At 58.1% G+C, this 112,871-nt stretch carries 105 protein-coding genes, 4 tRNA genes and 1 pseudogene; 35 read left to right on the top strand and 75 right to left on the bottom strand.

The annotated features are described in order from the left end of the window. Window positions 1-180 precede the first annotated feature (180 nt). From FJ145_11540 to FJ145_11515, 6 genes are all read left to right on the top strand, one after another. Window positions 181-256: transfer RNA gene (locus FJ145_11540), tRNA-Lys, on the top strand. A gap of 6 nt (window positions 257-262) precedes the next feature. Next, a tRNA-Glu gene (locus FJ145_11535) sits at window positions 263-340 on the top strand. Between the two features lie 169 nt (window positions 341-509). Further along, window positions 510-1,250 (top strand): hypothetical protein, encoded by a 741-nt coding sequence (locus FJ145_11530; protein ID MBM4262046.1) that lies wholly within the window; start codon window positions 510-512, stop codon window positions 1,248-1,250. 16 nt (window positions 1,251-1,266) lie between these two features. Next, a complete protein-coding gene (locus tag FJ145_11525) occupies window positions 1,267-1,923 on the top strand; it encodes a cyclase family protein (GenBank protein ID MBM4262045.1) in 657 nt (218 codons plus the stop codon). Window positions 1,924-1,931: 8 nt separating this feature from the next. Beyond that, complete coding sequence (locus FJ145_11520) at window positions 1,932-2,900, top strand: dihydrodipicolinate synthase family protein (protein MBM4262044.1); 969 nt, start codon at window positions 1,932-1,934, stop codon at window positions 2,898-2,900. A gap of 108 nt (window positions 2,901-3,008) precedes the next feature. Then, window positions 3,009-4,124, top strand: a complete 1,116-nt coding sequence (locus FJ145_11515) for an NAD(P)/FAD-dependent oxidoreductase (GenBank protein MBM4262043.1) — start codon at window positions 3,009-3,011, stop codon at window positions 4,122-4,124. Window positions 4,125-4,494: 370 nt separating this feature from the next. On the opposite strand, the gene FJ145_11510 is transcribed toward FJ145_11515, so the two are convergent. The 5 genes from FJ145_11510 to FJ145_11490 form a co-directional block, all read right to left on the bottom strand. Further along, window positions 4,495-5,184 (bottom strand): tetratricopeptide repeat protein, encoded by a 690-nt coding sequence (locus tag FJ145_11510; protein MBM4262042.1) that lies wholly within the window; start codon window positions 5,182-5,184, stop codon window positions 4,495-4,497. A gap of 7 nt (window positions 5,185-5,191) precedes the next feature. Further along, window positions 5,192-5,722, bottom strand: coding sequence for a bifunctional nuclease family protein (locus FJ145_11505; protein MBM4262041.1), 531 nt, complete (start codon window positions 5,720-5,722; stop codon window positions 5,192-5,194). After that, window positions 5,719-7,080, bottom strand: coding sequence for a tRNA (N6-isopentenyl adenosine(37)-C2)-methylthiotransferase MiaB (miaB, locus tag FJ145_11500; GenBank protein MBM4262040.1), 1,362 nt, complete (start codon window positions 7,078-7,080; stop codon window positions 5,719-5,721). The genes FJ145_11505 and miaB overlap by 4 nt, the downstream gene beginning before the upstream one ends. Then, entirely contained in the window at window positions 7,077-8,483 is a 1,407-nt protein-coding gene (locus FJ145_11495; protein ID MBM4262039.1) for a VWA domain-containing protein, read from the bottom strand. The genes miaB and FJ145_11495 overlap by 4 nt, the downstream gene beginning before the upstream one ends. Before the next feature lie 120 nt (window positions 8,484-8,603). Beyond that, entirely contained in the window at window positions 8,604-9,566 is a 963-nt protein-coding gene (locus tag FJ145_11490; protein ID MBM4262038.1) for a MoxR family ATPase, read from the bottom strand. A 114-nt stretch (window positions 9,567-9,680) separates the two neighbouring features. On the opposite strand from FJ145_11490, the gene FJ145_11485 reads away from it, so the two are divergent. The 3 genes from FJ145_11485 to FJ145_11475 are packed head-to-tail and all read left to right on the top strand — an operon-like array spanning window position 9,681 to window position 11,483. Beyond that, window positions 9,681-10,424, top strand: coding sequence for an NRDE family protein (locus FJ145_11485; GenBank protein ID MBM4262037.1), 744 nt, complete (start codon window positions 9,681-9,683; stop codon window positions 10,422-10,424). Then, window positions 10,421-11,125, top strand: a complete 705-nt coding sequence (locus FJ145_11480) for an NUDIX hydrolase (protein ID MBM4262036.1) — start codon at window positions 10,421-10,423, stop codon at window positions 11,123-11,125. Before FJ145_11485 ends, FJ145_11480 begins: the two co-directional genes overlap by 4 nt. A gap of 7 nt (window positions 11,126-11,132) precedes the next feature. Next, window positions 11,133-11,483 carry a hypothetical protein gene (locus tag FJ145_11475; protein MBM4262035.1) on the top strand — a complete coding sequence of 117 codons (351 nt, stop codon included), beginning with the start codon at window positions 11,133-11,135 and terminating at the stop codon, window positions 11,481-11,483. 133 nt (window positions 11,484-11,616) lie between these two features. Here FJ145_11475 and glpX read toward each other — a convergent pair whose 3' ends face one another. The 5 genes from glpX to FJ145_11450 form a co-directional block, all read right to left on the bottom strand. Beyond that, entirely contained in the window at window positions 11,617-12,567 is a 951-nt protein-coding gene (gene glpX / locus FJ145_11470) for a class II fructose-bisphosphatase (GenBank protein ID MBM4262034.1), read from the bottom strand. Continuing rightward, window positions 12,552-13,772, bottom strand: a complete 1,221-nt coding sequence (locus tag FJ145_11465) for a cofactor-independent phosphoglycerate mutase (GenBank protein MBM4262033.1) — start codon at window positions 13,770-13,772, stop codon at window positions 12,552-12,554. Before FJ145_11465 ends, glpX begins: the two co-directional genes overlap by 16 nt. Before the next feature lie 161 nt (window positions 13,773-13,933). After that, window positions 13,934-15,307, bottom strand: a complete 1,374-nt coding sequence (locus FJ145_11460; protein MBM4262032.1) for a homoserine dehydrogenase — start codon at window positions 15,305-15,307, stop codon at window positions 13,934-13,936. 17 nt (window positions 15,308-15,324) lie between these two features. Beyond that, a complete protein-coding gene (locus tag FJ145_11455) occupies window positions 15,325-16,503 on the bottom strand; it encodes an alanine transaminase (GenBank protein ID MBM4262031.1) in 1,179 nt (392 codons plus the stop codon). Window positions 16,504-16,609: 106 nt separating this feature from the next. Continuing rightward, window positions 16,610-17,707, bottom strand: coding sequence for an amidohydrolase (locus FJ145_11450; GenBank protein MBM4262030.1), 1,098 nt, complete (start codon window positions 17,705-17,707; stop codon window positions 16,610-16,612). A 100-nt stretch (window positions 17,708-17,807) separates the two neighbouring features. On the opposite strand from FJ145_11450, the gene FJ145_11445 reads away from it, so the two are divergent. Then, on the top strand, window positions 17,808-18,635 hold the full coding sequence (locus tag FJ145_11445; GenBank protein ID MBM4262029.1) for an SDR family oxidoreductase: 828 nt from the start codon (window positions 17,808-17,810) through the stop codon (window positions 18,633-18,635). A gap of 5 nt (window positions 18,636-18,640) precedes the next feature. Here the strand turns inward: FJ145_11445 and FJ145_11440 are convergent, their stop codons facing one another. From FJ145_11440 to FJ145_11390, 11 genes are all read right to left on the bottom strand, one after another. Then, complete coding sequence (locus FJ145_11440) at window positions 18,641-19,756, bottom strand: hypothetical protein (protein MBM4262028.1); 1,116 nt, start codon at window positions 19,754-19,756, stop codon at window positions 18,641-18,643. Window positions 19,757-20,108: 352 nt separating this feature from the next. Further along, window positions 20,109-20,945 carry a phosphonate ABC transporter, permease protein PhnE gene (gene phnE, locus FJ145_11435; GenBank protein MBM4262027.1) on the bottom strand — a complete coding sequence of 279 codons (837 nt, stop codon included), beginning with the start codon at window positions 20,943-20,945 and terminating at the stop codon, window positions 20,109-20,111. Then, window positions 20,942-21,778 carry an ABC transporter permease gene (locus tag FJ145_11430; protein ID MBM4262026.1) on the bottom strand — a complete coding sequence of 279 codons (837 nt, stop codon included), beginning with the start codon at window positions 21,776-21,778 and terminating at the stop codon, window positions 20,942-20,944. The genes phnE and FJ145_11430 overlap by 4 nt, the downstream gene beginning before the upstream one ends. 8 nt (window positions 21,779-21,786) lie before the next feature. Continuing rightward, a complete protein-coding gene (locus FJ145_11425; protein ID MBM4262025.1) occupies window positions 21,787-22,620 on the bottom strand; it encodes an ATP-binding cassette domain-containing protein in 834 nt (277 codons plus the stop codon). Window positions 22,621-22,627: 7 nt separating this feature from the next. Next, on the bottom strand, window positions 22,628-23,518 hold the full coding sequence (locus tag FJ145_11420) for a putative selenate ABC transporter substrate-binding protein (GenBank protein MBM4262024.1): 891 nt from the start codon (window positions 23,516-23,518) through the stop codon (window positions 22,628-22,630). A gap of 169 nt (window positions 23,519-23,687) precedes the next feature. Next, the gene (locus tag FJ145_11415) at window positions 23,688-24,155 is read right to left on the bottom strand and encodes a peroxiredoxin (GenBank protein MBM4262023.1); all 468 of its coding nucleotides are present in this window, start codon (window positions 24,153-24,155) and stop codon (window positions 23,688-23,690) included. Between the two features lie 85 nt (window positions 24,156-24,240). Continuing rightward, window positions 24,241-24,522 (bottom strand): DUF427 domain-containing protein, encoded by a 282-nt coding sequence (locus tag FJ145_11410; protein ID MBM4262022.1) that lies wholly within the window; start codon window positions 24,520-24,522, stop codon window positions 24,241-24,243. A 9-nt stretch (window positions 24,523-24,531) separates the two neighbouring features. Next, window positions 24,532-24,816 (bottom strand): hypothetical protein, encoded by a 285-nt coding sequence (locus FJ145_11405; GenBank protein MBM4262021.1) that lies wholly within the window; start codon window positions 24,814-24,816, stop codon window positions 24,532-24,534. Beyond that, window positions 24,741-25,892 (bottom strand): ergothioneine biosynthesis protein EgtB, encoded by a 1,152-nt coding sequence (locus tag FJ145_11400; GenBank protein MBM4262020.1) that lies wholly within the window; start codon window positions 25,890-25,892, stop codon window positions 24,741-24,743. The genes FJ145_11405 and FJ145_11400 overlap by 76 nt, the downstream gene beginning before the upstream one ends. Window positions 25,893-25,994: 102 nt before the next feature. Continuing rightward, a complete protein-coding gene (locus FJ145_11395) occupies window positions 25,995-26,903 on the bottom strand; it encodes a LysR family transcriptional regulator (GenBank protein ID MBM4262019.1) in 909 nt (302 codons plus the stop codon). Between the two features lie 111 nt (window positions 26,904-27,014). After that, window positions 27,015-27,479 (bottom strand): peroxiredoxin, encoded by a 465-nt coding sequence (locus FJ145_11390; protein ID MBM4262018.1) that lies wholly within the window; start codon window positions 27,477-27,479, stop codon window positions 27,015-27,017. Between the two features lie 124 nt (window positions 27,480-27,603). On the opposite strand from FJ145_11390, the gene FJ145_11385 reads away from it, so the two are divergent. Together FJ145_11385 and FJ145_11380 are read left to right on the top strand one after the other, a co-directional pair. Next, window positions 27,604-28,680: an aminomethyl transferase family protein gene (locus tag FJ145_11385; protein ID MBM4262017.1), complete on the top strand. Its 1,077-nt coding sequence runs from the start codon at window positions 27,604-27,606 to the stop codon at window positions 28,678-28,680. A gap of 74 nt (window positions 28,681-28,754) precedes the next feature. After that, the gene (locus FJ145_11380) at window positions 28,755-29,063 is read left to right on the top strand and encodes a Rieske 2Fe-2S domain-containing protein (GenBank protein ID MBM4262016.1); all 309 of its coding nucleotides are present in this window, start codon (window positions 28,755-28,757) and stop codon (window positions 29,061-29,063) included. Between the two features lie 64 nt (window positions 29,064-29,127). Here the strand turns inward: FJ145_11380 and FJ145_11375 are convergent, their stop codons facing one another. Then, a complete protein-coding gene (locus tag FJ145_11375; protein ID MBM4262015.1) occupies window positions 29,128-29,688 on the bottom strand; it encodes an NUDIX hydrolase in 561 nt (186 codons plus the stop codon). 59 nt (window positions 29,689-29,747) lie between these two features. Here FJ145_11375 and FJ145_11370 point away from each other — a divergent pair, with 59 nt between their 5' ends. Beyond that, on the top strand, window positions 29,748-30,431 hold the full coding sequence (locus tag FJ145_11370; GenBank protein ID MBM4262014.1) for an HAD family phosphatase: 684 nt from the start codon (window positions 29,748-29,750) through the stop codon (window positions 30,429-30,431). Window positions 30,432-30,532: 101 nt separating this feature from the next. Here FJ145_11370 and FJ145_11365 read toward each other — a convergent pair whose 3' ends face one another. From FJ145_11365 to FJ145_11355, 3 genes are all read right to left on the bottom strand, one after another. Then, window positions 30,533-31,249 carry an SDR family oxidoreductase gene (locus tag FJ145_11365; GenBank protein MBM4262013.1) on the bottom strand — a complete coding sequence of 239 codons (717 nt, stop codon included), beginning with the start codon at window positions 31,247-31,249 and terminating at the stop codon, window positions 30,533-30,535. A 135-nt stretch (window positions 31,250-31,384) separates the two neighbouring features. Beyond that, window positions 31,385-31,807, bottom strand: a complete 423-nt coding sequence (locus FJ145_11360; GenBank protein MBM4262012.1) for a nuclear transport factor 2 family protein — start codon at window positions 31,805-31,807, stop codon at window positions 31,385-31,387. A 65-nt stretch (window positions 31,808-31,872) separates the two neighbouring features. Beyond that, the gene (locus FJ145_11355) at window positions 31,873-32,199 is read right to left on the bottom strand and encodes a cupin domain-containing protein (protein ID MBM4262011.1); all 327 of its coding nucleotides are present in this window, start codon (window positions 32,197-32,199) and stop codon (window positions 31,873-31,875) included. An 84-nt stretch (window positions 32,200-32,283) separates the two neighbouring features. Between FJ145_11355 and thiI the strand changes: the two genes are divergently transcribed. Beyond that, complete coding sequence (gene thiI, locus FJ145_11350; GenBank protein ID MBM4262010.1) at window positions 32,284-33,447, top strand: tRNA 4-thiouridine(8) synthase ThiI; 1,164 nt, start codon at window positions 32,284-32,286, stop codon at window positions 33,445-33,447. 6 nt (window positions 33,448-33,453) lie between these two features. Here thiI and FJ145_11345 read toward each other — a convergent pair whose 3' ends face one another. From FJ145_11345 to FJ145_11330, 4 genes are all read right to left on the bottom strand, one after another. Continuing rightward, window positions 33,454-33,717 carry an exodeoxyribonuclease VII small subunit gene (locus FJ145_11345; GenBank protein MBM4262009.1) on the bottom strand — a complete coding sequence of 88 codons (264 nt, stop codon included), beginning with the start codon at window positions 33,715-33,717 and terminating at the stop codon, window positions 33,454-33,456. Between the two features lies 1 nt (window position 33,718). Next, a complete protein-coding gene (locus FJ145_11340) occupies window positions 33,719-34,627 on the bottom strand; it encodes a M23 family metallopeptidase (GenBank protein MBM4262008.1) in 909 nt (302 codons plus the stop codon). A gap of 3 nt (window positions 34,628-34,630) precedes the next feature. After that, on the bottom strand, window positions 34,631-35,842 hold the full coding sequence (gene xseA, locus FJ145_11335) for an exodeoxyribonuclease VII large subunit (GenBank protein MBM4262007.1): 1,212 nt from the start codon (window positions 35,840-35,842) through the stop codon (window positions 34,631-34,633). Between the two features lie 119 nt (window positions 35,843-35,961). Beyond that, window positions 35,962-37,314, bottom strand: coding sequence for a S41 family peptidase (locus tag FJ145_11330; GenBank protein ID MBM4262006.1), 1,353 nt, complete (start codon window positions 37,312-37,314; stop codon window positions 35,962-35,964). A gap of 284 nt (window positions 37,315-37,598) precedes the next feature. Between FJ145_11330 and FJ145_11325 the strand changes: the two genes are divergently transcribed. After that, on the top strand, window positions 37,599-38,252 hold the full coding sequence (locus tag FJ145_11325; protein ID MBM4262005.1) for a hypothetical protein: 654 nt from the start codon (window positions 37,599-37,601) through the stop codon (window positions 38,250-38,252). A 9-nt stretch (window positions 38,253-38,261) separates the two neighbouring features. On the opposite strand, the gene FJ145_11320 is transcribed toward FJ145_11325, so the two are convergent. Next, window positions 38,262-39,287, bottom strand: a complete 1,026-nt coding sequence (locus tag FJ145_11320) for an aminotransferase class I/II-fold pyridoxal phosphate-dependent enzyme (protein MBM4262004.1) — start codon at window positions 39,285-39,287, stop codon at window positions 38,262-38,264. 86 nt (window positions 39,288-39,373) lie between these two features. Beyond that, window positions 39,374-40,126, bottom strand: coding sequence for a hypothetical protein (locus tag FJ145_11315; GenBank protein ID MBM4262003.1), 753 nt, complete (start codon window positions 40,124-40,126; stop codon window positions 39,374-39,376). A gap of 136 nt (window positions 40,127-40,262) precedes the next feature. Here FJ145_11315 and FJ145_11310 point away from each other — a divergent pair, with 136 nt between their 5' ends. Together FJ145_11310 and FJ145_11305 are read left to right on the top strand one after the other, a co-directional pair. Then, window positions 40,263-41,033: an ABC transporter ATP-binding protein gene (locus tag FJ145_11310; protein MBM4262002.1), complete on the top strand. Its 771-nt coding sequence runs from the start codon at window positions 40,263-40,265 to the stop codon at window positions 41,031-41,033. After that, window positions 41,030-41,812: an MBL fold metallo-hydrolase gene (locus FJ145_11305; GenBank protein MBM4262001.1), complete on the top strand. Its 783-nt coding sequence runs from the start codon at window positions 41,030-41,032 to the stop codon at window positions 41,810-41,812. The genes FJ145_11310 and FJ145_11305 overlap by 4 nt, the downstream gene beginning before the upstream one ends. 182 nt (window positions 41,813-41,994) lie before the next feature. On the opposite strand, the gene FJ145_11300 is transcribed toward FJ145_11305, so the two are convergent. The 6 genes from FJ145_11300 to FJ145_11275 form a co-directional block, all read right to left on the bottom strand. Next, complete coding sequence (locus FJ145_11300; protein MBM4262000.1) at window positions 41,995-42,987, bottom strand: ABC transporter substrate-binding protein; 993 nt, start codon at window positions 42,985-42,987, stop codon at window positions 41,995-41,997. Then, entirely contained in the window at window positions 42,984-43,640 is a 657-nt protein-coding gene (locus tag FJ145_11295; GenBank protein ID MBM4261999.1) for a bifunctional 4-hydroxy-2-oxoglutarate aldolase/2-dehydro-3-deoxy-phosphogluconate aldolase, read from the bottom strand. The genes FJ145_11300 and FJ145_11295 overlap by 4 nt, the downstream gene beginning before the upstream one ends. A gap of 115 nt (window positions 43,641-43,755) precedes the next feature. Next, window positions 43,756-44,523 (bottom strand): SDR family oxidoreductase, encoded by a 768-nt coding sequence (locus FJ145_11290; GenBank protein ID MBM4261998.1) that lies wholly within the window; start codon window positions 44,521-44,523, stop codon window positions 43,756-43,758. A 95-nt stretch (window positions 44,524-44,618) separates the two neighbouring features. After that, window positions 44,619-46,340: a hydantoinase B/oxoprolinase family protein gene (locus tag FJ145_11285; protein MBM4261997.1), complete on the bottom strand. Its 1,722-nt coding sequence runs from the start codon at window positions 46,338-46,340 to the stop codon at window positions 44,619-44,621. Next, window positions 46,330-48,408 carry a hydantoinase/oxoprolinase family protein gene (locus tag FJ145_11280; GenBank protein MBM4261996.1) on the bottom strand — a complete coding sequence of 693 codons (2,079 nt, stop codon included), beginning with the start codon at window positions 48,406-48,408 and terminating at the stop codon, window positions 46,330-46,332. The genes FJ145_11285 and FJ145_11280 overlap by 11 nt, the downstream gene beginning before the upstream one ends. Window positions 48,409-48,508: 100 nt before the next feature. Beyond that, entirely contained in the window at window positions 48,509-49,522 is a 1,014-nt protein-coding gene (locus FJ145_11275; GenBank protein MBM4261995.1) for an LLM class flavin-dependent oxidoreductase, read from the bottom strand. Between the two features lie 209 nt (window positions 49,523-49,731). Between FJ145_11275 and FJ145_11270 the strand changes: the two genes are divergently transcribed. The 4 genes from FJ145_11270 to FJ145_11255 all read left to right on the top strand — a co-directional run bounded on the left by FJ145_11270 (window position 49,732) and on the right by FJ145_11255 (window position 55,610). Continuing rightward, on the top strand, window positions 49,732-50,760 hold the full coding sequence (locus tag FJ145_11270) for a hypothetical protein (GenBank protein ID MBM4261994.1): 1,029 nt from the start codon (window positions 49,732-49,734) through the stop codon (window positions 50,758-50,760). Window positions 50,761-50,791: 31 nt separating this feature from the next. Then, the gene (locus FJ145_11265; GenBank protein ID MBM4261993.1) at window positions 50,792-53,554 is read left to right on the top strand and encodes a 2Fe-2S iron-sulfur cluster binding domain-containing protein; all 2,763 of its coding nucleotides are present in this window, start codon (window positions 50,792-50,794) and stop codon (window positions 53,552-53,554) included. After that, window positions 53,551-53,793, top strand: coding sequence for a 4Fe-4S dicluster domain-containing protein (locus FJ145_11260; GenBank protein ID MBM4261992.1), 243 nt, complete (start codon window positions 53,551-53,553; stop codon window positions 53,791-53,793). The genes FJ145_11265 and FJ145_11260 overlap by 4 nt, the downstream gene beginning before the upstream one ends. Before the next feature lie 131 nt (window positions 53,794-53,924). Then, entirely contained in the window at window positions 53,925-55,610 is a 1,686-nt protein-coding gene (locus FJ145_11255; GenBank protein MBM4261991.1) for an FAD-dependent oxidoreductase, read from the top strand. Window positions 55,611-55,670: 60 nt separating this feature from the next. On the opposite strand, the gene FJ145_11250 is transcribed toward FJ145_11255, so the two are convergent. The 18 genes from FJ145_11250 to FJ145_11165 form a co-directional block, all read right to left on the bottom strand. Next, window positions 55,671-57,197 carry a peptide ABC transporter substrate-binding protein gene (locus FJ145_11250; GenBank protein ID MBM4261990.1) on the bottom strand — a complete coding sequence of 509 codons (1,527 nt, stop codon included), beginning with the start codon at window positions 57,195-57,197 and terminating at the stop codon, window positions 55,671-55,673. Between the two features lie 13 nt (window positions 57,198-57,210). Further along, window positions 57,211-58,737 (bottom strand): peptide ABC transporter substrate-binding protein, encoded by a 1,527-nt coding sequence (locus tag FJ145_11245; GenBank protein MBM4261989.1) that lies wholly within the window; start codon window positions 58,735-58,737, stop codon window positions 57,211-57,213. A gap of 139 nt (window positions 58,738-58,876) precedes the next feature. Further along, window positions 58,877-60,397, bottom strand: coding sequence for a peptide ABC transporter substrate-binding protein (locus tag FJ145_11240; protein MBM4261988.1), 1,521 nt, complete (start codon window positions 60,395-60,397; stop codon window positions 58,877-58,879). Between the two features lie 199 nt (window positions 60,398-60,596). Further along, window positions 60,597-62,060: a biotin carboxyl carrier protein gene (locus tag FJ145_11235; GenBank protein MBM4261987.1), complete on the bottom strand. Its 1,464-nt coding sequence runs from the start codon at window positions 62,058-62,060 to the stop codon at window positions 60,597-60,599. 91 nt (window positions 62,061-62,151) lie between these two features. Beyond that, window positions 62,152-63,177 (bottom strand): ABC transporter substrate-binding protein, encoded by a 1,026-nt coding sequence (locus tag FJ145_11230; protein ID MBM4261986.1) that lies wholly within the window; start codon window positions 63,175-63,177, stop codon window positions 62,152-62,154. Between the two features lie 60 nt (window positions 63,178-63,237). After that, the gene (locus tag FJ145_11225) at window positions 63,238-64,296 is read right to left on the bottom strand and encodes a hypothetical protein (GenBank protein MBM4261985.1); all 1,059 of its coding nucleotides are present in this window, start codon (window positions 64,294-64,296) and stop codon (window positions 63,238-63,240) included. Window positions 64,297-64,302: 6 nt separating this feature from the next. Then, window positions 64,303-65,412 carry an amidohydrolase gene (locus FJ145_11220; GenBank protein MBM4261984.1) on the bottom strand — a complete coding sequence of 370 codons (1,110 nt, stop codon included), beginning with the start codon at window positions 65,410-65,412 and terminating at the stop codon, window positions 64,303-64,305. Between the two features lie 104 nt (window positions 65,413-65,516). After that, window positions 65,517-66,284: an SDR family oxidoreductase gene (locus tag FJ145_11215; GenBank protein MBM4261983.1), complete on the bottom strand. Its 768-nt coding sequence runs from the start codon at window positions 66,282-66,284 to the stop codon at window positions 65,517-65,519. Continuing rightward, window positions 66,281-67,285: an ABC transporter substrate-binding protein gene (locus FJ145_11210; GenBank protein MBM4261982.1), complete on the bottom strand. Its 1,005-nt coding sequence runs from the start codon at window positions 67,283-67,285 to the stop codon at window positions 66,281-66,283. The genes FJ145_11215 and FJ145_11210 overlap by 4 nt, the downstream gene beginning before the upstream one ends. Next, the gene (locus tag FJ145_11205; GenBank protein MBM4261981.1) at window positions 67,279-68,469 is read right to left on the bottom strand and encodes an NAD(P)-dependent oxidoreductase; all 1,191 of its coding nucleotides are present in this window, start codon (window positions 68,467-68,469) and stop codon (window positions 67,279-67,281) included. The genes FJ145_11210 and FJ145_11205 overlap by 7 nt, the downstream gene beginning before the upstream one ends. Next, a complete protein-coding gene (locus FJ145_11200; protein MBM4261980.1) occupies window positions 68,255-69,253 on the bottom strand; it encodes an ABC transporter substrate-binding protein in 999 nt (332 codons plus the stop codon). Before FJ145_11200 ends, FJ145_11205 begins: the two co-directional genes overlap by 215 nt. A 5-nt stretch (window positions 69,254-69,258) precedes the next feature. Then, window positions 69,259-70,227, bottom strand: a complete 969-nt coding sequence (locus FJ145_11195; protein ID MBM4261979.1) for an NAD(P)-dependent oxidoreductase — start codon at window positions 70,225-70,227, stop codon at window positions 69,259-69,261. Beyond that, window positions 70,224-70,475: a hypothetical protein gene (locus FJ145_11190; GenBank protein MBM4261978.1), complete on the bottom strand. Its 252-nt coding sequence runs from the start codon at window positions 70,473-70,475 to the stop codon at window positions 70,224-70,226. Before FJ145_11190 ends, FJ145_11195 begins: the two co-directional genes overlap by 4 nt. Window positions 70,476-70,520: 45 nt before the next feature. Continuing rightward, complete coding sequence (locus tag FJ145_11185) at window positions 70,521-71,462, bottom strand: NAD(P)-dependent oxidoreductase (GenBank protein ID MBM4261977.1); 942 nt, start codon at window positions 71,460-71,462, stop codon at window positions 70,521-70,523. Window positions 71,463-71,489: 27 nt separating this feature from the next. Next, window positions 71,490-72,608, bottom strand: coding sequence for an amidohydrolase (locus FJ145_11180; protein ID MBM4261976.1), 1,119 nt, complete (start codon window positions 72,606-72,608; stop codon window positions 71,490-71,492). A 232-nt stretch (window positions 72,609-72,840) separates the two neighbouring features. Then, entirely contained in the window at window positions 72,841-74,157 is a 1,317-nt protein-coding gene (locus tag FJ145_11175; GenBank protein ID MBM4261975.1) for an aminopeptidase P family protein, read from the bottom strand. Next, on the bottom strand, window positions 74,154-75,182 hold the full coding sequence (locus FJ145_11170; protein MBM4261974.1) for a hypothetical protein: 1,029 nt from the start codon (window positions 75,180-75,182) through the stop codon (window positions 74,154-74,156). The genes FJ145_11175 and FJ145_11170 overlap by 4 nt, the downstream gene beginning before the upstream one ends. Before the next feature lie 248 nt (window positions 75,183-75,430). Then, window positions 75,431-76,432 carry an ABC transporter substrate-binding protein gene (locus tag FJ145_11165; protein MBM4261973.1) on the bottom strand — a complete coding sequence of 334 codons (1,002 nt, stop codon included), beginning with the start codon at window positions 76,430-76,432 and terminating at the stop codon, window positions 75,431-75,433. A gap of 195 nt (window positions 76,433-76,627) precedes the next feature. Between FJ145_11165 and FJ145_11160 the strand changes: the two genes are divergently transcribed. Next, window positions 76,628-77,812 carry a class I SAM-dependent RNA methyltransferase gene (locus FJ145_11160; GenBank protein MBM4261972.1) on the top strand — a complete coding sequence of 395 codons (1,185 nt, stop codon included), beginning with the start codon at window positions 76,628-76,630 and terminating at the stop codon, window positions 77,810-77,812. Here the strand turns inward: FJ145_11160 and FJ145_11155 are convergent. The 3 genes from FJ145_11155 to FJ145_11145 form a co-directional block, all read right to left on the bottom strand. After that, the gene (locus tag FJ145_11155; protein MBM4261971.1) at window positions 77,805-79,100 is read right to left on the bottom strand and encodes a glucose-1-phosphate adenylyltransferase; all 1,296 of its coding nucleotides are present in this window, start codon (window positions 79,098-79,100) and stop codon (window positions 77,805-77,807) included. The two genes, FJ145_11160 and FJ145_11155, sit on opposite strands and share 8 nt — an antisense overlap. A 73-nt stretch (window positions 79,101-79,173) precedes the next feature. After that, window positions 79,174-80,175 carry a J domain-containing protein gene (locus FJ145_11150; GenBank protein MBM4261970.1) on the bottom strand — a complete coding sequence of 334 codons (1,002 nt, stop codon included), beginning with the start codon at window positions 80,173-80,175 and terminating at the stop codon, window positions 79,174-79,176. Between the two features lie 132 nt (window positions 80,176-80,307). Next, window positions 80,308-80,877: a hypothetical protein gene (locus FJ145_11145; GenBank protein ID MBM4261969.1), complete on the bottom strand. Its 570-nt coding sequence runs from the start codon at window positions 80,875-80,877 to the stop codon at window positions 80,308-80,310. A gap of 155 nt (window positions 80,878-81,032) precedes the next feature. Here FJ145_11145 and FJ145_11140 point away from each other — a divergent pair, with 155 nt between their 5' ends. Continuing rightward, entirely contained in the window at window positions 81,033-83,276 is a 2,244-nt protein-coding gene (locus tag FJ145_11140) for a xanthine dehydrogenase family protein molybdopterin-binding subunit (GenBank protein MBM4261968.1), read from the top strand. 23 nt (window positions 83,277-83,299) lie between these two features. Beyond that, a pseudogene (locus FJ145_11135) lies at window positions 83,300-83,995 on the top strand (thiol:disulfide oxidoreductase). A gap of 42 nt (window positions 83,996-84,037) precedes the next feature. On the opposite strand, the gene FJ145_11130 reads toward FJ145_11135, so the two are convergent. Further along, the gene (locus FJ145_11130; GenBank protein MBM4261967.1) at window positions 84,038-84,520 is read right to left on the bottom strand and encodes a response regulator; all 483 of its coding nucleotides are present in this window, start codon (window positions 84,518-84,520) and stop codon (window positions 84,038-84,040) included. A gap of 170 nt (window positions 84,521-84,690) precedes the next feature. On the opposite strand from FJ145_11130, the gene gloB reads away from it, so the two are divergent. The 4 genes from gloB (at window position 84,691) to FJ145_11110 (ending at window position 87,332) form a co-directional block, all read left to right on the top strand. Further along, a complete protein-coding gene (gene gloB / locus FJ145_11125; GenBank protein ID MBM4261966.1) occupies window positions 84,691-85,458 on the top strand; it encodes a hydroxyacylglutathione hydrolase in 768 nt (255 codons plus the stop codon). Between the two features lie 47 nt (window positions 85,459-85,505). After that, window positions 85,506-85,580: transfer RNA gene (locus FJ145_11120), tRNA-Ile, on the top strand. Window positions 85,581-85,596: 16 nt separating this feature from the next. Beyond that, window positions 85,597-86,217, top strand: a complete 621-nt coding sequence (locus FJ145_11115) for a DoxX family protein (protein MBM4261965.1) — start codon at window positions 85,597-85,599, stop codon at window positions 86,215-86,217. After that, window positions 86,214-87,332, top strand: a complete 1,119-nt coding sequence (locus tag FJ145_11110) for an aldo/keto reductase (protein ID MBM4261964.1) — start codon at window positions 86,214-86,216, stop codon at window positions 87,330-87,332. The genes FJ145_11115 and FJ145_11110 overlap by 4 nt, the downstream gene beginning before the upstream one ends. Before the next feature lies 1 nt (window position 87,333). Here the strand turns inward: FJ145_11110 and FJ145_11105 are convergent, their stop codons facing one another. From FJ145_11105 to FJ145_11095, 3 genes are all read right to left on the bottom strand, one after another. Then, window positions 87,334-89,814, bottom strand: coding sequence for a heavy metal translocating P-type ATPase (locus FJ145_11105; protein MBM4261963.1), 2,481 nt, complete (start codon window positions 89,812-89,814; stop codon window positions 87,334-87,336). A 41-nt stretch (window positions 89,815-89,855) separates the two neighbouring features. Next, window positions 89,856-91,259: an MBL fold metallo-hydrolase gene (locus tag FJ145_11100; protein MBM4261962.1), complete on the bottom strand. Its 1,404-nt coding sequence runs from the start codon at window positions 91,257-91,259 to the stop codon at window positions 89,856-89,858. 126 nt (window positions 91,260-91,385) lie between these two features. Next, window positions 91,386-91,474, bottom strand: a tRNA-Ser gene (locus FJ145_11095). 166 nt (window positions 91,475-91,640) lie between these two features. Here FJ145_11095 and FJ145_11090 point away from each other — a divergent pair. Continuing rightward, window positions 91,641-93,032, top strand: coding sequence for an MFS transporter (locus FJ145_11090; protein MBM4261961.1), 1,392 nt, complete (start codon window positions 91,641-91,643; stop codon window positions 93,030-93,032). Window positions 93,033-93,126: 94 nt separating this feature from the next. Here the strand turns inward: FJ145_11090 and FJ145_11085 are convergent, their stop codons facing one another. The 4 genes from FJ145_11085 to FJ145_11070 are packed head-to-tail and all read right to left on the bottom strand — an operon-like array spanning window position 93,127 to window position 95,963. After that, window positions 93,127-93,534, bottom strand: coding sequence for a hypothetical protein (locus tag FJ145_11085; protein MBM4261960.1), 408 nt, complete (start codon window positions 93,532-93,534; stop codon window positions 93,127-93,129). A 49-nt stretch (window positions 93,535-93,583) separates the two neighbouring features. Further along, on the bottom strand, window positions 93,584-94,855 hold the full coding sequence (serS, locus tag FJ145_11080; protein MBM4261959.1) for a serine--tRNA ligase: 1,272 nt from the start codon (window positions 94,853-94,855) through the stop codon (window positions 93,584-93,586). 11 nt (window positions 94,856-94,866) lie between these two features. Then, a complete protein-coding gene (locus FJ145_11075) occupies window positions 94,867-95,235 on the bottom strand; it encodes a YraN family protein (GenBank protein ID MBM4261958.1) in 369 nt (122 codons plus the stop codon). Continuing rightward, window positions 95,235-95,963 carry a ribonuclease HII gene (locus tag FJ145_11070; GenBank protein MBM4261957.1) on the bottom strand — a complete coding sequence of 243 codons (729 nt, stop codon included), beginning with the start codon at window positions 95,961-95,963 and terminating at the stop codon, window positions 95,235-95,237. The genes FJ145_11075 and FJ145_11070 overlap by 1 nt, the downstream gene beginning before the upstream one ends. A gap of 89 nt (window positions 95,964-96,052) precedes the next feature. Between FJ145_11070 and gatC the strand changes: the two genes are divergently transcribed. From gatC to gatB, 3 genes are all read left to right on the top strand, one after another. Then, on the top strand, window positions 96,053-96,340 hold the full coding sequence (gatC, locus tag FJ145_11065; GenBank protein ID MBM4261956.1) for an Asp-tRNA(Asn)/Glu-tRNA(Gln) amidotransferase subunit GatC: 288 nt from the start codon (window positions 96,053-96,055) through the stop codon (window positions 96,338-96,340). Beyond that, window positions 96,337-97,800 carry an Asp-tRNA(Asn)/Glu-tRNA(Gln) amidotransferase subunit GatA gene (gene gatA / locus FJ145_11060; protein MBM4261955.1) on the top strand — a complete coding sequence of 488 codons (1,464 nt, stop codon included), beginning with the start codon at window positions 96,337-96,339 and terminating at the stop codon, window positions 97,798-97,800. The genes gatC and gatA overlap by 4 nt, the downstream gene beginning before the upstream one ends. A gap of 71 nt (window positions 97,801-97,871) precedes the next feature. Then, window positions 97,872-99,311, top strand: a complete 1,440-nt coding sequence (gene gatB, locus FJ145_11055; protein ID MBM4261954.1) for an Asp-tRNA(Asn)/Glu-tRNA(Gln) amidotransferase subunit GatB — start codon at window positions 97,872-97,874, stop codon at window positions 99,309-99,311. Window position 99,312: 1 nt separating this feature from the next. Here gatB and FJ145_11050 read toward each other — a convergent pair whose 3' ends face one another. Continuing rightward, on the bottom strand, window positions 99,313-100,977 hold the full coding sequence (locus tag FJ145_11050; GenBank protein MBM4261953.1) for a hypothetical protein: 1,665 nt from the start codon (window positions 100,975-100,977) through the stop codon (window positions 99,313-99,315). 63 nt (window positions 100,978-101,040) lie between these two features. Between FJ145_11050 and FJ145_11045 the strand changes: the two genes are divergently transcribed. From FJ145_11045 to FJ145_11035, 3 genes are read left to right on the top strand one after another with little or no spacing between them, the layout of a single operon-like run. Next, window positions 101,041-101,817 carry a hypothetical protein gene (locus FJ145_11045; protein MBM4261952.1) on the top strand — a complete coding sequence of 259 codons (777 nt, stop codon included), beginning with the start codon at window positions 101,041-101,043 and terminating at the stop codon, window positions 101,815-101,817. Window positions 101,818-101,844: 27 nt separating this feature from the next. Beyond that, complete coding sequence (locus FJ145_11040; protein ID MBM4261951.1) at window positions 101,845-102,924, top strand: glycosyltransferase family 2 protein; 1,080 nt, start codon at window positions 101,845-101,847, stop codon at window positions 102,922-102,924. Then, on the top strand, window positions 102,848-103,651 hold the full coding sequence (locus tag FJ145_11035; GenBank protein ID MBM4261950.1) for a hypothetical protein: 804 nt from the start codon (window positions 102,848-102,850) through the stop codon (window positions 103,649-103,651). The genes FJ145_11040 and FJ145_11035 overlap by 77 nt, the downstream gene beginning before the upstream one ends. 84 nt (window positions 103,652-103,735) lie before the next feature. Here the strand turns inward: FJ145_11035 and FJ145_11030 are convergent, their stop codons facing one another. The 8 genes from FJ145_11030 to FJ145_10995 form a co-directional block, all read right to left on the bottom strand. Next, window positions 103,736-104,707: an ABC transporter substrate-binding protein gene (locus FJ145_11030; GenBank protein ID MBM4261949.1), complete on the bottom strand. Its 972-nt coding sequence runs from the start codon at window positions 104,705-104,707 to the stop codon at window positions 103,736-103,738. Beyond that, complete coding sequence (locus tag FJ145_11025; GenBank protein ID MBM4261948.1) at window positions 104,708-105,298, bottom strand: nucleotidyltransferase family protein; 591 nt, start codon at window positions 105,296-105,298, stop codon at window positions 104,708-104,710. It abuts the gene before it with no gap. Between the two features lie 160 nt (window positions 105,299-105,458). Next, window positions 105,459-106,445 carry an ABC transporter substrate-binding protein gene (locus FJ145_11020; protein ID MBM4261947.1) on the bottom strand — a complete coding sequence of 329 codons (987 nt, stop codon included), beginning with the start codon at window positions 106,443-106,445 and terminating at the stop codon, window positions 105,459-105,461. Between the two features lie 109 nt (window positions 106,446-106,554). After that, window positions 106,555-107,655: an ABC transporter ATP-binding protein gene (locus tag FJ145_11015; protein MBM4261946.1), complete on the bottom strand. Its 1,101-nt coding sequence runs from the start codon at window positions 107,653-107,655 to the stop codon at window positions 106,555-106,557. 81 nt (window positions 107,656-107,736) lie between these two features. Next, window positions 107,737-109,461, bottom strand: a complete 1,725-nt coding sequence (locus FJ145_11010; protein MBM4261945.1) for an iron ABC transporter permease — start codon at window positions 109,459-109,461, stop codon at window positions 107,737-107,739. Window positions 109,462-109,489: 28 nt separating this feature from the next. Continuing rightward, complete coding sequence (locus FJ145_11005) at window positions 109,490-110,497, bottom strand: extracellular solute-binding protein (GenBank protein MBM4261944.1); 1,008 nt, start codon at window positions 110,495-110,497, stop codon at window positions 109,490-109,492. Between the two features lie 78 nt (window positions 110,498-110,575). Further along, window positions 110,576-111,577 (bottom strand): extracellular solute-binding protein, encoded by a 1,002-nt coding sequence (locus tag FJ145_11000; GenBank protein MBM4261943.1) that lies wholly within the window; start codon window positions 111,575-111,577, stop codon window positions 110,576-110,578. A gap of 38 nt (window positions 111,578-111,615) precedes the next feature. Continuing rightward, the gene (locus FJ145_10995) at window positions 111,616-112,623 is read right to left on the bottom strand and encodes an extracellular solute-binding protein (GenBank protein ID MBM4261942.1); all 1,008 of its coding nucleotides are present in this window, start codon (window positions 112,621-112,623) and stop codon (window positions 111,616-111,618) included. Window positions 112,624-112,871: the final 248 nt, after the last annotated feature.

Here is a 112,871-nt window from a genome sequence, read left to right as displayed (position 1 = left end):
GCGCTGACCCAGTCGCCGGGTCACCCGCTCGATTATACCGCCCCAAACTGCCGCCCAGCATCCGCGTCTACGTATGTGCCGTTGACCGTCGGTGCGGAACCTTAGAGCGGAGTTATGGTTTCAGGCAATTTATTGACTTAGTCAGGTATTCCCGCTATTTAGTAAAAGTTTCAAACGCGCGAGCCGTTAGCTCAGTCGGTAGAGCATCTGCCTTTTAAGCAGAGGGTCGCTGGTTCAAGTCCAGCACGGCTCACCAACCAAGGTCCCCGTCGTCTAGCCCGGCCCAGGACACCGGCCTTTCACGCCGATAACACGGGTTCAAATCCCGTCGGGGACGCCAACTTATCCGCTACGTGTTGCTAGCGCATCTGACGCGACGCCTCGTAAATAGCTTTAAATCTTTTACTTCGTCTGATACTAAAGCAGTCTAATGCCAAGCGGGCAGTTTGGCGATTCCTAGGGATAACACATTCGAATCTTAGCGGAGGGGTGCATTTTCGGAGTTGCTTATGGCATTGAGCGGCAAAGACTTCGTCAAAGAAATTCAAAAAATGGTGGCCGCGAAGCATTCGAAAGATCATGCGATCATCGGCATGATTGAAGACGGCAAGCTTGACCGCGTCGCGTTGAAAGGATTCGTCGGACAGTTCTACTTATTCTTTCCCAAGCCCTTTCCCAAGCCAATCGCAGCGATGCTAGCGCGTTGCCCTGACGATCCGGAGTTGGAGCACATGTGGATCGAGAATGTCGTCGAAGAGGGGACAGGGGAGATCACCGGTACCGACAGTCACAAGGGTTTGTTTATTCGCTTTGCCAAGGCCGCGGGTTTTAGCAAAGAGGAATTGGACAACGTGGAGCCCACGCCGGAGACTCAGGCTTTTCTCGACTGGCGCGAGCTTTTGATGTATCAGCGCACCTGGTTGGAGCTTTACGCCTGTCAGGGGTTTTGCCTCGAAGGCACGGCCAACCCGCGCATGACGCGCATCGTTAATGGGCTGACCAAACATTACGGCTTTGACCGCGAGTCCGAAGATATTCGCTACTGGACGCTGCACATGGGGGTCGACGAAGAACACATGAAAGTCGGCCCGCTGGCGGTGGAGCGCTACGCGCTCAGCGATTTTCAGCAAGCGCAGGTGCGCGCCTCGGTGCAAAAAACCCTCGATCAATTTTGGCTCGCCTTCGACGGCATTAAGCGGGCGTTTGTCGACAAAGATCCACTGTACGCGCGCTGGCGCAGCGGTCACTAAAAAAGGAGTTGATCACATGGAAATGGTCGATCTCTCACGGGTCATCTACGACGGCATGCCGAAGATTCCAATCTTGCCGGATGTCCACGTGCAGAAGTTCTTGAGCTTGGAAAAAGGCGCGCCGCTCAACGTTACCGAAGTCTCCTTGCCTTGCCACGCGGGCACACACGTTGACGCGCCGATTCACATTGTCGCCAACGGCAAGTCCATCGATCAGCTGCCACTCGATGCTTTTGTCGGTATCGGCGCGGTGATCAGCGTCAAGAAAAACGGCGGTGAAGAGGTCACTGCCAAGGACCTGGAAAATTCCGGCGTCAAGGTGGGCAAGGGCGATATCTTGATGCTCCACACCGGCTGGGACGAGAAGTTCGACAGCACCGACTACAATCTTCATCCGTATCTTTCCGTCGACGCCGCCGAGTGGATGGTCAGTAAGAAGATTAAGATGTTCGGCATCGACTGCATCACGGTCGATCTGCCGACGCCGCTGCGGCCCAAGGGCTTCGATTTCCCGGTGCACCGGACACTGCTCGGCAATGAAGTCTTGATCGCTGAGAACGTCACCAACCTAGGCGCCATCGTCGGCAAGAAGACCCGCATCATGGCCCTGCCGCTGCGGGTCAAGGGCAGTGACGCCGGCCACGCGCGCATCATTGCGGAAGTTATCAACTAACTAACGTCATGGCACCGAGCAAACCGATCAAAGGCATTATCGGCGCGTGTCTGACGCCGTTCGACGAGAACGACCGCGTCGACTTCAAAGCGCTGCAAAAAGAGATCGATTTCATCGTTTCGGACTGTGATGCCATCACGATCGCGGCGGTGGAAGCGGCTGAATACACCATGCTGACGCGCGACGAGCGCAAAGAGGTGCTGCGAGTCGCAACGGAAATGGTGGATAAAAGAATCCCGGTGATCTTGGGCTGTTCGAGTCCGTCGCCGAAGGAGGTCATCGAGCTGGCGGAGTATTCCGCCAAGGTAGGCGGCGATTTGGTGCAAGTTCTGATGCCACTGCGGCCCTGGGGCGGCCAGCCGACCATCGCCGAGCTGATGGAGTTTTATACCCAGGTGGCTTCCGCAAGCCCATTGCCGGTCACCTGTTACCACAACCCCGGTCCCGGCGCCGATCCACCGCAAGACGCTTTCGTGAAAATTAGCGAGATCGACAACATTCGCTACTTCAAAGAAAGCTCTAGAGATATCACAAAAATTTCTCGTTTAATCGAACAAATTGACCTGGCAGGGCGCGGTCATTATTTCACCACGATGCAGCCTCTATTGGTGACGCTGATGCTGGGTGGTTCGGGGGCGACCATGCCGCCGCCGGGCACGCGCATCGGCGCGCAAATTGTCCGCGCTTTTCGCGCCGGCAATCTCGATACGGCGCGTTTCTGGGCTCGCTGCTACGCGCTATTTCCCGGCAAGTGGGCCGCCTATGGGTTGCCGCCGGTGATGAAGTCGGCGATGAAACATTTCGGCATCGACATCGGTAATCCTTGCCGGCCCTACGCGCCTGTGAGTCCCAAAGACCATGCGCAGATTGGCCAGTTTCTCAAACAAGTGGGCCTAATCGGTGAAGCCGGACCGACGCCGCAAGCATTACTTGAGGCAAGCGAGAAACTACGCCAGGAAGACACGTTCCTTCGCTAACAGCGCAACAGGATTAAACCGCTATGGAATGGGTTAAGCACATCTCCGATAAACTGCTGATCTGGTTTCTGCGGCGCACCTCGGGTTTTGCCAACGAATTGACCGCTGATGGCCGCGCCGAACAGGCGCTGTGGCGCGATCAACAACGGAGAAACCTCCGCGCTCTGGCGCTGCGTTCGCAGCAGCGCTTCGGCAACAAGGTTCAATCCGGCCGGAAGTAATCCCTGCATGCCTTCACTTAACGGAAGAAAGCAAATCGTCATCTTAGGCGGTGGTTGTGGCGGTGTCGTGGCGGCCACGCAGCTGGGCCGCAAGCTCGGCGCCGATCATGATGTGATCTTGATCGACCGACGGGCCGACCATATTTTCATGCCGGCATTTTTGTTCGTCATGATGGGCGAGCGCCAGCCCGCTGAGATCAGCCGCAGTTTGAGCACCCTAAAGAAGCGCAACGTCAAGGTCATCCAATCGGAGATCGCCGGCATCGATCCGGCGCGCCAAGAGGTAGTCCTCGAGAGCGAGAAAATCCCGTACGACTATCTCATCGTGGCCCTGGGTATGCAGACGCGGCCCGATCTGATCCCGGGCTTTGGCGAGGCTTCGATCCATCCTTGGGAAATGGACTCTGCGGTGCGGTTGCGCGACAAGCTGGCCAATTTTCGCAGCGGCCGCGTCGTGGTCGGCGTGCCGCTGGGGCCATACCGCTGTCCGCCGGCGCCCTATGAAGCGCAGTGGATGCTCGACGGCTACTTCCGGGAAAAAGGCGTGCGCGAGCAAGTCGAGATCGCCTATTTTACCCGCGAAGCCGAGCCGAGCGGCGAAGCCCACGATCCGGTGGTGTGGATGGACGCCGAAAGCAAACGGCGCGGCATCAAGCAGCATTATGAATTCGTCGCGCGCTCCATCGATCCGCAAAAGAAGATTGTGCGGGGTCTCTACGATTATCAGATCGACTACGATCTCTTGGTGATGGTGCCGCCGCATCGGCCTGCGCAGGTGTTATTGGATAGCGGCCTGGCCGATTGTGAAACCGGCATTCGGGTCGACTACGAAACCTTGGAAACGAAATGGGACAATGTTTTTGCCATCGGCGATTGCGCCGACATGCCGGCGTCTAAAGCCGGCGGGGTGGCGCATCAAGAGGCTGACTTTCTCGCTCATAACCTGGCCGTAGAGCTCACCGGAAAGGGCAGACCGGTGGACCTCTGGCTGCACACCATATGACTGCTGGCATACGGCGCTGGACGCGCCGCCGCGAATCGCACGACATATCCCACCGGCTGGCCGCCATTCGGCGTGACCGAGCCGCGCACTTGGGGCCCATCGAAGATGATCTATTGGGCGAAGATTGGCTTCGAGAAGTGGTGGCTCTGGCGGTATTTCTAGAATCACTAAGATTTATTCTCGCGCAGAGGCGCTGAGGCCGCAGGGTTTTTAAGAGCGGAGTAGGAGGGTGTTTGGGAAGCGGCGATGGGTAGGTAGATTTGCCGCCATAAAGTTTACATAATATATCTTATCAGACGTAACATCTATACGCCTCTATCGGATTTGCCTCGCGCAAAGGCGCAAAAGTTAAGAAACCTACGTTAAGAATTTACTTTTTCTCTGTCGCTGGTTGGCTGCCGACTTTGGCTTCGAGCTCGGCGAGTTGGCTTGGCGCCGGTGAGTTGGGATTTTCTTTTAGATATTCTTTATAGGCATCGACAGCGGTTTTATTGTCGCCGTTTTGGGCTGCACAGCGCGCTTTGCCTAGAATCGCGCGGTCTTTGAGTGCACCGGCGATGCGTGCCGCTTCGGCATATTTGTCGATGGCCTGCTTGCAGAGGTTTTTGCGTTCTTCGATGGTCGCCAGCGTCACCAACCCGATCTGCCGGTACAGCGTGTCCGGTTTGGTGGCGGTTAGAAACCGCTGTGCCGCCGGCTGGGCTTTCTCGATATCATTCAACGCCAGGTAGCTGTTGGTTTCATACAAGTGCGCCAGCGGCGCGTAGCGTGACCAGCGAAAGCCTTGAACCTTGTTAAACAGCGCGATGGCTTCGGTATATTTTTTCTCCTGAAAAAGCGTGATCGCGCGGTCGTAATCCTTAGCGGCTTGGTCATCCTGGCGGCTTTTGTAAATCTGCCAGCCCCAATTAGCCAACAGGATCAAAACCAACACACCTGCGGCAATGACGAACTTGCTTTGATGCTGGCGCAGCAGCTCCAGGGCCCGGTCAGAAGTGCGTTGAAACCAGTCCGGCTGGCGGATGTCTTTGTGGGTGACGCGTTTGCTTGCGGTAGCCATTGGGCGGTTACTGTTTGTACTTGAAATCTTCCGGGGCCATTTTTTCTAAGATTTCGGCCCATTTTTCCTGCGACACGTTGGAGACGTTCTCAACCGCGTTTTCGTCCTTGCCTTCGTCGTTCTGCTGCAGCACGCTCGAAGCTTCAAGCACCGCTTTCGCTACGTAGATGGGGCTTTTGGTGCGCAGTGCCAAGGCGATGGCGTCGCTCGGGCGCGAATCGATCGCGACCTTACGGCCGCCCAGATCGAGGTAGACCGACGCGTAGTATGTGTTTTCTTTGAGCTCGGTGATCTCGACCGACTCCACGGAGCACCCGACCTCGGTCAAGACATTTTTCAAGAGATCATGGGTCATCGGCCGGGCCATCTTGATGCCCTCGATTTCGGTCGCCATGGCGGTCGCCTCCAAGAGGCCGATCCAGATGGGCAAGTTGAGCTTGTTTTCCGGATCTTTCAGGATCACGATCGGCGTCTTGGTGACCGGGTCCAGGGTCAACCCGCCCACCGACATTTGAATCGTATCTTCCCTCTTGTTCATGCGATCTCCCTTTTGGCCTGGGATTCTAGCAGTGTTGGGTCGAGGGACTCGCCAAGCAGTGAATTCGCCGTCGCGCCGACGATGCGGACTGACAGAAAATCGCCAACCCATTCTTCAGACCCGGCTAAATTGACGATGCGATTGCTTCGAGCGCGCCCCATAATTTGGCCGTTTCTTAGTTTCGAGTGACCGTCCACTAAGATTTCATCGACGGTGCCGATCTTGTCGCGGTTTTTGCGGAGTGAGATGCTTTGCTGCAGGGTCTGTACTTGCTTTAAGCGCGCCCTCTTGATCTCGTCAGGTATGTCGTCCGCGTATAACTTGGCTGAAACAGTTTGTGGCCGCGGCGAATACATAAACGAGAAGATTTCATCATACTCCACCTGCTGCAGCAATTCTAGCGTCGCCGCAAACTCCGCGTCGGTCTCACCAGGGAAACCGACGATAATGTCGGTGCTGAGCGCGACACGCGGACAACGTTCCTTTAGACGAAACAAACGGTCCAGATATTCTGCGCGATCGTAGCCGCGGCGCATGCGCGCCAGCACGCTGTCTGAGCCGGACTGCACCGGCAAGTGCAAATGTTCACAGAGATGGGTGAGTGTGGCAAACGCTTCGATCAGTTCGGGCGACAGATCTTGCGGATGCGACGTAGTAAAACGCAGGCGGCGCAAGCCCGCGATTTTATCTACCTGCGCCAGCAGCTCGGCAAAACAGATCTCACCGGGCGTTAACTTGCCGTAGGAATTAACGTTCTGGCCGAGCAGCATGATTTCTTGCACACCCTGGGCGACCAGCGACTCGACTTCGGCAATGATATTGCCGCTCGGGCGGCTCACTTCGCGGCCGCGCACGTGTGGCACGATGCAAAAGCTGCAGACTTTGTTGCAGCCTTGCATGATCGTCACAAACGCTTTGCGACCTTGCACCTGCGTGCGCGCTGCGACCTCTTCCATGTAGGCCGGGTCGCGATAAAAGGCTGTCTCCACCGGACGGGCCCGCAGCTGCTCGACCTGATCGATCATCTCCGGCAGCTTGTGAATGTTATGGGTGCCAAAAACCAAATCGAGATGGGGCACGCGCTTGAGCAGACTCTCCCCTTCCTGCTGCGCGACGCAGCCGCCGACGCCGATGATGACACCGTCGCGATAGTCTTTGAATTCTTTCCAGCTGCCGAGGGCGCTGTAGACTTTTTGCTCGGCCTTGTCGCGCACGCTGCAGGTGTTGAGCAGCAGCAGGTCCGCGGCATCGATGCGCTCGGTGGGAGTGTAGTCGACCTGGCGCAGCACCTGGGCGATCCGCTCGGAATCGTACTGGTTCATCTGGCAGCCGTAGGTCTGGATGTAGACTTTCTTCATGGCACGATCAGGTCGACGATCTTGTAGAGCTGATTGATGCTGCGGCATTCCTCGGCGATGTGGCAGTTGGGCGCGTACCGCGGCATCTCACTGTCGCCCACGCCCCAGGTCATGCGGCTTTCAGGGTTGAGCCAGATCAGTTGCTTGGCCTTGGACTTGATTTCGCGCAGGACCCAGTCGTTGGGACGATTGTAGTTATTACGGCCGTCGCCAATGATCAAGACGGTGGTTTTGCTGTTGATCGCCGTGAAATAGTTGCGGTGAAACATTTCGAAGGCACGGCCGAAATTCGAATGCGAGAAAACATCGATGACGTCGCCCTTGAGCGCGGCCTCAACGGCGACATTGATGTCGTGTTCCTCGAATAGTTTAGTCACCTCGCCGATCTCGCTGACAAAAACGAAGCTACGCACCTTGGCGTAAAGGTCCTGAATCGAATAGACGAACTGCAACATGAAGCGCGACGCGTTTAGCACCGAATCTGAAATGTCACAGAGGATCATCACCTGTGGCTTGGTTTTCTTGCGCCGATCGAGTTGGATGTTGAACGGCACGCCGCCGTATTGAAGATTTTTGCGCAGGGTTTGTTTGACGTTAAATCGGCCGCGCGCCGCGCGTTTGCGCCGCACCGACAGTCGATTCTTCAATCGCTGCGCCAGACGCGCGACCGCGTCGTTCATGCGCCGGATGTCGTCCTCGGTGTAAAAAGAAAAACTCTTGTCAGCCAGCGCGGTCCGCTGGCTCGAATCGCGCATCTCCATGCCCTGCTTGCGCTGCTCCTGCTGGAGCAATTCGCGCAGCAGTTTGTACATGTCGCGCATGCGCTCGTCCAAGTAGCGCATGACGTTCTGCAAATCTTCGCCGTTTTGGCCGAGCATCTGCAGCATGCCTTTGAAGCGCTCGACCTCCGACTGCACCCGGTCCATCTGCAGCCGTCCCGCCATGCGGGTAAACGGCGTGTAGCGCAGGTTCTCGGAGTTGCCGCTCTGCATCTCCTGTTCCATCGCTTCGCGTAAAAGGCGCTCCAGGTCGCCTTGGTTGCCGGAGAGCAATGCCTTGGCCAGCTCGGACAAATCCCCTTCCATCTCGCGGAGAAATTTCTGAATCTGCTCGAGCATCTCCTGGAATTGCTGTGGCGTTAAGCCGAGCTCTTCCATGATGCGGCGGTCGAGGGCATCGATGGCCTCGCCGATACCGAGAAAAAAGAAATTGAATAGCTCTTCGAAAGGCTGGATGTCGCCGGCGCGCTTGATCAGCGTCGTACGGAGCGCGCTGCGGAATAGCGTCGGATTCTCAACGCCGATCAGCTCCAGGGCGCGAAAGGCGTCCATGTTCTCAGATAGCGAGACCCGCACGCCGTTACGGCGCAGGACGTTGGCGAATTCGACGATCCGACTTTCCATAGGGATTTGACTCACCACGAAGGAGTCTTGTAGGGGCAGACCTTGTGTCTGCCCTCCGATGGGCGACCACCAGGGTCGCCTCTACACGGGTCTTTCGTACCTCCCTCGTGGTGACATGGACTAATGCAAATGATCGCTGTCGCTGCCGCCGCTGGTGGGACCCTGGTGCGCCTTTTTCTCTGCGAGATAGGTCTTCAGCTCCTGGCTCGCTTTGCGGATATCGGCTTCGTATTTCATCAGTGCCGACAACGTCTGGTCAACTAGCTCGTTGTCCAGTTGCTTGACGTTGAGCAGCGTCAGCGCTTTTACCCAATCGAGAGTCTCGCTGATGCTCGGCGTCTTTTTCAAATCGAGCTTGCGCACCCGATGCAACAGCCGGACGACCTCCTGCGCTAGCTGATCGCCAACGCCGGGCACTTTGAGTTTAATAATTTCCATTTCCCGTTCTTCGCCGGGGAAATCGATGTAGAGATGCAGGCAGCGGCGCTTGAGCGCGTCCGACATTTCTCGGCTGTTGTTGCTGGTCAGAATCACCAGCGGAATGTGTTTGGCTTTGAGCGTGCCGATCTCCGGCACGGTGACTTGAAAGTCGCTCAAGATTTCCAGCAGAAAGGCTTCGAACTCGGCATCGGATTTATCGATTTCATCGATCAACAGCACCGATTGCTTCTCCGACAGGAGCGCGCGCAACAAAGGCCGGGGCAGCAAGAAACGATCGGAAAAGAAGACGCCGTCTTGCCTGGCGATGGTGTCGACCGCCGCCTGCAGCGTCGGCGCGCCTTGCAAAGTCTCACCGATCTTGTCTTTCAAGATTTGGGTATAGAGCAGCTGCTTGGCATACTCCCATTCGTAGAGCGCTTTGCCTTCGTCCAAACCTTCGTAGCACTGCAGGCGAATCAGCTCCATGCCGAGGGCGCTGGCCAACACTTTGCCCAATTCGGTCTTGCCGACGCCGGCGGGCCCTTCGACGAGGATTGGCTTCTGTAACGTGGTGCCGAGGTAAACCACGGTGGCAACGTTCTTGTTGCAAATATATTTTTGCGTGCCCAGCCCCGAAACCACATCGTCGACCGATCGAAACATATTTTTTCCTTCCAATCGGTCGAAGCTAACATAAACATTTCTCAACAACAATCAACGTTTAGGCGCCTGTTTGCAGATGGGAAAAGCTTTCTGTAAACCCTAACTGTGTGCACCTTGGCGCTCTATTACAAAGCCTTTCGGGGCATGCCGCTGCTGGTGGCGGCCAATCGCGATGAACACTATGATCGTCCGTCGGCGCCGCCGGTCCTACTGAAAACCACACCGAAAATCATCGCCGGTAAAGACCTGCGTGTGGGCGGAACCTGGCTGGGCGTCAATGAGCGCGGTCTCTTCGTCGGCATTCTCAATCGGCGCGGCAACGGCGATGCGACCGCGAGTGCAACGACTCGCTCGCGCGGGCTCTTGTGCATGGACTTGCTGACCCACGCGAGCGCCGACGCGGTGCGTGGGTTTATCGACCGCCACCGCGAATCCTATCAGCCTTTTACCGTCGTAGTTGCCGATGACCGCCACTCTTGGGCTGCTCACAACGGCAACGGGACACTATCGCTGACGGAGCTCACCCCGGGTCTCCACGTCTTTAGCAGCCATGCCGAGGTCGATTCGCACTCCGACAAAAGCGATCGCGCTTCGAAACAGTTTGCCCTTCTGCTCGACGGCTTCGAGCCGTCTGCCCTAATGCCGCGGCTAAAAGTGTTGTTGAGCGATCACAGTGTGCCGGCCAACGGTTCAGGCGCCCGCGGCGAAGCGATTTGCGTCCACGGCGAAGTCTCGGGCACGGTGTCGGCAAGCGTGGTGCTGCTGGCTGAAGCCCGGCGCCGGTTTGAATTTTTTCATTGTCCCGGACCGCCTTGTCAAAATAATTTCGGCTCGGCTTCGGAATTGCCGCTGCCATGACCGCACCCAAACAGCCGCGGCTGGCGGCCACGGTGATTCTGCTGCGGCCCGCCGAAGCGCAAGGCTTCGAAGTTTTTCTCACCCGCCGCCCCGACTCCATGCCGTTTCTCGGCGGCATGTACTGTTTTCCCGGCGGCACTCTGCATAAAGAAGATAGTTCCGAAGCGATGCTGCGCCGCTGTCGCGGCGTCACCCCGACGCAGGCGCGGGACATACTTGGCGCCCGCTTCAGGCCGCGCGACGCGCTGGGGCTGTGGGTCGCCTGCGTCAGAGAGTTGTTTGAAGAGACCGGTGTGCTGCTCGGGTGCCAGGAAGGCGGCAAGGTCATCGAAGAGGCACGCATCGCAGCCTTGCACGATGCTTTGATGAATGAAGCGCTTTCATTTTTGGCTTTGTTGGAACGAGAAGAGTTAAACTGCGATCTTGGCCGCCTCGCCTATTTTTCTTGCTGGCAGACTCCATCGCAGTTTCCCGTGCGCTTCGATACCCGTTTTTTCATTGCCACCTTGCCGGCAAACCAGACGCCGCTGGCAACCTCACCGGAGGTGGCCCATAGTTTGTGGATCACGCCTGATGAAGCTTTGCAGCTATTTAAGCGCGGCGAGCTGCCGATGATTTTCCCGACGTTTGCTTCGCTGCGGACGCTCGCGGACTTCGCTGGCCTAGAGAGTCTCCAGAAGGAATATCTGCAGGTGCCGTAGCTCGCTATTGTTTTTTAAGAATATCTTCGAGCCGTTTTCGGTCTTCGTCGAGGATCTTCTCTTTGGGCTCGCTCGGTCGCTGCTGCACCGGCGGTCGCGGCGGCTCGGCTCTTTCGGGTTTCGACGGCTCTTCGGTTGGAGCTGCTGTTTCGGCCTTGCCAGCCTTCTCTGGTTTCTCCAGTTTCTCAGTTTTGCTTTTAGCTTTTCGCGCGGGACCGTCTTCGAGGTTGGCCCGGCCGAAAAGCTTCTCGATGCTCGCCCAATTGAACCAGATCAAGAAGGCGAGCAACCAGATAAAGAGCGGGATTATGACAAATTGGAGAAAGCGGCGGAGCCAGGGGCTTTTTGGTTGCGGTAACCGCAACCAAATTGGTTGCGGTTTCTTTTTGCGCGCTTGGGCCACGGGATAAAGTTCGATCGGCCCTCACCCTACCCTCTCCGCAGAGGGAGAGGGTTACAATCCAGAGAGAAAGGTCGAATTAGAAAGATTATTAGTAGGTCGGTTTGCTGTCGAAATGGTGCGTCGCGTTGATGATCCGCACGGTCTTGGTTTTCGAGCGCATGACCACCGACTGCGTGGTCGCGCCGCCGGGAAAGAAGTGCACGCCTTGGAGATAGTCGCCGTCGGTCACGCCGGTGGCGGCGAACATGACGTCGCCGGCGGCCAGCTCGGTTATGCTGAACTTTTTCTTGATGTCGGCGACGCCCATTTTCTTGGCGCGTTCGATCTCTTCGTTGTTGCGCGGCGCTAAACGTCCCTGGAACTCGCCACCGGCGCAGCGCAGCGCCGCCGCGGCGATGACCCCTTCCGGTGCACCGCCGATGCCGAGTAGTAGATCGATGCCGGTTTCCGGCTTGGTCGTCGCGATGGCGGCGGCAACATCGCCATCGCCGATCAAGCGAATGCGCGCGCCGGTTTGGCGCACTTCTTTGATGATCGCTTCGTGGCGCGGCCGGCTTAAGATAATCACCATCAGGTCTTCGACTTTGCAGCGCTTCGCTTCGGCTAGCGCGTGCAAGTTCTGCGTCGGTGTTTTGTCGAGATCGATGACCCCGCGCCCCGCCGGGCCGCTGGCGATTTTTTCCATGTAGGTGTCAGGGCAGTTGAGCAGCTTGCCGCCGTCGCCCATGGCGAGCACAGAAAGCGCATTGGGAGCGCCGGTGGCGCAGATGGTCGTGCCTTCGAGGGGATCGAGCGCTATGTCGATTTTCGGGCCGCCCGAGCCGACCTTCTCGCCGATATAGAGCATCGGCGCTTCGTCGCGTTCGCCCTCGCCGATCACCACCGTGCCTTCGATGGCTAGTGCATCGAAGGCTTTGCGCATCGCGTCCACCGCGGCTTGGTCCGCCGCCTTCTCGTCGCCGCGCCCGATCAATCGGGCACAGTTCAATGCCGCCGCTTCGGTAACGCGCACCGCTTCCAGAGCTAGATTTCGGTCCATGTTTTTCTCCCTTCGATGAGCGACTCCATCAGGCGGAAGGCTTGCTTGGCGACAACGCCGGTTTTGGCAGCGTCCTTTTCGTTGTATCCGACCGCGCCATTATGGCGCGGCTCGGCGGGCGAATAAAGCACAAACGGCACGGGCTCTTTGACATGGGTTTTCAGCGCAATCGCCGTCGGATGATCCGGCATGAGGAGAATGCGATAATCCTTGCGGTTGGCCATGCCTTTCAACACAGTGCCAACGACTTTCTCGTCGAAATCTTCCAGCGCCTGGATCTTGGCTTTGACATCGCCCATGTGACCGGCTTCGTCGGTGGCTTCGACATGGATAAAAACGAAATCGTTTTTCTCCAACGAGCGCACGCCGTACTCGCCCTTGCCGACGTAATTAGTGTCCAGGAATCCGGTGATGCCGGGCACGTCGATGCGCTCTAATCCGGCGTAGACGCCCAAACCGTGAATAATATCGACGGCTGAAATCACGCCACCTTTGATGCCAAATCTTTTGGTCAGCGGCGGCAACTGCGGCGCCCTGCCCTGGCCCCAGAGCCAAATCGTGGTTGCCTGGCGATGGCCGTCGGCCTTGCGCTTTTGATTCACCGGATGGTTTGCCAGCAAAGGCTGCGAGGCGCTCATCAGTTGCAGCAGGCGGTCGGCGCCTTCGCCCTTGGGCATATAGCCCGCAGTTTTTTGATCGGTGATGTCGTGCGGCGGTGTGGTTTCCATCTTCTCCAAACCGTCGCGCCAGACCATCAAATGGCGATAGCTCACGCCGGGGAAAAATTCGATGCCGTCGCCGCCCAACTCTTTGTCCAGGTCGCGGATAATCTCGCTCGACTCCTCGGTGGTAATATGGCCCGAGGTGAAATCTTCCATTTCGATCGCGCTGCCCGTACCGCGCAGGGTCACCAGGTTGCAGCGAAAGGCGATGTCCTTGGGCCGAAGCGCCACACCCATGCTGGCGGCTTCGAGCGGCGAACGACCGGTGTGATAAACCGCCGGGTCATAGCCCATGATGCTCATATTGCCGACGTCGCTGCCCGGCGGAAAACCGTCCGGAATCACGTGCGCCAGGCCGTAAACGCCGCGCTGCGCGAGCCAATCCATATTGGGCGTCTTGGCCGCTTCGAGTGGCGTCTTGCCGCCGAGAACCTCGAGCGGATAGTCCGCCATGCCGTCGCCTTGGAGAATGATGTATTTCACTTATTCCGTCCGTTTCTCAGAAAATATTTATCGCGCAAAGACGCAGAGGACGCAAAGTTCGGTAATATTTTTCTTATTCTTACCTTCGTGCTCTTCGTGCCTTCGTGGTGAGCCAGTTATTTTCGAACTTTCGCGTTCTTTGCGGGAGGCACCTCCGGATCCTACTTCGCGCCCCAGATTGGAAACCACACCGGGTCCACTAGCATATAATCGCGATTGCGGATGGAATCCAGAGCCCTGCGCATTTGCTTCAGAGTGGCGCTTTCCAGCGTCATTACGAAGGGCAAAATTTGCTCTGGCCTCTGTTTGAGGCGGTAGGTCTGTATCAACAAACGGACTTCTTCTTCGCTATGGCGCAGCTGCCAGATCTCGGCGATGTTCACGCCGATACGGCCGAAGGTTTGGCCGATATCGCCGACAATACCGGCGCGGTCTTTGACGACGAATCGCACATAAAAAGAGCCGTCGATCTCATTTTCCGACTGGAGCTTAAGCGCGCCGGGCGCAATTAGACTCGGCACGCCGAAGAACCTGCGCTCGCCGCGCGCCAGCTCGCAGACATCGCCCAGCACCGCCACCGCTGTCGGCCCGCCGCCCGCGCCCGGTCCAACTAAAGTGTAATCGCAATCGCGCTCGCCGCGTCCGCCGCTGCTGCTCTTGCCGGCAAAACAGATGGCGTTGGTGGCGCCGTCGATGCCGGCGAGAAAATTCTCACGCTGCACCAGCGCCGGCGCGACGAAGATCTGCACCGCGCTGCCTCGGCGGCGCGCCACCGATAATTGCTTAATGGTTCCGCCCATCCGCTGGGCATAGCGAAAGTCCACCGCGTGTATCTCTTCGATGCCTTTGCGCCAGACTTTTCCGGGAGTCAGCTGCAAACCGAAAGCGACCAGAGCCAGCAGCAACAACTTGGCTTCGGCATCGCTGCCGTTCACATCCGCGGCCGGATTGGTTTCGGCGTAACCTTTCGCCTGGGCTTCTTGCAAAGCTTCAGCATAGGCTTTGCCGCTCTTCTCCATTTGCGACAGAATATAATTGCAGGTGCCGTTGACGATGCCGAAGATCGCCTCCGGCTGCTCGACGGCAAAGCTTTCGCTGAGCGAGCGAATGACCGGGATGCCACCGCCGACGCAGGCCTCGAAACGAAGCTGTTGGCCGCTCTTGGCCGCTGCCGCCCAAATTTCTTTGCCATAACGCGCCAGCACGGCCTTGTCGGAAGTGACTACGGATTTGCCGTTGCGGAAAGCGCGCATAAAATAGTCGCGGAAAACCGGCAGCTGTGCGGCTGATTGAAAGCCCAAGGCTTCGATGACGATGTCCACGTTGGGGTCGTCGAGCACCGCCTCGGCCTTGTCGGTGAACAAATCGCGGCGCTCGGCGAACCACTTCTTGCCCCCGGGATTGCGTGTGTAAATCTTACGTAATTCGAGTTGTTCGTTGACGCCTTGAAAGAGGATGTCTTGGATCGCTTCACCGACCACACCGGAACCGAGCAAACCGATGCCGACTCTTCGCGGGTTCTTCGAATCAGTCATGATGCGATGGGTACGAGCTAATCGAGCAGCTTGCCCAGAGCGCGTTTGATATTGCGCACCGCCTGCTTGGTGCGGTGCTCGTTCTCGATCAAAGCGAAGCGCACATGCTCGTCGCCGTACTGGCCGAAGCCGATGCCGGGAGACACTGCCACCTGGGCTTCTTTGAGCAGGTATTTGGAGAACTCCACCGAGCCCATCTTCTTAGCAGCTGGGGGAATCTCCGCCCAAACAAACATCGTGCCTTTGGGTTTTTCGATATGCCATCCGGCGCGATCGAGGCCGTCGATCAACGAGTCGCGCCGCTTCTGATACATCAGACGAATATCTTCGACGCAGTCCTGCGGCCCATTCAAAGCCTGAATAGCGGCGATCTGCACCGGCTGAAAAATGCCGTAGTCGAGATAGCTCTTGATGCGCGCCAAAGCGTGGACGATCTCTTTGTTGCCGACGCAAAACCCGACGCGCCAGCCGGGCATGTTGTAGCTTTTTGACAGCGAGAAAAGCTCCACGCCGATATCTTTCGCGCCCGGCACTTGCAGGAAGCTCGGCGCTTGATAACCGTCGAACGTCAGGTCGGCGTAGGCCAGATCATGCACGACAATAAACTCGTGTTCTTTGGCTGCCTTCACCACGCGCTCAAAAAAATCCAACTCGACGACTTGGGTGGTCGGGTTATGTGGGAAACTGATCACGAGCATTTTTGGTTTGGGCCAGGTCTGCTTGACCGCTTCTTCAAGATGGCCAAAAAAAGCCTCACTCGTCGTCAACGGCAAACAGCGCAGGTCGCCGCCAGCAAGGACGACCGCATACTGATGGATCGGGTAGGTCGGGCTCGGGCACAACACCACATCGCCGGGATCGATGGTGGCCCATGCCAAATGGGAGAGACCCTCTTTGGCACCGATGGTAACGATCGCTTCGCTGTCGGGATCGAGCCTGACCTCGTAGCGCCGCTTGTACCAATCGGTGATGGCGCAGCGCAATTTATAGATGCCACGCGAAACGGAATAGCGGTGGTTTGCCGGTTTCGCTGCGGCCTCGACGAGCTTGGCCACAACATGCGGTGGCGTTGGCAAGTCCGGATTGCCCATGCCAAAGTCGACGATGTCCTCGCCGCGATGACGGGCTTCCATCTTCATGCCGTCGATGATGCTAAAGACATAAGGCGGCAGCCGCTTAATACGCTGAAACTCCACGCGTTATCCTTTCGTAAAACCGTTTTATTAGTTATAAGCCAACTGCGCGCAAAGCGCAAAAGCAAGGAGACTGGGAGCTCCGAGCCAGCCCCCTGCTCCGTGCTTATTAGTTCAGTCCGTACAGCCGCCTGGGATTGTCGTAGAGAACTTTGCGTTTCACATCCGCACTCAAGCCGTTCATTGCTTTGAAGCGCGCAATCGCGTTCAGCTCGCTCGAGGTATCGCCGTGGCCATAGTCCGTGCCGATGACCAGATTGTCTTCGCTCGAGTAGTTCATGATGTACTTAAAATCATCGTCGGTCTGAGTCGAAACGTAGATATTGAATTCCTTCAGGCAGTTGCTCGACACCGGATGCTTCCCACCGAGCGAACGGCGCACCGCTTCATGGACAACCCAGGGCACCCATTGGCTAGAGACCTCAATGAAGCCCCAACGTAGCTTGGGGAAAACCCGCGGAATCTCGCTGACGATCAAAGCGTAGCACGAGGTCACCGTCGGAATTCTGAAAGTCGAGAAGCCACCGCCGGCTTCGTTGGTGAGCAGCTGGAATAACTCCGGACTGCCGTTGGCAAGATGCACTGTGACCGGAATGTCCAGGCGCTCCGCCTCTTCATAGATCGGATAAAAGAATGGATCGGTCATCAACAACTGATTGCGCTCGTAGGGGCGGATGCAGACACCGACGGCGCCGTGTTCTTTGGCAAAGCGAATCTGCGACACGGCTTCCTTGGGCGAGAGGCCAGGAACAACGCAAGTCCAACGCAAGCGGCCCTCCCCTGCTTTCCAGACATCGGCAAGCCAACGGTTCCATGCCCAGCTCAGTGCAATTTCGGCGTCGGGCCGGCTGGTGAGCGGCGTGATCCATAGCGAGTTGAAAAGAATCTGCACGTCGACGCCCAATTCGTCCATGTGTTTTAGTCGCTGCGATACGTCGGTCAGCTCGCGCGCCTCCACCGGCGTGGCGACTTCACGGCCAAATCTTTTCACATGGGCGGCGGATTCCTTTTCATCTGGCGAGGGGAACTTGCTGCCGAGGTTTTCGCCGTCGAGCAGCCAAACTTGGCGCCGCGGGTTTTTTGGGTCGGGCACCAAAGTCGGCCGATATTTTTGATCGGCCGCATCAAGGTAATCCCACACACGCTCAGTTTCGACCACGTGGGCGTCGGCGTCGATGACGTTATGCGCGAATTTTGCCGTCGACATAGTTCCTCCTTGCTTCGCTTAGAAATAGCCGAGCTTACCACCCCTGTCCACCCCTGGTTATTGTCACTGGCTTGCACAGCACCACAGTCGCATTATAGAGATGGCTCAGTCGCAAACATGGAGGAGTAACATGGCGCAGCTCGATCTTTCGCGTTTTTCCCTAGCAGGCCGCACAGCGATCATTACCGGCGGTAGCGGCGGCATTGGCCGCGCCTGCGCCGTCGCTTTCGCCAAGGCCGGCGCCAACATCGTGATTGCTTCATTGCCGCCGGAATCGATCGCGCCGGTGGTGCGCGAAATCGAAACGTTGGGAGTCAAAGGCTTAGGCGTTTCCGTCAACGTTGCCGACGCCGCCCAAGTGAAATCGATGGTGGAGCAGACACTTGCGGTCTTCGGCAGAATCGACGTGTTGGCCAACGTCGCCGGCGGCTCCTACAGCCGCAACCCGCACATGCCGGCGTTCAATCGCGCGCCCCTGCTCGATCTCGCGCCGGAAGATTTCATGACCGCCTACGAGGTCAATACCAAGAGCGCTTTTCTCTGTGCCAAGGCAGTGGTGCCGGCGATGAAGGCACAGGGCAAAGGCAGCATCATCAACATCGGCTCGATTTCGGGGCGCAGCACTAAGAAAGAACGCGCCGACATGGCTGCCTACGGCACGGCCAAGGCCGCCGTGATGAACCTGACCTTTCACATGGCTAACCAATGGGGACCCGAAGTGCGCGTCAACGCGATCGCGCCGGGTATCATCGATACACCGCGCCCGGCCGGCACCGGGCGAGAACAGTCTTTTGCCGAATCCGCGAAAAACATCGCTTTGGGCCGCACCGGCACGGCGGACGAAGTCGCCGGCGTCGCTTTGTTCTTGGCTTCAGATGCGGCGAGCTACGTCAACGGTTCGGTCATCGATGTGAACGGCGGCGAGTGAAAGCGCTAGAAAAGGTTCTCACCAATCCAGAGACCGTTGGGTTTTAGCTGCCAGTTATGGTACAGCGCATCGTCCATCCCAACGTAAAACGCCTCAAGTCGCCCATCGGCATTCCGTCCCACCGCAAGCTGCTTTGCTTGCGTAGGTGTTTCGGGGCCGAGAAAGTACTCGCCGCCCCAGTAGCCATTCGGGGCCAACTGCCAGTTGTGGTAGAGCACGTTGTCGAGACCGATGTAAAAAATTTCCATGCGGCCATCGGCATTTTTTCCTACAGCGACCTGTTTCGCTTTGCGCGCCATGTCTGGGCCGAGGGGCTCCGCGTTGTTCCACTCGCGGTTCGGAGCTAGCTGGGACTTGTGATAAAGCACATCATCGCTGCCGATACAAAAAAGCTCCATCCGACCGTCGGCCTGTTCCCCGACTGCCAGCTGTTTGGCTTTGAGTGACGCGTCAGGCTCCAAGGGCACTTCACCCCCCCCCCATTTGCCATTGGCCACGAGCTGGCAATTGTGATTCACCGCATCGTCCAAACCGATAGAAAAGAGATCCATCCGTCCGTCAGCGTGCCGGCCCGCGACTAACTGCTTTGACTTGCTGACCTCTTTGGGGCCGAGGAAGTACTCGCAGATCCAATAACCGTTGGGTGTTAGTTGCCAGTTGTGGTAGATAACTGCGTCTTCGAGACCGACGTAGAAGACCTCGATTCGGCCGTCTAAATTGTGACCGACAAAGAATTCTTTGGTTCTGCTTGGTAGGATTGGACCGAGCAGGTATTTGCCGCTCCAGTAACCGTTGGGCTGCAGTTGCCAGGCGTGGCTTATGCGATCGTCACTGCCAACATAAAAGACTTCGATGCGGCCGTCTTTGTTGCGTCCGGCGTGCACCGCTTTGGCAAACGTAGTCGTCTGGATCGGTGCCGGCGCAATCGGGACCGGTGCCCCTGCGGATGTCGGAGCTAGTCCGACGACCTCTCCCAAGTCTAGCTGGGTGTTGGGCTGGAGCAGCGCGATGATCTGCGAAGGATCGAACGCTTCGAGAACCACGCCGCGTTTGCCGCGAATTTCCCCGAGAAGTGAGGTTAGCTTATCAGTGGTCGAACGAATGACAAATTTTGCCAGCATGCGTCTTGTTTGGCAGTTGTCACGACGGGACAACGTCGGCGGGAATCTAGCTGTGTTTTGAGGGCCATTCAACCCAATCGAAGATGTTCACTCATAAAATACGAAAGCCTCCACTCATCGTGGAGGCCTCCCTGCTCACTTCGATGAATTCCCAGCAGCTTAGATTTCTTTGGACTTGATCGTGTAGGTGAAGCTCTTTGGATCCAAAGCATCCTTGCGGCCGTTGGCGGTTTCCGATTGCGGCTACATCAAGCCCACTTCGGCGCAAGTTCCTCATGAAGAAGGAGTGATCTTCGCGTTCAGGCAGTACTAGAGCAAACCCATGCCACGGCGGGCCGACGATCGAAAAATTTCAGCGTGCCATTAGGCGGCGCGTCAGGTAGGAAAGAAAGTCGACGAGCGAAACCAGAAGCATCATCGCGATCAACACCGAGCTCGCCTCTTTCATATGGAAAAGTCCCATGTGAAAGGCGAGCATCTGCCCCAAGCCGCCGGCGCCGACGACGCCGAGCACCGCCGCGGCGCGGATGTTGTTCTCCCAGCGATAGAGCGAGTAAGAGATGATTTGCGGCAGCACCTGCGGCAAAGTGGCGTAAAGAAACACTCGACCCGGCGGCACACCTTGCACCCGCAGGGCAAACGCCGGAGCGGTGGGTGCGTTCTCGATCGCTTCCGCGAATAACCGACCAAGCACTCCAGCCGTGTGCATCGCCAATGCCAGGGTGCCGGCAAAGGGCCCAAGCCCGGCGGAAATCAGCAGCAAAGCCGCCCATACTAGCTCGGGAATCGAACGCAGCACGTTAAGAATTAAGCGCACCGGGGCGCGAGCGAGCGAACTTTCGACGCCGGGGCTTTGGCTCGCTGGCAGCGCTAAAACCAGGCCGCCAAGGGCGGCGAGCATGGTGCCGAGCGCCGACATCGCCAAGGTCTCTAGGCTGGCTATCGCGAGCTTGGCGAGAAAAGTTGCCTCTCGCGACGGCGTCAAGAGCTCGCCAAGAAACTTCGTCATGCGGCCCATCGAACTGGCTGAGAAGAAGTTTGCCCATTGTAAGTTGAGCGACCAGAAGCTTGCCGCGATCAATGTAGCGATCACGATCAGCACGACAGCGGCCCGGCGGCGCGCCCGGAGAAACTGCGCCGGCGCGCGATTTGGGAGATGCCCCAGAGTCGTTGCCGAGGCCGTGCTCATGCGATCATCTTCCGCAGTTGCAGGCTAACGTGATCGGCGAGCCAGACCAACAGCACGAAGGCGATCAGCATGGTGCTGACTTCCGAGCCGTTGAACATTTTCATCGACAACTCCATTTGCTGGCCCAGCCCACCGGCACCAACGAAACCTAGTACCGCCGAGGAGCGAATCGCGCACTCCCAGCGATAGATCGTGTAGCTGGTGAGCTCTCCGGCGTTCTCGGGCAAAAGGCCGTAGAAGAATGCTTGCAAGCGGCTCGCGCCATTGCGCAGCAGGGAAGTCGTCGAATGCAGATTGCCGCTTTCGAGAATATCGCCGTAGACTTTGCCGAGCATTCCGCTATAGGTGAGCGCGATCGCCAGCACGCCGGCCGTAGCTCCGAGCCCGACCACGCGCACAAAAACCAACGCCCAAACCAGCTCGGGAATGCTGCGCAGAAAAATCAGCAGCAAGCGAACCGCCTGGCGCGCGGCAAAAGGGATTGCATGCATACGTCCGGGCAGTGACGAAACCGACAGAATCGCCGTCGACGCCAATGCCAGCGGCGCGGCGAAGACCAGCGCCAGCGCAATCCCCGCTGTCGCAATCGCCACCGTGCGCCAAGCCTCCCGCGCGACCATGGTCAAGAATTCGACTTCGAGCTTGGGCGGAAAAAAATCGCCAATGAAACGGGCGGTGACTCGCAGATTCTCGGGCGTGAAGAACACCCAGGGTTTGAAGTCGGTCGCGTAGAGCGATGGGATCAATAGGACCAGCGCCAGCAGAGCCCAAGAAAGGCGCTCGTGGAACGCCGGATCGCGGCGCGGCGGCGCTAGCGCGGCGAGGTTAGTCATGATCGGTATCAGGTCGGAACAATTCGGCCCGGCAGCGCCACATTGTCAGAGTTCGGCTCTGCCGCGTAGGTTCGAGGCCCCGTCAACTCATGCTCATATTGAGCATAGAGCCGTGCCAGCCGGTCGTCAGTCAATTCCATCGACGGCAGATCGAAAACCAGCTCGCCATCGCGCAAGCCAATTATCCGCGGAAAGCGCGCCGCGACATTAACCTGATGCAGGGTGACTATTAGAGTCACACCGCGCTCACGGGCCGCACCCGTCAAGGTATCGATCGCCAACTTCGCCCGCGTCGGGTCGAGAGCCGAGAGCGGCTCGTCGATCAGCCACAGAGACGCCGGCGCTACCAGCGCGCGCGCCAAGCCCACCCGTCGCCGCTCTCCGCCGGAAAGCCGGTCGACGCGATCCCATAATTTATCGGCGAGATCGAACTGTTGTAGCGCCGCATGGGCTTCGCCAATGCCGGTGGGATAGACGAGAGAACGCAGACTCCGCCAAAGAGACTGGGCCGGCAGGCGCGCCGCCAGAACCGCGGTGATTGCCCGCTGGCGCGGCGGCAGCGGCGGATTTTGCGGCGCCATGAAGATGCGGCCGCGCAGCTTTTGCAAGCGCGCCACCGGCAGCGACCAGGGGTCATCGTCATTGAGCAGCAAGCCCCCCTGCGCCGGCTTGAGCGCACAGGCAATGGCGTGTAGGAGCGTGGTTTTGCCGGCTCCCGAAGGACCGATCACGGCCACCTGCTCGCCCGGCGTAATCGCAAGGCCGAGCGGCTTCAAAGCCGGCGCGGCACTGGCTGCGCTGGCTGGATGGCGCGCCGCGAGGCCGCGCAATTCTATGCGCAAGGCGCCGTTATTTGATGAGTTCTGCACTGCGGCCCGCCGTTTCCAGGGCTTTGTAGTTCTCGGCGCGGGTCGGAATATACTTGGTGGCGCGATTGAGGGTCAGGATTTCCTTGCCCTCCGGGTTGTTCATGTCGAGATCGAAGAACGCCTTGGCGATGCGGTCGCGCTGCGCCGCCGGCATATCGGCGTGCACCGACCAATTGTAATTGTAAAAAGGCGGCGTGGTGTAAAATACATCGACCTTGGCAGTATCCACTTTCTTCTCGTCGACAAACTTGCGCCACACGGTGATATCGAGAGCCGCCGCGTCGACCCGGCCGCTGACCACCGAAGCAATGGTCGCGTCATGGGCGCCCGAGTAGGCGACCCGGGTCAAATCCTTTTCTGGATTGATTTTGGCCTGCAACAAGAAACTGCGCGGCATCAAGTGGCCGGAGGTGCTCGACTGGGAACCGAAGCTCAGCGCTTTGCCGCGCAGGTCGTTGAGCGTCTTGATGCCGGAGTTGGTCTGGGCGATGAAGACCGAGCGAAACTGCGCGTCCTCCTCGCGCTGCGCGATGGGAATAATCTTGCCGCCCGAGCGCAGCTGCGCCTGAACATGGGTGAAGCCGCCAAACCAGACCAGCTCCACCTGCTTATTGACCAGCGCTTCCACCGCCGCCGGGTAATCGGTAACCGGCGTGAATTCAACCTTCATGTTGAGCACCCGTTCGAGATACTTGACGATCGGGCCGAACTTACGAACCTGTTCGGTGGCAGCCTCTTCCGGAATGGTCGTCACTCGGAGAAGCTGCTGGGCCGAGACTGTGGCCGTCGACGCGACCAGAATGAGTGCTGTAACGATGTATGCCAAAAAAAACGATTGCCGGATTTGGCAACGGGTTGACGATCTTAACATGCTCCCCCCGAATTCAGACTCGATTGTTATTTCCTATAGTGATCATAGGTAACAGAAAACACGCAAAAGTTAATAACACGCCGCATCGACGTTTGCTAACGATCCGGCTCAGCCGTGCGACTCAGCTCGGCGCGCCGGTGAAATTATTGCGAAGAACCAGAATCAGAAATTATAGATTTGCCAGCCAGTCGGCCACTTCCTGAGGGTGGCTGTCGGCTTTTTTGACCCCCGGCCAATGCTTGACGATATCTCCTTTAGGCCCGATGATCACGGTTGAGCGAATCGTCCCTTGCACTTCTTTGCCATACATCATTTTCTTCCCAAAGGCGCCATATTTTTTCATCGCCTCGGTTTTGGGATCGGACAACAAAACATACGGCAGCTGGTGTTTCTCGGCGAACTTGTTGTGCGAATCGATGCTGTCTTTGCTCACCCCCAACACCACAACGTTTTTCTTTTTCAAGGACGGGTTCAAATCACGGAACCCGCAGGCCTCCTTGGTTCAGCCAGGGGTGCTGTCTTTGGGGTAGAAAAACATCACTACTGTCTTACCCTTATAGTCGCTCAGTGAATGCTTCTTGCCGTCGTTGCCTTCGAGCGTGAAGTCTGGCGCCTTTTTACCTTCTAGACTTGCCATTCCATATCTCCTCGATAAAATTTAGCTTGAATATTTTTTGAATATCACAAATCGCTAGCCCCACGAAACCGCCATCGAGTGAAAATTACTCGCTCACTTTGACGCCGCGCCAGAATGCGACATAGTCTTTGATCTGCTTCGCGGCGGCTTTTGGCTCGGGATAAAACCAAGCTGCATCGACATTCACCTTGCCGCCAACGTCGATGCTGTAGTAGCTGGCGACCCCCTTCCAATGACACGTCGTATGAGTGTCGCTGGCACGAAACAGCTCCTTCTTGATCGACGCGGGTGGAAAATAGTGGTTACCCTCGACGACAATGGTCTTGTCGGATTCGGCCAATATCTGATTTTCCCAGATCGCTTTCATGGCGCCCTCCTAGTTTGCGACGCAGCGAAATTTTGCGAATACGTATGAGTAATGCGCTTGATACCAATTGCGAAAGCTTGGGCGCAACAGATTCGCATCTGTCGCCCACGACGCCCCCTTGACGACGAAATGTTTGCCGTCGAAAAAATCCTTGGAATAGTCGGGGTAGGTCGCCATGTAGGGCTTGAATCCCGCCAGTGGTGCAAACGGCGTGTCGGTTAGCTCCCAGCCGTTGCCGAAGAGCTCTTGCACGCCCCAGCAGCTCGCACCTGCAGGACACGAACCCACCGGCAGCGGCGACCAGTTATTGAAATCAAAATTGCCGCGGCGCGCCGAGGGTGCGTCGTTGCCCCAAGAGGATAACGGCTCTCGCGTCCATCCGGCCCGTGGAATGCCGCGCGCTGGTACTCCGCTTCAGTCGGCAATCTTTTGCCGCGCCATCGTGCATAGGCGCGTGCTTCAGCAAGGCTCACGTAAACCGGCCAGCTAGCAACTTGCTCCAGCGGCCATTGATCGAACATACCGCGGTAAAACCAGGAGTGATTTCGTCTCACCCAGCAGGCTGGCTGGGTTTTTCGCTCAAGATTTTTCCAGCTCCAGTCCGCGGGCTGCCAAAAACTTTCACTGCGGTAACCGCCGGCTTCGACGAATTCGAGAAACTCACCGTTGGTCACGGGCAGTGCATCGATGCCGAATTCCGGAACGTTAATGAAAATCTCACCGAACTCGTTGTCCCAACCGAATGGTAAATGTTCAAAGCGTGCCCCCAGCCGTGCTCGACCCGCAGGGATACGGACTAAGCGGTTTGCGGCAGCTGCATCGTAGTGGTATGTGCTCATCGCTCGCGGCCGCTGTTTTTCGGCCAGCGGCAATTGTTGCATCATGTAGAGCAGCGTCTCTTGATGCATGTACTCGTGCTCCAGCACCATCCGGAACACCCGCCCACCACGCGCCATCACCTGATTGGAATAGCAATACGGCAAGGCTTCCAATGATTCCAAAATCGCGCCGCGTACCTTGTCACGATACACAACGGTCTCTGCAAGCGTCGGCCACTCCTGCGGCACATCGGGATGCCAATGGCACTCGCCGGTGTCGACGTCCGGATCTATACCGCGGCAGAACAGCTCATCAAAATAGCGGTTGAAAGATTTCCATTCCAAGATGCCGCCGCAGATCTGGTTCCAGGAAAAAGCCGGCAGGTGCCCGACATAAAAAATAAACGGATGGCGCCAGACGATCGGCTTTGCGAGCATCCCCGTCCGACCCACGATGTCGAAGATGGCGTCGGAGCGCGCCCATGCGGTGACAAACTTGGCGTATAGCTCGTCCGTGCCCTGCTTGAATTCGCGCATTAACGGCAGTGCCATAAATGCTCCCGCTGCCGGATTGATATTAACTATATAATAAATAGGATTTGGCTATGGAAGAGCTCAAGCGAAATTCTTTGTCAAGAAAAATTTTTCTAGCGTTTATGGTTGAAGAAATTCGCGGAAGGCTTGCGCGATCGGATGGAGCGGGCGACGGCTATGCTGCACTTCATAGAAAACGCGCTCCATCTTCAGGCCGCGGATCGGCACTTCGACAATCGTGCCGTCGTCGAGTTCGTGGCGAATCGAAATGCGCGACAATATCGAAAAGCCAAAACCGGCCAACAAAGCTTGCTTCACCGCCGCGGTGCTGCCCAGTTCCATGGTGATCTTGAGCAGCTCGTCGGCCCCTTTGCCGCTGTGCGACAGGAGCTCGTGAATCGCATCGAGTGTGCCTGAACCGTGCTCCCGAGAAATGAAGCGCTCGGCGCGCAAATCCGCCGTGCTGAGCGCTTTGCGCCCGCTCCACGGGTGCCCTTTCGGCACCGCCAACACCATCTCGTCATCCCATACCTTGGCAAATTTCAGCCGTGGGTCGCTGCGCTTCATCCCGACGTAAGCAATCTCGACTTTGCCATCGAGCAAGTCGGCGATGATTTCACTCGAGTCGCCAATCCGCAAAATCGGTTTGACGCCCGGGTATTTTTTTGTGAATTCGCCCAATCTCGCCGGCAGCAGATATTCACCGGGAATGCTGCTGCCGCCGATCCACAATTCGCCGCTAAGCGTGCCGTGAAACTGCTCGATGGAAGCAACGGTTTCGCGCTTGAACGCGAGCAAGCTCTTGGCGCGTTCAGCAACCAACTGGCCGAGCGGCGTCAAACTCACCTTGCCGGGAATCCGGTAGAGCAGTTTGCCGCCAACGGCCTTTTCTAGTTCCTGCACATGGGCGCTCACCGTCGGCTGGCGCAGGGATAAAAGCTCAGCGGCCTGCGAGAAACTTTTGTGCTCAGCTACCCAATAAAAGATTTCTAGCTTGTGGAGATCGAGATCGGCTTTGATTTTGGCCATCTAGACTAGCGGGCGAGGGAGTGCTTTCGGAGTCCTTCGACAGGCTCAGGACGAACGGATGTGAAATGTGCAAGACCCGTTTGTGCTGAGACCTGTCGAAGCATGCTCCGCTTACTTCAGCGCCGCCAAGACCTCAGCCGGGTGCGCCCCAGCGTCGGCGACGGGAATCCAGTGCTTCTTGATCGTGCCGTCTGGACCGATCAACGCCGTCGAGCGGATTGTGCCTTCCGAGACTTCGCCTTGGGCGTTCTTACGCGGCCCCCAGGCGCCGTAGGCCTTCATGGCGTCTTTCTGTGGATCGGACAACAGAACAAATGGCAGATTGAATTTGTTGATGAACTGATTATGAGAATCGATGCCGTCGGGGCTCACACCCACGACGACAGTATTGGCTTTAGCAACTGTATCGATAGCGTCGCGGAACCCGCACGCCTCTTTGGTTCAGCCAGGGGTATCGTCTTTCGGATAAAACCACAGGATCACGTTCTTGCCAGCGTACTCGCTGAGCGAGTGCTGTTTGCCGTCGCTCCCCGCCAGGGTAAACGCCGGCGCTTTCTGACCTTCCATACCAGCCATGGAGCACCTCCGTTTGAAAATTGTACTTAGCTCTCTATCATACCGGGAAAGCCGGTAGCAACGATTGACCGACACCGGCTGAGCATTGTCAACAAAAAGCGTTGACGCTATATTTTTTGCAGATATGGCAAAGCAAACAACCTTAGCCGGTTGGCATAATCGCCACGGCGTGACGTGGCAAGAACGTGATAGCTGGCTGCTGCCAGATCACTTCGGCAACCCCGAGGAGGAGTACCGAGCGGTTCGCAATGCCGTCGGGCTCATCGATCTTTCGCAGCGCGCGATGCTGCAGTTTACCGGCCCGGATCGCCTGTCCTTTCTTCAAGGCATGTTGTCGAACGACCTGCGCGCCCTGCGCATGTTCGAAGGTCAGTCGGCCGCGTTACTGACCCAGCAAGGCAAAGTGGTGGCCGGCCTGCGGGTGCTTTGCGCGATGAATTCTTTCTACGTGGATTTTTGGGAGCCGCTTAAGGAAAAGATCATCAATCACTTGAACCGCTATTTGGTCGCCGATGAAGTCGAGATTCAGGATCCCAATGACCACTGGAAGATGCTGTCGTTGCAGGGACCGCGGGCAGCAAGCGTCCTAAACGAAACACTGGCGGGAGCCGGCCTGCCTGACCGGGTCCACCAGCACGCCATGATCCAGTTTGACGGCGGCCTTGTTTGCGTGGTTCATGCCGACCGTTACGGCGCGCCCGGTTACGACATCATTGTGCAGACCGCTCAATTGGAAAAGTTTGCTCAGACTCTGACGGATCGCGGCGCCCCCTGGGTCGGCGAACAGGCGCAAAACATCCTACGGGTCGAAAACGGTCTTGCCCGCTACGGCGTCGACTTCGATGAAGATAATCTTTTACTTGAAGTTGGCTTGGACGACGCCGTCAGCTTCAGCAAAGGCTGTTATCTCGGCCAAGAAGTCGTCGAGCGCATTCGCTCACGCGGCCACGTCAACAAAAAGCTCTGCGGCCTATTGCTCGACGGCAACACTGCGGCCGTCAGCGGCGACAAGATTTTTGCCAGTGAAAAGGAAGTCGGCCACATCACCTGTTCCGTCCAATCGCCTGCGCTCCAGCGCCCCATCGCCTTGGGGTATTTAAACAAAGACTTTTGGCAGCCAGGCATGAAGCTAGACGTGCACCGAGCCTGCCAGAGCATCGGCGCCACGGTCACGCCCCGACCGTTACTGCGACCGGCATGAAGCGCCACTTGAAACCTGCTCGCAAGCCCGTATATTAATTTGAAATTTGTTCCCTACGGGAAAGGAACTAAGGAATGGCCAACTTCGTAAAGGTTTGCGCGCTTGGCGACGTGAAAGCAGGCTGCGGCAAAAGCCTGGAATTGAACGGCAAAGCCGTGGGAGTGTTTAATATCGACGGCAGGATCTACGCGATCAACGACGTCTGCGGCCACCGTGGTGGCCCGTTGGCCGAAGGCGAGCTGGACGGCACGACCGTTATCTGCCCTTGGCATGGCTGGCGCTACAACGTCACCACCGGTGAGAATGAATTACTGCCGTCGCTGCCCACTCAGAAATACGCAGTCAAAGTTGAGGGCGATGATATTCTAGTGGACCTGGAATAGGTGAGAAATCTTTTTGGCAAAAGGCCCGCCGGCGCAGAGTCGGCGGGCCTTTTTTTGTTACGAGCTACAGATAATTCTTGATGTAATCATTGAGCGCGTCCCGCGTGCTGACGAAGGCTAGCTCCTCCCACGGGATTTCTTTCGGCGAAAACACTTTCGCTTCGGTCGACTCATCCGCGGCGGTCAAAACCCCGCCGATCACTTTTGCGGTATAAACCACGATCACGTTGGCTGATTTCGGGTAAGAATAGACGTTCAACAGCGGTCCCAGTTTGACGTCGAGCTGCGACTCTTCTTTGGTCTCGCGCACCGCAGCATCCTGCACACTCTCACCGCGATCGACGTACCCCCCGGGAAAAACCCACTTGCCGATTTCAGGTTCGACGCCACGTTTTAGTAACACGATACCGCCGTCGAGCGTGAAAACGGTGCCGGCGACCACTTTGGGGTCCTGGTAAAAGATAAACGAGCAAAGCTGGCAGACGAGCCGGCGCGGCTCGTTGGTTTTCACCACCCTTTTGTCCAGACCGCCGCCGCACTTTGGGCAATAGCGATATTCGATGTGGCCGTGGCCGGTGTGACCGTGCGCCGCCTGGTGCGCATGATGATCGTGATCTGATGCCATGAGTCAATTCTTAGCCCAGAAGGCGTTGAAACAAAAGCCGCTTCGGGTACACTCCAGCCATGCTCCGCGCAGTTATCTTCGATTTTAACGGCATCATCGTCGACGACGAGCCGATTCACTTCCAACTTTTCCAAAAAGTATTCGCCGAAGAAGACATCAATTTAACTGAAGAGGCGTACTATAGCCGTTATCTTGGCTTCGACGATCGCGGCGCCTTCGAAGCCGGCTTTCGGGAAAACCAACGGGAGCTAGATGCCGCAGAACTCGCCCAGTTGATTGAGCGCAAAGCCGTTTACTACCAGGAAGCGATTCGCCGGCATGTGGCGATCTTTCCCGGCGTAATAGAGTTGATCGCGACGTTATCCCCTACTCTGCCCCTCGCCGTCGCCTCGGGCGCGCTGCGCAACGAGATCGAAACCATCCTTACGACGGTGGGGGTGAAAGATGCTTTTCGCGTCATCGTCAGCGCCGAGGATGTCACGCGCGGCAAGCCGGAACCGGAAATTTTTCTGAAAGCGCTGGCAGGACTTAATGCGCAATCGCCCGCAAGTCATGCGATCACGGCGGCGGATTGCGTTGTCATCGAAGACTCCAAAGAAGGCATCAAAGGCGCGCGCCGCGCCGGCATGAAGTGCTTGGCGGTGACCAATTCGCACCCGGCCGAGCTGCTCGGCGAAGCCAACGCAGTGGTCAGAAGTTTGGAAGACGTATCGCTGCCCTACCTCAGCGCTCTCTGCGCTTAGCGGCTACGTTGCCAAGGTTACCTGGCTAAAAAGTCGAAGCGATACGGTATTCATCGTCGGGCTTTCCTTTGTGCGCTCCCATGCCTTTGCGCGAAACGTTCTTATCGATACGGCGTTCGCTGCGGTCTAATAGTCAATTCCACCGGGCAACAAGTCGGCGAGGCGCTCAGCACAAACATCACCGCGTCGGCGACATCCTGCGGACGAATCATCTTGGCGCGATCGATATGCTTGACCGGTGGAATCATCGAGGTGTCGACGAAGCCGGGCAGGATCACACTGACTTTGATACCGTGCTCGCGCACCTCTTCGTAGAGCGATTGGGTAAATCCGATCAGGCCAAATTTCGACGCGGCGTAGGCCGATGAACCGGCTTCGCCGGACTTGCCGGATATAGAACCGATATTGATAACGGCGCCTTCACCCTTCTCGATCATGGCAGGAAGAAAGGCCTTGGCAAGCATCATGGGCGTGCGCAGGTTTAAGCGCAATGTCTGATCCCAATCTTCGACGTGGGATCGGACGACGGTATTCTTCTTTCCCCACCCGGCGTTGTTCACCAGGATATCTACACTGCCGAAGGCCTGGCATTCAGCAACCAAGCGTTGAATGTCGTCATCGCGGCTCAGATCCGCAGCCACGACCAAAGACGGCGAACCAACCGCGAAGACAGTCTGTTTAACTTCGTCGAGCTGTGCCTGCGTGCGTGCAGTCAGAACCACGCGGCAGCCGACATGTGCCAGCGTAAGAGCGATTGCTCGCCCTATGCCGCGGCCGGCGCCGGTGACAAGCGCAGTCTTTCCCTCAAGATGAGGCATGAATCGCTGTTGAATTTGCGATTGCTCTTAAAATTTACTCGGAGTCCTGCGACGGGCTCAGGACGAACGGATCATTGTTGAACGATTTCGACTCCGATTCCGTTCGTCCTGAGCTTGTCGCAAAACTCTTAATTTCTAATGCACCGTCGATATCTCGTCCGTATCCGGCGGCTGCGACACCGACGAGCCGTGGTGCAAGATCATGCGCCAGCCATCGGCGCTTCTCTGGAACATGTTGGTGGTCAGAACCGACGCCGTGTAGTTTTGCCCTTGAACCGAGCTGCTGAGGTTTTCGTAGAGCGTCACCCAGGCGAGATCGCCGTGCACCTCAACCTTCACATCGGTGAGAATGAACTTCATCGACGGCGTGTTTTCGAAGATGCGCTGCCAACTCTCCATGACCGGCCCCCAGCCGCGCAGCATGCGCCAGCCAGGATGGCCGCATTGAATCTCGACATCCCTCGCCCAGACTTTCTCCATCTCCGCGATCTTTAAAGTCTCGAAGACGCGGTAAAAGTTCTGGTTCGCCTGGGTCACAAGTTGAATGTCATCAGCCATGATCGTTTCCCCGGAACGTGCTCGTGTTCATAAAATCCTTAGGGACAGGTCGCGACCTGTCCCTACTAATGGTGTGGCTTGGGTGTCACAAAAACCAAAGTAACCAGCCGGCCGCCGCTTTTGTTGGCCACGCCGTGACTCTGTCCGGCAGCCGCCAGCGCGATCTCCCCGGCACCCAGCTCCTTCGTCTCGCCGCCAACGGTGAAGCTGCCTTTGCCTTCGAGCACGTAGTAAACTTTATCTTCCTTTTCATGCGTGTGTGGCCTCTGCTCCTGCCCGGGCTCGAAGCAATAGGTGTCGCAAAAAAACCGGTCGGTTTCGAAGACGCCGTTTTTCTTCATCTTGTCCGAGGCAAACTGCATCGCGTCTGTTAGTTTTTTGAAATTGCTCATAAACTGCTCCTATTCAAGTAACTACGCGATCCTAGCACAGGGTCGCAACATGCAAAAGCAGGATTTATTTGTTATCGATTAGCGATGGATTCGGTGCTGATTCGCTACCACGAGATCGCGCTCAAGAAAGGCAACCGGCAATATTTCACCGAATTGCTCAAACGCAATCTCCTCGCTTCCGTCAAAGACTTGGGCACGAAAGAAATCCGCAGCCTGCCAGCGCGGCTGCTGCTGACGTTTAGAAATCAGGTCGACACCGAGGAACTGGTGCGCCGCATAGCCAGCGTTTTTGGCGTCGCCAATTTTTCCCTGGTTGAACGGACCGAGCGAGATATCGACGTGTTGCGCAGCCGTATTATCGCTGCGCTGGACGCTCATCAGTTTGCCTCGTTTCGTGTCGATACCCAGCGCGGCGACAAAACCTTTCCGCTTAAATCGCCGGAGATCAACCGTCATTTGGGCGGTGCCATCAAAGCAAAATCCGGCGCTCGCGTCGACTTGGAAAACGCTGAGTTCACCGTGTTCGTCGAAGTCTTGCCGAAGGATGCCTTTTTTGGCTTCAACAAGTTGCCGGCTGCGGGCGGATTGCCGGTGGGAGCCAGCGGCCGGGTTGTCTCGCTGATCTCGGGCGGTTTCGATTCCCCCGTGGCGGCCTATCGCATGATGCAACGCGGCTGCCGGGTTCTCTTCGTGCACTTTCACAGCGCGCCCTATCAGGACAAGACCTCCCAGGAGAAAGTCCGCGAGTTGGTGGCCAAGCTGACGCGCCACCAGTTTCAATCGCGCCTCTACTTGGTTCCGTTCGGTGAAATTCAACGGCAGATCGTCACCGCGGTGGTACGCCCTCTGCGCGTCGTGCTCTACCGGCGCATGATGCTGCGCATTGGCGAAGCGATTGCGCGCAGCGAAAAAGCCAAAGCGATTGTCACCGGCGAAAGCTTGGGTCAAGTGGCCTCGCAGACTTTGGAAAATATGGCGGTGATTCAGCAGGCGGCGCAGCTGCCGATTTTGCGGCCGTTGGTCGGCATGGACAAGCAGGAAATCATCGACCAGGCGTGCCGCATCGGCACCTATGACATCTCATCGGTGCCGGATCAGGATTGTTGCCAGCTATTTGTGCCGAAACACCCGGCGACTAAGGCGCGCTTCGACGAGGTCGCCGAAGCTGAAACACACTTCGATGTGTCGGAATTGGTCCGTCAGGGAGTGGAGAATAGCGTGATGGAGGACTTTGCTTTCCCAGCGTAGTGAGGCTCAGTCCTCATCGATGTCGGTTGCCATTGCCGGCGTCAGCGCAGTGATTTGTAGCTTGCCGTCTTTATCTTTGGTCAGCAGCTCGATCTTCTTTTCCACTTCGCCGAGTTTTTGATTGCAGTACTTGACCAGCGCTACGCCCTTTTCGAAAGCCGCCAACGAATCCTCCAGCGGCAGATCACCAGATTCTAGTTGTTCGACGAGCTGCTCCAAATTTTCCAGTGCCGCTTCGAAACTTTGGCCGCCGGAGTTTTTCGTTGCCATGCTACTTGTCCGCCTTGGTTGAGGCCGCCGGGTTACTCGGCGGCGCGCCGAATTTGCGCAATAAGTCGAGCGGGTCGACCCGCGTGTTGTTGAGCCGTATCCCCCAATGCAAATGCGGCCCAGTAACGCGGCCCGTGCCGCCTGAAAGCGCGACCACGTCGCCGCGGCGCACCATGGCGCCTTCGTCGACTCTGAATTCGCTCAGGTGAAAATACATCGAATAGAGACCGCCGCCATGGTCAATCACGACGCTGCCGCCGGCAAAAAAGAAATGGCCCACCAGCACAACCCGACCATGATTACTGGCAACCACTTCGGTGCCCGTGGGCGACGAAAGATCGGTGCCGGTGTGGGGCGGCCGCGGCACGCCGTTGATCACCCGGCGCGCGCCAAAGGACGAGGCCGAGGCCTCCTGCGGCACCGGGCGAGCAAAGGGCGTCTCCCAAAACCGTTCCTGAGCCGTGGTCGCAAACGCTTTGGCGAACGCCGCCTGCTCGCGGCGTATCTCGGCGAGGGTTTCCGGCGTCATCTGATCGAAGCTCGGCGGCACATTGAAAGATTCCTTGTGATAGGCATTGGCTTTGATCGTCAGCGGTATCTCCGCGTGCAGCTGCAAGCCGGTATCATCGAAAGCTTTTAGCGACAGCTTCAGCTGCGCCGGTTTGGCTTCGACGTCGACGCCAAGGAGTGCCGTGTGCACGCCGCTGCCGTTGGACGCAAAGTACAGCACCTCTTTGCCCTTGCGCCCTTCGACCTTAACGAGATTTTCCCCGGTGACTTTTAGCTCGGCAATCTGCCCCTGCAAAACTTCCAGGGCGCTCGGCCAAGATACTTTCGCGGCCTCGGCCGCGAATGCGTGAGTAGTCACAAGCAGAAACAGAACGAAGACATATCGCAGCACGATCGCCATGCCCTACTCTTTTCCTTGCACCCGACAAATCGCTCTGCCGCGCGCCAACGTGACGCGCACAAGGTCGCCGGTCTGCAGGCTCACTGCATCTTTGACGATGGTTTCTTCCGGCAGCTTGTGGGCGATACTGTAACCGCGGTCGAGAACCGCCAGCGGGCTGAGCGCATGCAGGCGCCCGGCCGCCTGGCCCAACTGATCGCGCCGTTGGCGCAGCCGAGCTTGCAAACGGCGCAGCAAGTCCACCGACAGCTCGTCCACCCGCTGCTGTTTTTCGCGTAGGTCGCGGGTTGGGTCTGCTAGCCGTTTAGCGAGCCCAGCCAAGACCTGTCGGCGAGAAGCCAGCTTCTGGTCGACAGCGCGCTTGAGTTGTTCGGCCAATAGGCGCACTTGCTCGGCCAAGTCGATCTGCCGCGGCACAACCATTTGCGCCGCCGCGGTTGGTGTCGGTGCGCGCCAGTCGGCGACGAAGTCGGCGATGGTGAAATCGACTTCGTGGCCCACTGCCGAGACCACAGGCACGGGCGACGCGGCAATAGCGCGGGCAACCACTTCCTCGTTAAATGCCCATAAATCCTCCAGCGATCCGCCGCCGCGGCCGACAATCATCACGTCCACCTCACCGGAGCGGGCCAGCTCCGCGATACCTTGGGCGATCTCAGCGGCAGCGCCATCGCCCTGTACTTTAACGGGTCGGATCACGACACGACGGTCGGGAAAACGATCGCGCAGAATGCGCAGCATATCATGCAGCGCCGCCCCCTTGTCCGAAGTGACAATGCCAATCGAGGCCGGCAAGAACGGCAGCTTGCGCTTGCGCTCTTCGTCGAAGAGCCCTTCGGCGGCGAGCTTTTTCTTGAGCTGTTCGAAGGCAAGAAACAGCGCACCTTGGCCGCGCGGCTCCATGTCTTCGACATAAATCTGCAGATCACCACGGGCTGTGTAGAGGCTCACCCGCCCAAAGCACAGGACCTCCATGCCGTTTTCCGGTGTAAACTTAAGGCCAAGCCCTTGGCGGCGAAACATGACCGCGTTGATTTGGCTTTTGTCGTCTTTGAGCGTGAAATAAAGATGGCCGGAAGGTGGCACGCGGAAATTGGAAACTTCGCCGACGACCCAAACGGCATCTAGCCGCTTTTCGAGGGTGCCCTTGATGAGCTCGTTCAGCTCAGCAATCGTAAGAAACTTGCGCTGCTCTGTCGCCGCAAACAACGGCAGCTCCATCGTTTGGGGAGCGCGTCGGACTGATGTTTTGGTTGTCGGCATAGCCCCAAAAAAACTAGCCCTCCGAAAGGAGGGCTAGTGAAGTCACACGGCGAACATTTCGTTGAGGTTCGCTAAGCCTTCTTTTGGACCATCTGTTTGAAGACGTCCCAGCTCTTGAGCAGGTCCAGCGCGCGCTTGAGCTGCTGATCGTTGTCGATGGTCTCGTCACCCGTCGGCGCTGTGGTTGGCACCATCTTCTCTTTTTCCTTGTCGATCTGTTCTTGGGTTTGGTTGCCACCGTTCGGGTTCTGCAAGTGGCCCGGCAAATTTTCTTCGCGCACGCCGGGGCGGCGCTCGACCGGTTTGCCGTCTTGGGTAGCGGCAGCTTCGACGATGATGTCCGGGACAATGCCAGTCGCCTGAATGGACCGCCCGGCAGGCGTAAAGTAGCGCGCCGTCGTCAGCCGCAGGGCCGAACTATCGTCGAGCGGCAGGATGGTTTGCACCGAACCCTTGCCAAAGGTCTTGGTGCCCAACACCACCGCGCGCTTTTGATCTTGCAGGGCACCGGCGACGATTTCCGAGGCGCTGGCGCTACCGCCGTTGACTAGAACGACGACGGGAAAATCCATCCATGAATTGTCTTTTTGGGCATAAAATTTTTGCTTCTGCGACTCGATGCGGCCTTCGGTATAAACGATCAAACCCGACTCGAGAAAGATGTCCGACACACGTACCGCTTGGGTCAATAGCCCGCCGGGATTGTTGCGCAGGTCGAGCACCAGCCCTTTCAAGCCGCCCTTCTCAGCCGACAATTTTTCCAGTGCCAGAAGCGCGTCACGATCAGCCCGTTCTTGAAACTGCGCCAGGCGTATGTAGCCGTAACCCGAGTCGAGCACGCGGCTGCGCACGCTCTGCACTCGAATCGTATCGCGGACCAGCTGAAAATCGATCAGCTCGGCAATGCCTTCGCGCTTGATCGACAGATTGATCTTGGTGCCTCTAGGGCCGCGCATTTTCTTCACCGCGTCAACCAGGCTCATGTCCTTGGTAAACTCGTCCTCGATCTTGAAAATCATGTCGCCTGGTTTAATCCCGGCTTTGAAAGCGGGCGTATCTTCGATGGGAGAAACAACCGTGAGCACCCCCGACTTGACCGCAATCTCAATACCAAGGCCGCCAAAGCGCCCTTGCGTGTCTTGTTGCAAATCTTTGTAGAGCTCTGGTGTAAGGTAGGCGCTATGCGGATCCAACGAGGTCAACATGCCGTTGATCGCGCCATTAACCAGGTTTTTTGTCTCGACTTCTTCGACGTAGTTCTTCTTGACGATCGAAAGAATATTGGTGAAGGCGTCAAGGCTCTCGTAATCCTGGCGGGAAACCGCGGCAACATTTGGAACCCATCGGCCTGCAAGGAAGACGCCGAGGGCAACACCTAGCAGCAAAATGGTAATCGATCCGCCGTGCCTACCAAATTTTTTCATGAACTCTCTCCTCGCTCCAAATGTTTACACAATCATATTAAACCAAGCAAAGCAAAATAGCTATGTCAATTGCGACTCTTCGTGACCAGCGGGGGATGAAACTACGCCGAAAGACCGAGGGCAGCGTAAATCATCCCAGGGCACGCTAGAGCCGGTGCTATCGCTAGTCACAAATGTAAATTCTTTTTACAATTTCACAAGTTGCATTCATAAATCAGCGATCTTTTCTTGACTCCTTTGGGGTAGTTCTCTAACCTCATTAGCGATTGCGAATGGCGACTGATATGAGTTCCGCCAACAAGCGCTTTAATAAGAATCAAGCAGGCCAGCCCACTAACGACCATCCCGTCGCAAATCTGGAAGCATATCCCATGCCTCTCGCCCTCTGGGACGCGTCCAGACGGAGTTGCCTGTTCAATGCAGCTGCCTTGAAGTTACTTGGATTCTGTCAGGAGGATTTTCAAACCCAGCCAAACCTCTGGCTGCAACAGGTTTACGACAATGATTTGCTTGGCTGGTACACCCAGCTGCGGCGTTTTAACGCCGGCACTCAAACCGTGATTTGCGACTACCGCTTTTTCCCCAAGAATGTTGCCGACCCCGTCTGGCTGCGCGAGATCATGATGCCGATCAAAGCCCACCATCCGCTGTGGACATCCATGAGCGCTTACACCGACATCACCGACCTAAAGAAGGCTGCTGAACAAACGGTGCCCGTCCAGGAAATCACGCCCCAAGCCCACGATGAAAGCCTGCGGGCGCTGTTTCACGAGATCAACAACCGCTTGCAGCGCCTGAGCATGGAAATCGAGCTCGCCGGGCTCGAAGCGCAACTACCTTTGGCAGCGACGCAAAAATTCAGTGATTCACTAGTGAACGTCACGCGATCGCTGGCCTTGATCCACGATCGGGTGGTCGGGGTGAAAAGCGGCCGTTGACGGAGGCCTTCAGCGCACCACCGCGGCGATGGCTGCCAAGGAGGTCTCGATGTCGGAGTGGGCCACGTCGAGATGTGTGACCATACGCACTTTACGTGCGTCCACCGGCCCGCCGAGCACGTTGCGTTCAGCCAGCCGCCTGAGAAACTCCGCCGAAGTGAGTCCGCTTTCACTGACATCGAACATGACGATATTGGTCTGCACTTTCTCCGCTTGGAGGCGCAGGCGCGGGGTGTTCGCGAGCCCTTGGGCAAGCAGCTTGGCGTTCTCGTGATCGACATGGAGCCGCTTAGGCCCTTCTTCCAGCGCAACCAGCGCGGCCGCCGCCAGCACGCCGGCCTGGCGCATGCCGCCGCCGAGCATTTTGCGAATAATACGGCAGCGCTCGATCAGATCTTTGCTGCCGACGATCATCGAGCCCACCGGAGCGCCGAGGCCTTTGCTGAAGCAAAACTGAATCGAGTCGAAGCCGCGCGCCATCTCAGCGACGCCCTTGCCGTGGAATACGGCGGCGTTAAAAATGCGCGCGCCGTCGAGATGCACTTTAAGCCCGGCTTGATGGGCGTTATCACAAATTCTTTGGCATAAGCGCGCCGGATAAACCGTGCCGCCGGCCATGTTGTGGGTGTTTTCCAGGGCGATCAGCGCCGTCTGCGGCCGTGTGTAAGCTTTTTCACGAATCGCCGGCGCGATCTGCTCCCAGGTCATAATGCCTTCTTCCGTGGGAATCACGCGCGGCAGGACGCCGGCCAGCGCGCACAGGGAGGCCATCTCGTAATTGTAAATGTGCCCCATCGCTTCGCAGACCACTTCCTGACCGCGCTCGGTCTGCGCCATGATACAGGTGAGATTGCCCATGGAGCCCGAGGGCACAAACAAACCTGCTTCGCGCTCAAAAATCTCCGCGGCACGCGCCTGGAGCCGGTTCACCGTCGGATCTTCGAGGTAGACGTCGTCGCCCACCTCCGCCGCAGCCATCGCCTTGCGCATGGCGGGTGACGGTTTGGTGACCGTGTCACTTCTTAGATCGATGATCTTTAGCACTCATATCCCAGGTTTTTCGGTTTAAGAGTTTCGAGTTTCGGGTTATCCGGACAACACGGAACCCGAAACGACTCTTACTATTCCAGTCGTTCTTCGATTTCTTTGATCACGCCCGCCGATAGCTGCGGCCGGACAAAGGCATTGTAGATGCAATCATTTTGCAGCCACATGATATCGGCGCGCTGGCGCACCGCTTCGCGCATTTCATTTTGTAATTTCTCTTCCATGCAGTGCTGTTTAATAACGTGGGTCACCATGTCGCCGTGGCCTTCGTCGTGATACTCATGGGCGCGGAAGAAATCTAGACAATCGACGGGAACCCACTTGTAATATTTCTCGATGGCCTCGCGTTCCTCACGCATTCTTTTCGGCCCGCCGCCTTCGAAGACCAGACCCGTGCCGATGGCCACCGCCCAATGGCTCTGCTGCACCAGAGAAACGTACATCTCCAAGGCGGCGCGGATGCCAGGCAGCGGTTCGTAGTTTGTAATATCCTCGGTGGCGATGCCGATGCCGGCGGCGAACTGCACCCAGAGCTCGCGATGGCTCGGATACTTGCCGCCGAACAGATCCTCGCCCTCTTCCTCGACCATGTTCTCCAGCAGCATTCGGCGCAGTTCCGGGATCGGACACTTGTGATAGCGAATGCCGAAGAAGCGATGGATGTTGCGGAACTCGTGAAACTGATTGCGCGCCCACCACTGCAGCTGCTCTTTGGTCAGGCGGCCACTGAGCAGCAATTGGCGCACTGGATGGGGCCGCGGATGGCGCTGCTGCAAGGTGTTTTGCAAGTCGGCGATCAATTCTTCAGGACCGAGCAGTTGACCCATAAAAACCTCCTGTGTCGGGGAGTGCGGTCAATATAGCGGACGCCATTCAGATTGACTAGACCTGCGCAGTGATTGGAACGGAACGAAACGATTGAACGGTTTGAACGAACTCGCGTCTTTTTGATAGGGTGACCGCATGGTCTCCCTCTCGCTTCGTGGCGTCAGCAAAAAGTACGGCTCGGTGCTCGCCGTCGATCACGCCAACCTCGACGTCAACAGCGGCGAGTTTCTCGTCGTCGTCGGTGAGAGCGGCTGCGGCAAGACCAGCACCCTACGCTTGATCGCCGGTTTGGAAACCGCCGACGAAGGCACGATCTTCATCGGAGGCGCGCCGGTCAACGAAATTCCCGCCGGCAAGCGCAACGTCCAAATGATCTTCCAGAACTACGCGCTTTGGCCGCACATGAAGGTGTTCGACGAGGGGCGCTATTCGAATCTCACGCTGCCGCTGCGCGTGCGTAAGTGGTCGCAAGAAAAAATCGTCGAATTTCTCCGGCCATTGGCTTGGAAAGTCGGCATCGAAGAAAGCTTCTTCAAACGCAAGCCCACGGAACTCTCGGGCGGCCAGCAACAGCGCGTCGCCCTGGGCCGCGCCATGGCGACCTCGCCGCGCATCATGCTAATGGACGAGCCGCTCAGCAATATCGACCCGCCGAATCGCTTAAAGATGCGCGAAGAAATTCGCGCCTTTCATCGCGAGCACAGTCTCACAACGCTTTACGTGACGCACAATCTCGCCGACGGCATCGCTCTAGCAGACCGCATCGCCGTGATGCGCGCCGGACGCTTTGAGCAGGTCGACAGCGCGGAGAACCTCATGCGCTCGCCAGCCAATAGTTATGTCGCCGATTTCTTCAAGGCCGAGCAGTTTAATTTGGGCAAGAACCTATCAGCGGGGGCGCCATGAGAATATTTCTGGCGATAGCCTTTGTCTTCCAACTCCTGCTCCCAGCCATGGCGCGCGGCGGCTGCCGCGAGCTCGACGTGGCGCGAAGTTGGCTCAAGCCCGCCTACGCCGCCACACCCGACGTGACCATCGAATTTTTCGGCCACAATTTTTTCCAGATCACCTCATCCAAAGGCACCAAGGTCATAACCGATCCGGTTTTCCCCGGCTTTTACCCGACGCCTAACGTTGCGCCTGATGCGATCACCGTCGGTCGCGAGCACCCGAACCATAACTATGTGGCCATCGCCAAGAACAACCCGGTGATTCTGCGCGGTCTGGGCAACTACGGCGCCGAATGGAACAGGATCAGCACGACGGTGAAAGATCTCTTGGTCTATACCGTGCCGGTCTACCAGCAGCAGTTCGGCAACGCCCTCAAAGGCGCGGCCTTCGTTTTTGACCTCGGCACGATCTGTGTCGCGCATCTAGGCGACTTGGCGCATAAGCTGACCGAAGAGCAGATCAAGGCCTTCGGCAAAGTGGATATCGCAATGATTCCCATCGGCGGCACCTTCACCATGCCGCCCGACACAGCGCGAGAAGTCTTGCAGCAATTGAAACCGAAGATTGCGATCCCGATGCACTACCGCGAAAGCACGCAATTGCTCGATATGTTCGTCAAAGGCTTCCCGCACAAGTATTTGAACAACTACGTGACGACTTTTAGCAAGATGGCCCTGCCGCCGCCGACGCAAATTGTCGTTTTTACCCCTTGGCAGATGCGGGATTATCGGTGAGGGAGAATGGCTTGTTGGAGCTGTGGAGTGATGGGGTGTTGGGTTTTCTAATCTCACCACCAAGCGCACGAAGGACACGAAGTTCCGAGAGGACTTCTTGAGTTTTCTTTTACCTTCGTGGCCTTCGTGGTGAATATTTCCGTGCGAAACTTTTGCGTTCTCTGCGGTTAAATCATCCGAATCTAAATCTTAAACGCTTCGACCGTCTCGCGGGCGAACAGCTCGTCCAGAACCAATTTCTGCTTGGTCAGACCCTGCTCGAAAAGATAACCGTTCAGCGTCTCTAAGTTCTTCCGATTCGGTTCCAAGCCATAGGGCCAGTAGTCCGTCGTCATCAGCGCCGTCGTGTCTTCATATTCCGCCGAGGACCAGGGCAAAGCGACGCGAAGAATATTCGTATCGTAGAGATCGCGCATGCAGATATCTTTGGCTTCGCAAAACGCTTTGTACAGCGTCTGGGCCACCCAGGGCTCTTTTTCGTAGATCGAGCGCTTGATGACGAAGACATGCATGATCGGGAACAGGCCGGTCTTCTTGAAGTAGTCCATCTCGACCTGCCGGTAATTGGGAAACAGGCGCTTCACCTTCGGCGCGCCTTCGAGAAAACAGGTCGGCATACGCGGCGACATCATGGCGTCAATCTCGCCGCTTTCGATCAGCGCGTTGAGCGTCGTATCCGGGCGGCTTTCCATGGTCACACCCTTGGGCATTTCAAAATCGACGCGGTCCTTGCGGCCGGGATGTTCTTCGCCGGCCTGCACCCAGTGAATCGCCGACGGCGGCACGCCGTATTCATGCTCGAACATCCCGCGCAGCCAGACCGCCGCGGTCATGGAATACTCTGGCACCCCCATGCGCTTGCCTTTGAGGTCTTGAATGCTTTTGACGCCCCTATCGGTATTGACAAAAATACAGCGGTGGCGAAAGGTCCGTGACGGAAAGACGGGAATCGCGACAAAGGGCCGGCGGCCGCGCGACGCGGCGGTCAGAAACGCCCCCATGGACAATTCCGAGGCGTCGAACTCCTCGTACTTCATCATGCGCCAGAAGATTTCCTCGACGGACATGACGAGATAATTCAGCTCAATGCCTTCCAGCTTGACGATGCCGTCTTTCAACGGCCGCATCCGGTCGTAGTCTTCGCAAGCAATGGTTAAACGAATGTTACTGCTCATTTTTTCTTCTGTGTCTTTCTTTGAGCCTCGGCGACAGCCTTCACGTATTTCTGCATCTCAGCCACAAATTTCTTCTTGCCCTGCTCTGCTAAGAACGTGCCGAGATAGGCGCTGCCAAGGCAGATGCCGATAACGCCAACCTGGACGTATTCCTTGATATTTTTGAGACTGACTCCGCCGGATACCATGAACCGCACATCGGCAAACGGCGCGCTCACCTGGCGGATAAAGTTCGGCCCGCCGACCAAATCCGCCGGAAATATTTTGACAAGATCGGCATGCGCTCGCGCCGCGGCGATCACTTCCGTCGGCGTCGCCGCGCCCGGGAAACAGGCGATGTTGGAGCTGTGGCAGAGGGAGATAAGATTCAATTCCAGCGACGGCGAGACGACGAACTGTGCCCCGGAGCTGATCGCCCGCTCGGCCTGCTGTGACGCCAGCACCGTGCCGGCACCGACATGAATGTCGCTGCGCCGCGACAGTTCTTTAATCACGTCCAAGGCGCCTGGAACACTGAACGTGATCTCAACGAATTTGATGCCGCCGTCGGCGGCGGCGCTCGCAAGATTAACAGCATCGTCTGGTGTTTTAGAACGCACCACCGCAACCAGGCGGCTTGCGTGTAGTTCAGAAACAAGTTTGGTTCTGTCCATAGCAGGGTTTCGGACATTCCTCGCGCAGAGACGCTGAGGGCGCACAGTTTCAGAGAGCTTGTTTTGATAGCCCGACTCTGCGATCTCTGCGTCTCTGCGCGAGATATTTCCCGAATCAACTCAAGCTCAAGCCACCATCCACGATCAGCGTCTGCCCGGTCACAAAATCACCGCCGGTGATCAATCCTAGAATCGCGCCGGCGATGTCCTCCGGCGTCGCTATCCGCCGCAGCGGATAGCCTGCCGAGGCTTTGGCGATAACATTTTGATAGTCAGCGCCGAAGTGCTGGCTCATCCATGGCGTGTCGGTGAACGCCGGCGCGACGCAGTTGACGCGGACCTTCGGTCCCATCGCCACCGCAAGCCCGCGGGTCATGTAAATCATCCCCGCCTTGGCAGTGCCGTAGGCCAGAGACGAGATGGTCGAAGTGGCCAGCACGCCGGAAATCGACGAGACGTTGACGATCATGCCGCCGCTGGCTTCCAGTAATTTCTGTGCCGCGCGGGCGCAGCGAAAGGCGCCTTTCACGTTGACGTCTAAGATTTCATCCCAGATCGCGTCCGTGAGCCCTTCGAGATCGGTGAGCTTGACCCAGTGGGTGATGCCGGCGTTGTTGACGACGATATCGAGCCGCCCGAAATGGGCGCCGATCTTGTCGATCATGGCGCGCACTTCGGCGTCGCTCTGCACGCTGGCTTGGACGGCGAACGCTTTCACGCCACCCCTTTCGATCTCCGCCGCCAGCTCTTCGGCCTCCTTGGCGGACTTGCGATAGTTGATCGCGACGCCGCCAATGCCCGCCTTGGCCAGCCGCCGCACCACCGCGCCGCCGATACCGCCGGCGCCGCCCGTGACCAATGCGACTCTACCGCCTAATTCCATGTTCGCTTCGCTCTCACTTCGCTATTCCAGATTCCAAATTCCAGATTCCAAATTAGTCGGATCGATCCGGGATAATCTGGAATTTGGAAATTCGCTTACCGTCCGCGTCGTAGCTCCTGCGTTCGCCTATCGTCGATAAACCAGTCGCGCGGCAACTTTACCAACTCCCCAGGCTCGCCGCGGTAAGCGACCGCCACACCGTAATTTCTCTCCGCCTCTTCCGGCGTGACGTAGCCATCGATCACGTCCCAAAGAACCTTCTCCGGGTCACGCTTGAGGGGATCGCCGTAGCCGCCGCCGCCGGGCAAGTTAACGTGAACCACATCACTCGCTCCCAAATCTTTCAGCGCTTTGGCGTGGAGCTTCTTGCCGTCGATCGCAACTTCGCCAAGCGCGCCTGCTTGCCCGCCTTGCAAACCTGGCGCAGCATAAGTCGTGCGATCGGCGATGGAACTGACGCTCCAGCGCGCATCGCCGCGTCGCGCGAATTCGGTTAGCTGGCCCAAGCCGCCGCGCCACATCCCCGGTCCACCGGAGTCGGCACGCAGCTCACGCCGTTTCAAAACCACCGGCGAGAGACTCTCGATAACTTCGGCGGGAACACCAGCGACGCCGCTGGGGAATCCCACCGCATTCAAACCGTCTTTCGCCGGCCGCGCGCCGGTGCCGCCGACCTGGAAGACAGTTAAAGTAAAACTTGGATTTTGCCCGCGCCAGACACTGAGCCAAATCGGATCGGCGCCCGGAGCCATGAGCTTGTCGGGCAACGATCCCGACAGCGCGGCGAAGATCGCGCTGGGAATGAAGTGGCCGATCACCTGCCGGCTCGCCACCGGCGCCGGATCGAGAGCGTTTAAAATACTTCCCTCTGGTGCGCTGACATGCACCGGACGGAAGCTGCCCTCGTTGTGCGGTACGTCGGGGCAGATGGCCGCTTTGATGGCGAAGCTCGCGTAGGCATGCGTGTAGTTCAAGACAACGTTAATGCCGCGCGTGCTCTGCGGCGATGAGCCGGTAAAGTCGATGAAAATCTCTTCGCCGGCAACGCGCACGGCGCAGCGCACCAGAATCGGCTCTTCGAAGCCATCGCTCCAGGTTTCGCTCGACCACTCGCCGTTCGGTAATTTGGCGATCTCGGCGCGCACGGCCGTTTCCGAGCGGCGGATAATTTCCTCGGCGACGCCATCGATGGAGTCCAAACCAAATTCATCCATCATTTCCAACAGCGCCCGCCCGCCGGCATCATTGCTCGCCGTCTGGGCGTAAAAATCGCCAATCACTTCGTCGGGCTGGCGCACGTTGGTGCGCACGATCTGCATGAGAATTTGGTTGGGCTGGCCGCGGTCGAAGAGCTTCATGATCGGAATCCGCAGCCCCTCTTCGAAGACCTCGCGCGCCTCGGCGGAAAGAATGCGGCCGCCGATATCGGCGCTGTGACAGGTGTTGGCCGTCAGCGCGACGAGCTTGCCCTTGCGAAAAATCGGCGTGGTTATCGTGATGTCATTAATCTGCCCCGCGGTCTGCCACGGATCATTGGTGACCAGCACGTCGCCAGGGGCGAGCTTGTCAGGCGGGAAGGCGGCGAGAAAATGTTTCATCGAAGTCGCCATGGCGTTGATGTGGCCCGGCGTGCCGCTGATCGACTGCGCGATCATCCGTCCTTTTGTATCGAACATGCCGCAGGCCAAGTCCTGACTCTCGCGGACAATCGTACTGAAAGCTGTGCGAATCAGCGCGTCCTGCTGCTCGTTGGCAACGGACAACAGCCGGTTCCAAATCACTTCGAGGGTCACCGGATCGATCACTTCACTTTTCATGGTTAAACTCCACGAAAATGTTTAACTTTTCATCGACCCGTGCATGGCCGCGGGCGCCCATGATAAGAGTCGACTCGCGCTCCTCAACGATGGCCGGGCCATTGAACTCTGCTCCCGGCGGCAAAGCATAGCGATCATAAACCGCCGTCTCGATGTAGCCGCCGCGCTCTGGAAAATAGGCGCGGCGCGAGCCCTTGCGTGCGTCGGCCTTCCGAGAATTCTCTCGCGCTAGTCTAAGATTCATTTCCGGCCGCGGCCCGCTCGCCACAACGCGCCAGTTGATCACTTCCAGCGGCACGTCCGGCCCCTTGCGGCCATACAAGCCGCGATAGACATCTTCGAAGACAGATTGAATCGGCGCCAAACTCTCTGGGCCAAGCGCTCCACCTGGGAGCGGCACCGACACTTCGTGCCCCTGGCCAATGTAGCGCATATCGGCCGTGCGTGAATAGCTAATCTCGCGCGCCGACAAGCCGGAGCTCTCCAGCACCTTGCGCCCTTCTTCGCTCATCTCGTCGAGCAACCGATTCGCCAGTGCCCAGTCGAGCTGATCCATCCGGCTATAGGCGCTGCGAACGAAATCAAACGCCAATGGCGCCGCAAGTAAACCAAAGGTTGAACCAACACCGGCGCCAAACGGCGAGATCAAAGCTGGTAGGCGAAGGATCTCCGCAACCCGATAACCATGCACCGGCCCGGCGCCGCCGAAGGCGTACATCGGCATGCGGCGCGGATCTTTGCCGCGCTCGCCCAGATGGGCGCGGGCGGCGTTGGCCATATTTTCGTTGACGATCTGATGGATGCCCCAGGCCACCTGCTCGGCATTCATGTGAACGCGCTCGCCGACGCGGGCGAGCGCAGCGCGCGCGCTGTCCAAGTCGAGTTGCATCTTGCCGCCAAGAAAAAATTTCGCATCGAGATAGCCGAGCACCAAGTCCGCGTCGGTCACCGTCGGCTCGGTGCCGCCTCGCCGATAGCAGACCGGCCCCGGGTCGGCACCGGAGCTGTCCGGGCCCACTTTGAGCAAGCCCAGGGAATCGACCCGCGCAATGCTGCCGCCGCCGGCGCCGATCTCGATCATGTCGATGACCGGAATCCGCACCGGCAAGCCGCTGCCCTTGCGAAAGCGATAGACCCGGTCGACTTCGAACTCGTGGGTCTTGAGCGGCTGGCCATCTTCGATGACGCAAAGCTTGGCCGTGGTGCCGCCCATATCGAACGACAGGAGATCGCCATGGCCGGACGCCAAGCCCGCCTGCGCCGCCGCTATAGCGCCTGCCGCCGGGCCGGATTCGAGCAAGCGCACAGGGAAGCGCGACGATGTATCGCGCGTGGCGATGCCGCCGCTGGAAAGCATCACGAAGAAACTGCCGTTGAAGCCGAGGGTATCGAGGCGCTGCTGCAGCTGCGCCAGATAGTCCGACACGCGCTCCTGGACATACACATTAGCCAACGTCGTGCTGGTGCGCTGAAATTCGCGAATCTCGGCGACGACTTCGGAGCTGAGCGACACGCGAACCTTCGGCGCCACCTCGGCGATGATTTCTGCCGTGCGTTTTTCGTGGGCAGGATTGCGAAAGCTATTCAGATAACAAACGCCGATCGCCTTGATGCCCTTGTCGTGCAGCTCGGCGACGAGCTTGCGGACAAAAGCTTCATCCAACGGTTCGAGCACACTGCCGTCCGCCGCGACTCGTTCCGGCACATCGAAGCGCAGATGGCGCGGCACGAGAGGCTTAGGCAGGTCGAGATTTAAATCGTAAAGCTCGTAGCGATGCTCGCGGCCAATCTCCACAGCGTCGCGGAATCCGGCGGTGGTGAGCAACGCCGTCGGCGCGCCCTTGCGTTCGATCAGCGCATTGGTGACTAAAGTGGTCCCGTGAATCAGCGTGCCGCGCTCCGACTTTTTGACCCTGCCGTCATCGAGCACCGGCTTGAGCGCGTTCTCAACCGCCAGGCTGGGATCGCCCGGCGTCGTCAGCGTCTTGCCGATGACAGCCGTGCCGTCGTCACCGATCAAAAGCATGTCGGTGAAGGTGCCGCCGATATCGATGCCTACGCGATACATAGGAATGGGCGTTTGGAGTCTAGGGTTTAGCGTCTAGCGTTGAAAACTCGCTGCTCGGGAAACGCCAAACGCTAGACACTAGACGCTAGACGCTAGACGTTTATTGCGCGAACAAATCCAACAATCGCTGCGTCTGATGCGCCGCGGCGGGTCGCAAGAGCGGCACCTGCACTCCCGCATCGCGGTATTGCTGCACGCGCTTTTTGACTTCGTCGGGCGTGCCGCTGGCGGTCATGCCCTCGACGTAGGAATCTGGGATCGCTTTGATCAAGCCTTCCATGCCGCCCTGGGCGTGGGCCTTCTCGAAAAGGGGGATGTCTTCTTTGTGAATATACGGCTCGCCAACGCGCATTTTCGGCGCGGCGATGAACGATATCTGGACCGGGTCGAGCTTGGTCGCCACTTCCCAGCGCACCTCGTCCAATGCCTTCTTGTGATCGTCTTCAATGGAGCAATTGATAATCTGCGCGACGAAGAACTTGGAAAAGTCGCGCCCGGCCGCTTGCGCCGATTCTTTGATGATCTTGAGCGCGTTGACGGTGTATTCCGGCGAACAAACCGCATTAAGAATAACTCCGTCGCCGATCGCTCCGGCCAGTTTCAATCCAACCGTCGCGGTCGCCGGCACGTAGAATGGAATATGCGTGCGAATCGGCTTCCAGCCCAAACCGACGTTGTCAAAGTTGACGAACTTGCCGCGATAGGAAACCTTCTCGCCGCTAAACAGCAAGCGCATCGACTCGACATATTCGCGCAATACTTCCGTCGGTGTGGCGCCGACGTCCTGCGGCAGGGCGTGCACGCGCGCGTGGCTTTTGGTGCAAGCCCCCGGCGCAGCAGTGATGCGCCCGCCGCTCAACTCGTCCAACGTGGCCAAAGACTGCGCCATCACCACCGGACCGCGCAGCCGCACGATTTGGGTCGTCCCCATGATCATCTTCTTGGTTGCCAAGCTGATGCCCGCCAGCGAGCTGACCGAGTCGCGCATCAGCTCGATGGTCTCGGAGAAAAACGCCATCTCGAAGCCGCGCTCCTCGGCTTGATGCATGATGTTGGACATTTCCGCCACGTTGGTGAATTTACCGTAGCCTAAAGCGTAGCCGACTCTTGCCATGAAACTTGCTCCTTCCGAAACTCGGGGTTCAAAATTCCAGTTCCTCGTTCAAACTTTGAGCTGCAACCCCGCAGCTTTGAAACGCCAATATATGGGTTTTCCTAGCCAAAGGCCAATGCCGAGTCAACGCTACAGCCAGAGTCGTAGTTCATTGACACGCCTCAACCCTCTCAGTATGGTGGCGACACTTTGCGGAGGGAAATACGCTCATGCAAGTCACATCAATTGCGATCGGGCTCTTATTCGGTACCCTTGCCCTATTTCCGCCTGTTGCTGAAGCGCAAGAAAGATTCTTCGAAGGCAAGACCATTCGCATCATCGTCGGGTTTTCCCCGGGCGGGGGCTTTGATGCCCACTCGCGCGCGATCGCGCGGCACATGGGAAAACATCTGCCGGGTAAGCCGACCGTGACCGTTGAGAACATGCCCGGCGCCGGTAGCCTCATCACGGCCAATCACATCTACAATCAGGCCAAGCCGGACGGCCTGACCGTCGGCAATTGGATCGGCGGATTGATCATTCAACAGTATCTAAACGCCAAGGGGGTTTCCTTCGATGCGCAAAAGTTCGAATGGGTTGGCTCGCCCGTGCGCATCAATAATATTTGCGCGTTCACCAAAAAAAGCGGCATCACTAGCTTGGACAAGTGGCAGCAATCGAAAGCGCTGGTGAAGATCGGCGCGGAAGCGGCCGGTTCCACCACCGCCGATATTCCTCGACTGTTGATGAAGTTCACGAACCTTCCGCTGCAGCTCATCGAAGGCTACAAGGGCGTGGCAGATGTGCGTCTGGCCGCCGAGGCCGGTGAAGTCGCCGGTTTTTGTTCGAGTTGGGAGGGAACCAAAGCCTCCTGGCGCAACGTCTTGGATGCCGGAGAAGGCATGGTGGTTTTGCAGGCCGTGGCCAAGGCGCACCCCGAGCATCTGAAGATTCCACGGGCCGTCGACCTAATAAAATCCAACGAAGGTCGCGATCTGTTCAACCTCGTCGTGCATAACGTCGGTGGTACCATCAACCGCCTCTATTCGCTGCCGCCGGGCACGCCAAAGGATCGCGTGCGCCTGCTGCAGAACGCCTTTCAGGAAACCATGAAAGATCCGGAGTTTCTCGCTGAAGCGAAAAAGGGCCGCTTGGACATCGATCCGATTACCGGCGACGAAATCGGTAAGATCGTCGCCGGCGTCAAGAATATCTCGCCGGCGACGTTTGAGCGACTAAGGAACATTATCTTGCCATGATGCTGCTTGTGCATGAAAGGTAGACCGAGACGTGAGCACCTCTTTAGAGCAGAAATCGATTCGCTTTCAGCTCAATGGCCAGTGGCGCGACACCACCGTCCAGCCGCAGCGACTACTCGCCGATTTTCTCCGCGACGAACTAAATCTCAAAGGCACCCGGGTCAGTTGCGACGTGCAGGTCTGCGGCGCTTGCACTGTACTTGTCGATGGCAATCCCGTGAGCGCGTGCACGACGCCGGCCTTTGAAATCGACGGCAAGTCGCTTTTAACCATCGAGGGTCTCGCCGATGGCGACAAGCTTCATCCGATCCAGCAAGCCTTCTGGCAGGAGGGCGGCTTCGAGTGCGGCTACTGCACGCCGGGGATGATTTTGTCGACCTATGCGCTCCTGGCGAAAACTCCTAATCCCACCGACGAGGAAATCAAACACCACCTCGCCAGCAACATCTGTCGCTGCACCGGCTACGTCTCAATCATCGCCGCGGTCAAGCGCGCCGCGGATTTGTTGCGCACAAAAGCAACTCAGCCATTGGATCGGGAGCGGCTCCGTCTCGACGGCGCCGAGAAAGTTCGCGGCGCGCCGATCTACACCGCCGATTTGCAGCGACCAGGCATGCTCTACGCCAAGATTCTCCGCAGCCCCCTGCCCCACGCGGTCATCAGACGCATCGACGCAAAAGCCGCTGAGCAGCTACCCGGTGTGGTCGCCGTGCTGACGCGCGACGATCTAAAAGATATCAATCCCTACTTTGGCCCGCTGGTGAAGGACCAGGCCATTCTCGCGATGCAGAAAGTTCGCTACGAGGGCGATCCCGTGGCAGCGGTGGCGGCGGAGAGCGTCGAGATCGCTGAAGCCGCGCTCAAACTGATTCAAGTGGACTACGATGAGCTGCCCGCGCTCTTGAGCCTGGACGAATCCGTCGCTGCCGATGCGCCCCAGATTCACGACTACACCAGCGAACACGGCGAGAAATTTCCCGGCTATCCGAGTGTCGACGAAGAAGCCAAGCGGCATCGCAACACAAGCTTTCACTTCGGTTGGCAAAAGGGCGACGTTGCCAAAGGCTTTGCGGAGTCGGTCCGCGTTTTCGAGCACAGTTTTTATTTTTCCAAAGTCGCGCACTACTCCCTAGAACCGCATCTAGCTCTAGCCGAATGGAACGGCGACTTCGTCACCGTCTGGAGCTCGACCCAGCACCCGTTTCTCGCCCAGCAAGAAATCGCCGAAATGCTCGACATGCCGCGCGACAAAGTGCGCGTCATCGTGCCCTGGGTCGGCGGCGCCTACGGCAACAAGAATCACACCAAGTTCGAACCATTGATCACGATGTTGGCGCGCAAAGCGCAGCGGCCGGTGTTTTTAGCACTGACTGCCGAAGATACGTTTCGCACCGTCAGTAAGCCAGCCATGCGCGTGCGCATCAAGACCGGCGTCAGCAAGGACGGTTTAATCATCGCGCGAGAATCGGTGGCCCATGTCGACAGCGGTGCCTACTCCGACGCGGGCCCGCGCGTCTGCCAGAAAGCCGCCTTCCGTGTGCACGGGCCCTACGTCATTCCTAATATCAAATCCGACGGCTACGCAGTTTATACCAACACCGTTCCCGCCGGCGCTTTCCGCGGCATGGGCACACCGCAAGTGGTCTGGGCCTACGAATCGCAGATGGACATGATCGCCCACGAGATGGGTTGGGACGCGGTGGAATTTAGCATGAAGAATCTCATGACCGTAGGCCACGACTTCTGCCCCGGCGACACGCCGGTGGACTGCGACATGAAGGAAGGACTGCGGCGCGTCGCCAAAGAGATCGGCTGGGGTGAGAAACTCGAACCAGACTGCGGCATCGGCGTCAGCTGCGCGCTCAAGGACGGCGGCGGCAACTACAAAGTCTCCGAGGCGCGCGTCGAAGTGAATACCGACGGCAAAGTGACGCTGTTCGAGGGCACGGTGGAGATCGGTCAGGGTGCTAACACAGCGCTGCGAAAAATAGCCGCTCAAGAATTGGGGCTCACCGCGAACGAAGTTGCGCTTGCGCCGCTCGACACGGCGCACACACCGCTGGACTTCGGAACCTATGCGAGCAGCGGCACTACGGTTATGGGCCTGGCCGTGCAGCGCGCGGCCCAGTCGGTGAAAGCGCAGTTGATCGAAGGCGCCACGCAAATGACCGCTCGTTCCGATGCCGACTATTCGTTGCGCGATGGTTTTGTCCGCTTCGGCGAAACTGCGCTGAGCACGGCAGACGTGGTCCGCCACCTAAAGGGCGCCAACGGCGTCGTCGCCGGCCACGGCCGCTACGAAAGCACCAAAGACCCGAATATTCTCATGGGCGCCAAGGCGCCCTTCTGGGAGGTGAGTTGGGGCGCGGCGAAAATCAAAGTCGACCGCGACACCGGCCAAATCAAGATTGTAAAATTCGTCACCATCGCCGACGCCGGCAAAGCGATCAACCCGCAGCAGTGCCACACCCAGGAAGTCGGCGCGCTGGTGCAGGGCATTGGCCAGGCGTTTTTTGAGAAGACCGAGTACGAGAACGGCGTCATGGTCAATCCAGGCTTGATCAACTATCGTGTGCCCAACGTAAAAGATTTGCCTGAAGAGCTGGTCACGATTCTCTTCGAAAACGGCAACGGCCCCGGTCCCTACGGCGCCAAGGGCATGGGCGAAAGCGGCCTCCTCACCGTGCCGTCGGCCATCGGCAACGCCCTGTTCAACGCCGTCGGCGTGCGGCTGACCGAGCTGCCGCTGACGCCGGAAAAGGTCTGGCGCGCCCTCGCCGCGAAAGACAAATGATTAAAGTCGATCCCAACAAGTGCGACGGCTGCGGCATCTGCGTTTACGACTGCGGCGCCGACGTCTTTCGCTTCAACGAAAAGAAAGACAAAGTCTTTCCCTATGGCAACAAGTATTGCGTCAACTGTTTCCTGTGCGAGCTGGTCTGCCCGGAGGACGCCATTGAAGTTGTTTTGGCGCCGAGGAAATCGGATTTTCACCACGAAGGCACAAAGGATACGAAGGCAAGAGGAAGATAGTTTCGAAAAACTTTCCTCTTCCGAACTTCGTGCCCTTCGTGTCTTGGTGGTGAATATTTCCCAATCCGAACTTTGCGTCCCCTGCGCCTCTACGCGAGATAATTCCGAGTCACAACGCTATAAGTAGAACCATGACCGTCGTCAAACAAACCCATGAATGCGACGTCCTGATCGTCGGCGGCGGGCTTGCCGCCTGCATGGCGGCGCTGGAGGCGTCCAAGCGCGGTATGGACGTCATCCTCGTTGACAAAGGCCGCCTTGGCCGCAGCGGCTCCAGCCCGACCTCCGGCGGCGTGCCTCAGGCGGCCTTCGGTCATGCCGACCCGCGCGACAACAAAGACGTTCATTTCAGAGATACCGTCATTGGCGGCGACTACATCCCGCACCAGAAGATCGTCCGCGCCGTGGTCGACGAAATCACCGAGCGCATCATCGAGCTGGAAGAAATTGGCCTCCACTTTAAGAAAGCCGTCGACGGCAAGCACTTCTATCAGGAGAAACGGCTCGGCAGCTCCTTCGCGCGCAGCGTGCCGCCCATCGGCGGCAGCGTCGGCATGATGGGCACGCTGCGCAAGGAAGTCTTGAACCGCGAAGTCCAGGTCCAGCAGTGGACGATGATCACTAAGCTCTTCACGGCCAACGATCGCGTCACGGGTGCCCTTGGTCTCAACGTCCAGACGGGTGAGTTTCGCCTCTACAAAGCCAAGGCGATCATTCTCGCCGCCGGCAGCGCCGTGGGTTTGCAGAAATTTACCAGCGCCAACTTTCACACCACCGGTGACGCCTATGTCGCCGCGTTCAATATCGGCGCGGAGTTGGCCAACATGGAGTTTCTCGAGTTTACCCTGATTCCCGCGCCGAACGGCATCACCGTGCCGATGGCCGGCCTCTCGCCCTTCACCAGCAAAGGCGGCCGTTTTTTGAACGCCGCCGGGGAAAGATTCTTGGAAAAATACGATCCGCAAAGATTGGAAGGCACGACGCGGGCGATCTTGGTCCAGGCCACCTACAAGGAAATGCTCGCCGGCAAGGGGCCCATCTGCATCGACCCATCGTTTATCCCTGACGAAAAGTGGGACGACGAGATTCAGTTCGAATACGCGCCGAAGCTTTCCGCCGCCGGCATCGATTGCCGGCGCGACCGCTTTGCCTGGGTGCCGGCGCTGCACACCTTTTTGGGAGGTTTGTTCGTCAACGAGAAGTGCGAGACGACCATCCCCGGTCTATTCGCCGCTGGCGAATCGGCCACCGGCATCCACGGCTCGAACCGCTTGTCCGGCAATGCGATCGCGAGCTGCATGGTGCTCGGCGCCCGCGCCGGAAAATACGCCGCGCATTTCGCCAACGCGAATGCCCTAGCATCGTTCGACGAAGGCGCCCTACACGATGAAATCAAGCGAGTGGAATCGTTTCGCGGCGAAGGCGGACTGAATCCCTACGAGATCGAGCGCGAGATCAAAGACCTCGCCTGGTCCACTGCGGGCGTTGTGCGCAACGAAACAGGATTGAACACCGGCGTCGCGGGATTTGACGCGATCCGTAAAGAAAAAATCTCAGAACTAAAAGGCACCGACCAACGCAGTTGGATCAAAGCCTTAGAATGCGCCAACCTCGCCTGGGTTGGTGCAATGGTCACCCGCAGCGCCCTCGCGCGCAGGGAATCGCGCGGCCAACACTACCGCGACGACTTCCCTGCTCTCGATAAAGCCTTACCGAAGTGGATCAAACTCCAAAAAGCCGGCGAAAACATCACCTGCCGAACTGAACCTATCCCGTTTGCAGAGGGCGACGTAATACCCACAATTGATAATGCATAATGGACAATTGATAACGCCCAACCCCCTCTCCGAAAATTATCCATTATCCATTGCCCATTATTATCTCACCTTCATATTCCAGCCAAAAATCCGCTCGCTCGGCAGCGGCCGATACTCGACGTTTTTCGCCATGCCGAAGAGCAGCTGATGGCGCCAGAGAAAGTGCGCCGGCGCTTCTTCGGTGATCACGCTCATCGCTTCGGCCAAGAGCTTCTTGCGCTTGGCGGGCTCGAAGGTTTGCCGCTCCTGTTTTAGCAGCTCATCGACCTTGGGATTGGAAAAGCCGATGCGCGGCGACGCACCCGTCTCAAAGTATTGCGCCAGCGCAGCGCTTGGGTCGACGACACCGCCGCGGCCCATATAGTAGAAAGGCACTTTGCCGACCTGCACGTTGGCCCACAGCGTCGCCCAATCCGGTGTCAGCAGCTTGGCGCGGAAGCCGGCCGCGTTAAGCATGGGAACCATCGCTTCAGTGATTTGCTTATCCAGCGTATAGCGCCCCACCGGCGTTTGCAGCTCGACGTCGACGCCATTGGGATAACCGGCCTGCTTTAACAGCTCGCGTGCCTTCTCGGGATTGTAGGTGTACCTAGGTTGCAGGTTGGGATCGTAGCCATACTGTCCCTCGCCCAGCGGTCCATCGAGCCGCGCCGCTTCGCCGCGCAACAGCGTCTTGATGATGGTATCGCGGTCGATCGCATGGGCTACTGCCTGGCGCACCAGTTTGTTATCCCAGGGTTTTACTTTCGGCTGCATCGCCAGGAACATAATTTCCGCGGTGTGAAAATTGACAATCCTATGATTGGCACTGCGCTCAACGCGCTCACGCAAATGCGGCGGCACAAACTGCGCGATCTGAATCTCGTTATTCAACAGCGCAGTCACCCGCTGCTCCGGCTCCCGCATCAAGCGGAACACAATCTCATCGGGTGCCTGGGGATACTGTTTCCACATGGGATGGGATCGATCTTTGCCGATGACCAAACGCTGGCCGGGGATCAGTTCGCGAAACTTGTACGGGCCCGCGCCGAAGGGCTGCTTGTCAGCCTGCTCGGGTCCCAGCTTATCGTAGAGATCTTTGCTGGTAATGATGATGCGGTCGAAGAGATAATCCAGCAGCGGCGCGGTCGGAATCTTGGTGGTAACTTGGACCGTGTAATCGTTGAGCGCCTTTTCGCTCGCCACCGCCGAGATATTCTGCGTTTGCTTACTCTGCGGGTCCTTGCGCGTCCGCCCCATCGAATGCACGACATCATGCGCCGTCACCGGTGTGCCGTTGTGAAACTTGAGCCCCTTGCGCACATGAAACAGCCAGTTATTGGGATCTTTCACTTCCCATTTTTCCAACACCAGCCCGACATGCTGCGCTTTGTCGAAATCATAAGTCCCGAGGCAGCCCAACACCTGGCACCACACGCTGTACATGAGTGACACGCTATCGGCGTAGGGATTGAAGGTGTCCATCGTCTCCGTCACGCCGATGGAGATGCGAGTCTCTGCGGCCTGGGCGGCGCGCGGCGGCAACCCGGGAGCGACTGACAGGGAAAAAGCCAAAACAATCAGACGTAGCGACCCACCGATTTTCATATTGTCTCCGTTTCTACTTTACTTTTATGTTCCAGCCATAAATCCGCTCATTGGGCAGCGGCCGGTACTCGACGTTCTTGGCCATGCCAAAAAACAACTGATGGCGCCAAAGAAAATGCGCCGGGGCATCTTCCGTGATCAAGCTCATCGCTTGTGCCAGAATCTTTTTGCGTTTCGCCGGATCGAAAGTTTGTCGCTCCTGCTGCAGTAGTTCGTCTACTTTGGGATTGGAATAACCGATGCGCGGCGATGCGCCGGTTTCGAAATACTGCGCCAGCGCGAGGCTAGGATCGAGCACGCTACCGCGGCCCATGTAGTAGAACGGTACCTTGCCGACTTGGACGTTAGCCCATAGCGTCGCCCAGTCCGGTGTCAGCAGCTTGGCGCGAAAGCCCGCCGCGTTGAGCATCGGAATCATCGCTTCAGTCAGTTGTTTGTCGAGAGTGTACCGCCCCACCGGGGTTTGCAGCTCCACGTCGACACCATTCGGATAACCGGCCTGCTTTAGAAGTTCTTTAGCTTTCTCCGGATTGTAAGTGTATTTCGGCTGCAAATTGGGATCGTAGCCATACTGCCCCTCGCCCAAAGGACCATCGAGCCTCGACGCCTCGCCACGCAGCAAAGTTTTGATAATCGTGTCGCGATCGATCGCGTAGGCCACCGCTTGGCGCACCAGCTTATTATCCCACGGCTTAACTTTATTCATCATGGCCAAAAACATGAGCTCGTTAGCGAGAAGTTTTACGATCCTATGGTTGGGGCTATTCTCCACCCGCTCGCGCATATGGGGCGGCACGAATTGGGCGATTTGGATTTCGTTGCTGAGTAGCGCCGTCACCCGCTGCTCCGGCTCGCGCATGATGCGAAAAACAATTTCATCGGGCGCCTGCGGATACTGCTTCCACATCGGGTGCGTTTTGTCTTTGCCGATCACCAAACGTTGGCCGGGAATCAATTCGCGGAACTTGTAGGGTCCTGCACCTATGGGATACTGCCGGTCGGCCACCTCCGGACCATACTTGTCGTACAGATCCTTGCTGGTGATGATCAGCAGGTCGAAGAGATAGTCGAGCAGCGGCGCCGTGGGAATTTTCGTCGTCAATTGAACGGTGTAATCGTCCAAGGCTTTTTCGCTCGCCACGGCGGCAACAATAATCGTCTGCTTGCTCAGCGGATCCTTGCGTGCACGCCCTATGGAGTGAACGATATCATGCGCCGTCACGCGCGTGCCGTTGTGAAATTTCACTCCTTTGCGCACGTGGAAGATCCAGTTGTTGGGATCCTTGACTTCCCAGCGCTCCGCGATTGTTCCAACATACTGACCCTTGTCAAAATCATAGGTTCCGAGACAGCCCAACACCTGACACCAGACGCCGTACATCAACGCCACGCTGTCGCCGTAGGGATTAAACGTTTCCATGGTCTCGGTAACGCCGACCGAGACGCGAGTTTCAGCGGCGCGGCTCGCTGTCGAGCACAGCCCTGCCGTAACCGTAAGCGCAAGCGCAAAGGCAAACAATCCAAAACTATGCTGCTTCATACCTGCTCCTATGCTACCATAGGGAAATCGACAGCTTTGTCAGCCTGAGCCGATGGGCGAAGGACCTCGTCTTCCGACATCAACGCGGTAAGATGGACCCCCCCGCCCTCGCCCGCAAGCGGGCGAGGGTTTTCGATTCTTATTTGACTTTGATGTTCCAACCGTAAAGCCGCTCGCTGGGCAACGGATTGTAATCGATGTTTTTGCTCATGCCGAAATAGAGCTGGTGGCGCCATAAAAACGCCGCCGGCGCCTCCTCGTTGATCACGCTCATCGCCTGGCGCAGGACTCTTTTGCGCTTTTCGACGTCAAACGTCTGCCGCTCCTGCGCCAACAACTCGTCCACTTTCGGATGGGAAAAACCGATGCGCGGCGAGCCGCCGGTCTCGAAATATTGCGCCAGATACGCGCTCGGATCGACGACGCTGCCGCGCCCCATGTAGTAGAACGGCACTTTGCCGGTTTGCACGTTGGCCCACAGCGTCGCCCATTCGGGCGTCATCAGTTTGGTGCGGATGCCGACGGCGGTGAGCATCGGCACCATCGCTTCGGTCAATTGTTTATCGAAAGTGTAGCGGTTGACCGGTGTGAACAGCTCGACATCGAGGCCGTTGGGATAGCCGGCCTGCTTGACGAGCTCTTTGGCTTTTTCCGGATTGTAGGTCTGGCGCGGCTGCAGATTAGGGTCAAACGCGAACATGCCGCTCGCCAGCGGCCCCTCGATGCGATCGGCCTCTCCGCGCAAAATGGTTTTGACGATCGTGTCGCGGTCGATGGCATAGGTCACAGCCTGGCGCAAAAGCTTGTTATCCCACGGCTTGAACTTAGGCATCATCGCCAGAAACATCACTTCTGCGCTGTTGAATTTGGCGATCTTGTGGTTGGCGCTGCGATCCACCCGCTCGCGCATATGCGGCGGCACAAACATGGCGACCTGGATTTCGTTGTTCAGCAACGCAGTGACCCGCTGTTCCGGCTCGCGCATGATGCGAAAAACGATTTCGTCCGGCGCTTGTTTGTGCTGCTTCCACATCGGGTGGCGCGGGTCTTTGCCGATCACCAGGCGTTGGCCGGGAATCAGCTCGCGAAACTTGTATGGCCCGGCGCCGATGGGATATTGCCGGTCGGTCACCTCCGGGCCGTATTTGTCGTAGACAGCTTTGCTGGTGATGATGATGCGATCAAAGAGGTAATCGAGCAACGGCGCGGTGGGTTCTTTAGTGACGACCTTAACCGTATGGCTATCCACGACACTTTCGCTCGCCACCGGCGCAATCAATTGCCTCTGTTTGGTATAGGGATCGTCGCGCGTGCGCCGCAGCGAGTGCACCACGTCTTCGGCCGTCACCGGCGAGCCGTCGTGAAAACGCGCGTCTTTCCGCAGGTAGAAATACCAGGTCTTCGGGTCTTTGGTCTCCCAACGTTCGACCAAGAGACCTACATTCTTACCCTGGGCGAAATCGTAGGTGCCGAGGCAGCCCAGCACCTGACACCACACGCTATACATCAATGAGACGCTCTCACCGTAGGGGTTGAACGTCTCCATCGTCTCGGTGACGCCCACCGAGATGCGCGTTTCCGCACTGAGCTGGCGCGCCGATCCTAACGATATCAAAACGCTTGCCCATACGAATAACGATTGCACTAATCGTGATTTCATAGAACCTCCGTCACATTGGAATTGTTAGTCCTCTTTTCGACAAAAAGCATCAGTGCGGCACTGAGACGATCCGGTTCCCTCGCCCTTTGGGAGAGGGCTAGGGTGAGGGCTGTTCGAAGTGTGGCAGAATCGCGCCACGATGCGCCCTCACCTCAATCCCTTCCCAAAGGGAGTGGAGGTCGGAAATCACTTTGTGCATTCAATCGACACTTGCTCTGCGCAGCTCAAGCGAAAAATCTCCCCTCCGAATCGAAACATACCCGGTTTGTTTTCTCTTGCCGATCTCTTCCATCAGTCGCACCAACGGCTTGCGCCCGTCGAGATATTCCTTCCGCGGCGGCGCCGATTTGAGCGCGTCGACAAACTCCGGTCCCGCATAGTAGCGCAGAATCAACTCTTCGTCCGACAAATGCGCGCCGCCGTACTGGCGCCGCACTTCTTCGAGCGTCGGCTCAGCATGTTTCACCTCGGCCAGCTCGCGCGCCCGTTTGCGATCGAGGATCTTCGCTCTGACCTCGTTATCCATATGCGCGCTGCCTTCGTTGCCCCACTGACCCAGCGCGTATTGGATCACCTGATCGGTCACTTCCTTATAGTGCTCGCCCACCATCACGTTAATCGCCGCCTGGGCACCGACAAACTGCGACAGCGGCGTTACCATGATCGGATAGCCCAACTCAGCGCGCACCAGCGCCGTCTCTTCCAGCACTTCGTCGAGCTTGTCGCCTTTGCCCATGAGTTTCAGTTGATGCAAAAGATTGGAAATCATTCCGCCCGGGATCTGATGGCGATACCACGCCTGGTCGTATTCGCGCGGCGCGCCGATCGGCAAGTTGGCCTGCTGGGCCACCGCCGAGAGATGTTCGCTCACCGGCGGCAGCGCGTCGAGATTCACCAACGGCTTGTAGCCCAAAGCGGTCAAATTATGGGCGACGTTGAACACTGACGGCTGCGACGAGCCGTTGGCCAGCGGCGGGATCGCCGTGTGCACGATGCGAATCCCTTCTTTCACCGCTTCGAGCAGGTTGAACGGCGCGAGACCGTTGTTGCAGTGGGCGTGGAATTCAATGGGAATGTCGCCGGTGTGCCGCTTGATCAATCGCACCAAGTCGCGCGTGCGCTCGGGCGTGAGCATGCCGCCAACATCTTTGAAGCAGATGCGATAGGGCTTGATCGCCGCGGCGTCCTTGGCTTTCTGTTCGTAGTACGCGTCGGTGTGGCGTGGTGAGATCGAATAGATTAAGTTGACCACCGCCTCCATGCCCAGCTCGCGCAGCTCCTTGGTCTCATGGGCGAGCTCATCGAAATCGTTCCAGAAGCTCGACGTGCGGGTGAGGTCGACACCGTATTTGGCGACCGTCTTGATCACCAGCTTGCGAATGCACTCCGGAATAAACTCAAAGCCGCTGTGGATGCCACCGTGATAGCGCAGCCGGGTTTTCTTGATTTCTTTCGTGCCCAATCGCAGCCAATCCCACGGATCTTCCTTGTGCTCGCGGACAAATTTCTTGAAGCGCTGCTGCAAGAAAAATTCCATGGAGTCGAAACCGGCTTCGTCCAAATGGCGCAGCGTCGGCAGCATCATGCCCGTGGTCATGCCATAAGCCCACAGACTGATGTCGCCGTCGCGCAGCGTAGTATCGACTATGTGAATTTCTTCCATTGGACTGGCGGCACTTCAATTGTCTGTATCAACAGTGCCTCTTGGCACTACGGATTCCGAAAATTTTCAATTTTCCATTTTCAATTTTCAATTATTTCCAAAGCTGCTTATAAAAACCCTGCCCATCCAACTCTTTGACGAACCGATCATCGTAGAAGCTCTCTGGCTTGGCGTCCTTCGCTTTAGGATTACGCACCGCGGCCTGGCTCAAAACCTCCTGCACCGCTTCCTTCGAGTTGTAGGGGATCTTTTCCACATAGTCGAGGGCGTACTGATAGACCGCGTCAATAACTTTGGGATCACTCGTCCGCGCATATTTTCGCACTGCCTTCTTGCCAGCCGCCGGATCGGTGAACAGCCGGTGCACACCCTCGGAGTAGGCGCGAGTCAGCCGGCGCACGAGATCTTCGTTGGCCGCAACGAATGACCGGCGCGCCATCAGAGCATCATGGGGAAAGTAAACGCCTGCCGTCCCCATGTTGAGCAATGACCGCGCGCCCGTTTCCTGTGCGCGCAAATTGGCTGGGCTTGAAAACGGCGCCGCAACGATCGCCTTGGTCTTGAGCATCGCCGCCGCCGCGTTCAAATCGCCGGCTTGAATCATCGTCACGTCACGGTCTGGATTCATCCCATGCTTACGCAACAGATAGCGCATGGTGAAATCGGTGGACGAACCGAAGCGCGTCACCCCCACCGGCTTGCCGCGCAAATCTTCGATGGTTTTGATCTCCGGCAGCGCCATGATGTAAAACGCCGGCACCTTGGCGAGCACACCGAGCATCACCATATCGGCGCCGGAGAGACTGGCATCGACGGCGGCGTTGCCGCCCGCCGCGGCAAACGGCACGTCGCCGCCAAGCATGGCCTGCACCATCTTCGATGCCGAGGTAACCAAAATCATGTCGGCTTGAATGTTGTGCTTGTCAAAGATCCCGGCATCTTCGGCAACCCACAGGCCCGCCTTGATGCCTGTAATCGCGGTGTAGCCAATAACCAGCCTGTCCCTCGCCCAAGTGGAGCGAGATGTGTGAAGCAGCAGGAAGCTGAGGACTAGAGCGCTAAGCAGGAATGGCCGAACCGTTCCGAAAAGTTTCAATTTTGCGTTCTCCGTTTTCAATTAATGAAAAGATCATATACGCCCAATGTCGTAGCATGCAATAATCCATCGATCTTTTAGTCAGTTGCCATCCCCTCCCAAACGTTTGCAGAGCGTCAGGTCGACAACCTCGTCGGTCTTCATCTGGGCCGCTTTGGCGTTCAAGCCGAGATCGGCCATGAACTTCATCACCGAGCGCACCCCCGGCACCGTCGGGCAAATGCTGCGCGGCAACTCTTCGACGAGATCGTTGTACGACAGCTCGATTTTGTCAGGCTTCGAGAGTTTGAGATTCTTCGTCATGATGCCCAAGACAGTCTTCTTGTTGGCCGGGTTGCGAATGTATTGAATCGACTCGACGGTCGCCCGGCCGACCCTTTCGAGCATGATAGGATCGGCTTTCATGATGCGCCGTGTGGTCACCATGCCGCTCGCTTGGAAGGGAATATTGAGCTTGGCCATGTCGAGCAGGATCGGAAAGCCTTGGCTCGCCGCGACGCCGGCCAACTCCGGCGCGATCAACGTTCCCTGGACGTTGCCGGTCTGTAAGGCGGCCAGCCGCAGCGGCTCCTCGCCGATTAAGAGCAGCGTGACGTTATCGCGCTTGGCGTTGAGCCCCATGTGATCCAACGCCGCATGGGTCGCCAGCGAGGCGAGCCCCGCTTGGCTGGCGCCGATGGCGATGCGCTTGCCCTTCAAGTCTTCGGGCCGCTTGATGCTCGGGTGGACAACCAAAATGTAGCGCACGTTGTTCTGATTGCCCATGAACATCACCATGTCGCCGCCCGCCGCCACCGCGTTAGTCACATGGGTCGGCCCGATGAGTCCCACCTGCACTTCACCGGCGAGCATCGCCGGCGCGGCGCGCCCGGCAATGATGAACACCGGTTCGACCTCGACGTTGTGTTTGCGAAACAAGCCGAGATCCCTGGCGACCCAGGTCGAGGTCATGTAGGCGTTGATGGCGCCGTAGGCGAAGATGGTTTTGGCCGGCGTCTCCGCTGCCTGACAAAAGGAAGATAACGAAAGGAGTAGCACCAACGTCGTTGACCGCAGACAGTTCACAATAGCGCGACCACCCATTCTCTGCGCCTTCTGTAGGGGCGACCGCCTGGTCGCCCGCGTTTCATCGCGCCGCATCGAAAATCACATCCCGTACAGACGCGCACAGTTGTCCCATAGAATCTTGCGCCGGCTCGCATCGCCAATGCCCTCAATCTCGAAAAACTCATCTAACGCATGGGGAAAGTGCGCATCGATATGCGGATAATCCGTCGAAATCAGAACCGCGTCATCGCCAATCCGCTTGATCACGTCGGTGACAAGCTCCTCGTCAGGATCCATCGAAATAAAGCATTGCTGCAAGAAATAATCGCTCGGCTTTTTCGACAGCGGCACATCGGCCAACGGGCCGTGCAGCTTGGCGCGCTCATCGAGGCGATAGAGCAGCCAGGGCAGCCAGGCACAGTTGCCTTCGAGAAAAGCGATGCGCAAGTTGGGAAACTTCTCCAGCACGCCGCCGGCGCAAAAGCATGAGATCGCCTGGATCAGCTCCACCGGGTTGCGCAGCGCCAAGGCGATGATGTTAGCGTTCGGATGACCGAAGAATTTGTTCGCCACCTGGTCCTGTTTGGGCCGCGCCGGCGGATGAAAGCACAGTGCGACGCCGAGTTTCTCGATCTCGGCCCAGAGCGGATCGAAATGGCGGTCGTGGATCCGCTTGTCATTGATCGGCTCAGGGCAAAGCGACAAGGCGCGGATGCCAAGCTTATGGACAACCCGGCGCACCTCTTCCACGGCGAGATCGACGTCGTGCAGTGTAATCAATGCCGAGGCTTTGAGGCGCTTGGGATCTTCTTTGCAAAAGTCGGCAATCCAGCTATTCCAAGCTTTGCACAAATCGTTGGCGTATGACGGCTCTAACGTCTCATCGCAGTGCAGGGGCGAGGTGCGGAAGAGCACGGCGACGTCCAACCCTTCCATGTCCATGCCCTGGAGCTGCGACACCGGATCGTAGTCGCGCGCCACGGCGAAAGCGTAACGGTCGGCGACTACTTGTTGGCCGTGGTTAATCACCTCGGTGATCGCCCGCATCTTTTGCCCGCCGCCGATCTTGAACTCCACCCGGCCATGCTTGCCGTTGCGCTGGCCCACCGGAACGCGCGCGCCCCATTTCGGGTCCATGTATTTTTCGTACATGCCGGCGGCATCGTAGACATGCATGTCGCTGTCAAAGGCTTTGAATCCGTTTTTCATTCTTTACTCCTTACTAAGTTTTCTTGGATTTTCGGTTCCGAGTGCAAAGACTGCATCGGCGCGCAACCAAAACGCGAAACCGGCAACCCGAGACTGACACACCATCACTGCATTGTCTGCCCGCCATTCACAGGCAACACTTGGCCGGTGATAAAACTCGCCGCATCCGACGCCAGAAATGCGATGGCGTTCGCGACATCTTCGGAGGTGCCGGCGCGGCCCAACGGCACGCGCTGAATTTGTTTCACCAAATACTCGGGGCTCCGATTCCCCGAGTTGATGGTGCCGGGCACGATCGCATTCACACGCACGCCGAAGGGCGCCATCTGGCGCGCCAGCGAGCGGGTGAAGCTGATGATGCCGCCTTTCGCGGTGGAATAAGCCATAAACTTGGGATCGCCGGGCAGCGCGACGCTGGACGAAACGCTAATAATGCAGCCGCTCCTGCGCGCGCTCATGTGCTTGACCGCCGCGCGTGAGCACCACACCGCGCCCATGAGGTTCAATTGAACGATGCGCTCAATCAGCTCCTCGTCTTCGTCGGCAAAGCTGTCGAACTTCTGTTCGCCCAGGGTACTGCCGGCGTTGTTGACCAGGATGTCGAGCGCGCCGTTTTGCCCAACCGCGTCGCCGATCATCTGCGCAACTGCGCCGCGCGACGTCACGTCGGCAGGACAGGCGATCGCTGCCAAGCCGCGGCTTGATAGCTCGGATGCCGTCTGCCGGGCGGTGCCAGCGTTGACGTCGTTCACAATTACTTTCGCGCCCAGCTCCGCCAGCAACGTCGCCGTCGCTTTGCCGATACCGTGGCCGGCTCCGGTGACCAGGGCGACTTTGTCTTGCAATGCCCGGGCTGCAAAAGCGTTATTCATTTGTAGAGTCCGTCGATGAAGCCCGACTCGTCGAGCTTTTTGACGATGCGATTGTCGTAGAACTCCTCCGGCTTGCGCGCTTTCATATCCGGCTTCGCTTCGAGCGCCTGATCGATCAACGGCTGCAGCGCGTCGTTGATCACATAGGGCTTGCGCGGCACCAGGTCGACCTGGCGCCGGTAGGTGTGCTCGGCGGTCTCCATGTCTTTGCTTCTGGTGTGTTTGAGAAACGATTGCACGGCAAACGGCCGGTCGAGATGAAACCGCGCCACGGCCTGGACGTAGGCGCGGATGAAGCGCTCCAGCGTCGCACCGCGCTGCTCCAGGTTATTCTTACGCACCCAGATGCCGCAGGTCATGAGCGGGCTGCCGACCGTGTTGAAATCGGCTAGCTCGCGCAGGTTGGCTTTGCGCGCCATCAGATCGTAGGGCGGGCTGATCACCGCAGCAGCGGCGCGCTGATTAAGCACCGACATGTAACGGGCCTGTTGATCGGCCTGGTAGATATACTGCAAATCATTGACCTTCATGCCGTTTCGCTGCAGCAGGTCGCGCAGCACCAGATCGCCGCTTTGCCCGGTGCCGGTAGTAATCACTTTGCCCCTGAGATCCTTGATCGTGCGCACGGTCGGGTCGGAGGTCACCAGCGTAAACGGCGGCCGGCCGCAGCGGCCGATGAGCACGATCGCCGCGCCGCTGCCGACCAGAGAAACACCCGCCGCGCTGCCGCCCGCGGAAACGAACAGATCACCGGAGATGAGGCCTGCCATGGTGACACCGGAGCCGCCGGTCATCACGGCTTGGACGTCAAGGTCGTTCTGTTTGAAATAGCCGCCGTCGATGGCCACCCAGAACGGCCAGAGACCGCTCCCCTGGGCATAGCCGAGATTGAGTTTTTCCGCGCCGTGGAGCACCGGCGCCCAGAGGAGCGCGGCGAGTAATAGATTGGCACCCACCCATCGATGGAGAATCATCGCCCCTCCCGAACAACGAGTTACCATGAAAACTTGTTCGCCTTGGCCATTTGAATGTAATCGGCAATCGCCGCTTCGAAGGAATACTTATGCCGATAACCAAAATCTTCCGTCAAGCGCATTTTCTCCCAAGCGCGTCTGGGCGGTTTTTCCACCGGCCACTCTTGGCCGAAGGCGCCATTCATATCGAGCTCGATCTGCGCTCCTGGAATCAACTTGCGCACGATCTCGGCCGCCCGGGCTTTACTGCGCGGTTCGGTGACGACATCGTAAACCCGATGCGGCAGCTTGGGCGCCATCAGCACGGTCATGATGATCGTGACCAAGTCTTTGATATAAACCACCGAACCTTCTTTGGCGGCGTACGGAATGCGCACCGGCAGCCCGGCCAGCGGCTTCTCGAAAATATCGACGATCCACGGGCCGCGATCCGAAATAAACTTGCGCTGCCCTCTGCCCCAGCCCAGCACCAGTGAAAAGCGCAGTGCCACGAAGTCGACGCCGAAGCGTTCGTGATAATGCATGCCAAGGTACTCGTTCATCGCCTTGCAGGCGCCGTACAGAGTATCGGGATTGGCCAGGCTGTCCTCATTGACCCATTCGCCGCGGTCGGGCCCGTAGTAGTGGCCCGAGCTCGACTGCACGACTCGCCTGACCCCGAAATGGCGCGCCGCTTCGAGAATATTGAGCTGGGTGTGCAAGTTGATATCGACGCCGCGCGGCGGATTGTTCTCGAACTCCGGCAGGTAGGACGTGACCAAGTTGATGATCCGGTCGGGCTTCTGCCGCGCCACCGCGCTATCGACTTCGGCGGCGTACTCGCCATGGCAGTACTCGAACTTGAGCTTGCCCATGACATCGCGCAGCGGCGGCATCGGCGGATCGGGCATGCTGATGTCGAGGGCGACGACGTCCTCGCCCTCGTCCATCAATTTGCGCACCACGTGGGAACCGACAAACCCGGCGCCGCCGAAGACCAGTGTGCTCATAAGTTCCTCATCGTCGATAAAGCCGGTCGACAAAGCCGCTGTCGTCCAACTCTTTGGCAAAGCGCATATCGACAAAGTCCTCAGGCTTGGCCGTCTTCGCCTTGGGTTCCCGCTCTGCCAGGGTCTCCAGTATCGTCTTGAGGCCTTCCAAAGTCGGATACTGCTTCGGGGGCAGAATCTTATCGCTGCCGACAATCTGATCGTAGGTTTTGTCGAACACATCGCGGTCCTTGAGACCGGAAAAATATTTCATCAGCACTTTGATCGTCGTCTCGCGATCGGTTTTCATCCGGTGCACGGTCTCGATTTGCGCGCGCATGTAGCGCCGCACGATGTCGGGATTCTTCTCGATAAAGCGGCGCGTGGTGGCTACACCGGCAACCTGGTATGGCAAGCCGAGCGCGGCCACGTCGGCCAAGACATTGTAGCCGCGCTTCTGCATGGAAAAGCTGCCGGGCGGAATCAAAACCGTCGCCTGCGCGCGGCCCGATTCCACGGCGAGGATGCGATCGGGCGGCGCGCCGATGGCGAGCATCGACACATCTTTGAGCGGCGTCAGACCGATCTTTTGCAGCGCGAAACGCGCTACGTAGTCGGTCAAAGAGCCGATCGCGCCGACCGCGACGTTGCCGCCCTTCAACTGTTGCGGCGTCTTGATCTCCGGCCGGCTCACCAGCCAATGATTGAGCGCCACCACACCGCCGCCGACCATCACTGTGTCCGACCCCTGCAAGTTGCTCGATACGATCCCCGGCCCGGCGGCCTGAGCGATCGGCGTATCGCCGGAGAGCAGCCCCATGGCCGACATCGCTGCGCGAATATAGATCATCTGCACATCGAGGCCATTCTTGGCGAAAATGCCGCTTTCCTTCCCGACCCAGAGCGGCAGCTGGTCCGTGCTAATGGAGCTGTAACTAACGTTGATCTTGGTGAGCTGCGCCTGCGCGGACGCCACCGTGGCTGCGACACAGAGCATCGAGAATAGCGCAACTCGGAGCGCGCGCATCTTCACTACCACTTAAACTGACCGTCCTGGGCCATGCGGATGTAGTCGGTGATCGCGGCTTCGTAGGAATACTTTTCGCGAAACCCGAAGTCCCGCGTCAGTAGCGGGTTCTGCCAGGCGCGCTCGGTCATCCGTTCCGGCGGCCGCTCTACGCCGAAAGCGCCGTGCAAGTCGATCTCGATCTTGGCGTCCGGGAGTAGTTTTTTCACAATCGCTGCCGCTTCGGCTTTGCTGCGCGGCTCCGTCACCACGTCGTAAACCCGATGGGGCAATTTGTCGGCACGCAGAACAGTGAGCAAAACGGTGACGAGATCTTTCACATAGATGATCGAGCCCTTCGACGAGGCGAACGGCACCCTGACAGGCAAACCGGCCAACGGTCGCTCAAACAGCTCGACGATCCACGGTCCACGATGCGAGAGCACCTTACGCTGCCCGCGCCCCCAGCCAAGCACCAGGCAAAAACGCAGAGCCACGTGATCGATGCGGAAATGCTCGTGATAATGCTGCCCAAGATACTCATTCATCGCCTTGCAAGCGCCATAGAGCGTATCGGGTCGCGGTAGGCTCTCTTCATCGACCACATCCGGTCGGCCCGCGCCATAGACGTGGCTCGAGCTCGACTGGATCACGCGCTGGATGCCGAAATTGCGCGCCGCTTCGAGAATATTGAGCTGGGTGTGCAAGTTGATATCGACGCCGCGCGGCGGATTGTTCTCAAAGTCGGGAGAATAGGAAGTGACTAGATTGATCACCCGATCGGCTTTGTGCCGGCGCACCGCGTCGTTGACCTCGGCAGCGTACTCGCTATGGCAAATCTCGAATTTGAGCGTGCCCATGACATCGCGCAGCGGCGGCATCGGCGGATCGGGCATGCCGATATCGAGCGCAACGACGTCCTCACCCTCGTCCATCAACTTGCGCACGACATGGGAACCGACGAAACCGGCGCCGCCGAAAACTAGTGTGCTCATGGATTCAACCCATACAAACGCGCGCAGTTGTCCCAGAGAATTTTCTGCTGCGACACTTGATCTAATCCTTTGATCGCCAAGAAACTATTGAGCGCGTGCGGCCACTTGGAATCGATGTGCGGATAGTCGGTGGGCCATTCGCCGCGGGGAATCCGGTCGCCCCACTTCTTATCCATGTAATTTAGATAGAGATCCGGCGGATCATAGACATGCATGTCGCTATCGAGGGCCATCATGCCGTTTTTCATCCAATTTCCTTTGCGCCTTTGCGTCTTTGCGGGAGAAATTCCGAATCACATTGTCCGCTTCAAGTCTTCTATGTAATCGCGGAAGCCCTGCTCCATGGAATATTGCGGCTCCCAGCCCAAATATTTCTTCGCGCGGGAAATATCCAAGTGCTGCGTGCGCGACACCGGCGGGGTGCCGGGAATGATCTCTACCGAGCACTTGGGCAAGAGCTTCTTGACGATATCGACGATCTCTTGGAAATAGGTCACTTTGCCTTCGGCGATGTTGAAAATATTCTGCTCCGGCATCGGCACCGTCGCGGCTAGATCCACGGCGCGGCCGATGTCTTTGCAGTAGATGTATTCAAACGCCATAGTCTGCTCCTGCGGAATTTTGGCGACTTCGCCCTTCAGGCCGCTGACCAGCAACGCTTGAATCTTCTCGCCGCCGCCCGAGCCTGACCAGAAATGGCCGAGGCCGTAGACGTTGGCCGGACGAATCACCATCAGCTCGAACTTGTGCATGTTGCGGTAGGACTCCAACAGCAGCTCTTTAGCAACTTTGGAGTTGCCATAAGGAACGCCGCTGCCGCGGTAGAAATCTTCAGTGATCGGCGCCGGCGCCGGGTGGCGCCAGTCGTAGACGCCAAAGGTGCTGATGTGCACCAGACGCCTGACGCCGGTGAGGCGCACCGCTTCGGCGACGTTCATCGTGCCGACAACATTGATGTGAAAACCGGTATAGAGTGAATCGGCCACCCGCGGACCGATCAAACCCGCCGTGTGCAATACCGTCTCGGCTTTAAAATCCTTGATCGCCTGAATGATCGCCGGCAAGTCGCGCACATCTTTTTGAACCACTTCAAAGTTGCCTTTGCCGAGCTTCATATCAAGAAAGTCGCGCCGCGGCTGCGGGTCGAAATAGACCAATTTTTCGCCGCGCTTAAGTGCGACTTGTCCAAAGGATGTGCCGACCAGGCCGGCGCCGGTTACCAAGGTTGTGCCCATGACTCCTCCCAGATCGATTGCAAATTGCTAGTCGTTTCCCACTGCGTACAAACGCACACAGTTGTCCCACAATATCTTGCGCCGGCTTGTTTCGCTCAGGTCTTCGATCTCAAAAAACTCATCCAGCGCATGGGGAAAGTGGGCATCGATATGCGGGTAGTCGGTGGAGATCAAGATATTGTCGTCGCCGATGCGCTGGACCACGTCGGTGACCAGAGATTCATCGGGATCGACGGAAATAAAGCATTGCTTGAAAAAATAATCGCTCGGTTTCTTCGACAGCGGCACGTCGGCCAGCGGCCCGTGCAGCTTGGCGCGCTCGTCGAGCCGATAGAGCAGCCACGGCAGCCAAGCGCAATTGCCTTCGAGGAAGGCGACCCGCAGTTTGGGAAATTTCTCCAACACGCCGCCGGCGCAGAACTCCGACACGGCGAGGATCAACTCCACCGGATTGCGCAGCGCCATAGCGACGATGCTGCCGTTGGGATGGGAAAAAAATTTGTTAGCGACCTGGTCCTGCTTCGGCGCCGCCGGCGGATGGAAGCAAAGCGCGACGCCTAACTTTTCGATCTCCGCCCAGAGCGGGTCGAAGTGGCGATCGTGGATGAACTTGCCGTTGATCGGCTCCGGGCAAAGCGACAGGCCGGCCACGCCCAACTCGTTCACCGCGCGGCGGACTTCGTCGATGGCAAGATCGACATCGTGCAGCGTGATCAGCGCCGAAGCTTTGAGCCGCTTGGGACTGACCCGGCAGAAATCGGCGATCCAGCTATTCCAGGCTTTGCAGAGATCGTTGGCGTACTCGGGCTCAAACGTTTCATCGCAATGCAGCGGCGAGGTGCGAAACAGCACCGCGGCATCGAGGCCTTCCATATCCATCGCCTGCACCTGCGACACCGCGTCGTAGCCGCGCGCCAAGGCAAAGCCGTAGCGCTGCTCGACCCGCTTTTCCGATTCATCGAGCAACCGATCGCGCGGCCTAAGCTTGGCGCCACCGCCGATTCTGAACTGCGGCCGGCCATGTTGCGACCAGCCTTCGGCCACCGGCACCCGATCGCCCCAGCGGGGATTCATATATTTCGTGTAGAGATCGGGGTGATCGTAAACATGCATGTCGCTGTCAAAGGTCTTAAAGCCGTGTTTCATAGTGCACCCGTTCGGATGACACTCACCACGAAGACACGAAGATCACGAAGGTAAGAGAAGAGAAGAGAAGAAAAGAACAATTTCTTTATCCGAACTTCGTGTCCTTCATGTCTTCGTGGTGAGTGGTTTTTTTTCCCAAACTTTGCGTTCTCTGCGCTCTTTGCGCGAGGCAATCCGAATTTATTTTGCGCCTTCTGCGCTTTTTGCGGTTAAATCATCCGATCCCGATTTCCTACTTCGCGCGAAAGTACTGCGGCGGTACTTTGTTCAAGCACTTGGCGCCGCTCTCCGTGATCGCGTAGCTGTCACCCAGGAACAAACTGCGCGTGTGCGCTTTGTCGATCAGGTGCACTTGCAAAGTGAACATCATGCCTGGCTTATAAGTCAGCTTGCCATCGGCTTCGAACAAAAACCGGTCCTCGCTGCTCTGCACCCGGTCATAGCCGATCTGCGGCTCGTGGCGCGGGTTGGCGCCGAGCATGCCCTGGAGAAAACCGCCGTAGTACTCATAGCCCGAGTCGAGCACTACCCTCCCCGCATTGAGCGAATCCTCGCTGGTCCTCCCCACTCGCAGCGTCGGCTCGATCCGCTTGTAAGCTTCCAGCGCCAGCTCGAACATCTCTTCGAACCATTTCGGCGGCGCGCCGGTGATGATCGGCTTGCCGGTTTGCGATTCGTAGCCGTTGTGAAAAATACCGATCTCGTTGTTGATGAAATCACGCGGGCCGATCACGCGCTCGACCGGGCGCGGCCGCTGGTCGTTGATATCGGGATCGTCCATCGGCGACGAGCCCAACTGAATCATGCCCATCTCGCCGCCGGCTTTCATGGCCGCCTCGTGCGCGATGCCAAATAGCTCGCCTTCGGTCATTCCGGGCTTCACCCGCTCGGCCATGGCAAGAATCGTCGCGTCGCCGTACTCGGCTGATTTCTCCAGCGCGTCGATCTCCTCCTGGCTCTTGAGCAATCGCACCGCGACGAACTCTTTGGTGACGATGACGAATTCGGCCTGCGGCAAATTCTTGGTGAAAAACTCCCAATGGTTGTGCGGTATCGATACATAGGGATCGTACTCGACGATGCCAACGCGGCCCTTATCGTAGCCTTTGTCTTTGATCTCGTTGACGATGGAGCCGAGCACGCTAGGTTGGCCAACAATGATGTTGCGCAATGCCGAGCGCGCCAGCATGCCGCCGGCTAGAGAATGGCCAGGGCGCGTCACGACTGCCGGGTCGCCTTCTTTGGGAATGAAACAATAGTTGGCCTGCTCCGCTTTGCCCATCATGTTGGTGACGTAACGGAAATTGAACCAGAGCCGTCCGTAGGCCGCCGAGCCGCCGACGACCAGCAAACAATCGAGGTTCTTTTCCTTCATCATCGCGCGGATGTTGCGATAACGGCGCTCGTACTCCGCCTTGGAAAAGCGCGGGTAAGGAAAGCGCTTGTGCATGCGTTCGAGTTCTTCTTCAGCCAGCAGCATTGTTCTCCTCGTGAATCGCCGTTGCGTGTTATCGTCATGCCGGCGTAGGCCGGCATCCAGGTTCGTCATTTCTTCGGCAACAATATTTCGGCCAACTTGGCCATCACTGGCCCGGGAATGCGTTTGAACCCGGCAATTGTCGCAGCTAGATCTTCGCCACCTATGGGATCGACATCCTGTTGCGCCGCCTTCGCATCAGCGAGAAACGCCGGGTCTTTCAACGTCGCAGCGACCGCATTTCGCAGCGTTTGCACTTTGTCCTTCGGCGTTCCTGGCGGCGCGGAATAGGCCAGCGTGATCGCATTCAGATCGTGGATACCGACTTCGATGAGCTGTTTGGCGTCCTCAGTCTTGGCGTAGCTAATCGCCAGCGGCACGTGTGTCAATTCAGGAATCGATTTCCGATTGGTTTGCAGCACAACGTGCACATCCCCGGCCTCATACTGCCGGCGCCAACTGCTTTTCAAGCCTTGCCAGCTGGTACACTGTCCCGCCAACTCCCCCGCTTCGGCCGCCATCGTGATATCAGCAGTACCTTTGTAGCCCTGGACCAATTGAATCGGCAGATTCAGCGCCGCTTTGAGGATCGACGAAATATCGTCAGGCCGCGTCCCGGGCACCTGCCCGCCCATCTTCACCGGGGTCTTGGACGCATACCATTTGTCCATAGAGTTGATGCCGCTAGCTTTGGTGAAAGCGCACAGCATCGTCTGCTGCACCGGCACGCCGATCCATTCGAACTTAAGCGGATCGAACTCCAAACCGGGGCCACCCATGAACTTTTGCAGCGCCAGGCTGCCGACCCACACGCCGATGGTGAGCCCATCCGGTTTGGAACGATTGTAGAGATGATTAGCCGCGATCACCGTACCCGCGCCGGGCATGTTTTGCACGACGACGATCGGATTCCCGGGGATGTGGCGTCCAAGATGGCGCGCGACAATGCGCGTCATCGTGTCGAAGCCACCGCCCGGCGGCGCGCCGACGAGAAAGGTGACCTGTTTGCCTTTGTAGTAGGACTCTTGAGCGGAGGCGACACCGCACGAGAGCAAAAGAACGACGAGAACGAGTCTAAACGCTGACCGACTGTCCATGACGCAGCCTCCACAACCGATCGTCACAGGTAAATCACAGCCAACGGATGGGAATCAAGATCAAAACACTCGGGCGGTTTAACCACAAAGAGCCCAGAGGGCACAAAATGGGGAGAGGACTAGTTTGATGCTAAACATGGAGAGCCACCTTCCAACTTGCCGGCATTCTCCCGACGATGAAAATTCGGAGGGCGGGTTTGAAACCCGCCCCTATGTCGGATTCTATTTTGCGCTTTTTGTGGCCACTCTTATCTCGGCTTTATTCCCAACTCTTTCTGCGCTTCGCGCAGCGGGCCGAACTCTGCCACTTCTGAGATCGCTACGGCACGGGTGATTTTGCTCGACTCTCGCCCCTGATCGATCACCAACTTCAATCCGTCCTGCGACATGTTGCCATCCTCGGTGAAGATCTTCCAAGTCGAGTCATAAGTCGCTTCAGCGCTCTCACGGTCGGTGCGGCTCCATTTCATCAGCGTCTGCACGGCGCCTTCACGGTTTTGGCGCACGTAGCGGCTCGAGCGAATAAACGCTTTGATCATCCGCTTCACTTCATCGGGACGCTCCTTTAAGCGCTTGAGATTGGTCCCCAAGCCGCTAAAAGGCATTTGAAACGCTTCATGCGCGCGCGCCACGACGTTGAAGCCCTGTTTGACACCTTCTGAGTCGGCCGGCGGCGAGAGCACAACAACGTCGGCGATGCCTTCTTTTAACGCCGCGAAGCGCGCCCCCGTCGAGCCCAAGGGCACCACTTTCATTTCTTTGTCCGGATCGATACCGCCCTGGCGAATCATCATCTTGGCCGCCACTTCGGCGGTTGCGCCGAAGGTACTGACGCCGAGGGTTCGCCCCTTGAGCTCTTTCACCGATTTGAATTGCGGCCGCGCCAACAGCACATGGGTCGAGCTGTCCATGAAATTAGCCACCACCCGCATCGGCAAACCAACCATCGCACCGCGAATCACCGAGGCAAATACCATGGAATAATCAATGTCACCGGAGGCCAAGGCGTTGATCGACACGTTGGCAATCATCCGGATCACTTCGACATCGAGGCCTTCGTCTTTGAAGAATCCGCGCTGCTGCGCGATACCGGCGTTCAAGAACGAAACGTCGATCGAAGAGATCGATAACTTGATCTTCTCCGCTGCCGCGCCTTGCCCAAAACTGATGCCCAACAAGACACATACGAGTGCAAATCTCTTCATCCCAAGCCCCCTGCCCCTAAACCTTATATCTGACCGCGAGATCATGAAGGTAAAGAGAAAAGAATCAAAAAGTCTTCTCCGAACCTCGTGTGCTTCGCGCCTTCGTGGTGCAATTCTCCTCTTCAAATTTAGGCAACCCTTATCAGTGAGCCGCAACGTTTAAAAGCGCTACCGCATTGACCTGTGCTCGACAACGGTGCTGGCTCATGCAATCTTGCTCGCAGTCGAAATTGCTGGACCATGGAGAGATTCTTTGCCACATGCCCGCGCGGCCTGGAGTTGGTGTTGGTAGACGAGCTGCGCCAGCTGCGCGCGGAGAAAGTTCACGCGGTGGGCGGCGGCGTTGAGTTCATCGGCAATTTCGCGCTGTGCTACCGCGTTAATCTGGAGAGCCGCATCGCCAGCCGGGTACTGTGGCGAGTCGGCAGCGCGAGCTACGCCGGCGAAGACGATATTTATCGCACCGCATTCGCCCTGCCGTGGACGCAGTATTTCGACCCAGCGCGCACCATTCGCATCGATGTCTCGGCCACCAAGAGCCCACTGACCAGCCTCAACTTCGTCACGCTCAAAATCAAAGACGCGATCTGCGACAAGATTCGCCGCTTGTCGAATCAGCGTCCTAGCGTCGACACCCGGGCGCCGGATATTCCGATCCAAGCCCATCTAACCGATCGCGGATTCACACTTTACATCGACACCACCGGTGAGCCGCTGTTCAAACGCGGCCAGCGCGGCGCCACCGGCGCGGCGCCGTTGCGCGAAAATCTCGCGGCGGGGATATTGCGCCTAGCAGGTTGGACGCCGGACCTGCCGCTGCTCGATCCGATGTGTGGCAGCGGGACGATTCTAGTCGAAGCGGCAACCATGGCGCTCGACATCGCGCCTGGGCTAGGGCGCGAATTTGCTTTTGAGAAATTGCGAAATTTCGACGAGCAACACTGGCGGGAATTGCAGCGGCAAACCACAGCGCGGCAGCAGCCAAAGCGCCCTCTGGCAATCTTCGGCAGCGACATCGACGCCCGGGTGCTCAAAGCTGCGCGCGCCAATCTCGCGCGCGCCGGTTTAAGCGAGTGCGTCAAGCTCAAGCAGGCCGACGCTCTGTCGCTTACCGCGCCCGCACCGGAAGGCATCATCGTTACTAACCCGCCCTATGGCGTGCGCCTGGGCGAGCAGCAGCAACTTGCCGAGTTCTACCCCAAGCTGGGCGACTTGCTAAAAAAGCAGTTCACGGGCTGGCGAGCCTATTTCCTGAGCGCCGATATGCGCTTGCCCAAACTGATCCGCCTAGCGGTGTCGAAGCGCACGCCGCTGTTCAACGGCGCCTTGGAGTGTCGCTTGTTCGAGTACAAAATGGTCGCGGGTACCCTGCGCAAAACTACCGCTGGCGCGGCCGGCGCCGATCACGACTCGACTATCAAATGATCGTGCCGTCTGGAATCGTGGCGTCCTTAATGACGACCACGATACCGCTCTTGATGAGGAACCCTTCTGCCTCGCGGCCACCCTCGCTAACCCCGTCTTTGTTGACAATCCGGACGTTGCGACCGATGCGGGCATTTTTATCGACGATGGTTTTCTTGACCGTCGAGTTGCTCCCGACTCCCAGCGGAATACCGCCGCTTTCCAGCAAGCGAAAACGTTCCACCGGCGACTCATAGAAATCCGAGCCCATCAGCAAAGCGCTGTCGATCACAGAGCCGCTTTCGATGCGCGAGCGCACGCCGATGACCGATTTCTTCACGGTGCATTCTCGCAAAAGGCAGCCCTCGCCCACCATCGACTCCATCACGTGGCTGTCGAGCAGCTTGGTCGGTGGCAGATGGCGCTCGCGAGTGTAGATCGGTGCTTTTTCATCATAGAAACTAAACAGTGGCTCTGGCTGCTTGGTGAGCGCCAGATTGGCGTCGTAAAAGGCCTCGATAGTGCCGATGTCCTCCCAGTAGTCGTTGAACAAATAAGCCTGCACCTTGTGCCGCTCGATGGCCGCGGGAATGATCTCTTTGCCGAAATCGGTGCGTTCAACCTTTTCGCTCAGCAAATCGTGCATCACCTGCTTCTCGAAGACATAGATGCCCATGGAAGCGATGTAGGGCTTCGCGCGAGCCTCCTGCGGCGAGAGACCCAGCACCGTGGTGTCCACTGCCATCGCTTTGAGTGCTTCCCCTGTCGGCTTCTCACTGAACGCAGTCACGCGACCGTTCTGGTCGATTTTCATCAAGCCAAATTCCGAGGCGCGGCTTTCATCGACGGCCACCACCGACAAGGTAAGATCGGCCTTGGTCTTTTGATGGTGCTGAACGAAATCGGCGTAGTTCATGCGGTAAAGATGATCGCCGGAGAGGATCAGATACTGATCCATGCTCCATTCGGCGAACAGGTTGCCGTACTTACGGACGGCATCGGCGGTGCCTTCGAACCAGGTGGATTTTTCAGAGGTCTGCTGCGCCGCCAACACTTCGACAAAGCCTTGGGAGAAACCGGCGCCAGCCATCGCATAGGTCCGCGTAATGTGGCGGTTGAGCGACGCCGAATTAAACTGGGTCAGCACGTAAATTTTTTGGATTTCGGAATTGATGCAGTTACTGATCGGAATGTCGATCAGCCGATACTTGGCGCCCAGCGGCACCGCCGGCTTGGCCCGCAATTTTGTTAGCGGATAGAGGCGGCTCCCCTGACCGCCGCCCAAGATAATCGCGAGGACTTTTTTCACAGGTTCAGTCTAACGTCAGCCACGCCACGGTAGCAACAAGTCATCGATTTTTTTGATAGCGGACACGGAACGACTATAAGCGCAGATCTTTGCGCACGTCGGCGGCGTAGGCCGCATCGATCTTGTCCACGACATCGCTGGCAAGCGCCCCCTGCGGCACCCGAACCATCAGGCGCAGGTAGAGGTCGCCCGCCGCGGTTTGGCCGTGGGCCGCGACACCCTTGCCTTTGATACGGAGTTGCTGACCGTTTTGCGCGCCCGCAGGTACCTTCACATTGATAGTGCCGCTGGGCGTGGGCACATCGATGGTGGAACCGCGCAACGCTTCGCCGACAGTGATCGGTAAATCCATCATGAGGTCCGGACCTGAGCGCGTGAACAACGGGTGCGGTCGAATCCGCGGTGTTAAGTATAGGTCGCCGGCCGGCGCGCCTCGTAGACCAGCCTGCCCTTTGCCGCGCAGACGAATCTTCTTGCCTGGCTCGGCGCCAGGCGGGATGTTAACTCGCAAGGTATCGGAGCGCACCAGCCGCCCCGTGCCGGCACAAGTCGGACAATCGGCTCTGCCTTTCTTGCCGCTGCCGTGGCAGCTCTCGCAGCTGACCGCCCGTTGCAAAGAGAGCGCAGTTTGAAAACCGCGCACGGCGTCGAGAAAGTCGATATCTATCGTCGACTCAATATCGGACCCGCGTGCGGGACCACGCGCGCCATGCATGCCGCCGCTAAAGATATGACTGAACAAGTCACCGAAGCCCTCGGGTGAGAATTCGTCGCCATTGCCCATTCCCTGCCGCGACCACTGCTGCTGCGCTTGCTGATAGCGGCGCGCTTGCGCTGGGTCGAAGCCCGCAGCTAGGCCGGCCGCACCGAACTCGTCGTACAGCTTACGTTTATTATCGTCGCCTAGGACATCGTAGGCGACTGACAGCTCTTTGAACTTGGCCTCCGCCTCTTTGTTGCCGGGATTGACGTCGGGATGGTACTTGCGTGCCAGTTTACGATAAGCCTTGCGGATGTCATCGTTCGATGCGCCGCGCTGTAAACCGAGGGTTTGATAATAGTTAGGCTCCGCCATTTAAAGTCAAAGATAACCATGAACTGAGAACTTTCAATCCCTCCCTCGATGTCACCTGATCGCCTTTTCCTACATGCGACTCTCTGAATAAGTCCGCGGGGACGGTATCAAGGGGCACGGCGCTCCCAAAGCTCAAAGCCTCGATTCACAACGAGCCGCGAAAGTCGCCCGATCCGCCGCGTTTCCCGGGTCCAGCGCACACCACTGGAAATCGCCCGCATAGAGCCGCACCGTCGGCCGAAACCCATGAATGATAGGCAGCAAATCGCGCAGGGTATCGTACCACGCGCGCCGCTCGTCGCGATCCAGCGGCGTGTTGTCGACCGCGGCGATCTGCCGGCACAGCGTTTGCCAGCGCGAGATCGAATACCCAACCTGGAGGTCCTGCGGATATTGCGCCAGCGTTATTAGCCGCGGCCAAGAAAAGTGTTGGCTCTCGTCGAATTCTAAGATAAAACCCGGGTCGGCAATAAAATAGTCGCAGGGTGGCATGGTTGGACTTTTGATGTAGTCGCGGTGGCCGCGCAGGTTTCCTAGCGCATCGGCGATCTGCTGCAATGGCGCGCCGATCAGCGTGTGCGCGTAGCCTTGCGGTTGCGACGGCCACTCGAAACCGCGATTGACCTGGCAATCGCCGTAAATGGCAGCGAGCAATTCACGCACGCGCACTTTGCAAGCGCGGCAATGGGCGGAGTGGAGCATAAGAAACCTTCACCACGAAGTGAGGCATGAAGAACACGAAGCAGGGAAACTCAAAAGAACCTTTTCCGAACTTCGTGCTCTCCGCGCCTTCGTGGTGCAACATTTTACTTACTCTTCATAACCCAGGTTAGCCAATTACAGAAGGAGAATCTCGCATGGCAAGAGAATCCTCAATCATCGGCGCCGCCGTCGGCCGGGTTGAAGGCGCGGACAAAGTCAGCGGCCGCGCCATCTACGGCGCCGACGTCCATTTTCGCGACGCGCTCTGGGGCAGGATTTTGCGCAGCCCCTACCCGCACGCGCGCATCAAGAGCATCGATGTTTCCAAAGCTCTGAAAGTGCCCGGCGTCAAAGCCGTTGTCACCGGCAAGGACGAGCCTGAGCATTACCAAGGCAAAAGCATTCGCGACATACCGGTCCTCTGTTGGGACAAAGTCCGTTTCGTCGGCGACCGGGTCGCCGCGGTGGCGGCGCAGGACAAAGACGCCGCCGAGGAAGCCGTCAGTTTGATTGAAGTGGAATATGAAGAGTTGCCCGCCGTCTTCGACGTCGTCGATGCGATCAAGCCTGGCGCGCCGGTGCTGCACGACAACGCGCCCGCCTATGACGGCGCGCCGGCCGACATCATGGCGCCGGCCGGCGGCAACATCGTCAACAAGCTCACCTGGGGTAAGGGCGATATCGAAAAAGGATTCGCCGATGCGGATCTCGTCCTCGAACACACGTTTCGCATGCCGATGCACCATCAAGGTTATCTCGAGCCGCAGTCGTTTTTGGTCAAGATCGACGGTGACGGCACTGTGCACGCGTGGGCTTCGACCAAGGGACCGTTTGGCACCCGCGCCCAGTTTGCTAAAGCGGTGGGCATCAAACCGAGTGATATTCATCTGCAAGCCGTTCACGTCGGCGCCGACTTCGGCGGCAAGAGCGGCGCCGGTGAGTTGCCCATTTGTTACTTCCTCGCCAAGCGCGCTAGCCGGCCGGTGAAGATCGTCCTGTCGCATTCCGAAGAATTGACCGCGATGAACCCCGACCACGACACGGTCATCAAAGTCAAAACCGGCGTGAAGAAAAACGGCCGCATCACCGCGCGCTACCTGCAAGCGATCCATGGCACCGGCGCCTACGCCGGCATGAAGCCCGGCCGCGCCAGCATCGGCGGTGCGGGCTCGGCGATGCCCTACAAAATGGACAACACCTACATGGAAGCGCTGCAGGTTTATACGAATACCGTCCCCTGCGGTTTTTGGCGCGCGCCGGGTGCGATTCAAGCGGTCTTCGCCGCCGAGTCGCACATGGACTTGATCGCCAAAGAATTAAAAATGGACCCGGCCAGGTTTCGCATGATCAACCTGGTTGAGGAAGATGACGAGAACGCGCTGGGCAAAAAATGGATCGGCGTCAAAGCGAAAGAGACGCTCAAAGCCGCCCTCGATGCGGCGGGTTGGAAATCGCCAAAAAAATCAAACGTCGGCCGCGGCGTCGCGATGTACGAGCGCGGCACGGGCGCCGGCAAAGTATGGGTAAACTTAACTGCCGAAGCGGACGGCACGTTCACCGTTTTCACCGTCGCCGGCGATCAGGGGACGGGATTACAAACGGTGCTCTGCCAGACCGTCGCCAATGAGATGCAAGTGCCCTACGATCACGTGCGCTGCAAGATCGGCAACACGGCGGACGTCAACTACAGCGTCGATGTCGGTTTTGGCGGCAGCCGCTCGACCAACATCAACAGCGCGGCGGCCTATCAGGCCTGCGGCGAACTAAAGGCCAAACTCAACGCCATCGCCGCTAAAAACTTAGCTTGCGCCGAGGACAAAGTGAGCTACGCCAAAGGCAAGTTCAGCGCCAAAGGCGCCAAAACCAAACCGCTCTCGCTAAAGGACATTGTCAAAGCCATCGGCACTCCGGTGACCGTCAGCGTCGAGACCGAAGTGCCGCGCAAAGGCTCGTCGACTTCGTTCATCGCCCAGGTCGCCGAGGTCGAAGTCGACCGCGACACTGGCCGCGTCAAGCTCAACAAATTCGTCACCGACCACGACGTCGGCACGATCATCAACCCGCTCGGCCACCAGGGCCAGATCGACGGCGAAGCCATCATGGCGATCGGTTCGGGACTAATGGAAGAGATCACCCACGATCAAGGCAAAGTAACCCAAACCAATTTGGGCGAGTACAAGATCCCTAACATCGTCGATATCCCAAAGTTCAAAACCGTCCTGGTCAAAGGCAAAAATGGCCCGGGCCCCTACGAAGCCAAAGGCATCGGCGAACACGCCAACGTCACGCCACCGGCGGCGATTTGCAATGCCGTTGCCGATGCGGTGGGCGTGCGCTTGTTCGATGTGCCGGTAACGGCGGAGAAGGTGTATCGGGAATTAAGAAGGCAACAGGCGTGAGGCAACAGGCACCGGAGGTGGTGATGATCGATCTCTACTACTGAACCACACCGAATGGTCACAAGATTACGATATTCCTCGAAGAAGCGGGCGTCGCCTACAACGTCAAACCGATTAACATCGGCAAGGGCGATCAGTTCAAGCCGGAGTTTCTGAAGATATCGCCCAACAATCGCATTCCGGCGATTGTCGACAACGGTCCCGCCGACGGCGGCGCGCCGATCAGTGTTTTCGAGTCGGGGGCGATTCTAGAGTATCTCGCCGACAAGAGCGGCAAATTTCTGCCACGCGATGTGCGCCGGCGCGTTGAAGTCATGCAGTGGTTGTTCTGGCAGATGGGCGGGTTGGGACCGATGTTGGGGCAGAATCATCATTTTCGCGGCTACGCCGCAGAGAAAATCACCTACGCCATCGAGCGCTACACCAAAGAAACTGAACGCCTTTACGGCGTGCTCGACGAGCGCTTAGCCGATCGCGAATACGCCGCCGGCGAATACTCCATCGCCGACATGGCCTGTTATCCCTGGATCCTCCTGCATGAGCGGCAAGGGATGAATCTCACTGACTTCCCGAATCTCAAACGCTGGTTCGAAAAGATTCAACAGCGTGAGGCGGTCAAGCGCGCCTACGCGATTGCGGACACGGTTAATACTTCACGCGGGATAAGTGAGGAAGCCAAGAAAGTGCTGTTCGGCCAAGGGCGACGGGCGAAAGGCTAAGCGCAAAGTGTCAAGGGGTACGCGCCCTGTGCTTCTTGTGCGTCAGGCGATCTTCTTGAAGCGCGCTTCCCCCAGCGCTTCACGCGAAGGCAGCTTGACGATGGTGAACCAGAACTCTTCGAGCAGCTTGACGATTTTGATGAACTGGTCCATGTCGACGGGCTTGGTGATATAGCAGTTGGCGTGCAAACCGTAGGTGGTCAAAATATCCGAGTCGGCTTCAGAGGTTGTTAACACTACGACGGGAATGCGTTTGAGGTCTGCATCGGCCTTAATTTCCTGCAGCACCTCCCGGCCATCTTTACGCGGCAAATTGAGGTCGAGGAGTATTAAATCGGGAGTAGGCGCACCGGCATGAACGCCTTCGCGCCGTAGAAAAGCCATGGCTTCCTCGCCGTCCCGCGCGACATTTAGGTGGATCAATAAGCTGCTCTCTTTGAGCGCTTCCTTGGTGAGACGAATGTCGCCGGCGTTGTCTTCCACCAGCAGCACTTCGATCGTTTGCAAACCATGCGAATTGACCATCGGTTCTCCTCAAATTCATCGAACACTCACAATTTGAATCGGGCGCGGCCAAGGATTCCTTAACTCGCGTGAGGTTGCGGCGAACTCACGCCGTAAGCCAAGATTGATCGGCTCGCTAAATTAGGCTAGATTTTTAAGCAACTCCTACGCCATAGGAGGTCAGGATCGTTATGAAAATCGTTCAAATTCCGCTGCTCCGCGATAACTACGGGTATTTGCTGATTTGTCAAAAAACCAACGCCGCTGCCATCGTCGATCCGTCGGAAGCGGAGCCGGTTTGGCGGCGGGCCGAGCAGGGAAAAATTTCCCTCACGGCAATTCTGAATACCCATCATCATCGCGACCATACCGGTGGCAATGAAGGACTGCTGGCAAAGCACAGCCTCAAAGTGTATGGCCACAAGAGCGACCAGGGTCGCATTCCCGGTTTGACCAACGGCGTCGACGAGGGTGACGAGATTCAAATCGGTGAGTTGAAAGGCAAGGTGCTCTTCATTCCTGGCCATACGACTGGACACGTCGCTTATCTGTTCGGCAATGCGCTGTTTAGCGGCGATTGTCTGTTTACCGCCGGCTGCGGCCGGCTTTTCGAGGGCACCCCGGAAATGATGCACGCTTCGCTAAAAAAACTAATGGCGCTGCCTGATGACACGAAAGTCTACTGCGGCCACGAGTACACCGAGAGCAACCTGCGCTTTGCCATGTCCGTGGAGCCGAAAAACCACAAACTCGTGTCGCGCTTCGAGCGCGTCCAAGCGCTGCGCGCCCGCGGCATGTCAACCGTGCCGGCGACCCTGGAAGAAGAGAAGCAAACCAACCCGTTTCTGCGCTGGGACAGCAAAGAGATTCAGACGAGCGTCAAGAGTCGAATATCCGATCAGCGCCTCGACCCGGTGTCGGTGTTTGCGACGGTGCGGAAGTTAAAAGACTCGTTTTAGCGGAGAGCCCTTTCTCACCCTGCCGCCGTCGGCGGCCGACCCATTACGGGCCGGTAGCTCAACGGTGAGAGCAGACCCCTTATAAGGGTCCGACAGTGGTTCAACTCCACTCCGGCCTACCACATTTAATAAGCAAAAATCAGCGGTTCGCTTGATCGCTCTCGGCATCAACGCTATCTTAGCACCGTTTCGGCATCGACTCGGCACGAATACGACACCACTCTCCGGTTACTAGAGGCTGGCCAGCGAGCGTCTTTCCACGCAGGAGGTCATCTTTTGAATCTGCAAGCGCGCACCTATCTCTGGTATATCTCCCTATTGCGTATCTACATCGGCTATTACCTATGCTGGCAAGGCGTGCGCAAGTTTCAACGCGACTTTCCCAAAGGCGATTGGATCGGCCGGCAAATCGGCGATATCGCCACTCTCGATCTTTATCCCTGGTACAAGAAACTACTGATTGATTACGTCGTGCCCCATCACGAGTTGTTTGGCTATCTCGTGATGATCGGCGAAATTGTCGTCGGCGGCTGCCTGGTGCTCGGGCTGCTTACTCGGTTCAATGCCTGCATCGGGCTATTTATGATGGTCAACTACATGCTCGGGCCCGGCATGGCGCGCGGCGGCGCTCCCTTGGCCATGCAGCAGACGTTCATCATCGGCCTCTTTATCATCCTCATGTCCGGTGCCGGCCGCACGCTTGGACTCGACGGTTGGCTTTTTGGCGGCCGCGCTGAGCCGCGTCGAGGTGCACGATGAACCAAACGAGCCTCGCCGGCTGCGCCACGCCGCAAGCGACCGAGAGCTACGCCCACCGCTTTGCCGGCGGCGTCGCCCCAGGACACTTTCGGCGCGCCCAAGGTCTGTGGCTTTCCTCCATCGGCCTGGGAACCTACCTTGGCAACTACGACAACGAAACCGATCGGCAATACTGCGCCGCCATCGTGCAAGCCGTCTCCTCCGGCTGCAACGTCCTCGACAGCGCGGTTAACTACCGCTGCCAGCGCAGCGAGCGCGCCATCGGCAGCGCGCTTAAAGAGCTCGCCGGCAAAGGCTGCTGCCGCGAAGAAATCGTCATCGCCACCAAAGGCGGCTTCCTCCCCTACGACGGCGTGCCGCCGAAGGACACTCCCGCTTATTTCGCTGAGACGTTTATCAAACCGGCAATTGCCCAGGCGAGCGACATCGTCGCCAACTGTCATTGCATGACGCCAGCATATCTTACCCACCAGATCGACAGCAGCCTGCGCAATCTCGGCATCGAGTGCATCGATATCTACTATCTCCACAACCCGGAAACCCAGCTGGGCAAGATCGCGCGCGAAGAGTTCAACCAGCGCCTATTGCGAGCGTTCGAAGCTCTCGAAAGCGCCGCCGCGGCCGGCAAAATCCGCATGTACGGCGCGGCGACCTGGAACGGTTTCCGCAGGGAAGCCAGCGCGCGCGATTATCTGTCGCTTGCCCAAGTGATCGAGACCGCCCGGCGCGTCGGCGGTGAAGAGCACCGCTTCAAAGTCATTCAGCTGCCGGTCAATCTTGGCATGAGTGAAGCGCTGTCACTGACCAACCAGACGGTGAACGGCAAAACGATGACGCTCCTCGAAGCCGCCCAGGCGCTCGGCATCACGGTTATGTGCAGCGCGTCAATCTTACAGGGCCAGCTCACCCACGACCTGCCGCCGGTTATTCATGACGCATTCCCCGGCCTGGAAACCGATGGCCAGCGCGCCTTGCAATTCGTTCGCTCGACCCCAGGCGTGACAACCGCGCTGGTGGGCATGAAGCAAATCGCCCATCTTGAGGAAAATCTGGCCACAGCCAAAGTCGCCCCAGCGTCGTGGGAGCAATACTCGAAATTGTTTGACAGCGCGTGAATCAGAGCTCGACTTTATTCAGCCGCAGCGCGTTGGCGATCACCGACACCGAGCTGAAAGTCATCGCCGCGCTGGCGATCATAGGGCTCAAAAGAATGCCGAAGAACGGATAGAGAATGCCCGCCGCGATCGGCACGCCGAGGATGTTGTAGAAAAAAGCGAAGAATAAATTTTGCCGGATGTTCGTTATGGTCGCTTGGCTCAAGCGGCGCGCTTTGGCGATGCCGCGCAGATCGCCTTTCACCAACGTCACACCGGCGCTCTCCATCGCGATGTCGGTTCCCGTGCCCATCGCGATGCCCACCTGTGCTTGCGCTAATGCCGGCGCGTCGTTGACGCCGTCGCCCGCCATGGCGACGACGCGACCTTGGGATTGCAGTTGTTTGACGATTTCACCTTTCTGAGCGGGCAGCACTTCGGCATGCACGTCATCGATGCCCAACTGGCGCGCCACGGCATCGGCCGTCGCTTTACTGTCGCCGGTGAGCATGACCAGCCGCACGCCTTCGTCGTGCAAGAGCCGCACGGCTTCTTTCGTCGACGCTTTGATCGGATCGGCGACACCGATGATGCCGGCCAACTGTTTATCGATGGCCACGAACATGACGGTTTGCCCCTGGGCGCGCAGTTGCTCGGCGCGCTCGCGCAGCGCCTGCACCGGGATGCGCATCTCTTCGAAAAGTTTCAAATTACCAAGCGCGACGCGCTTGCCTTCGACCACACCGAAAATACCCTTGCCCGTGTATGACTGAAATCCCTGATACTTGGCAAGTGTTAACTGGCGGTCTGCCGCGCCGGCCACGATCGCCGCTGCGAGCGGGTGCTCGCTCGCCTTCTCAAGACTCGCCGCCAGGCGCAGGACTTCGTTCTCGTCCTGCCCCGCCAACGCGACTACAGATGCAAGTTTCGGCTTGCCTTCGGTCAACGTGCCGGTTTTGTCGACGACCAGCGTATCGACCTTCTGCAAAACCTCGAGCGCTTCGGCATTTTTGATCAACACACCGGCCGTGGCACCGCGGCCGGTGCCGACCATGATCGACATTGGCGTGGCCAAACCCAAGGCGCAGGGGCAGGCGATGATCAACACCGCCACGGCGTTGACCAACGCATAGGCCAATTGCGGCTCGGGCCCCCAGCTCGCCCAAATGACAAACGTGATCAGCGCTGCGAGGATCACAATAGGCACAAAATACGAGGCCACGACGTCCGCGAGTTTCTGGATCGGCGCGCGGCCGCGCTGCGCCTCGCTAACCATGCGCACGATCTGCGCCAGCAGCGTCGCGCTGCCGACCCGCTCGGCGCGCATGAGAAAACCGCCGGTGCCATTGACGGTGCCGCCGGTGACTTTGCTGTTTTGAATTTTTTCCACCGGAATCGGCTCGCCGGTCACCATCGACTCATCGATCGAGCTACTTCCCTCGACCACCACACCATCCACCGGAACCTTTTCGCCAGGGCGCACCCGCAACACGTCGCCGATCTGCACCTGATCGAGCGGAATGTCCTGCTCAACTCCGCTGGCCACGCGCCGCGCCGTCTTGGGTGCCAAGCCGAGCAGCGCTCGGATAGCGCCGCTGGTTTTGCTGCGCGCGCGCAGCTCCAACACTTGGCCAAGCAACACCAGCGTTGTGATCGCGGCAGCCGCCTCAAAGTAAACCCCGACCTCGCCGCCATGACCATGAAACGAGTGCGGGAACAATTGAGGAAACAAGGCTGCAAAAACGCTGTAGCCGTAGGCGGTGCCCACACCGATACCGACCAGGGTAAACATGTTCATGCTGCGGTTGACCAGCGACGTCCAAGCGCGTTGAAAAAACGGCCAGCCGCACCAGAGCACGACCGGCGTCGAAAGGATGAATTGGAACCAAACCAGCGCGCGCGGCGCAAACATCCGATGCAGCGGCTGGCCGGGCAGCATGTCCGACATGGCCGCCAGCAAGACCGGCAGCGACAGTGGCAGCGCGATCCAAAAACGCCGCGTCATGTCTTCGAGCTCGGGGTTTTTTTCATCACTGAGCGCCACCGTGCGCGGCTCCAGGGCCATGCCGCAAATAGGGCAAGAGCCCGGCTGAGCGCGCACAATTTCGGGATGCATCGGACAAGTGTATTCGATCTTACTGAGAGCGGCGCTCAGGTCGGCCGGCTCCAAGGCCATGCCGCATTTCGGGCAGGGTCCGGGCGCCTTTTGCTGTACTTCAGGACACATTCGGCAGATGTAGCTCGCCGCCGACGTTGCTGCAGCCGGCGGTTTATCATGATGCTCATGATCGTGTGCCGGTGCGGCAGGTTTGGGCTTGCTAAGGTTGGCGCGCCGCGCTTCGGCCGCCGCCAGATACTTGGGCGGGTCGGTCTGAAAAAGTTTTTGACAATGAACGCTGCAAAAATAGTAAGTCTTGCCAGCGTGCTCGGTTTTCCCAGCCGCACGCGCCGGATCGACTGTCATATCGCAGATCGGATCGATGATTTGATCGGGCTCGCTCATGCTCCCAATCTAGCGCTGTTTGCGTTCGGAGGCGAGACAAATTAGGCCAGCGCTACTTTCTGCTGATACCTGGCGATCTCCACCGGCCACTTAAGCTGTTCGTGGATCACTTGCGCGAGCGCCGTTGCTCCGGCGGCTTCACCGTGCACGATATAGGTCATGCGCGGCGCGCGCTCGAAAGTTTTGAGCCAGCGCAGAATCTCGCCCTGGTCGGCGTGGGCCGAAAAGCCGTCGAGGAGCTTGATCTTGGCTCGGACCGAAATAACTTCACCGAGCATTTTGATTTCCTTGGCGCCGTCCTGCAGCAGCCGTCCACGCGTCCCTTCGGCTTGGTAGCCGGCCAGCAGGACCGTCGTTTTCGGATCGGGCAAGCGATGTTTCAAATGGTGCAGTACCCGGCCGCCGGTGGCCATGCCGCTCGCCGAGATAATAATCATCGGCGCGCCCATGTCGTTGATCCTTTTCGATTGCTCCGGCGTCTTGGCCATCACCAGGTGGCGCGACCGGATCGGGTTGCGAGCTTGATTGCGCAGCTGTTCCATCTCGAAATCGTGCTCGCTGGTATGGCGCGAGTAAATCTCCGTCGCTTCGATACCCATCGGACTGTCGACAAAAACCGGTATGGCCGGGATCGCTCCCTCGTCTTCCATTTTGCGGATGATATAGATCAGCTCTTGAGTTCGACCGATGGCGAAAGCGGGAATCAGCAGACAACCGCGTTGGTCGGCCACGTCTTTGATGATTTTGCGCAGCTCGGCCTCGGATTCTTTGGGGTGCAGGCGATTGCCGTAGGTCGATTCGATCAACAACCAATCGGCGCTGCCGCCGGCTTCCGGGTCTTTCAAGATCGGCCGATCGTAGCGCCCGAGGTCGCCCGAATCGATCAGCCGCACTTTGCGCCCGTTCGTTTCAAAAGTCAGCCGCGCCGATCCCGCGCCTAAGATGTGCCCGACGCGGCCAAAATTCAGCACGACGCCCTTGGTCACCTCGACACCATCGCGGTTGTGCGTCGGCCGCAGTAGTTTCAAGGCGCGCTCGGCGTCTTCGACAGTGTAGAGCGGCAGCGCCGGCGCATGTTTGGAGTAGCCTTTTTGATTGGCGTAGCGCGCCTCTTCCTCCTGCAGATGGGCCGCGTCCGGAAGCATCACACGCAAAAGGTCGCAAGTCCCCGGCGTCGCATAGACCGGCCCGCGAAAGCCTTTGGAGACGATGCGCGGTAAATAGCCGGAATGGTCGATGTGGGCGTGAGTCAGCACGACGGCGCGCAAGCGGGCAAAATCCAGCGGCACCGGCGCCCAGTTGCGCAACCGCAGCTCTTTCAGTCCCTGAAACAGTCCGCAATCGATCAACACCTGATCGTCGCCGTGCGCAAACAAATATTTCGAGCCGGTCACGCCGCCCGCGGCACCGAGGAATTGCAAAGTCGCATTGGCTGCATTGGCCATAAAGGGCTTTCCTCTCCTGCGTCTACGATTATGTCAGATTTACCGAGCGTCAGCCCGGCGCGCAAGACAGTGCTGCGCCGATCTTTACTATGACGCACACTAATGCCCGTGGCTTGAGCGGAGATCTGGCGGAGGGGGCGAGATTTGAACTCGCGGTCCACGAAGTGGACGCCGGTTTTCAAGACCGGTGGATTAAACCGCTCTCCCACCCCTCCATAAGTGAAAACAATAACTTAGCTGGCAGGGTATTGACCGAAGGATTTTCATTTTGCCATTTTTTTGTGTTTTTTTACAAGCATCACGCGCGATCTTGGATGAGACCCACTCAGAGTCTTTAGTCCAGAGACGGCGCGTTCGAACCCGCCTCGATAAACCAGCTCGATGGCGTCGTCCATACCGCTGTTCAAACCCGCGCGATCATCTGCTAGAAGTGGCAACCCGTGCCCATCCGTAGTATGGCTAACTCAAATTCTTCACACCCAAGCGCCTGCGCACCCGACCATGCTATCTTCATTCACGGAGAAACTTTCCAAACTGTACTACGGGTGGCGCATGATCGGGTTAGTCTCGGCGATCCGCGTTGTCGGCGGTGGACTGCACCAGTACGGGTTCACGGTATTTTTCCTGCCTGTTAGCCAGGAGCTCGGCATTTCGCGCGCGATGACCTCGCTGGCCTTTTCTTTGGCGCGCGCCGAAGGCGCCATCGAATCACCGGTGGCCGGCTACCTAATCGACCGCTACGGCCCTAGCCCGATGATGGTGGCGGCCTGCCTGCTGGCCGGCATCGGTTATATTTTGTTTTCTTACATCAACAGCTACACGACATTTCTGATTGTCTACCTGGGCGTCATCTCGCTGGCGTTCACCGCTGGCTTTATCCACGCGCCGACGATCGTCGCCAATAGTTGGTTCATCCGCCTGCGTGCTCGCGCCATGACAGTGGTCAGCTCCGCCGTGCCCATCGGCGGCACGCTGATTACGCCGCTGCTCGCCGTCGTCGTCACCCAGTTGGGTTGGCGCTGGGGCGCGTTTATCGCCGGCATTCTTTTTATCGTGCTCGGCGTGCCGCTGGCCATGCTCGTGCGCCGCTCACCGGAGAGCATGGGCATGCTGCCCGACGGTGTCGCGGTTCAACCTGAGGATGGTAAAGCGACGGCTTCTTCAGGCTCAGTCCACGAGCCCGAAGTCACTGCCAAACAGGCATTCCGCATGGCGCTGTTCTGGATCATGATCGTGTCGATGACCGCGCGCGGCGCGGCGTTCGCCACGGTAACGACGCATTTTATTCCAATGATGGTCTGGAAAGGGTTATCCCAGCAGCATGCCGCGTTTTTGCTCGCCGGCTTTGCCATGATCAACTTACTGGTGCATTTTCTTCTGGGCTGGATCGCTGACTTTGTCAACAAACCGAAGGTGGTCACGATCTGCATGTTCATCGGCGCGGCCGCTGTGCTGCCGATGATCTGGAGCGACTCTCTCTGGGCGCTTTGGATGTTTACGGCGTTTTACACGGTGCTCGATGCGTCGATCCCGGTTTACTGGGCATCGGTGGGCGATTTCTTCGGCAGGAAGTCCTTCGGCACCCTCCGCGGCAATATGAATCTCTTTTACACCTGGGGCAACGTTTGCGGTCCCGTCATCGCCGGCGCCATTTATGACCAGACGCAAAGCTATGCTACGGTCCTATGGGGGATGACCAGCGCATTGTTTTTCGCTGCGATTCTCACCTCGCGTTTGATTAGACCCTGGGCTCAATTGAAACGTTCACGATGAAAGCACTCCAACGCCGTAACGCAGAATCGCATCGCGGCGATTTCTCTTTTCGCGGGCCGGCTGCTCAACTGCAGTCGCGCTGCGTTGGCACAGGTTATTGCAGCAGCTGCGGTGCCGGCTGGATCACATCCACGGCGACGGAGCCGACCGGCACGCCGTCGCTATCGATGGCAAATTCGTAGGCACCGGGGCCTGGCAACATCACATGTTCGAGGCGCATGTCGATATTGGCGTGATAGAGATGGGTCACGCTGTTCTCTCCCACAACGGAATGCTTGATGTCGCCGCGCAAAACCACGTCGCCCTCGACGCGGCGAAATTCAACAGTGAGGGTATGTTCCCCTTCGGTTTCACAACCGATCTGGGCAAACAACCAGAAAGTTGGCAGCGCCACTCGAAAGTCGGCGACCATGAAGCGATCGAAGACGCCCATGAGGCTGACCTTGCCGGTCTTTTCTTCGCGGACGTCGTCGCACAGGGTGGCGATTAAGAGCTTAGGCATGATCCCGTCCGAAGGACAGGCACAAGGCCTGTCCCTACAAAACCCTCCCCTAGCTAATTTTTCCCAGCCCGCCCATGTAAGGCCGCAGCACGTCAGGGACAATCACAGTGCCATTTTTCTGCTGATAGTTTTCCAACACCGCCACGAGCGTCCGCCCGACGGCAAGACCCGAACCATTGAGCGTGTGGACGAAAGTCGGCCGCCCCTTCTTTTCTTTGCGGTAGCGAATATTGGCGCGGCGCGCTTGGAAGTCTTCACAGTTGGAGCACGAACTGATCTCACGATAATTGTTCTGGCCCGGCAGCCACACTTCTAAATCGTAGGTCTTGGCCGCGCCGAAACCCATGTCGCCGGTGCACAGCTCGACCACTCGATAGGGAATCTTCAATCGGCGCAGGACTTCTTCGGCGTTTTGCACCATGGACTCCAGCTCGTCGTAGGATGTCTCCGGCTCGCTCAGCTTGACCATTTCGACTTTGTTGAACTGATGCTGGCGAATCAAACCGCGCACGTCCTTGCCATAGGAGCCGGCTTCGCTGCGAAAGCACGGCGTGTAGGCGACGTATTTTATCGGCAAGTCTTCGCGTTCGAGCATCTCCTCGCGATGAAGATTGGTCAGCGGCACCTCGGCGGTTGGAATGAGGAACCAATCGCCGGGCGCAAGATGAAACAGATCTTCTTCGAACTTGGGCAACTGTCCGGTGCCGACCAGAGCGGAGCGGTTGACCAACGCCGGTGGCAGCATCTCCTTGTAGCCGTTCTCGCCCGTGTGGAGATCGAGCATAAAATTAATCAACGCCCGCTCGAGCCGCGCCCCGGCACCTTTATAAACGGCAAAGCGCGCGCCGGCGATCTTGGCGGCGCGTTGAAAATCTAGAATGCCCAGCTCTTCGCCGATGTCCCAATGATTTTTCGGTTCGAAGTCAAACTTTGCCGGTTCGCCCCAGCGGCGCACTTCGCGGTTATCGTGCTCGTTCTTGCCAACTTTCACCGTCGAGCTTGGCAAGTTGGGCAAGGTCAGCATGAACTGCTCGAAGCGCGCTTCGATCTCGGCCAAAGGCGCTTCGCCTTTCTTGATCGCGTCGCTAATTTCTTCGGTCTCTTTCATGAGCGCGCCAGCATCGCCGCCGCTCTTTTTCAGCATGCCGATTTCACCGGAGAGGCGGTTCTTTTTTTCTTTGAGCCGCTCGATATTGGCCAACGCTTCGCGCCGCTCGCGGTCGATGGCGACGAACCTGTCCCAGTCGATCACGCCGCCGCGTGTCGCCATGCGCGTTTTGACCTCGTCGAGATTGTCTCGCAATAGTTTGACGTCCAGCATAAACGGGAATCTTACGCCACATCGAAGGCGTTTTGAATATGTTCCACTTGCGGTTCGGCGCCGGCCCACGAGATGCCGACGACGTCGAAACGAGCGTCGCGTTGATGCAGTTTCTTTTCGTGCAAAAAATACTGCGCCGCGTAGATCATCTTGCGCTGCTTGTAAAACGCCACAGCTTCCAACGGGGAGCCATAGCCATGGGCGGCGCGGGTTTTCACTTCGACAAACACGATGACTTTGCGATCGAGGGCGATCAGGTCGACTTCACCGCTGCTGCAGCGGTAATTGCGTTCGACGATCTTGTAGCCTTTTTTCTTGAGGAACTGCTCGGCCAACTCCTCGCCTCGCTTACCGAAGATCTGTTTGGCGTTGGCGGCCATCAGCGCGCTTGAAAGAGCGGTCCGAAATCGCTGCGGTGGGTTTTGACGGTCACCTCGCGCACCGGGGCGAAGCTTTGCCGGTGCGCTGGTGACGGACCGTAGCGGCGCAGCGCTTCAAGATGACTCGCGCAGGCATAGCCTTTGTGCTCGGCGAAGCCATAGCCGGGATAGCTGGCGTCCAACTCGACCATGATCGCATCGCGCGCCACTTTGGCGACAATCGATGCCGCGGCAATGGACAGACAAAGCTGATCGCCTTTGATCACGGTACGCTGCTGCGGCAAAAAATTACGCGCCGCTTTGCCCTTGCTAAACCAACCGGGAGGAATCACTTGGTTGCCATCGATCAAAAGATATTCGGGCGCCGGCTCCAGGGCGCGCGCCGCCTTGAGCATGGCGCGCAGACTGGCGTTAAGAATGTTTAGCCGGTCAATTGCACCAACGTCGACGACACCGACGGCCCAACTGATTGCACGCGATTTGATAATCGGCGCGATCTCCTCGCGCTGCTTTGCCGTCAATAACTTCGAATCTCTGATGCCCGCATGCTCGAAACCCCGCGGCAAAACCACCGCTGCGGCAACCACCGGGCCGGCCAATGGCCCGCGCCCCACTTCATCGAGGCCGGCGATGACGTTGAAGCCGCGGGCGTAGCCGTCCTGCTCGATCTTGTTGAACTCCGGCGGTCGAATAAAATCTTCGGACAAAGAGAGCTGCGGGCGACGCATGGATTTTTCTTTTGTAGCCAAAAGCCGGTGTGACTGCAAATTCACTCGCAATGGAATTAGCCGAGACCCTATGCTAAAAAATGGCTCAAATGAAATTGTCGCGCGACGAAGTACAACGGGTGGCGCTGTTGGCGCGCCTGCGCTTGACCGCCAGCGAAGAAGAACAGCTGGCCGAGCAGTTGGGCGCCATTCTCGAATACATGGAGCAATTGAATCAGCTCGACATCACGGGCGTCGAGCCTTTCAGCCATGCCAACGACGCGGTCACTGCACTGCGCGAAGATAAAGAGGTCAATCAGCCGAACGCCGACGCGCTGCTCGCCAACGCACCCGAGCGCGACGGCAGCTTTTTCAAAGTTCCGAAGATCATCGAATGACTCTCGCCGCCCTGACGCTGCATGCAGCCAGCGATACATTGCGCCGCCGCGAGTGCTCCAGCGTCGAGCTGACCGAAGCCGTGCTGGCGCGCATCGCGGCTAGCGATGAGAACATCCGTGCTTACCTAACCGTTGATCGCCAGGGGGCCCGCGACCAGGCGCGCCAAGCGGATAAACTTCTCAGCGAAAATAAGTCAGACAGCCCTTTGCTCGGCGTGCCGCTGGCGCTCAAGGATAACTTTCTGACGCGCGGCCTAAAAACCACCTGTGCCTCGAAAATTCTCGGCGATTTCGTACCGCCCTACGACGCCACAACGGTGGCCAAGCTGCGCAACGCGGGGGCGGTGATCGTGGGCAAGACCAATCTCGATGAATTCGCCATGGGCTCGTCGGCGGAGAATTCGGCGTTCCATCCGACGCGCAACCCTTGGGATGGCGCGCGTGTGCCGGGAGGCTCGTCGGGCGGCTCCGCCGCTGCCGTCGCCGCCGATGAATGCATTGCGGCATTGGGCACCGACACCGGCGGCTCGATTCGCCAGCCGGCGGCTTGTTGCGGCATCGTTGGGTTAAAGCCCAGCTACGGACGGGTGAGCCGCTACGGCATCATCGCCTTTGCCTCATCGATGGACCAAGTGGGACCCATGACCAAGGACGTGCGCGATAGCGCGCTGTTGCTCGAAGCGATCGCCGGCCACGACCCGGCCGATGCCACCTCGGTGCAGCGACCGGTGCCGAAATACAGCGAAGCCCTGACGGGCGGTGTCAAAGGCCTGCGCCTCGGCGTTCCGCGCGAATATTTCGTCGCCGGCATGGCGCCCGAGGTCGAGCAAGCCGTGCGGCGCGCCATCGCCGAGCTGGAAAAACAGGGCGCGCGCATCGAAGATATTTCTCTGCCGCACACGAGTTACGCGGTGGCAGTCTATTACATTATCGCCACCGCTGAGGCGAGCTCCAATCTGGCGCGCTACGACGGCATGCGCTACGGCCATCGCGCCGAAGCCGCAGATCTAAATGACACCTACATGCTAAGCCGCGAGGAAGGTTTCGGCGCCGAGGTCAAGCGGCGCATCATGCTCGGCACCTATGCGCTCTCCGCCGGCTACTACGAAGCCTACTACCTCAAAGCCCAGCGTGTGCGCGCATTGATCAAACGCGACTTCGATCAGGCTTTTGCAAGCTGCGACGCCATCGTCACACCGACCATGCCGACCACTGCCTTCAAGATCGGTGAGAAAACCCAAGATCCGTTACAAATGTACTTGTCGGACATCTATACGATCTCGGTGAACCTCGCTGGCTTGCCGGCCATCTCCCTACCCTGCGGCTTTGATAAAGCAGGCTTGCCGATCGGCCTGCAAATCATCGGGAAACCGTTCGATGAAGCGACGATCCTGCGCGTGGCGTACGCTTATGAGCAAGCGACCGAGTGTCACACAATGAAACCCGAGGATAGAGGATAGAGGGTCGCAGAACCATTCTTACCCTCCTCGATCCTCCATCTTCTATCCTCAATCGGTTAACGATCAGAACCATGAACTACGAACCCGTCATCGGCCTGGAAGTCCACGCGCAACTGCTCACCGATTCGAAGATCTTCTGCGGCTGCTCCACCCGTTTTGGCGCTGAACCCAACGCCAACACGTGCCCGGTGTGCATCGGCTTGCCCGGGGTGCTGCCGGTGTTGAACCGGAAAGTCGTCGAATTTGCGCTGCGCGCCGGCCTGGCGACCCATTGTGAAATCACCCGCGCGAGCCGCTTGGCGCGCAAAAACTATTTTTATCCCGACCTGCCCAAGGGCTATCAAATCAGCCAATACGAACTGCCGATCTGCGAGCATGGCTACATCGACATCGAAGTCAGCGGCGCGACTAAGCGGGTGCGCCTGACACGCATTCACATGGAAGAAGACGCCGGCAAAAATATTCACGATCAACATGGCGACTCGAGCCTGGTCGATCTCAACCGCGCCGGCGTGCCGCTTCTGGAAATCGTCAGCGAGCCGGATTTGCGCAGCGCCGATGAAGCGGTCAGTTATCTCAAAACCCTGCGCGCTATTGTGCAGTTTCTCGGTGTCTGCGACGGCAACATGGAGGAAGGCAGTTTTCGCTGCGACGCCAACGTCTCGGTGCGGCCTGCTGGCAGCGACCGACTCGGCACCAAGATTGAGATCAAGAACTTGAACTCCTTCAAAGCCATCGAAAAGGCAATCGCCTTTGAAATCGAAAGGCAAAGCGATGTTCTTTCCGGCGGCGGCCAATTGGTGCAGGAAACCCGGCTGTGGGATGAGCATCGCGAAGAGACCCGCTCGATGCGCTCGAAGGAGTCGGCCCATGACTATCGCTACTTTCCCGATCCCGATCTGCTGCCGCTAGTGATCAACGCTGATTGGATCGCCGAAGTCCGTGCCGGGCTGCCGGAACTGCCCGCCGCACGCAAAGCGCGCTTCATGCAAGGTTATCAATTGCCGGCTTACGAGGCCGAACTTTTGACCAGCCGAAAAGACATCGCCGATTATTTTGAGGAGGCGGTCACGGCCCACGCGAATGCGAAAGCGGTTGCCAATTGGATCGTCGGCGATCTCTTTCGGGTGCTAAAGGAACAGAAACTGGATGAAGAATTCTACATTGACCGCTGGCCGGTGGCGGCTGAGCGCCTCGGGGAATTGGTTCGCTTGATCGATCAGGGGAAAATCAGTGGCAAGATCGCTAAGACGGTTTTCGCTGAAATGTTGTCCAGCGGTAAATCCCCACAGCAAATCGTCAGCGATAAGGGGCTCGAACAAGTCTCTGACAGGAGCAGCATCGAGATCGAAATCGACCGCGTGCTCGCCGCCAATGGCAAACAGGTGGAACAATACAAGTCCGGCAACGACAAAATTTTTGGCTACCTGGTGGGCCAAGTCATGAAAGCGACCGGCGGCAAAGCCAATCCGCAAACCGTTAACAATTTGCTGCGCGCAAAACTGCAGTAGTCTAGGGTAGGGAAGAGGCGGCTTCGGGCCGAAAGGCCTGCGGCAAATTAAGCACGATGCCGCGCAGCCCCTCCTGACGCAGTGCGACAAGTTGCCGCTCGGCATCGGCGCGCACAGGGAAATTACCCAGGCGGACGCGAAAGGCCCCTGGCTCTCCCGCCTCGGTGACCGATACCGCGAAGCCTTTGCGCTCCATACTCTCCGCCCATCGCTGCGCCGTAGAGGCGTCATTGAACGCAATCTGCACGATGTAGCCCGCAAGCGGCCTGGGCACCGGCCGTGGCGGCGCTTTAGCATCAGGCGCGCTCTCGGTGGTCTTTGGCAGAGATGCCAATTGCTGCGGCGCAGCGCTCACGGGCGCGCGTGCCGGCGGCGGTTCGACCACGGGGGCAGGCGGAGCCGCCACCGTGCTCGGCGTTGGAAGAGGCCTCGGAGCCGGCGCGGTTTCGCGCACAGGAGGCGGTGACATTGCCAACTGTTCCGCAGCGGGACCGCGCGTCTCTAACTTCTCTGTCGCAGGCGGTGGCGGTGCGGCAGTGATGGCCTTTGCCCCGGTGCTTTTCTCAGCTAGATCCATTGGCTTCGGCACCATCGCTGCGGGGTTTTTCGCTGGCGTTAGCACTGCTGGCGGCTCTGCCCTTGTCTTTGGAGCGACGGTTTCTGGCACGGCTAGGGTAGGAGGCGGAGCGCTAACCGGTTTGCTTTCGCTCACCGCCTTGGGCTCGGCCGGAGGCGGAATCGGCACGGCTGCAGGCGCTGCGGCCGGTTCGCTGGTTTTTGCCGAAAGGTTGGCGGATTCTCTCATCTCAGATTGGCGCGGCACCGTCGTTGGCAGCGTTGCCGAAACACTCGGCTGAGCAATTGTTGTCCCAGGAGATTGAGCTTTGGCTGGCTGGGATGCCCTGCTTTCAGCCACCGGTGGCGCTGGCTGTGGGGACGCTTCTCGGTTCGTTTCGGCCCGCGGCAAACTCAACGGAGTCTCCGGCTCGGTTTGCGTTTTCGTTTTCGGTGAGACTGCCGAAGTCACGGCGTTGGCAGGACGATCCAACGCTGGATTTGCCACGGCTGCGGGAGCTGTGATCGCAGCCGCTTCTGGGCGCGCCGCAGCTGCATTGGCTTGGGCTTGCGCAGGGGGTGGCACAACAACAATGACTGGCTCAGGCACCCTGCCGGTGCCAGGTGAGCGGTCGGGAGTTGGCATTTTTGGCGCTGCCGCGAGGGTCGCGGGCGCTTCCTTTGGACTTTCAGCGGCGGGTTCATGTCTTGGCGCCGGCTCGGGCTTCATGACAACAATCATGGGCTCGCTCGGTTTGTTTACCAGTCCGGCCTTTTCTGGGCTCGGCATAGCTGGTGCTTTCGGTGCCGGCGGCGGCGCTGCGACGGGGGGAGGAGATGGTGCTTTTACTACCGGAGCGGCGGACTCAGGTTTAGGGCTACTGACGAGGTTCTCTTCCATAATCGCCGGTCGGAAATCAACCGGCGTTTCTTGGGGCTGCACAGACACCAACGACATCGAGCCATCCTCAGCCCCCGCAAACACGATGGCGTTCTTGAATAGTTCGGCTTGATTCATCTGTCGGCGCAAGAAAGTTCTTGCTTGGGCTTTGGTAAAATAGGCCACGGCCCGCTCAACGGCAACTTTTGGGCTGCCCGCCTGGTCCGTCACTTTTCTTGCACGGGCAATCCGTGCTAGCTTGGTCTTCGCAATAATCTTGAGCTCAGGAGTGTGATGATGCGTCGTCGATGGTTTCGCCTAAGCATGCTCTCGCTGCCAGCTGCACTGCTGTTCGCCTTACTCCCGCCGGCCTTTAAAAACTTAGCCGCCCAAGAGGAAGCGCTTCTCGCGCCTGGCACCTATAAACTGGAAATGATCCTAGCGTCGACTACCAAGGTGCCTTTTTTCGGTAGCTCGAAGTCCGCTTCGAAATCGGTTTCGCTGGTGGAAGTTAAACGTAGTGGCGGCAGTTTCGTCCAAAGCCACAAGGTTTGCGACTTCCGCCTGCTCGAAGACTCGAAATTTATCAAGATGATCTTCCCGGAAAAATTTATTGCGGCCCTTGCCAATCACAGCTACAGCGTCGAAGTCGAGAGAGACACCCAGGGCTGGCGTTACCGCGCGGACTTGGGCATCGAGCGCATCGGCTATCGGCCGGTCGGCGACGATGTAAAACTGCCGGAGAAAATCGACGATCCGGCGGTGTTTGACTGGGACGGTGACGGCTTGCCGGCAGCCACATTGAAAATAACGATCCCTCTGCTGCCCGATGGCGAGCTCTACGTAGTTCAACGCGGTCGCTCGATTCTCAACGGCCGCATTCTACAAGCCGGCAGAATCGAGGGCACCATCGAGGTGCAAAGTTTCGCCCAGCGGGTGCTCGGTGCCAGGCCGGCCTTCCTCAACGCGTCACCGGAAATTACCCCCGACCCGAAAGAAAGCCGCTTTGTGATGAGCCCCCTGCCGACCGGCAGCTCCTGTGAAACTCTGCGCGCCTCGGCGGCAAAATAGTTTTTGGCGGGAACGGGTCAGATTCGCATGTCCGTCAAACAGCGCGTCGAAGCCTCCGATACCCCAAGCCATGAGAGCGTCACGATTCTCTTGCCGGTGCTAAACGAGTTGCAGCGACTCGCCGGTTGTCTGGAAACATTGATCGCCCAGCCGCGTGAGGTGCGCGAGATTCTCGTCATCGACGGCGGCTCCAGTGACGGTACCCAAGCGCTAGTGGATGGCTTTGCCATGCGCGATGGCCGGGTTCGGCTGGTGGACGCGAGCCCGGTGGACCCAGAATGGACGGGCAAAGCTTGGGGACTTCATCGCGGCCTGCAGCAGTCCGCATCTCAGAGCGATTGGATTCTTTGTATCGACGCCGATGTGCGCGCCGCACCGCAACTGGTGCGCTCGCTCCTCGCCCATGCGCGGCGTACCAGCATCGATAACTTTTCGGTGGCCACGCTGCAGCATCTCTCCGGGTGGATCGACGGTCTGCTGCATCCGGCCATGCTGACAACACTTATATACCGTTTCGGCAGCCCGGGAGCGGCGACGCGGGATCGCCACAAGGTTCACGCCAACGGCCAATGCTTCTTCAGCCGCCGCGAAACTCTGTTGCGCACCGGAGCGTTTTACGCCGCGCGGCGCTCGCTGTGCGAGGACATCACCATCGTGCGGCGGCTGGCGGAATGCGGCGAAGCGGTGGGCTTCTACGAGAGCGACTATCTTATCACGGTAAAAATGTACGCGCATTGGCGTGAAACCTGGAACAATTGGCCGCGTTCTTTGCCAATGCGCGATCACTATTTCGCCGGGCGCGAGGCACTCGGTTTGATAGCGCTCTTGCCGTTGCAGGCATTGCCACTGCCGACTTTCGTGCTTGGCGCTTTCATCGGAGCGCCGCTCTGGCTACTTCTCTTGGCCGGAGCGTTGTTCTCGATTCGACTTGGCGTTCTCTTCGGTACGGCGCGCGCCTATCCCGGGAGGCCGTGGAGTTATTGGCTCTCTCCCCTGTGCGATTTACCGGTGGTGCTGCGCGTCCTTTACAATGCGCTCAAGCGCCAGCACCGTTGGCGCGGCCGCACCTATGTGCGCCGCCGTGGCGGCACTTTCGAGCCGCTTTGAATCAGCCGTGAACTTGGCAACGCCGATCGCCAAATACGTGCGCCGCCGCGCCATGGGACAGCTCGCGCGCTGGCTAAACGGCGGGCGTATCGAAATTGCAGTCTCAGGAATCGCCAATGTACCGCAGGAGGGCCCAGTACTGCTGGTGGCGCGCCACTATCATCACTTGTACGACGGCGTTGCCTTGTATCAGACCCTGCCGCGCGAGCTGCATTTCCTCGTCACACTCGACTGGGCCCAAAGCCGCTGGATCCGCTACTGCATGGAAGCGGTGACTCGGCTCGCCGAATGGCCCGTGGTGCTTCGGCCTGATGCCCTAACGTCCGGTGCGGATGGCGTTCGGCCGCAGAAAGATAGTGTATTTCGCGAAAGCGATATTGCCGCGTATCAGCGCCGCGCTTTGCGCGACGCCGTACAACTGTTGGTTGATGGCAAGGTACTGCTGATTTTTCCCGAGGGCTATCCGAATATTGACCCCAACTATACGCCGAAAAAAACTCGCGACGAATTTTTGCCGTTCAATGCCGGGTTCGCTGTGATCGCCGGCGCCGCGGCCAAAGCGCTCGGGCGGCACATCCCCATCGTGCCGGTGGGTCTGAGTTACGTTGAAGGTGAGCGCTGGTTGGCGCAGGTCAACTTCGGCAGGGCATTTTACGCCGGCGATTTCCCATCGCGAAAGCAATTTGTCACACGAGTCGAGCAAGAGGTGCAAGCGTTGTCGAAGTAACAACGCCGACCGGGTCCAAACGCCACTCAACCACATAGCGCGACTCCCTCTCCCCCATTTTCAATTTTCCATTATCCATTGAGTTCAGACGTAGTGTTGAATGCGCTGCAAGCTCGGCGCGAAAAACAGCTCTTCGGCATTGGGCTTTTTCTTGATCATGCCCTGCTCGTATTCGTAGCGAATGACCGCTTCGAGCGCCTCGCGATTGTCTTCTAGATTGTACGGCCAAGGGTCGGGTCCAAAGATCTCTTTCTGTTCGCGCATCAGGTCTTGCACCCAGACCAGCGCAAAACTGCGCGGGTCGCTGTTGCGCTCGTAGCAGATCTGCTTGGCTTGCTCGAAGGCACGCACCAGGCTGATGCCGACCCAGGGATGCTCTTGGAGAATGTGATTTTTCACCACCACGGTGTGCATGATCGGGAAGAAGCCGCCGTTTTTGTAATACTCGATCTCGGCTTTTTTCGGATCGGGGAATAGCAGCGCGACTCTCGGATCACCTTGGCGAATCGACGGCAGCGTCTCCGGATAGAGCGCCGCTTCGAGCTCGCCGTCGAGCAGCATTTGATCGACGTTCTTGCCGTGCGCCACGCGCTTGACGTTCATCCAGCTCGCCGGTTCAAACGCGATATCTTCTTCTTCCTGGCACCACCATTCGACGGTCTTTAGATCAACACCGTAGTGGTCCTGGAGAATACCGCGCATCCATAGGCCGGCGGAGTTTTGCAACGTATCGAGCGCGATCCGTTTGCCGTTCAAATCCGACGGTTTCTCGATGCCGCAGCCGGTGCGCTTGACCATATATTGATGCCGAAAGCGGCGGTGCGGAAACACCGGGATCGCATTGTAATTGCACCCCTTGTCGCGCGAGACCAGATAGCCGACCAACGACAGCTCGCAGACGTCGAACTCCTCATGGCGTAGCATGCGGCCATGCCGCTCTGGCGACGGCATGGTCAGGACATTCAATTCGATGCCCTGGGGTTGGATCTCGCCGTTGATCAACGGCCGCAGAAAATCGTAATCGCCGCACGCCAACGTTAGTTGTAATCTCGCCATTTACTCACCTTTCACATGCTGCCGGTAGAGCTCCGGCGTGTCGATATCGAGGGTAATGCCGACGTCATCCGTGTCGATTTCGAAAGTTTCAGCGCGGTGTGCATTCACCACCGCCTTGGCTCCTTGATCCATTGGCGCGTTCAGCAGTTCTTGAAAAAGCGCGCGCGAAAAAATCACCGGGTGCCCGCGCTTGCCCTGATGGATCGGCACGACGATCGGCGCGCGCGATTCGGCAAATCGTTGCAACATCACGCGCACGAGCCTTGCGTCGATGTAGGGATGATCGACGAGATGGACCAGCATGCCGTCGCAATCCGGCGTCGCCTGCAAATCGCGAATCGCCGTTTGCAACGACGAAAGCTGCCCCTGTTTGTAGTCGGGATTGACGACAATTTCCACCGGTAGATGTTCGATCCTGCGGCGCATCTCCGCGGCGTTGAAGCCCAACACAACGACGACGCGCTCGATGCCACTGTCTTTTAACGCGCTAACGATTTTGTCAATAAAGGTCTGGCCCTCGATCGGCAGCAATGCCTTGGGGCGCCCCATGCGGCTCGACTCACCAGCGGAAAGAACCACAGCAACAATCATGAATCGCCCCACCGCAACCGCCCTAAATCTCCCCTACCCCTCTTTTCCAAAGAGGGGAACTCTCGCTCGCTTTCGCAATAAAGCAGGGAACAACCGGGATAAACTTTTCCCTTTGCAAAAGAGGGATACGGGGAGATTCTACGCGCCGTACTAGTAAAGATCATTTCTGGCTGTAAACCTTGTCGATAAAGCCGCTCTTGTCGAGCTCACGCACCAGGCTGTCATCGGCCAGTTCTTCGAAGCGCATGGTCAGCCCGGGCTTGCGGCTCAACGCATCTTTGATTTGAACCTCCACGCCTTCGCGAGTCACCAGCGGCACTCGGTCATGCAGCTTGATCATGGCGTTGTACGCTGCCTCGAGAAACTGCGGGTTGTCCTGCCGCGCGTACTTGGCGATATATTTCTTGGTCTCTTCCTTGCGCGTCTTGAGGAAATGGGTCGCTTCGATCAGCGACATCGTGACTCTGCGGATCGTGTCGCGCCGGTTGGTCAGAAAACTCTTCTGCGTCAACGAGCAAATAAACGGAAACTCAAAGCGCTTCTGAAAGTCAGCGGTGCTGATCAAAATGCGATGGGGCATGCCCTTGGCGAGATGAATAATTGCGGGAGGAGAAGGAAAGCCAACGATGCGGCCGGTGCGAAATGCCGCCGCGCGCTCCGAAGCGCCGCCGACTTGGAGAATCGGCACCTCTTTAACCGGCTCCAAGCCTAGACCTCGGATCAGCACCCGCGCCGCAACATCCGACGCGCTCCCTACGCGGCTGATGCCGACGCTCTTGCCGCGCAGCTCCTCAGCTGATTTGATCGATTCATGCACCACCAGCTCGTAGGGCAGCGTGTTGATATAGCAAGCGGTGAGCACTAGATTGGCGCCGCCTACGTTGGCACTGGCAACCACACCGCCCGAAACGTTGGCAACCTGGATATCGCCTGCAACCACGCTGGACACCGTGGTCGTCGAAGTTGGAATAAAAATAAGCTCGACATCCAGGCCATGCTTTTTATAAAAGCCTGCCTCCAGGGCCGTGTACCAAATGACGTTGGTCGAATCGGCCGAGCTGTAGGCGATCTTCAAGCGCTCCTGAGCCTGTGCCAACGCGCCAGCGTTGCACGCCAACAATACCGCCACGATGACGCTTTTGACCATTGGTAGAGACCTCCATTGGTGCAGCCGAAGGCCGCGCCCCTCTGATTGAAACACTAACCGTCGACCGATCGGATTTGAAGGCAGGAAGAAATATCCCGATTCTCGTTGGTTATTCGGCTGGCAGAGCCATGCATTCGCCGGCGGGCAATTCGACCCACACTGGGTCGCCGCGCCGGACTTCAAGCGAGTGGCGCTGATGGGTTTGCAACACGTTTTTGCCAAGCTCCACGGTGCAGTCAAGATACTCGCCGAGAAACATCGCGGCGCCGATCTTGGCTTCGAGCACGTTGTCGGCGTTGGCCGGTTTTTTTAGATGCAGATTGACGCTCTCGGGACGAACGACTACAACGACCTTATTGCCAGGTTTGAGCCCTTGCAGCACACCACAGTCGAGCTCACCGTCGTCGGTGCTCACCCTGCCCCGACCGTCGTTTTCCAAAGACTTGACCTGTCCGGTCAATTGATTGGTGGAGCCAATAAAATTGGCGACGAACTTGCTCTTCGGCGCCATGTAGACATCGCGCGGCGCGCCCTCCTGGACGATCACACCGGTATTCATCACGGCAATCACGTTTGACATGGACAAGGCTTCGATCTGATCATGGGTCACATACAGGGTTGTAATGCGCAGGCGGCGCTGCAGCTCGCGCAGCTCAAAGCGCATGCGCTCGCGCAGCTTGGCGTCAAGGTTACTCAGGGGCTCGTCGAGCAGCAAAACCTGGGGCTCGCGCACCAACGCGCGGGCCAGGGCGAGGCGCTGCTGTTGGCCGCCGGAGAGTTGCGTTGCCATGCGTTCTTCGTAGCCGCCCAGCTCCACTTGCTCCAGGGCGGTCGAAACTTTTTTCTTGATCTCGGCACTGGCAACCTTTTGTTTACCGACCCGCAGCGGAAAAGCGACGTTTTCAAAAACCGTCAGATGCGGCCAGATCGCATAGCTCTGAAACACCATGCCAATGGGCCGGCGGTATGCCGGCACGTAGGTATTATTTTCCCCCGAGTAGACCTTCTGGCCAGCCACCAGGATCTCGCCGCCATTGGCTTTTTCCAGGCCGGCAATGCAGCGCAGAGTCGTGGTTTTGCCGCACCCCGAAGGGCCGAGCAGGGTATAGAAGCGACCTTCTTCGACGGTGAACGAAACTTCGCTGACCGCCTTCACACCGGCGCTGGAGCCATCTTCGTAAATTTTAGTGAGCGACTTAACTTCGATCACGGAAGATTCCTTCAGTTTCGTGTTCAGAGTTTCGAGTTTCGAGCCAACCCGAAACCCAAAACCCGCAACACGGAACTCTCATCAGGTTTGTATCCCTACCCGCCCGGTTAACTTATAAAAAATTCCGACCACGGCCAGCAGCGTCACGATCATTAAAATACCGATGGCGGCAACGATGGTCACTTGGCCCTGCTCAAACATCGTAAAGAGCAAAATAGATAGCACCCGGCTCTCACCCGTGGCAAGCAGCACCGAAGTGGAAAATTCTCTGAACGAAACGATACAGATGTAGATCCAGCCAGCCACAAAGCCAGGGCGCAGGAGCGGCAGCGTCACGCGCTTGAACGTTTCCCACCAGGAGGCACCGGAAGCGGCGGCGGCTTCTTCCAATTCGCTATGAATCTGGAGAATCGACCCTGAGGAGGCTCTCATGCCGTAGGGAATGAAGCGCGTCACGTAGGCGATCAGCAGAACCCAGATCGTGCCGTAAATCGGAATCGGGAAGGCGACGTAGAGCAAGATCAGCGACATGCCCATGACGATGCCCGGAATCGTGATCGGCACAAAGGCGAGGAAGTCGAGAACCCAAGCGCCGCGCAGCTTGCTCTTGTACACGATCCACGCCACCAGCGAGGTCAGCACCATCGCCACGGTGGCGGTCAAAGTCGCCAGCAGGATGCTGTTTTGCATCGCCTGCCAGAACGGCCTAAAGGTTCCCAAGTAACGATAGTTGTCCAAGCTGAGCTTACTGAGAGCGTCCCAACTCGGCTTGGCAAAAAACGGCAGGAAGGACGCCCAAAACAGGACCAAAAACGGTAGCAGCACGACGAATAGGAAATAGACCATCAGAAACGCAAACCCCACCCACTTCCACGGTCCCAGGTCAAACTGCCGAGGGCGAAACGCTTTACCGGTGACGGTCTGAAATTTCTTGCCCTCTTTGGTGGCACGGGTGTAGAGCCACACGCCGATTGCGCTCAAGATCAACAGCCCCACCGCCAACGCGCCGCCACGGCCGTAGTCGGGTGGGTACTCGTTGAAGGCTAGGAAAATTTCGCTGGTATAAACGTAGATGCGCGCCGGAATGCCGATCAGCGCCGGGGTCTCGAAGGACTCCAGGGTGCGCACAAAGAGAATCAGCAGCACCGACCCGGCAGTGGGCGCAAGCAAGCGCAGCGTCACGCGCTTGAACGTCTGCCAGGTGTTGGCGCCGGACATCATCGCCGACTCTTCGAGGGACGGGTCCATGGATTTGAAGGCAGCGGTCATCATCAAGAACGCCAGCGGCACTTGGCCCACTGAATGAACCCAGATCATGCCCGGCAGAGAAAACACATTGAATGGCGGCGAGCTGAGCCCGAAGATATTCATCAACCAGACGTTTACGTAGCCAAACTTCGGACTCAGGAGAAAGATCCAGGCGATGGACTCCAAAACGCCGGGCAAGATCAACGGCACCACCGCGATGGGGACAAACAAGGTGCTCAGCGGCGTGTTGGTCCGTTCGGTCAACCATGCCAACATCGTTCCTAGGAAAAAGGTCAGAAGCGACGAACCAGTGGCAAAGATCAGCGAGTTGACGAACGTCGAGTAGGTATGCTCGCTGGCGTAGGCGTTTTGATAGTTCTTTAGGGTGTAGACGAACTCGCGCGGCGCGACCTCGGCCTGGAAGCTGCCCAGGAAAAGCATGAACAGCGGCAGGACAGCGAGGTAGATCAATACGCCGGCGCCGACGACCGGTACGAGGAGAGCCGGGTCGAAACCGCTGCGTTCTTTAGCGGTCTTGGGTATCGCGATCGTCGACATCAGTCTCCCCTAGGGTCCCTACCGAATCTTAACGCAGCTTGAAGATCTCTTTCCAGATTTTTTCGTACTTGGGAAATTCTTTCAAATCCGCCACGGTAATGAAGTAAGTCTTATCGGTCTTGGTCTTGTCGATCGGGTCCACCTTCGGATGAGCCGGATTACGCCCGCCCTGCGCCATCACCTTTTGGCCCGTTTCGCTCGCCACCCAGCGCGCAAACAAGAGTGCCGTATTCGGATGCGGCGCGTTCTTGAAGACCGCCGTGCCGTTGATCGAGGCGACACCTTCGCTCAGCATCATGTTGACCGGCGCGCCCTTTTTCATGCGCAGCGGATAGTGGTGCGAATAACAGGTCAAACAGGCAGCGGCCTGGCCGGCAACCAAGAGTTCTGCCAATTGCGAGTGGCCTTTGTGAAATTCAACATTGTGCGCGGCGATCTTGCGCCAGTAGTCGATCGCCTTCTCGTCGCTCTTGAAGCGATACTTGGCGAACGCCAACAGCATCTCCAGATCGCGCGGCTCGGCGATCAAGCGGCCCTTCCAGCGGGCATGGAGAAAGTCGTCGAAACTCTTCGGTTCTTCTTCTTTTTTTACCAAGCCCGTGTTCCATGCGGCCACGAAATACTGCAGGTCAGAAGCGGTCCAAAACGCTCCCTTGAGTCCGTCAGGGTAAGCCGACGATTCCGGCAGGGCAACATCGAGAATCAAACCCTGCTCTTGGAGCTGGATGATGTTTTCCAGCGGTACCTGAAACACATCGCCCAGCGTCTTGCCACCCCGCGCCTCACTCACCGCCCGGGCAACCAATTTGTCGGAGGTCGCGTCGACATGGTTCACTTTAATGCCTGGGAAGCGTTTTTCGAAAATCGGCAGAATAATTTCAGCGTTGATCTGGGCGAGAGTCGCGTAGAAATTGAGCGTGCCGCCTTCCTTGAGCGCCAGCTTGTGCAGTTCGTCGAGCGATTGGGCCTGGCCCTGGCCGGCCACGGTAAACCACCCTAACAACAAGAGCACCCCAACCATCAGCGAACGATTCATCTCGCAATCCCCCTTAAATCAAAGTCCGAAACTACGGTCAGACGTTGATACCAGCTTAAATCCGGGAGTCAAGCAGTGTCAGCGCAGTTTGAAGATTTCCTTCCAGGTCTTTTCATAACGGCGCCATTCTTTGATTTCCTCCAGCCCGATGGGATAGAGCACCGCCGGACGAATTTTTTCCACCGGTTCGATTTTCGGATGGGGCGGCAAGCGGCCGCCCTCGGCAAAAGCTCTTTGTCCCTCTTCGCTCGCTGCCCAACGGTAAAATAGCTTGGCGGTATTGGGATGGGGCGCATCCTTGGCGATCGCGTTGGCCGTGATCGTCGCGATCCCCTCGCCGAGCATGTAACCCAGCGGCGCGCCTCTTTTGATCCGCGGCGGGTAATGGTGCGCGTAGCAAGTCGCGCAGGCCGCCGCTTGGCCAGCGGTCAAATATTCCGCCAATTCGGAATGGCCCTTATGAAACTCGACATTGTTGGCCGCCAGCCGGCGCAGGTAGTCGACACCCTTCTCGTCGCTTTTGAACTTGTGGCGCGACAGCGCGATGAGAAGCTCGACATCGCGGGCTTCGGCGATGAGCTTGCCCTTCCACTTCGGGTCGGCGAAGTCTTCGAACACCTTGGGCTCATCGGCCTTGCTCACCAGTCCAGTGTTCCACGCGCCGATGATAATGACCAGATCGGCGGCGAGCCAATTGGAGCCCTTGAAATGGGCCGGATAGGCCGCTGCCTCCGGCGGCAGCCAGTCGACCGTGAGTTTCTGCTCGATGACTTGCAGCGTACTTTCCAAGGCCATTTGGAAAAAGTCGGCGATCACCCGGCCGCCGCGCGCCTCTGTAATAGCCCGCGCCGCCAGCTTGTCGGCCGTGGCGTCGACATGGTTGATCTTGACGCCGGGAAAGCGTTTCTCGAACACCGGCAGGATGCGCTGGGCGTTGATCTGCGCCAAAGTCGCGTAGAAGTTGAGCACGCCGCCTTCCTTGAGCGCCAGCTTGTGCAGCTCATCGAGCGACTGCGCCCGCGCCGGGCCGGCAAGAGAGAGCGCCGCCGCCAACACTAATAGTCCGCTGAAGAGTTTCATCTGGTCCTCCTCGTGTCTTACTTAGGTCCTGCCTGGAACTAGCGCAAGCGGAAGACTTCCTTCCACGCCTTTTCATACTTGGCCCACTGCTTGAGATCTTCAACCCCCACCGGGTAGAGCGCTTTGGGCCGGATGTTTTCTTTGGGCTCGATCTTCGGATGTGCCGGCGTCCGGCCGCCCTGGGAATAGACTCTCTGGCCCTCCTCCGACGCCGCCCAGCGGCTGAACAGCCAAGCGGTGTTGGGGTTGGGTGCCGACTTCAGCACGGATACGGCGATGATGCCCGCGGCGCCTTCGGACAACATGTAATCCACCGGGGCACCCTTCCTTTTACGCGCCGGAAAATGGTGCGAGTAGCAGGTAAAGCAGGCCGCCGCCTGGCCCGCCACCAGCAACTCGGCCAGTTGCGAGTGACCGCGATGGAACTCCACGGTATTGGCGGCGATCCGCGTCAAGATCTCGCGCGCCTTGTCGAAGCTTTTATGTTTATGCGTCAAGCCGATCAGAATCTCATAATCGCGCGGCTCGGCGATCAGCCGTCCCTTCCAGCGCGGGTCGGCGAAATCCTCGAAGAACTTTGGTTCTTCGTCCTTCTTCACCTTGTCGGTGTTCCAGGCGCCGACAAAGAAAATCAAGTTGTTGGCCGCCCAGTAGCTCCCCTGGAGGTTGGCCGGGTAGGCCGCCGCCTCGGGCGGCGCTTTGTCGAGCAGTAGCCCCTGCTCATGAATCTTGTTGATGTCTTCGAGGCCGAACTCGACGACATCGGCGATGACCTTGCCGCCGCGCGCCTCGGCAATAACCCGTGCCGCGAGCTTGTCGGAGGTGGCATCGACATGGTTGATCTTGATGCCGGGGAATCGCTTCTCGAACAACGGATAGATTATTTGGGCGTTGATCTGGGCCAGCGAGCAATAGCAATTGAGCACGCCGCCTTCTTTGAGGGCTTTTTTGTAGAGCTCGTCGATGGACTCACTCTGCGCCCACCCAAACGTCGGGATCAGTCCCGCGGTCAAAAGCATGAGGACCTTGGCGAACCTGGATAACATAGCAATTCCTCCTTCTCGGCTTGAGTTGGTTATTTTTTTACCGGCGATTTCAGCACCGTTTGCAGCTTGTTTTTCACATCGCTCGGCATGCCGAGGAACTCAGTGACCAGCTTGGTGATCTGATTGCCGATCAGCGGATCGATATCGAGCCGCGCCTTGTCGGCATCGGCGAGAAATTCTTTGTCTTTGAATACACGCGCGAATCCCGCTTCCAAAGCCGCGGCGCGGTCCGCTGGCGTTGCGGGCGG

Source organism: Deltaproteobacteria bacterium, assembly GCA_016874755.1.
GTDB lineage: Bacteria > Desulfobacterota > Binatia > UBA9968 > UBA9968 > DP-20.
The sequence above is the reverse complement of the archived record's forward strand: the minus strand, read 5'-3'. Positions and strand labels throughout refer to the sequence as shown.

Coding starts and splice junctions, on each gene's coding strand:
- FJ145_11260 (MBM4261992.1), top strand. CDS start 53,551: ATGATTAAAGTCGATCCCAACAAGTGCGACGGCTGCGGCATCTGCGTT.
- FJ145_11160 (MBM4261972.1), top strand. CDS start 76,628: ATGGAGAGATTCTTTGCCACATGCCCGCGCGGCCTGGAGTTGGTGTTG.
- FJ145_11130 (MBM4261967.1), bottom strand. CDS start 84,520: ATGGTCAATTCGCATGGTTTGCAAACGATCGAAGTGCTGCTGGTGGAA.
- FJ145_11205 (MBM4261981.1), bottom strand. CDS start 68,469: ATGTGTTCGACAAAACCTACGATCAGATTGTCGGCAGCGATAAGATTC.
- FJ145_11325 (MBM4262005.1), top strand. CDS start 37,599: ATGAGTTCCGCCAACAAGCGCTTTAATAAGAATCAAGCAGGCCAGCCC.
- glpX (MBM4262034.1), bottom strand. CDS start 12,567: ATGGACCGAAATCTAGCTCTGGAAGCGGTGCGCGTTACCGAAGCGGCG.
- FJ145_11070 (MBM4261957.1), bottom strand. CDS start 95,963: ATGCGTCGCCCGCAGCTCTCTTTGTCCGAAGATTTTATTCGACCGCCG.
- thiI (MBM4262010.1), top strand. CDS start 32,284: ATGGATTCGGTGCTGATTCGCTACCACGAGATCGCGCTCAAGAAAGGC.
- FJ145_11440 (MBM4262028.1), bottom strand. CDS start 19,756: ATGCTGGCAAAATTTGTCATTCGTTCGACCACTGATAAGCTAACCTCA.
- FJ145_11020 (MBM4261947.1), bottom strand. CDS start 106,445: ATGGTCAAAAGCGTCATCGTGGCGGTATTGTTGGCGTGCAACGCTGGC.
- FJ145_11040 (MBM4261951.1), top strand. CDS start 101,845: ATGTCCGTCAAACAGCGCGTCGAAGCCTCCGATACCCCAAGCCATGAG.
- FJ145_11380 (MBM4262016.1), top strand. CDS start 28,755: ATGGCCAACTTCGTAAAGGTTTGCGCGCTTGGCGACGTGAAAGCAGGC.
- FJ145_11190 (MBM4261978.1), bottom strand. CDS start 70,475: ATGAAAAACGGCATGATGGCCCTCGATAGCGACATGCATGTCTATGAT.
- FJ145_11345 (MBM4262009.1), bottom strand. CDS start 33,717: ATGGCAACGAAAAACTCCGGCGGCCAAAGTTTCGAAGCGGCACTGGAA.
- FJ145_11490 (MBM4262038.1), bottom strand. CDS start 9,566: ATGTTTCGATCGGTCGACGATGTGGTTTCGGGGCTGGGCACGCAAAAA.
- FJ145_11450 (MBM4262030.1), bottom strand. CDS start 17,707: ATGTCGACGGCAAAATTCGCGCATAACGTCATCGACGCCGACGCCCAC.
- FJ145_11235 (MBM4261987.1), bottom strand. CDS start 62,060: ATGGAAGAAATTCACATAGTCGATACTACGCTGCGCGACGGCGACATC.
- FJ145_11530 (MBM4262046.1), top strand. CDS start 510: ATGGCATTGAGCGGCAAAGACTTCGTCAAAGAAATTCAAAAAATGGTG.
- FJ145_11195 (MBM4261979.1), bottom strand. CDS start 70,227: ATGAGCACACTAGTTTTCGGCGGCGCCGGTTTCGTCGGTTCCCATGTC.
- FJ145_11175 (MBM4261975.1), bottom strand. CDS start 74,157: ATGACGAACCTGGATGCCGGCCTACGCCGGCATGACGATAACACGCAA.
- FJ145_11310 (MBM4262002.1), top strand. CDS start 40,263: ATGGTCTCCCTCTCGCTTCGTGGCGTCAGCAAAAAGTACGGCTCGGTG.
- FJ145_11100 (MBM4261962.1), bottom strand. CDS start 91,259: ATGGCCAATGCAGCCAATGCGACTTTGCAATTCCTCGGTGCCGCGGGC.
- gatB (MBM4261954.1), top strand. CDS start 97,872: ATGAACTACGAACCCGTCATCGGCCTGGAAGTCCACGCGCAACTGCTC.
- FJ145_11110 (MBM4261964.1), top strand. CDS start 86,214: ATGAACCAAACGAGCCTCGCCGGCTGCGCCACGCCGCAAGCGACCGAG.
- FJ145_11170 (MBM4261974.1), bottom strand. CDS start 75,182: ATGGACAGTCGGTCAGCGTTTAGACTCGTTCTCGTCGTTCTTTTGCTC.
- FJ145_10995 (MBM4261942.1), bottom strand. CDS start 112,623: ATGTTATCCAGGTTCGCCAAGGTCCTCATGCTTTTGACCGCGGGACTG.
- FJ145_11165 (MBM4261973.1), bottom strand. CDS start 76,432: ATGATCTCGCGGTCAGATATAAGGTTTAGGGGCAGGGGGCTTGGGATG.
- FJ145_11480 (MBM4262036.1), top strand. CDS start 10,421: ATGACCGCACCCAAACAGCCGCGGCTGGCGGCCACGGTGATTCTGCTG.
- FJ145_11275 (MBM4261995.1), bottom strand. CDS start 49,522: ATGGCAAGAGTCGGCTACGCTTTAGGCTACGGTAAATTCACCAACGTG.
- FJ145_11290 (MBM4261998.1), bottom strand. CDS start 44,523: ATGGAATTAGGCGGTAGAGTCGCATTGGTCACGGGCGGCGCCGGCGGT.
- FJ145_11185 (MBM4261977.1), bottom strand. CDS start 71,462: ATGGGCACAACCTTGGTAACCGGCGCCGGCCTGGTCGGCACATCCTTT.
- FJ145_11430 (MBM4262026.1), bottom strand. CDS start 21,778: ATGACTAACCTCGCCGCGCTAGCGCCGCCGCGCCGCGATCCGGCGTTC.
- FJ145_11395 (MBM4262019.1), bottom strand. CDS start 26,903: ATGGCCAAAATCAAAGCCGATCTCGATCTCCACAAGCTAGAAATCTTT.
- FJ145_11105 (MBM4261963.1), bottom strand. CDS start 89,814: ATGAGCGAGCCCGATCAAATCATCGATCCGATCTGCGATATGACAGTC.
- FJ145_11515 (MBM4262043.1), top strand. CDS start 3,009: ATGGCCGCGCCGAACAGGCGCTGTGGCGCGATCAACAACGGAGAAACC.
- FJ145_11010 (MBM4261945.1), bottom strand. CDS start 109,461: ATGTCGACGATCGCGATACCCAAGACCGCTAAAGAACGCAGCGGTTTC.
- FJ145_11225 (MBM4261985.1), bottom strand. CDS start 64,296: ATGCGGCGCGATGAAACGCGGGCGACCAGGCGGTCGCCCCTACAGAAG.
- gatA (MBM4261955.1), top strand. CDS start 96,337: ATGACTCTCGCCGCCCTGACGCTGCATGCAGCCAGCGATACATTGCGC.
- FJ145_11330 (MBM4262006.1), bottom strand. CDS start 37,314: ATGAAAAAATTTGGTAGGCACGGCGGATCGATTACCATTTTGCTGCTA.
- FJ145_11140 (MBM4261968.1), top strand. CDS start 81,033: ATGGCAAGAGAATCCTCAATCATCGGCGCCGCCGTCGGCCGGGTTGAA.
- FJ145_11210 (MBM4261982.1), bottom strand. CDS start 67,285: ATGGTAACTCGTTGTTCGGGAGGGGCGATGATTCTCCATCGATGGGTG.
- FJ145_11460 (MBM4262032.1), bottom strand. CDS start 15,307: ATGACTGATTCGAAGAACCCGCGAAGAGTCGGCATCGGTTTGCTCGGT.
- gloB (MBM4261966.1), top strand. CDS start 84,691: ATGAAAATCGTTCAAATTCCGCTGCTCCGCGATAACTACGGGTATTTG.
- FJ145_11215 (MBM4261983.1), bottom strand. CDS start 66,284: ATGAATAACGCTTTTGCAGCCCGGGCATTGCAAGACAAAGTCGCCCTG.
- FJ145_11090 (MBM4261961.1), top strand. CDS start 91,641: ATGGCGTCGTCCATACCGCTGTTCAAACCCGCGCGATCATCTGCTAGA.
- FJ145_11005 (MBM4261944.1), bottom strand. CDS start 110,497: ATGAATCGTTCGCTGATGGTTGGGGTGCTCTTGTTGTTAGGGTGGTTT.
- serS (MBM4261959.1), bottom strand. CDS start 94,855: ATGCTGGACGTCAAACTATTGCGAGACAATCTCGACGAGGTCAAAACG.
- FJ145_11300 (MBM4262000.1), bottom strand. CDS start 42,987: ATGAGCAGTAACATTCGTTTAACCATTGCTTGCGAAGACTACGACCGG.
- miaB (MBM4262040.1), bottom strand. CDS start 7,080: ATGAAGAAAGTCTACATCCAGACCTACGGCTGCCAGATGAACCAGTAC.
- FJ145_11295 (MBM4261999.1), bottom strand. CDS start 43,640: ATGGACAGAACCAAACTTGTTTCTGAACTACACGCAAGCCGCCTGGTT.
- FJ145_11525 (MBM4262045.1), top strand. CDS start 1,267: ATGGAAATGGTCGATCTCTCACGGGTCATCTACGACGGCATGCCGAAG.
- FJ145_11385 (MBM4262017.1), top strand. CDS start 27,604: ATGGCAAAGCAAACAACCTTAGCCGGTTGGCATAATCGCCACGGCGTG.
- FJ145_11400 (MBM4262020.1), bottom strand. CDS start 25,892: ATGGCACTGCCGTTAATGCGCGAATTCAAGCAGGGCACGGACGAGCTA.
- FJ145_11045 (MBM4261952.1), top strand. CDS start 101,041: ATGATGCGTCGTCGATGGTTTCGCCTAAGCATGCTCTCGCTGCCAGCT.
- FJ145_11085 (MBM4261960.1), bottom strand. CDS start 93,534: ATGCCTAAGCTCTTAATCGCCACCCTGTGCGACGACGTCCGCGAAGAA.
- FJ145_11145 (MBM4261969.1), bottom strand. CDS start 80,877: ATGCTCCACTCCGCCCATTGCCGCGCTTGCAAAGTGCGCGTGCGTGAA.
- FJ145_11180 (MBM4261976.1), bottom strand. CDS start 72,608: ATGAAACACGGCTTTAAGACCTTTGACAGCGACATGCATGTTTACGAT.
- FJ145_11250 (MBM4261990.1), bottom strand. CDS start 57,197: ATGAAAATCGGTGGGTCGCTACGTCTGATTGTTTTGGCTTTTTCCCTG.
- FJ145_11495 (MBM4262039.1), bottom strand. CDS start 8,483: ATGGAAAGTCGGATCGTCGAATTCGCCAACGTCCTGCGCCGTAACGGC.
- FJ145_11420 (MBM4262024.1), bottom strand. CDS start 23,518: ATGTTAAGATCGTCAACCCGTTGCCAAATCCGGCAATCGTTTTTTTTG.
- FJ145_11255 (MBM4261991.1), top strand. CDS start 53,925: ATGACCGTCGTCAAACAAACCCATGAATGCGACGTCCTGATCGTCGGC.
- FJ145_11240 (MBM4261988.1), bottom strand. CDS start 60,397: ATGAAATCACGATTAGTGCAATCGTTATTCGTATGGGCAAGCGTTTTG.
- FJ145_11035 (MBM4261950.1), top strand. CDS start 102,848: ATGCGCTCAAGCGCCAGCACCGTTGGCGCGGCCGCACCTATGTGCGCC.
- FJ145_11305 (MBM4262001.1), top strand. CDS start 41,030: ATGAGAATATTTCTGGCGATAGCCTTTGTCTTCCAACTCCTGCTCCCA.
- FJ145_11360 (MBM4262012.1), bottom strand. CDS start 31,807: ATGGCTGATGACATTCAACTTGTGACCCAGGCGAACCAGAACTTTTAC.
- FJ145_11245 (MBM4261989.1), bottom strand. CDS start 58,737: ATGAAGCAGCATAGTTTTGGATTGTTTGCCTTTGCGCTTGCGCTTACG.
- FJ145_11030 (MBM4261949.1), bottom strand. CDS start 104,707: ATGGCGAGATTACAACTAACGTTGGCGTGCGGCGATTACGATTTTCTG.
- FJ145_11200 (MBM4261980.1), bottom strand. CDS start 69,253: ATGCGCGCGCTCCGAGTTGCGCTATTCTCGATGCTCTGTGTCGCAGCC.
- FJ145_11075 (MBM4261958.1), bottom strand. CDS start 95,235: ATGGCCGCCAACGCCAAACAGATCTTCGGTAAGCGAGGCGAGGAGTTG.
- FJ145_11520 (MBM4262044.1), top strand. CDS start 1,932: ATGGCACCGAGCAAACCGATCAAAGGCATTATCGGCGCGTGTCTGACG.
- gatC (MBM4261956.1), top strand. CDS start 96,053: ATGAAATTGTCGCGCGACGAAGTACAACGGGTGGCGCTGTTGGCGCGC.
- FJ145_11025 (MBM4261948.1), bottom strand. CDS start 105,298: ATGATTGTTGCTGTGGTTCTTTCCGCTGGTGAGTCGAGCCGCATGGGG.
- FJ145_11410 (MBM4262022.1), bottom strand. CDS start 24,522: ATGAAAGCGATCTGGGAAAATCAGATATTGGCCGAATCCGACAAGACC.
- FJ145_11365 (MBM4262013.1), bottom strand. CDS start 31,249: ATGCCTCATCTTGAGGGAAAGACTGCGCTTGTCACCGGCGCCGGCCGC.
- FJ145_11270 (MBM4261994.1), top strand. CDS start 49,732: ATGCAAGTCACATCAATTGCGATCGGGCTCTTATTCGGTACCCTTGCC.
- FJ145_11510 (MBM4262042.1), bottom strand. CDS start 5,184: ATGGCTACCGCAAGCAAACGCGTCACCCACAAAGACATCCGCCAGCCG.
- FJ145_11340 (MBM4262008.1), bottom strand. CDS start 34,627: ATGGCGATCGTGCTGCGATATGTCTTCGTTCTGTTTCTGCTTGTGACT.
- FJ145_11285 (MBM4261997.1), bottom strand. CDS start 46,340: ATGAAAAGTGAAGTGATCGATCCGGTGACCCTCGAAGTGATTTGGAAC.
- FJ145_11355 (MBM4262011.1), bottom strand. CDS start 32,199: ATGAGCAATTTCAAAAAACTAACAGACGCGATGCAGTTTGCCTCGGAC.
- FJ145_11315 (MBM4262003.1), bottom strand. CDS start 40,126: ATGGGTCAACTGCTCGGTCCTGAAGAATTGATCGCCGACTTGCAAAAC.
- FJ145_11150 (MBM4261970.1), bottom strand. CDS start 80,175: ATGGCGGAGCCTAACTATTATCAAACCCTCGGTTTACAGCGCGGCGCA.
- FJ145_11445 (MBM4262029.1), top strand. CDS start 17,808: ATGGCTCAGTCGCAAACATGGAGGAGTAACATGGCGCAGCTCGATCTT.
- FJ145_11220 (MBM4261984.1), bottom strand. CDS start 65,412: ATGAAAAACGGATTCAAAGCCTTTGACAGCGACATGCATGTCTACGAT.
- FJ145_11375 (MBM4262015.1), bottom strand. CDS start 29,688: ATGGCATCAGATCACGATCATCATGCGCACCAGGCGGCGCACGGTCAC.
- phnE (MBM4262027.1), bottom strand. CDS start 20,945: ATGAGCACGGCCTCGGCAACGACTCTGGGGCATCTCCCAAATCGCGCG.
- FJ145_11505 (MBM4262041.1), bottom strand. CDS start 5,722: ATGAACAAGAGGGAAGATACGATTCAAATGTCGGTGGGCGGGTTGACC.
- FJ145_11280 (MBM4261996.1), bottom strand. CDS start 48,408: ATGTATCGCGTAGGCATCGATATCGGCGGCACCTTCACCGACATGCTT.
- FJ145_11370 (MBM4262014.1), top strand. CDS start 29,748: ATGCTCCGCGCAGTTATCTTCGATTTTAACGGCATCATCGTCGACGAC.
- FJ145_11000 (MBM4261943.1), bottom strand. CDS start 111,577: ATGAAACTCTTCAGCGGACTATTAGTGTTGGCGGCGGCGCTCTCTCTT.